This window comes from Paenibacillus sp. FSL R7-0210, from assembly GCF_038009085.1.
Classification (GTDB): Bacteria; Bacillota; Bacilli; order Paenibacillales; family Paenibacillaceae; genus Paenibacillus_AQ; species Paenibacillus_AQ silagei.
Map to the genome: position 1 here is coordinate 5,476,854 of NZ_JBBPAR010000001.1, position 115,343 is coordinate 5,592,196.

Consider the following 115,343-nt stretch of genomic DNA (forward strand, 5'->3'; position numbering starts at 1 on the left):
TACATCTGAGCATGCCTGCATTGTTCCAGAACTACTATAAAGATCCCGAGCGCAAAGCGAACTGCTCACATGGAGAGTATTTCGTAACCGGCGACCGGGCGCGCAAGGATGAGGACGGCTATTTCTGGTTCGAGGGGCGCGGCGATGACATCATCATCAGCTCGGGCTACACGATCGGGCCGTTCGAGGTCGAAGAGGCGCTGATGAAGCATACCCTCGTTAAGGAATGTGCTGTGGTCGCAAGCCCGGATGAGATCCGTGGGTCGGTCGTCAAGGCTTTTATCGTACTCAAGGACGGCCACGCCGGAACACCGGAGCTGACCAAAGAGCTGCAAGCCCATGTCAAGGAGCAGACCGCTCCCTACAAGTATCCGCGCAAAATCGAATACATTACGGATCTGCCGAAGACCACTTCCGGGAAGATCCGCAGAATCGAGCTGCGTGAGCAGGAGAAGAAGGCTAACCAGTAGCAGAAGCTCTTCAGTCAAGGGAGTACTGCAAGCAGGTAGCTCTCCCCACCAGCTTAGAACCTTAAAATCCCCGTTCCTACAGTGATGCAGGACGGGGATTTTTGTGTTTTTGGACGCCTAAGCGTGCAGTGCGCACCTTACTCGGACCAATATTCCGCCTCCGGGTTGAGCGCTGTGCCTACTTCGCCTTCTTTTACCAGATCGCAGTCCAGGTAGCCTTCCTCATCCAGAAAGTAGACCTCCTGCTTATAGAATTCGCACAGCGTCTCCAGGAACTTCTCCGGCGAATCGTACATTACCACCAAATCGCCGTAGTCGTGCAGCAGATCGCAAATCCGCTCCACCCCTTCTTCAGAGCGGTAATAGCAGATATAATCACTTCCATAGTTGGTCAGCAACGGCAACACGGTTCCACCGCCGGTATATCCCTTCTCCTGCAGAATCCCTGACAGTATCTTCACTTCATGGCCGTATTCCCCGATATGAATCAGCCGGTAGCCCGGAATGAACTCCAGCAGACTGGGATCTTCCTCGGCGCCGCCTGTTCCAAGAACTGTATCATAGACCGCCCGCAGAAGCGCAGGAACTTCGGGTGTAAACTCTAATATCGCCTCACTGCCCCCTGCCGGAGCCTTCCCCAGACTGGCGGTGTACCCGGGACGCAGCTGCGTGGACAGCTTAAGGAATTCCTGAAATGTAACCGTAAGCATGTAATCATCCTTTCTCACAAAAATATAGCGGAGCGATAAGGAACGCCCCTATCTCTCCGCTTGGTGCTGTCATGCTAATTAACTATGTTATTTGAGACTGGTTACTTGGCAGCCGAAGCCCACATCTTCTCCAGCCACTGATCGAAATCCGCGCCCTTCTCGCCTTCATAGGCATCGTAGATATCAACCCGCATCTTCTTCAGCTTTTCTTTGAACTCTTCGTAAGAATGGTCCTTGGGCAGGCTCTTCTTAATGCGCAGAATAATCTTGGATACCCCTTTGAACAGTTCAGCTTTGTTCTTCGATGGAACCTTGACCTCTTCGCCAAAAGCCACCAGCTTGTTATATGCAGCTTCTTGCACGGTATATACAGGATCGCTGATCATCAGGCGATTAAGGATATCGATAATTTGTTTGTGCTTGTAGCGGCCCAGCTCTTCTACCGCTTCAAGACGCGCTCTCCAGTCTGCGGAACGGCCGGCGGCTCTCTTCAGTTCGTCATAGTTCTCTGGCAGCTCTTGGATTACTTCTTCATTATTCAAGCGTTACAATCCCCTTCTTGGTTAAATCTGATATATAGAACGTTACCTAGTGCAATTCTACCGTACTGCGCTGCTTGATTTCAATCTTTTGTCCAAACATTCATGGAAAAAGACTTGGAACCACGGATTTTGACTAACGGAAGCCGTATGCGTATAGTATGTACCAAATCATCCGCCATTAGATAAAGGAGGCCCACTATAGATGAAGGCCATTGCTATACATATGCCCGGAGCACACGGGGATCTAACGGAGATAGAGCTTCCCCTGCCTGTTCCGGGTGAGCATGAGGTGCTGATTGAGATGTATGCGACCTCGGTTCATCCGGCAGATTGCAGAATACTGGATGAAACACGGATTGCCGGCGGGGAACGCCCTGCTGTCTGTCCATTCATTCCAGGCGTTGTTGTAGCCGGAATCATTGCGGACACCGGCGCAGCGGTGAGCCGCTTCAAGCCTGGCGACGAGGTATTTGGTCTGAAGCCTGCTGCCGAGAGCGGAGGTTACGCGGAATACACGTGTGCCAAGGAGGATCAGCTTGCACTTAAGCCCCCGGGGTTATCCTTCGCAGCAGCCGGGGTGTTACCTGCTGCCGGGCTTGCCGCCTGGCAGGCGCTGGCTGCCGCCAAGGTCTCCAGCCGGGACCGTATGCTGGTGCAGGACGGTACAGGCGAAACCGGCAGCTTCGCGGTACAGCTGGCCAAGCTCCGGGGCGCTACGGTGATTACTACCGTCAGCGGCGGTGATGAGCTGGATGTTGCCTGGGGCCTCGGGGCCGATCAGGCGATTAACAGCGGCGGGCAGGATTTTGCCGCGATTCTGGGACAGAGCATCGATGTGGTGATTGATACCGCAGGAGGCAGTGTGCTAAACAGAAGCTTCGCAGTACTGGCTCCAGGCGGAAGGCTGATCTCCACTGCTGAACAGCCTGATCCGGCCTTGGCAGCACAGCAGGGAGTTACAACAGCTTATCTGTCTCCCGCTGCCGATCCCTACCAGCTGAGCGAGCTGGCCCGGCTGACGGCAGGGCGGAGGCTGGAGCCGCTGATCGGCGGTGCTTTTCCACTTAGTGAAGAAGGGCTGCGCACTGCCCATGCGCTCAGTGCAAGCGGGAAGGCGCGGGGTGTTATTGCTATTGTAATCAAAGAATAGAGGGATAAAAGAGGAACATCCGGAGCATTAGCTGTAGCCGTGCGAGCGCACCTGACTATACTGTGCGCAACCTCATTTCCGTCGGCCACAGCATATGATAATTTCCTCATAGAAGCTGTACAACGAATAATCTCGAATCAGGTAAGGGGCTGATTGACATTACAATGATCATTGTATTCACAGTACTGTTGCTTGCTGCAATCATAGTAAGTGTCAGGATCTTGCGAATCCGCCGCCAGTTGCAGGACCAGACGATTATTGTCTCGGACCGTCTTGCCAACTTCTATGGCCGCTCTACACTGGGTCAGGGACAAATCCGGGGTAATGGCTGGCTTGTTCTGTTGAAGGACGATCTGATATGGGAAATGTATCTGCCCGCCAGAAGCCTGATCCTCCCGCTGAAATCTATCCTAAGTGTTGATACAGCCACTGCACATCTCGGCAAAACCGGGAAGGCCGGTCAGCCACTGTTAAGAATTACATACACAGACGGAGAACAGGAGGAATGCGCCGCTTGGAAAGTAGATCAAACTCAGCAGTGGGTTAGTTCGATCAACGAGAGACGCAAGCAGGTTCATTGAAGCTCAAGCAGAAAAGATCCTCCCTCAATTCACTTAAAAGTTATGTACCAGCACGACCAGCAGCACAGCCACCAGGATACCGGGCAGCAGGTTAGCTACCTTGATCTTGGCGATCCCGAGCAGGTTCAGCCCAATTCCGATAATCATCACCCCGCCTGTAGCGGTCATCTCTGCAATACAGTCGCTCAGCAGCACATCAGGCACAAACCGGGTAATCTGCGTAGCCAGCAAAGCGATGGCCCCTTGATACAGAACTACAGGAATGGCCGAGAACATCACTCCGATGCCCAGCGTAGAAGTCAGAATCATGGCAATGAATCCGTCCATAATGGATTTAGCGTAGAGAATCTCATGATTGCCTTTGATGCCGCTGTCCAGTGCGCCTAGAATAGCCATGGCCCCTACAACGAACACCAGACTTGCCGTGACAAAACCCAGCGAGATACTCCCCTGTCCGCCGGCACCTACTCTGCGCTCCAGCCAATCGCCCGCACGGGTGAATTTGTCTTCAATGTTGATCCACTCCCCGGCCACAGCGCCGATCACCAGACTTAGGATGACAATGAGGAAATTCCCGCTTTTCAGGCCCATCTGCACCCCAAGCAGCATAAGCGCCAGTCCAATCGCTTGCATCACGGTGTTCTTCATACTCTCCGGTATCCGCTCCAGCAGCTTGCCCAGCAGCGTTCCGGCAATTATTGCTATTCCATTCACGATTGCTCCGAGCAGTACCATTCCTCAGCAACTCTCCCGTCGATTCTTTTCTCTCTTAATCTGCATTATAAGGGCAGCCGTCCCCGTGGAGTCAAGATGATTCTCTACTGGCAGGAATGATAAGTTCCGTGACGCACCTGGCGAAAAATTGACAAATTTCGGTTATCGATGGTACGCTCACTAATATCGTTCTTTTAATAGAACAAATCCGGTGCGGATCTGTTCACAACTCAGATAAGGAGCGTCCCTATGACTGACCGGAAGATTCTTGATCAGGCAAGCTTAACCAAGGAAGTACACCTTATTCTTGCACTACTGAATTCCGGAAGTCCAGATGAGACGGCGCGGAAGCATCCGCAGTTGTTCACAGAGGTGAACTGGGACTTATTCGTGGAGCTGAACCGTCAGCACAGGGTGTATCCCTACCTCTATTCCAGGCTGAGCAAGATGGAGGAGCAGGCGGTCCCTTCTGACGTTCTGGAGCAGCTGAAATGGCAATACCGCAGGAATACGGTACAGATGCTCCAGCTTAGCGGCGAAATGAGCAATATCGCAGGTCAGCTGGCCGAGCTGAATATCCGCTGTCTGTTCCTCAAAGGGCCGGTGCTTGGGCAGGAGCTGTACGGAGACCTGTCGCAGCGCACCTCCCGGGATCTCGACTTCCTGGTGCCGATGGAACAGCTGGAGGATGCCGAAACCTTGCTGATCCGGCTGGGCTATGAGAAGGAAGACAAGTTCGAGAGCCTGCTTGGCGACTGGAAATGGCGGGAGCATCATTCGACGTTCGTGCATCCTGTCAGTAATGTCAACCTTGAGCTGCACTGGCGGTTAGGACCGGGGCCCGCCAAAGAGCCTGCGTTCGACGAGCTCTGGCGTCATTCGCGGACCAGCAGCACCTTCGGCCAGAATGTCCGCTATCTGGGGCCGGAGGATCTGTTCATGTTCCTGGCTGTACACGGTGCCAGACATGCCTGGTCCCGGCTGAGATGGCTGCAGGATATCAAGATGCTGCTAATGGGACAGCAGCCGCCCGATTCCGCTAAGCTAGTCCGCTTACTACAACACTATGATCACAACGCCATAGGAGGACAGACGCTGATTCTGGCCAGAGAGCTGCTGGAGACGCCGGTTGACCCGGCGCTGTCCCCGCTGATGGACAACCCCAAGGCCCGCAGGCTGGCACAGGACATTCTGTTCTATCTCCCGCGCATCGTGAATTTGAATACCCCTCCGCTCGAGCCGGAGGTGGAGCAGCATTTCAACCGGTACCTTCCAAGCATTCTATCCACCCGAAGCCGGATGCTCCGCTCCGCCAGCTTCCTCTATCCCTATGCAGCGGATGCCAAGACCTTGCCGCTGCCGAAGCCGCTGCATTTCTTGTATTTCCCGCTGCGGCCTTTGCTGTGGAGCTGGCGGAAGGTGACAGGTGCGGAGAAGGAGATGTAGGCAGGGACAGCCATACCAAAAAGGCAAGTGCTGCGTTAGATTAGCAGCACTTGCCTTTTTACGGTTTCGGAGCCGGGTGGCGGTCAGCCAATGTAATCGGTTTTTCGATTACATTCGGGCTACAACCTCTGCGCCCATCCAATGTAATCGGTTTTTCGATTACATTCGGGCCACAACCTCTGTGCTCGCCCAATGGAATCGGTTTTTCGATTACATTCGGGCTACAACCTCTGCGCCCATCCAATGTAATCGGTTTTTCGATTACATTCGGGCCACAACCTCTGCGCTCGCCCAATGGAATCGGTTTTTCGATTACATTCGGGCCACAACCTCTGCGCTCGCCCAATGGAATCGGTTTTTCGATTACATTCGGGTCACAACCTCTGCGCTCGCCCAATGGAATCGGTTTTTCGATTACATTCGGGCCACAACCTCTGCGCTCGCCCAATGTAATCGGTTTTTCGATTACATTTGGACCACACTCCCACTCAGCACCGAATGTGTTCGGTTTTTCGCCTACATTCGCGTTTAAGGTATACCCTTACCCTGCTTCCTCCTGCCCCTTCAATAGCCGGCTGAACATGCCGCCCTTCTCCGAAGCCAGTCCGCTGTAGATCCCCTGCTGGATGACCCGGCCCTGGTCGATGACCAGAATCTGATCGGCTCCACGGATCGTGGACAGGCGGTGGGCGATGACGATGACGGTCACGGAAGCCTTGATCCGCTCCAGCGCCTCTTGAATCCGCTGCTCGTTCTCGGTGTCGAGCGCGCTGGTCGCCTCATCGAGTACCAGTATCGAGGGCTTGCGGATAATGGCGCGCGCCAGCACCAGGCGCTGCCGCTCCCCGCCTGACAGACGGACGCCCCGGTCGCCGAGCAGTGTATCCAGTCCGTCCGGCAGCTTGCGGACAAAGTCCGCCGAGGAGGCGAATTCCAGCGCCTCCCACAGCTCCGCTTCCTCCGCATCCGGCTTGATCATCATTAGATTATCGCGGATGGTCGCGTTATACAGGAACGGGTCCTGTGCCACATATCCGATGGACCTCCGGTAGGACAGCAGCCGCTCCCCTCTGACCGGCTGACCATCCGCCAGAATCTCCCCGTTCTCCGGCTGCATCAGTCCCATGAGCAGATCGACGAGCGTGCTTTTGCCGGCACCTGAACGTCCGACAATCGCCGTCATCTGCCGGGCGGGAATCCGCACATTGACATTCTGGAGCGAATATTGCGGCTCATCCGCATGATAACGGAAATCGACATTCCGGGCCTCAAGGCCTTGCTCCAGCGTCATAGGCAGCACCCGTCCTCCGGCTTGATCCGCTTCATGCTCGACAGCGGCCAGACATTCTTCCTGCAGCGATTGCAGTTGTTTGAAGGATGGCACTACTGAGGCAAGCTGCTCCAGCAGCGACTGCAGCGTCGAGAAGGTCGGCCACAACCGGGTGAAGACGAGAATGACCAGCAGCAGATTCGGCCCTTCCACTTGCATGAACCGGAAGGATACGAAGATAAATACGGCAATCAGCAGCGTGGAAGACAGCTTATACAGGAGCTGGGAGTTAGAGCGCAGGCGCGTGTAGTCAAGCTGCTCCTGCTTCACCTCGCCGGTGAAGGCATGCAGCCATTCGAGGCGGGACTGCTCCAGATTATTGCTTTTGATATCCTTGATTCCGTTCAACTGATCGGTAATGCCACCTAGATACGTCTTGCCCAGCTCTGTGCTGCGGCTACCCAGCCTCTTTGCCTTACGGATGAACCGCCGGGAGAAGATGGACAGCAGCGCCGCGCAGACGAGAACCGCGAGTGTCATCTTGGGGGACAGCCAGAAGGCAAAGGCAATCTGCACCAGGGTGAACAACAGCGACGTGAGAAACTGCAGGAAGCCGCTGATACCCGCCAGGACTCTGGCCAGCTCGGTGGTCATCATGTTGATCAGATCAGAGGTGCGTTTTCTCAGAAAAAAAGACCACTGCGCCCGCAGCAATGCGCTATAGACCTCAACCCGCAGCTGCCTGCCATAGGTCTGCTGAATCTCGACATTGCGGATCGCCACGAATCTTGCGATCAGATTCTGGCAGAGCACAATTAGAACATAACTGCCCAGCACCAGCAGCAGCGCTGTGGACTGCGGCAGCTCACTGATGAATCCGAGCATGGGAAGATGATAGCCAGCCGCCGCGCCGCCCAGCTGAATGCCGGCCATGCCGAGCATGGGAACCAGCAGCAGAATGGCAGAGCTCTCCAGCAGACCGCTGATCACCATGCCAAACAGATTAAGATACAGCTTCATGCCCGACAACCGCTGAAGCTGCCGGACGTAGTAGATTATGGCTTGCATGGACCCACCTCGATTACTCGGCTTGTAACACCTTCGCGAACTTCTCCACCACCACGAAGCCCTGCATAGCATCATCCCCGGAGACATAATGGGATCCGCTGCGCAGCCAGGCGTGGGCAATCATTTGTCCCTGCTTATCGCGGGCGACCCCCATGTAGAGGGTGCTCTCAATGCCCCGCTTCTCCAGCATCTTCAGGGCGGCTACCGCCCGGACCATACAGGTGCTTTTCCAGGGAGTATAGCGGCTCATCACCCGGATCGCCTTGGTAATCTGCTGGATGCGGCGAATATCGGAAGCTTTGGATACTGCGGGAGTCTCCAGGGATTTCACCCCAAGCTGCGGGGCCGTCCTGGCAAAGGGGAACAACAGCTGGATTCGGACCAGCAGCAGCCGCCATAATGTCTCGGGAAGCAGCGCAAGCAACGCCTTGTCATGCACCAGCAGAAGACGGAGCCGCCGGAGGGTCATCATGGTCCGCTAACGATGGAGACCAGATCCTCATTCAGCAGATTCTGTACAAAATCAATGACATCCTGCTGCGCCAGCTCTGCGGGCACCTCGAAGATCTCCTGCATCTTACCGGCAATCTGCCGAATCGATACCGGTGAAGCCAGTGCTTCCCAGATCTCACCGCCAACTTCGCCGAGGTTGTAGTATTTGCCGTTCTTCACATTCAGCATGACCTTCTCGCCGTCCATATCACTTGCGATATTGCCTTCCCGTTGAACCAGTACCGAATCCGGCGACAGCACTTCTGTAGTATTCATATTCATAGGTTCATCTCCTTCACCTTGGGCATAATCGTCTCCATAATCTTTTCCGTCTGCTGCGGTGCACTGAAGCCCTGCTCAGGGCGGGTTAGCCGGTACATCGGCAGCCGGTTTACGAACGAGGCCAGCAGCCCGAAGTGCCATTCTCTGACACCCATTGGGTCGACCAGCGCTTTTTGATAAGTATGATTGTATAAGGTGTGGAGCCGGTCCAAGCCGCTTATCGCCTCTACGGCCACCGGCCCGTCCTGCACCACAGACAGTTCAAATATGCCGGCCAGCGGCAGCGGCTCACTCTGGAACCGGTCATGCACCGGTACGGCGAACTTGGTCTCGCGCTGAAACAGCGGACGGTACGCAGACGAATTCATTCCCAAATAGTCCAGGCTCTGCTGCCACAGCTTCTGCTGCGGATAACCTGGAACAGCCAATGGATGTCCATTATGCACCAACACGGGAATAACGTCGTCACTGACCAGGAGATGCCCCTGATCCATCAGATAGGAGGCAAGCGTGGATTTACCCGCACCTGAACGCCCCACCAGCGCATAGGCCTTATTGTCCAGCACAAGCGAGCTGCCGTGCAGGGCCAGTATCCCTTTTTGCATCAATACTACACCCATACAGCTGCCCAGAATGAACAAGCGGATGCTATCCGGATCTGCGCCTGCAGCCGGAGAGACTGTAATCGTACTGCCGTTCTGTATGGAAAAAATAGCGGTGCCCTTCACCATGAACATCACTTCATGCGCCGCGATGCCCAGATTCGGCGTAATCTTCGGTATCGCTTCCCATCGCTCCGCCAGACGGCCTTCAACTACCGACAGGCTCCCTATCCTTCCAGGGTGATCTGTACGGGGAAGTTCTGGTAGCGCGAACTCACTGAGGATTTGCAGGCCAAAAGCCTTATAACCGAGGCATTGCACTGTGCCAGCCATACTGCTCACTCCATCTCAGTCAATTTCACCCGTTGTCTTGCGGATGACAAGTGGAAACATTACTTCGGATAAAGGGATAGCCCTGATCCCCCTCCAGCAAGCTAAGAGGGATTAGGGCTGAGCGGTAATGCAGGAAGACTAGGAGTGACTAACGATTTCATCTGGATCGGCTTGGAACGCATCGGCAATGGATACCCCCGGGCCAGCCATAGTCATTTTCACATCCAACACTTCCAATGCAGGCTTGCTGTATTCCTTTTTCATCTTGTCACCCCCTTTCAAGAAACGTCCTTCAGGAGAGCCGCTTCAAAAAGCGGTAAAACACCAGTCCTCTTGTAAGAAGGCGGAAATCCGTGTTAAAGATTAATAATGGTTCGGGCTCACTACCCAGCCGGTCCAAGCATCCGGCGAGCCCGGGACGATTCAGATAAGACGAAGTACGGGGGTCTTGCAGCATCTCCCTCAGCTCCTGCTGGAACCTCTGCCACTCGGGCAGCATACGTGTAATGCCGTCCGCCCCCTGGATACCGCGCCGGGTCTGGTTAAGCCTGACCTTATCCGGCAGCCGCCCTTCCATCGCCCGGCGGATGAGCGAGCGGTCCATTCCGTTCTGGACATATTGCTCCTCAGGCACCGACATACAGAAGTTGATGACACGCAGGTCATTCGTCGCATCCCGGTCCCATACCCTGTACTTCAGCGACAGCTTGGTAGCCGCCGTTCCGTTCACATTCCAGACATGCGGCTGGCGGAAATGCTCTCTGCGGATATCGTACACGGTCTGGGAAGCAGGCGACTGGTCCAGCTCCTTCAGCCGCTCCTGCACCCCGGTCCGCCGGGCAAATTCAGGATGGATCAGCTCCGGCGCAGCCTCCTGCTTCCCGGCCATCAGCTGGCCCAGAGCGGGAAATACCTTGCGTCCCGCTATTTTCAGCATTCTTTTGCGGCTTACTCCCATCGAATGGCTGTACAGCTTATTCTCCCGGTAAAAGCGGAACCAGCGGAATTCACGCAGCAGCTTCGCCTGGTAATCCAGCGCCGGCCCCCAGGAGATACTCCAGTTGCCCCGTTGTCCGCTAAGCAGCACTCCGGCATTCTTCATTCCGGCTTGTTCATATATGCCCCTCAGCCAGTAAGAATTCTCTATGAATTTGTAGGGCATCTCCATAATATCGAGCCATTCGTCGATTTCGCCATAAGAGCTTCGGTCAGGAAAATTGTAAAAGCTAGGCTCAATGTTCCCGACATAGTCGATGGTCTCCTGAATATATGGACGCTCATCGGTCACCCGCTGGCCCAGCTTGAACCCTGTAAAGTGATCCAAAGGATACGAGCTGAAGGTGTGGAGCGGCTTACCCGTGCGGCGAAGCTCCTGTGCCGCAAAGCTCACCACCGCCCCTGAGTCCAGTCCGCCGCTTAAGTTCGCACCAGCTTCAAGGTGGGTACGCAGCCGGTCCCGGACTGCACGCCCGAACAATTCACGGAACGCTTCCTCATACTCGCCATTGCTGCGCAGCCGGAGTGGAGACGGAGTCTGGAAGGTGTAATACCTGGAGAATGTAATCCCCTTCGGGCTTACTGTCATTGAATGCGCCGGGGGCAGCTGCTCCACACCCTGATAGACCGTGGAGAACATATCCGCGACATCCATCCGGCCCTGGCCCGCCAGATATTCCGAGATCCAGCCTTCATGCAGCGCGTGCTCCCCATCCATTAGCGTAAGCAATGGATGAATCACGGTGCAGAAGGAGAACTGTCTGCCTGAGCGGTGGAAGTACAGCGTCCGGCTCCCCGAGAAATCCCTTGCTCCAAACAGCGTCTGCCTGCCGGCATCCCAGATCATGAAGGCAAAATCTCCGACCAGATGCACCGGAGCCTGATCCCCCCATTTCTCATAGGCCAGAAGAATCAGCAGGCTGTCCGGCATCGACTCCTGATCCTCCCGGACAACCTGAAGTTGTCCAAAGAGCTCGCTGCGGTTATCGATGATCGCATCCGCTACGATCGCCAGCTTCCGCTGCACATCATAATAGGGAAGCACCTCGCCCCGGGACTGCGGGGTAATCCACTGTGCGTGGCACCCGAGGAACAGCCCCTCCGTATTCCAACCCCGGGCATCATCCGCCGGATAACGCTGCAGCTCCTGCATCAGGCGCAGGCCAAGTTCCGGGTCCAGCGGCCCATGCTGCATAGAATAGATCCCGGCGATTGCACTCATGGGTTACCTCCAGCTGTCTATAATTTCGCTACCATTTCAGTACTAGGTTCATTACAACAGGTTCTTAATAGTGAACACTTCTTATTACCTAAGATAACGTTCTTGCCATTAAATGTGAATAGTACCATAGAGTACTTTTAGGTATCCTTTAGCGTATTGACTTTAGTTAAAATCTATGGTATCGAAACCCTGAAATATGACCTATGGTATATAATGGCTTATACTAAAAGTAACTGATTCACCAAATACTCTCTATAGGAGCTAGATTTTATGAACAATTATTCAATAGACCCCATCCTGATTCCCGTACCGGAGAGCTTCGAAAGCAGCCGCCTGCAAATCCGTGCAGCACGCTGGGGGGACGGCCCTGCTGTAAACGAAGCCGTTCGGCAAAGTGCCGCTGAATTAAGCCCTTGGATGCCCTGGGCCCAGCGTATCCCTTCTGTAGATGAATCGGAGGTGTCCATCCGGAAATCACGGCTGCAGTTCCTGGAACGCAGCGATATCCGGCTGCTGCTCTTCCATAAGAAGACAGGGCAGCTTATCGGGAGCAGCGGCCTGCACCGGATCGACTGGCAGGTGCGTAAATTTGAAATCGGATATTGGGTACACACCTCGTTCGCCGGTCAAGGTTACATCACGGAAGCGGTGAATGCCATTGCAGATTTCGCCATACAGGAGCTACAAGCTAACCGGCTGGAGATCCGCTGCGATTCCCGCAATACGCAGAGCGCACGCGTAGCCGAACGTACAGGCTTTACGTTGGAAGGTATTCTGCGCAATGACAAGACCGATGTACAGGGGAGCTTGAGAGACACAATGGTCTACTCAAAGGTTCGCGGGGTTGAATATTAAGAGGGATTTAGTATAGTTGGGGTTAAACTTTTACCAATACACCGAAGGAGAAACTACCTATGAATACTCTTCAATTTGTCTACAATTATAAAGATCATGAGCCGCTGCGGAACAGCTTTTTCGAGCTGGCAAAAGACACGTTCGAGCTGGAGCTGGAACGCTGGTATGAGGAGGGCTTCTGGACGGATAAGTATGTTCCTTATTCTTACGCGGAGGGAAACCGGATTGTGGCGAATGTCTCGGTCAATCTAATAGAGCTAACTATTAACGGGGTGAAATCCCCTGCTGTGCAGATCGGGACGGTGATGACTCATCCTGACTATAGAGGACGCGGCCTGTCTGCACGGTTGATGGACAAGGTGCTGGAGGAGTATGGGCAAGCGTGTGATTTCATGTATCTTTTTGCCAATGAGTCAGTCTTGGAGTTCTATCCTAAGTTCGGCTTCTACCCGGTGGAAGAGCAGATCTTCTCCATAGCCTGCCCCGGGGGCACTGCCGGATCTGCGGCAATCCGCAAGCTGGATCTAGCCGACCCGCGTGATCTGAGCCTGGTCTCTTCTCTCGGAGCGCAGCGAGTACCAGTATCTGAGCGTTTTGGCATCAGCGGCGTCCATGGCCTGCTAATGTTCTACTGCCTGAACGTGTTCAGCGATCAGCTCTACTACCTGGAGGACGAGAATCTCATTGCCATCTGCCAGCAGGAGAATGGGCAGCTTGAGCTCTTCGATCTGATCAGCGCACAGCCCGTCTCCTGCCGCGACATCGCCCTGAAGCTTGCGGACAGCGATACGGAGACGATCGTCTTTCACTTCACCCCGGATGAACCCGGCCTGGAGCTGTCAGGCAGCAGACATTCAGAGGGCCTATTCGTCCGGACTCAGGGCGGACAGCAATATCCTGCGAACGTCAAGCATCCGGCTACTTCCATCGCCTAGTGAAGCATCAGATTGCAATATGTGAGAGCAGCTTAACTAAGTCGCTTGTTGAAGGTTTGCCATGCCCCGATGAAGGTACAAGTGGTATGCTTAATTGCAATCCGTACAACTAAATCGTCTGATGTGCCGCCTTATCTCCGTTTAGCTGTATTTCGTACAACTAAAATGCCCTCTGCACCGGGTTCTCACCCATTCAGGCGGATTTAGTTGTACAGACTACAGTTAAGAGAGGAATTCTTTCTTTTCCACTGTTTTTAAGTGTACAGAATACAACTATCACCGAATGTTCGCTTCGGCGAAAGAACGATAGTCCATACATTACCGCATCTATGGAATAAATTCATTTCTTTTATAGGTCACATAGGTCACAGCGTCATGAACTGCCCCTGCCGGGCCAGGTACGCTTCCTTCTCCTTATAGTCCGGCATGATACTGCCCAGGCGCCGCCAGAAGGAACGGTCATGATTCATATGCAGCAGATGACACAGCTCATGAATGATGACATAGTCAATCACTTCAGGCGGCGCCATGGCCAGGCGGTAATTGAACGTCAGCTTGCCGTCAAAGCTGCAGCTCCCCCACTTGGTCCGCGACTCCACAATCTCCATACTCTTCGGCTTCACTCTGAGCTGCGTCTGGTAGGGCTTGATGCGCTCTGCGATGATTTTCTTCAGACTGGCCGTATAGAACTTCTTCAGCGCAAGCTTCAGCTCCTCCGCATCCGCCTGCCGGTCCCCAATCAGCTCATGCAGCGCATATTCCTTCCCCAAGTACAAGAAGGCTTCTTCGTCGCCCTCATAAGCCTTAACCCTCGGCACCTGCCGGGCTGCCGCATTGCTGCGCAGCTTCTCCAGAATCTTCGGGCCTAGACTTGCTACCGCACCGAGGATCGCCTCTTCACTCGTTCCCTTGGGCGCCTTAACGGTAATGAGGTCCGAGCCGTCCACCGTTACGGATAGCTTCTTGCGCTTGGCATACTGGACATGTAACGTCACCATCTGATCTTCTAGTTGAATCTGCATAGCCACCATCGTTTCTGTAATTTCTAATACACACTAATATACCGGATAACCGGATACAAACACTGCCAGATACAGCAGACCCCCCGAAATAAATAGCGTAGTGAGCAGGATATCCTTCCACTTCTTATCCTCCGTCAACAACACAGCCGCGAACGCCAGCGGAAACGCAACAGCGAAATAACGCGGAGCGGACAGCAGCCAAGTCGGGGCCACCACATAGACGAAATAGGCGATCATGTACGCCATGTAGGCGGGATTAAGCTTCTTCGTACTGCGCAGCATCATGAAGAGAACCAGGAAGATCGCACACAAATTCGGCAGCCACAGCCCTAAGAACGACCGGTAATCGGCATCCTTGAAGGTATTCACCGCATATTCCATCTGATATCTCGCAGTATCGAAAAAGAAGTAGAACCGCTGCGACCAGTGCTCCCGCTGATAAATACTGAACTGGAACGCGTTGCCCGTCACATTGTAATTGATGTAGAGATAAGCCAGCAGACCGAACGAGACGCTCACCAGGGAGAGAACAGCCAAGATCAGCTTATTCGTAAAAGCCTTCCGGTCCATTGACCTGTAGCCAGCGGCCAGCTCCCGGGCAAATTCCACGGTAATCGGCACGGCCAGCAGAATCCCCGGGGAACGGGTGAATCCGGCCAGCGCTGCACAGAGGCAGCTCAGCAGCCATCGCTTTTTGCGCACAAAATACAGTGCCATCAGGGAGAGCAGCAGGAACAGCGCCTCTGTCATGGGAAGGAAGAAAAAGAAGGCCGACGGGAAGATGAAGATGTACTTCACTACCCGCAGGGCATTCCTGCGCCCCATATCCAGCCGGGCCAGTTCATAAGCGAACAACGCCGCTGCAAGCGTGCAGAGATTGGCTACGGCAAATCCTGCAGCCATATAATTGCCTGTGAAGAACTGCGCCAGCTTGATCATAACGGGAAAGAACGGCAGAAATACAATATGAAATCTGGGATCTCCTTCCGTCACATACCACCGTTCGGCAATGCCCAGGTAAGACATCGCATCAATTCCGCGGATATGCCAGATCTCAATGAAGCGGGAGAACAGGCTGCCGGAGCCTCCCTCCCGAAGCACCCAGAATACATAAGCCGCAAGGATTAGCAGCACCCGGCTAGCGATCACCCACAGCACAATCTTCCACCAGATCCGCTGCCGTTCCTCCGGGGAGTCATCCGTATTCACCGTCCGCAGTGCGCCGGGGTTCATGATGTACCCGGTTATAGCGGGAATAGCCCGCAGGCCCGTCCAGATAAACAGGGCCAGACAGAGCAGGGAAGCCAAGGTCCCCGCCAGGGTCCAGGTATGTACCGACACTGCCCATACCCAGACAGCTATTATCATAACAAGGATAAAGAGTGCTGAAATTGCTGTATTGACCTTTTTCACCATAGCCTCCGGTTCCGCAAGCTTTGCGGTATTGATTAGTCTTTTTCTCATTTTCTTATAGAAATGCCTGTAGCACAATGATTAGTTTGAGGCGGCCTTACAAAATAACCCCACAAAGTGGGGCTTTAGCGTAGGTGTTGACCCAGGTACTTTGCGGGGGGCCCCAAAATCAAAAAAAGGAACACCGCGTAAGATTCAGCAGCGTTCCTCTTCGGTACAGCATAGGTACTCGTTGATCAGGATTTCGGAAGCAACGGGAAATGACAGGCTACCGGACGGCCCGGCAGGACCTCTTCCAGCAGCGGCTCCACTAAGCGGCATTTGTCCTGGACGAACGGGCAGCGGGTATGGAACCGGCAGCCGGAGGGCGGATTAGCCGGGGAGGGCACATCTCCCTCCAGCATAATGCGCTCCTGCTTACGCCTTGGCGTAGGCTTGGGAATGGCCGAGAGCAGGGCGGCAGTATACGGATGCAGCGGGGCCGCGAACAGTTCCTCCGTCTCTCCCACCTCCACCAGCTTGCCCAGGTACATGACCCCAACGCGGTCAGAGATATGACGGACTACGTTCAAACCATGCGCAATGAACAGGAAGGTTAGGCCCAGCTCCTTCTGCAGCTTCATCAGCAGGTTAATGACCTGGGATTGCACGGATACGTCCAGCGCGGACACGGCCTCATCGGCCACAATAAACTGCGGATTCAGCGCAATCGCCCGGGCGATGCCAATGCGCTGGCGTTGTCCGCCGGAGAATTCATGCGGATAGCGGTTCCGGCGGCTGGCATCCAGACCCACCAGCTCCATCAGCTCGACCACCCGGGCATCGATCTCCTTGCCGGACATGTTCCAGTGAATACGCAGCGGCTCGCCGATAATATCCTTGACGAGGAAGCGCGGATTCAGCGACCCGAACGGGTCCTGGAAAATAATCTGCATCTCTTCCCGCAGCTTCCGCATGTCACGCGAACCCAGCGAATGGATATCCTGGCCCTTGAATAGCACCTGCCCCCCGGTCGCACTTTGCAGCCGGAGCAGTACCCGTCCGAAGGTGGATTTGCCGCAGCCGGATTCCCCGACCAGCCCGAACGTCTCGCCTTGGCGGATCGCCAGATTGACTCCATCCACCGCCTTCACCTGCCCGACGGTCCGGTTAAGCAGACCCTTGGTGATCGGAAAATACTTCTTAATATCCTTAACCTCCACCAGTACTTCTGAGGAGGCAGCTACCTTACGATCTGGCTTGGCCAATGTCTTGTTCATCATGCGCGCTTCGCCTCCCCGCTGGTATACGCTGAAACCGGCTTATCCTTGAACAGCCAGCAGGCGGCCCGGTGATCATCAGAGATCAGGAAATCCGGCGGCTCCTGGCTCCGGCAGATCTCCATCGCATGCGGACAGCGCGGATGGAAGCGGCAGCCCGCAGGCAGCTGTCCTATCGGCGGGATCGTTCCGCTGATCGTATAGAGTTCGCCTCCCCGTCCGCCTTCGAACCCCGGAATCGACTGGAGCAGACCTATCGTATAAGGATGGCTGGGATGGTCGAAGATCTCTTCCACACCGCCTTCTTCCACGATAGCGCCCGCATACATGACAGCAATGCGGTCCGCCATCTCAGCGGCAACTCCCATGTCGTGGGTAATCAGCAGGATGGACATGCCAAGCTCCGACTGAAGCTTGCGCAGCAGATCCAGAATCTGCGCTTGGACCGTAACATCAAGTGCGGTGGTCGGCTCATCGGCAATCAGCAGCTCGGGGTTACAGGCCAGAGCAATCGCAATGACTACGCGCTGGCACATCCCGCCGGACAGCTCATGCGGGTACTGCTTCGCACGGATCTCCGGTGCCGGTATGCCCACCAATCTAATCAGATCGACCGCCAGCTTCAGCGCTTCTGCATCCTTCTTATTCTGATGCAGCCGCAGACTCTCAGCAATCTGTTCCCCTATGGTGAAGACCGGATTCAGCGAAGACATCGGGTCCTGGAAGATCATAGCGATCTGGTTGCCGCGGATCTCCCGCATCTCCTCCTGGCTTTTCGCCCCCAGATCCTGTCCATGGAAGTCAATCTGTCCATCCAGTATCATACCGCCCGCATAATCGATCAGGCGCATGATCGCCAGCGAGGTGACACTTTTGCCGCTGCCGGATTCGCCTACAATACAGACTGTCTGACCTTTATTCACCGTAAGGGAGATGCCGTCGGTTGCTTTGAGCAGTCCCTTCTCTGTCGCAAAGCCGGCGGTTAGTTTCCGGATTTCGAGTAGTTTTTGCGCCATTGTTCCAGCCTCCTCCGGGATTTGGTCACTTGCTGTCTGGGATCAAGGGCATCCCGGATGCCGTCGCCGATAAAGTTAACCGCCAGCACCACCATCAGGATACAAAAGCCCGGATACACCGCCTGCATCGGATCAATCAGCATGAACTCCTGGGCGTTGCTGAGCATCAGCCCCCAGCTCGTAGCCGGAGCCTGAATACCAAGACCCAGATAGGACAACGCGGATTCACTGAGAATCGCGCCGCCGACCATCAAGGTCGCATTGACAATGATCGGGAAGCTCGCATTGCGGAGCAGATGCCGGAAGATGATGCCCCAGCTCGATACCCCAATTGCTCTGGCCGCCTCCACATACTGCATTTCCCGCAGCTGCAGGAAGGTTCCCCGGACCAGCCGGGCAATACTCATCCAGCTCGTGAACGCCAGAATCAGGATCATGAATTTAATCTGTGTTCCGAACAGCGCCATCACCAGGATATTCAGGAACAGGGATGGTACGGAGTTCATGACGTCAACAATCCGCATGAATACCGTATCCACGAATCCGCCGAAGTAACCCGAGATTGCACCGACCACCGATCCGACCAGCACGGATACAAAAGCAACGGAAAAACCGATAAGCAGCGAGATTCGCGCACTGTAGAGCAATCTGCTGAGAATATCGCGGCCCAGCTCGTCGGTGCCGAGGGGATGCCCCTCCGCTCCCGGCTTCAGGTTGGCGAACATCAGATCAATCTTCTCCGGCCCATAGGAAGTCAGAAACGGTGCGAAGATCGCCAGCAGGACAAAGATAAGCAGGACGGCCAACCCGCCCATGGCAAAAGGATTGCGTGAAAACTTCTTCCACAGCACTCTCCACGGGCCGGGAGGTCTGTCCATATCCACCACCGGAATTTCCGGGTCGGTCCCGCCCGGCATCGGACTCATATCCGGCGTTCCCAGCGGCTTGGAGACCTTCCCTTTGATAAGCTCTGTATTATCTGTACTCATGCTGCCTTCCCCCCTTGCTTGCCGAGCTTCACCCGGGGATCAACTACGACATACAGTATATCTGCCAGCAGATTGCCAATGACGACCATCACAGCCGTGACGATAGTCACAGCCATCAGTGCCGAATATTCGCGTGCAGTGGCCATCTCAACGAACCAACGGCCCATTCCCGGCCAGTTGAATACATTCTCTGTTAGTGCGGCCCCTCCCACCAGGATCGGAAGATCAAGGCCTAGTATTGTAATAATTGGAATTAGTGCATTGCGCAGGGCATGGCGGAAGACGACCTTCCGTTCCTTGACGCCTTTGGCCCGTGCCGTCCGGATATAATCCTGATCCAGCACCTCCAGCATACTGGCCCGCGCATACTTCATATAAGAAGCCAGGAACCCAAGTGCCAGTACCGTTACCGGCAGCACCAGATGCATGAATAAATCAGCGATACTGTCTTCCTTGCCTCTTGTATGCATATCCGACAATGGGAACCAGTCCAGCTTGAGCGACAGCCACTGCTGCAATAGAATCCCGAACCAGAAGGTCGGCATGGCGAAGCCCAGATAAGAAATGAACGAAGCCGTCTGATCCGATAAACCATAGACTTTGGTACTATTGTAGATTCCCCAGGGGATTGCGATCAGCAGGGATACCAGCCAAGCCGCACCCATCAGGATTATGGTATTGCCGATACGCGGCCAGAGCAGGTCCGAGATCGCAATATGGTTCTTGAAGGTATACCCCAGATCCCCTTGCAGCAGGTCGCCGATCCAGTGGATATACTGGATATGAATCGGCTGATCCAGACCCAGATTCTTGGCTTGCTGCTCGAAGATTTCGGGAGTCAAGCCCGGGGCCAGCATCACTTGTGTGGGTCCGCCCGGAGCCGCATGGATGAGAAGAAAGGTTAGTATGGTAATCAGAAAGATGACCAGTACCGATTGAAGCACTCTACGTATCAGGTATTCTGTCATTGGCTATCCTCCTAGAGATGGTAAGGCGATAGATTACGGAGGCCCCCCATTTATACAAAAGGGGGAGGTGAAAGAGAATTCTCTTTCACCTCCCGCAAGTCTATTCAGTTAGTCGGTACGTTACTCGGTTACCCACCATTTGATAGCGTGGAAGAACTGTCCGTAGCCCAGTGACGGCTCAGGAGCATCCTCCTCTGCCCAGTGCACTCTAGGTCCTGTTCCGATCGCCTGACCATACTGATACAGGAATACATAAGGAAGGTCGGTTGAAATTTCCTTACCTACTTCTTTGTAGATTTCTTTGCGCTTAGCCTGATCTACCGTAGAATATCCGTCTACCCACAGCTTATCCAGCTTCTCATTCTTATACCAGCCGCTGTTCTGTCCGGCAGGCGGGAAGTACTTGGAGGAGAAGATGCTCTCTGCATCCGGGTCTGGTGTATTCAGGGACCATGCCAGCAGCAGGGCCTGATATTTACCCGGCGTTACGTTCTGGTCAATCCATGCAGCGAAGTCGATCGCCTTAGGCTTCACCTCAATGCCGACATCCTTCAGGTTCTGCTGGATAACAGCAGCTACCTGTTCACGGCGGCTGTTGCCGGCATTATACTGCAGTTCGAAGGAGAAGCGGTGGCCGTCTTTGACCAGAATGCCGTCCTTGGCATCCGCAACCCAGCCGTCTTCAGCCAGGAGCTTCTTGGCCGTTTCAGCATTGTAATCATAGTTCACAGCAGCATCACCCGGGTCAGCCCACGTATCCGGCAGGAACGGCGCATTCATCAGCGCGCCTACGCCCTTCAGGATATTATCCACCATTCCTTGTCGGTTCAAGGCATGGGCAATCGCCTGTCTGGTCTTCTGTCCCTGGAACAGGCCGTAGCCATCCGGGAAGTTCTTGCCGTCAAAGTTGAAGTTAACATATTCGTACTGCGCGCCCGGCTTCTGGATGATATCGATTTTCCCGTCAGCCTTAACTGCTTCAACCTGGGTTACCGGAATCGCACTGATATGATCCGTGTCGCCCTTCATAATCGCCTGAACCTCAGTGTTCTGGTCAGCATAGATCTTGTAGATCACCTGAGCGATATGAGGCTTCACGGTTCCCCAGTAGTTCGGATCAGCATCCAGGGTATGGCTCTCGCCTTGCTTCCAGGCTGTCCACTTCCACGGTCCGCTTGTAACGGTCTTGGCCGGATCAGTACCATAGGGGTTCTTCTGCATTTCGGTCGGCTTCACATCCTTCAGGACATGGGCTGGAACAATCTCCTGGACCAGCGCATACAGGAACGGCGCATAGACTTGGGACATTGTGATCTTGACGGTGTGGTCATCCACCTTCTCAACGCTCTTCACCTTGTCAAAGGCACTGATCAGCGGAGAGCCTGTCTCCTTATTCTTGGCCATTTCAACGGTGTAGATTACATCATCTGCAACGACGGGCTGACCGTCACTCCATTTGGCGGTATCCTTCAGCTTCACAGTATAGGTCAAGCCATCTTCAGAGATCTCCGGCAGCGCGGCAGCCAGCGACCAATCCTCTGCCTGTACATTGCCTTCACGGTCGAGATTGTACAGCTTGGCGAAGACGAACTGGGCCACATCACCAGACGCGGTGTCATTAACTAAGAGCGGATTAATATTAACAATATCGGAGAAAGAGCTTGTAACTAGTGTTCCGCCGTCAACCGGCGCGTCAGCTGCAGGTGCTTCCGTAGCATCAGGCGCCGCACTCTCTGCCGGTGCTGTAGTGGCTGCAGGCGCATTTGTTGAAGAACCCGCAGTGTTATTCGTACTGCAACCTGTAAATAGAACCCCTACCAACGATAAGACTAGTAAACCTGACCACCATTTTCTCTTTTTCGCCATTCCTTTACTCCTCCTTAGTTAAGTGCTGGTACCTGCTCTTCAAAGCTTCTCGGGAGACTGGGATGCTCCGGATCGTTATCCGTCTAAGACCACTAATGACCGCCTACGCATTACATGTGACATAACATCACACCTAATATATATTGTAGAAATGCGTTGAATAGACCGCGGGTCAATTAAGGTCAGGGATAACATTCCCGGCGGGAAGCCTCACAACTTCCCTCATAAATTATGGTTTATATTACATGTGAATATATCTTACGTCAATATATTTATTTACCGCTGTACAATCTTACTTTTTTGCTCCTGAAACATTTACTTCCAATGTATCTTGAAATAACTGTAAAAATACCTTTTACCCATCATTATAATGAGTTTAATCGGGTTAGTTTTAATGACACTTTCTTATCATTTTCGCGATTTTCCGACACTGTTCGTCATATTTTCGTATGTTTCAGCGCTAATTCCCCAGCCATAAGTTCCTTTTCAGGCACAAAAAAGAAGGATAACGGCTCCGGGCTCCCTCTGCCCTCGGCTCATTATCCTTCCTTGTATGCTGATGCTTTTTTTATTTTTTTGACAAAATCGTGACTGAACTACTCTACCGACTTCAGCGCTTCAATCATATGAATCCGCTTGAGCTTGATGTGCATGAAAGCCATTACGATGCCTGAGAATAGTATGGTCAGCAAGGCTGCATAGATGTAGCTCTGCCACTTGATGAGCGGAGCGAACATGGTGGCATCCAGCTCGGCAGTCGACAGGACGAACCGGTGCAGGATCACCCCCAGGGCACTGCCGGACAAGATACCGAGCAAGGTCAGCAGAATATTTTCCCGGTAAATATACAGAGTGACTTCCTTATCATAGAAGCCGAGCACCTTAATCGTAGACAATTCGCGGACCCGCTCAGACACATTGATATTAGTCAGGTTGTACAGCACCACGAAGGCCAGCGCGGCAGCAGAGACAATCAGCACCACAATGACGATATCCATACTGTCCATAGTTTCCTCGAAGGCCTCCCCCACACCGCTGGAAAAGCTGACCAAGGCCACCTGCCCATTCGCAGTCAGCTTCTCCCCGAATGCGCTCTCCCACCCTTTGTCCTTGCCGCTGTAGTTCAATAATTGAGTATTATAGACCGGCTCCTTGCCGAACACCTCCGTGTAGTAAGCCGGGGTCATGTATACATAATGCAGCACATAGTTCTCGGTGACCGCCGCTACCTTGATCTGGAATGGCTCATTGTTGCTGTCCAGAAGCGTCAGCGTACCCCCGGGGGCCACATCATACAGCTTAGCCAGCTTCTCTGTAATGACCGCGCCCTCGTCACTCAGTACACGCGGCTTACCGGTGCTGCGGTCCTTAAGATTAACGAAAGACGCCAGTGCAGTTGTATCCGAGGGAACAAAAATCCGCACTTCCTGGTCGTTCACGCCTTTGGCCCGGGCGGTCACAGCCTCCTGCAGCACATTCAGCGTGCCTGTCACCGCAGCCTCCTGTTCAATCAGCTTCTTATAGGAAGCCTGATCTGCGGCGGCTGCATTATCATGCAGGGCTACCAGGGCACTGTATTTCATAATCCCGCCGAACTGCCGCTCGGCGATGCTGCCGATGGAATCCTTCAGTCCAAAGCCGGTCAGGATCAGCGCAGTACAGCCTGCCACCCCGATAACAGTCATGAACATCCGCTGCTTGTAGCGGAACAGATTGCGGGCTGTCACCTTTTGCACGAAGCTGAGCCGGGTCCACAGGAACTTGAAGCGCTCCAGTAGAATCCGCTGCCCGCTCTTGGGTGCCTTGGGCCGCATCAGCACAGACGCGTTGCTCCGCAGCTCCACCCGTGAAGCGACCATGGCCGTCATCGTTGTACAGATTAGCGCCACGACTATAGAAATAACGGCGTAAGAAGGGTAGAAGCTCTTGATCACATCCGGCAGGTTATAGAGAGCGCTGTAAGCATTATAGATCAGGTCCGGGAAGAACGTGAAGCCGACCACCAGACCCGCGATGGATGCCGCTAGGCTGGCAAGTGTTCCGTACACCAGGAACTTGGTCATAATGTCCATAGCACCGTACCCAAGTGCCTTCAACGTCCCAATCTGGAGCCGCTGCTCCTCCACCATGCGGGTCATCGTGGTTAAGCTGACAAGCGCGGCAATCAGGAAAAAGAATACCGGGAAAGCCGACGCAATCGCGGACAGACGGTCCGCATTATCCTTGTATTCGGCGTATCCCGGGTTCATTGTGCGATCGGCCACATATACTTTAGGCAGCTCCGGCTGGCTCTGCGCCGCTGTCTGCTGTTGTTGCTGCGAGGCATCCGCTGCCTGCTGGCCCGCAGCCAGCTTGGCGGCCGCTTCCGCCTTCAGCTCCTCCAGACGCTGCGCCGGGTAATCCTTGAGCGCTTGCTCTGTCTCTGTGAGGTGGCGCTCAACCAACGTGTCATAGGCCGGAGTATAGGCCCTCTCCGCAGCCGTATCCTTGAAGCTGAGATAGGCCTCCGTATACACCGGAAGTGTGAAATCCCCTTCCGGGATGACGGCGAACGCATCGGCAGTCCCTTTGCCGATCCGGCTCGTTCCACGGTTCGCGGTCTCAATATATTGTGGGCTCTGCGCGAAGCCTACTACCGTATAGGTCTTGGTCCGGAAGCTCTGTTCAGGCGTCTCCCCGGCCTCGCCGCCGAAGATAATAGAATCGCCAAGCTTGAATTTCTCCTGTTCGCGCAGGTGTTCATCCAGTACAATCTCTCCAGAGGCTGCCGGGAGATGCCCGGCGGTGAGCTTGTAGCCGTTCAGTTCATTATTGTCCGCATACGAATAGACTTTGGCAATCAGCCCGCTGTCGCCAAGAAAGACATCGGAGCTGTATACAGGCTGAACTGTCTGCACTCCGGGTATCCCCCGAAGCTTCTCGATCCCTTGCTCTGACAGGCCGTAAGTGGACTGGACCCGCAGATCCATCAGCCGCAGATCCTTATAATACGTCGCTGCGGTGTCCAGCATATCCGGCCCGGCCGACTTGATCCCGGAGAAGAAGCTGACCCCCAGCATAATAATTGCAAAGATCGAGAGGAACCTCGCCTTGGTGCGGCCGATCTCCCGAAAAACATCCTTCCATAGTGCCCGTTTCTTCATCATTCCCGGCCCCTTACCATTCGATATCTTCCACGGATACCGGCGCTGGATTCTTCACCATTTTCCGTACCTTGGCGTTGTTGATCTCAATGACCCGGTCGGCCATCGGAGCAATCGCCAGGTTATGCGTGATCACAATCACCGTTGTGCCGGTGTCGCGGCAGGTATCCTGCAGCAGCTTAAGCACCTGCTTGCCGGTATTGTAATCGAGCGCACCGGTCGGCTCATCACAGAGCAGCAGCTTCGGCTGCTTCGCCAGCGCTCTGGCGATAGCCACGCGCTGCTGCTCCCCGCCCGAGAGCTGGGCCGGGAAGTTATTCAGCCGCGCGCCAAGGCCCACATCCTCCAGCACCTTCCGGGCATCGAGGGCCCGGGGCGAGATCTGCGAAGCCAGCTCGACATTCTCCAGAGTGGTCAGATTAGGGACCAGATTATAGAACTGAAACACGAAACCCACGTCATTACGGCGGTAGCCGGTCAATTCCTTGGCGCTATAACGTGCGATGTCAGTACCGTCCACAATGACCTGGCCTTCGTCGGCGGAATCCATCCCGCCCAGTATGTTAAGCACCGTTGATTTTCCCGCCCCGCTGGGCCCTACAATTACAGCAAATTCACCCTTCTCGATCTCGAACTCAATGCCGTCGTTGGCAACAATCAGGGTCTCCCCCATCTTATAGCGTTTATATTCGCCCTTCACCGTTACGAATGCCATGCCGTCTCCTCCTGTCTTCTCCACAAACCGCTAATGCACCAGAACTGGCAGATACGATTTCAATTCAATGACTCAAGTGTAGCACATGAACCCCCTATGATGGCAAAAGTGGGAGCCGGAAGCCCCGCCTCTGCTAAATCCAGGTGATACAAGTGGAAACGGCATTACCGTCCTTGTAAAGGACGGTAACGTTTCGGCGAGAAATAGAAGGATAATGTATAGCGTGAAACATATACATTCTTATATTTCAGACTGCTGCAAGTATTCCCCTCACAGCAAAAAACCTCCTGACGGAGGTTCCTGCTCAAGCGTGTTGTTACTCATTCTTATTTATGGGGTCGGCATTCCGCCGTTGGCATTCAGGGTCTCACCGCTGACATAGCTTGATTCCTGGCTGGCCAGGAACACATAGGCCGGAGCCATCTCAGCTGGTTGGCCGGGGCGTCCCAGCGGGGTCTTAGCTCCGAAGTCCTTCAGGACTTCCTCCGGCTGTCCCCCGCTGATCTGAAGCGGAGTCCATACCGGTCCAGGGGCAACCACGTTCACCCGGATTCCCTTAGGGGCCACCTGCTGGGCAAAAGCTTTGCTGAAGGTATTAATGGCACTCTTCGTGGTGGCATAGTCCAGCAGAATCTCTGAAGGCTCATAGGCCTGAATCGATGAGGTATTAATAATTGTACTACCAGGCTTCATATGCTTCACCGCTGCCTTGCAGAGCCAGAACAGCGAGTAGACATTCGTCTTGAAGGTAGCATCGAACTGTTCTGTAGTCAGGTCGGCGATGTCCTTCACGAACTGCTGCTTGCCGGCAATGTTAGCCAGGATATCAATTCCGCCCAGCTCCTCTACGGCCTTGGCAATCAGCTGCTCGCAGTACTTCTCGTCCTTCAGATCGCCCGGCAGGGCCACCGCCTTGCGTCCGGCTTCCTCGATGAGCTTAACGACTTCCTTCGCATCAGCTTCTTCCTCCGGCAGATAGGCCAGCACCACATCGGCGCCTTCACGGGCATAAGCAATCGGATTCCGCTGTCCGCTCCCGTAATGACGGCCTTCCGTCCGGTGAGCTTCCCGCTGCCCTTGTAGGTGCCCGCTCCGTCATCGGGACGCGGGTGCATTTTCGTCTCTAAGCCCGGACTGGGCTGCTGCTGCTCGAATTCAGGCGTAGCCTTTTCATATTGCTGCACAGGATCTTGAATCTTATATTGATTACTCATGATAATATTCCTCCTCTGTTCGCTTCTGATTGTGTAGGCTTCTGACTCTTTCTATGTAACCAGCTTCCCTTTTTCTTAAACGAATTATGTATGAGCGCTATAACAAAACAATAGCCCCCTGCCAAAGAGCAAGGGGCCATAACTATAACATCAACGAATCAGAACTCTTCGTACACGGCCGGGTCCTGGTCCCACAGCGGTCCGGTGGACGGGAGCTCAGAAATCACCTTCATCTCAGCCTCCGACAGCTCGAAGCCGAAAATCTCCAGATTCTCCCGCTGATGCTCTTCCGACGCCGATCTTGGAATCGGAACCGCTCCCAGCTGCACATGCCAGCGCAGAACAATCTGTGAGACCGATTTGTCATGGGCTGCGGCGATCGCAATCAGCTGTTCATTCTTCAGCAGCTCCGTGCCGCGTCCCAGCGGACTCCAGGATTCTGTGACGATTCCGTGCTGCTCATGATATGCGCGCTGCTCCGCCTGTTGATAGAAGGGATGCAGTTCAATCTGGTTCATAGCCGGTACCACCCCCGTTTCCTTGATCAGGCGGTCCAGATGCTCCGGCAAAAAGTTACTGACTCCGATAGAACGGATCAATCCCTGCTTCCGGGCATCAATCAGCGCCTGCCATGCTTCCACATACAGGTTCACCTTGGGGTTCGGCCAGTGAATCAGATACAGGTCATAATAATCCAGTCCTGCACGGTACAGCGATTCTTGAACAGTCTCGACCGCTTCATCATACTTGTGATGGCGTCCGGGCAGCTTGGATGTAATGAACAGCTGGTCTCTGGGTACCCCGCTCTGCCGTACCGCTTCCCCGACAACGCCTTCGTTCTCATAGTTGAATGCCGAATCAATCAGACGATACCCCAAATCCAGGGCAGTCCTCAGATTCTGCACGCCCTTCGTACCTTTGATCCAGGCCGTTCCGTAGCCAATCGCAGGCACCTTCATTCCATCGTTCAGCAGTACTTCCGGAATATGATTCGTCATGTTCATGCGCCTCCTGTATTTAGATAGTAACAGCCCCAGCCGGAATCTTAACCAGCACCTGATACTGCTTACCCGGTTTCAGTTCCTTCAGAACACCATCTTCCACAAGCTGTCCGTCCAGATATACCTCGATTGCCGCTACGCCGGACTCACGCTTCATCTCAATCTGCAGCTCAGCGCCTCTGAAGCTGCGCTTCACGGTGGCCTCCTGCCAGCCGGAAGGAAGCTGCGGCTTCACCTGCAGCCCTTCCCGGTTCCCTTGCAGCCCGAACAATCCGTCGATCAGACAGCGGTATACCCAGGGAACGGTTCCGGTATTGAACAGATGGCTGGAGCGTCCGGCAGTCTGCGGGAATTGCTTATACGCGCCCCGGTAATAATTAGGAATGAACACCGGGAGCTGGCCCCGCCGGATGATATCCTCGATATCGGGCCCGGGGAGCATTTTACGCAGCAGACGGTACGCGTGGTCCTGCTCACCCACCGCATACAAGCCATAGATATAGAAGGCTGCGGCATGGTTATAGACTGCGCCGTTCTCGGCTGTCCCCGGATGCTTCTGGGTGACCCGGCCCACATCCTCGCGCATGGCGGTATAGGACGGGGCGAGCTTTTCCACTCCATACGGGGTCTCCAGCTGTTCATGGACCGACTTCATCAGCTTCGCCCGCTTCTCCTCATCGGCCGCACCGCTGAGCAGCGCCCAGCCCTGGGGATTAATGAAGATCCGGCCTTCCTTGTCGCTGCTGATTCCGAACACTACATTGTCATCAGTAATTCCCCGCGCATACCACTCGCCATCCCAGAAGTATTGATTGACGAGCGCATTGGTCTCCTCCGCCGCATGACGGAAGGTCTTGGCGATATCCGTACGGCCGCTCCGCTCACAAATATCCGCCCAGACCATACACGCATACGCGGTAGCGATGGTCAGCCAGCCGGACACGCCTTGCCCCCGGTACCCTACCATATTCATCGGGTCGCACCAGTCCCCCTGATTGATATAGTTCAGGCCGCGCTCATCCCGCTCATGCAGCAGCCACTGCACCGCCCGGTCGATATGCTCATGTACAGGTCCTGTCTCCAGGCCGCCCGCATACGATACTTCCTCATCCAGAATGCTGTAATCATCGGTCTCATCCAGATAGGTACTGAGGCAAATCGGCAGCCAGACACAATGGTCTGTATGCGGAACCTGATTGATATATTTCAGTTCAGCCGCTTCATGCAAAATAATGCCGTCCGGCATCGCTCCGCTGGCCTCCTGCTGGCTTAAGGCCGTCAGGAATGCTTCTCTTGCCGTCTGCGGCTTAAGATAGCTCATCCCCATATTATCCTGCAGATAATTCCGGGTCTGCGGGTCGGTCGTCAGGCGGTTGGTCTGCCCGTGATAGTACATCTGCCGGGGCAGCCAGTGGTTGACCAGATTGTCGAGGTCCGCATCCGGCGTGGAAATCTCAATGCTCCCTCTGCCTTCCGCAATGTACTGCGCATATTCCCGCTCGGCGCGCACGAATCCGTCCTCGCCTGCCGCATCGGTATCTAGGAACAGCTTCCGGCGGATCTCCGCAATCTCCTGCTCACTCCGGGCCGGGCCGAAGACGAAGCGGTATTCACGTTCTTCCCCCGCAGCCAGATCCAAACTGTATTGCAAAGCGGCAACCGGGGTCTCATAACGGGCTTCGCCTTGCGCCAGCCGTTCGCTCTTAAGCGCGGACGGCGAGCCGATTCCGCCTTCGCCCTCGAAGGCTTCCTGATTCACTTCCCAGGAGGCCGGGGCATGGTCAGCCAGCAGGAAGGTTTTGTCCTTCAGATGCTTGATTTTGGCGTAATCCTGATATTTCTGATAAGGTGTGACCGCTGTAGCCACGATTCCCTGCAAAGCTTCCTTATACTCGCCGGATTGATTCATCCATGACATGTAGCCGATGGTGAAATAGGGATAGATGCTGATACTCCGCCGCGCCGAAGACAGATTAGTCACCTTCACCCGCCACAGCTCCATTGGCTCATCCTTAGGCAGGCTTAGCGTCATCTCTATCGCGATCCCGTTCTTCTCGATGGTCCATACAATATTATGTTTACCTACTGCAAAAGTGTAATGATCCGGAGGGGTGCGGACAGGCTCATAAGGGGCAGAGAACAGCTCCCCGTTCTCCTCATCCTTGACATAGACGAAGCGGCCGGGGTGATGGGCATAATAAGGCTGCTCCGGCTGCATGAACGTCTTGGCCTCCAGATTCGGCGCATAGGAGTACTTGGCCGGCTCCGGCTGCATGAACTGGGCTACCGCATAGCCCCGGCAGTTCATATGAATCATCATCTGTTCATTCCACAGAAACCCCGAAGCCTTGGGGAGAATGGTGGGACTGGACAGCTCATAGTATTCGTTATCTTCAGATGCTCTTATCATACTAGTGCCTCTCTTTCCGGAATAAATATCCATCATTCTAGTAATCTTTATTCAAGAATACGCTCTCATAGGTTTGGGGGCAAGTCTGCGGGAAGAGATTCAATTTCATCGTTTTGGTTTTTATAGTAGAATAAACCCAAATAACTACCACTAGATGAGAGGTGCATCATATGAAGCAATCATACATAGCCAGGCTTGAATTATTCGTAACTAACGCCCAGCAGATCAAACAGGAATTCCCTTGGCAAAATGCCTCCGTGAACCGGCTGGCCGCCTTGCTCTACGCCGTGGAAGACAAGATGGCCAATGTGGAAGCGATCCGCCTGTACCATGAGATGGTCAAGGATAACACCCGGGGCTTCTCGTCCTTCCGGGGAACCTCAGCCATCTGTATTGCTGCGCTGCTCTCCCTGTCTCCCCAGCCGCAGCAGCAGCTTGCAAATACGCTGGCTGTATATGATTTGCTCAAGGAACGCAAATTCCGGGCCTCCGACTACCTGGTCATTGCCGCCTATCAGATCGCTGCCCATACTCCGTACGATCAATATGCCGCAGCCATAGACCGCACTCAAGCTTTCTATGAAGGAATGCGGTCGAAGCACCGTTTCCTGACCGGACGGGACGACTATATCTTCGCTGCCATGCTCGGGCTCTCCGATATCCCTGTAGAGCAAGGACTGGAGCAACTGGAACAGCTCTATGTTACGCTGAAGCCCGAGTTCTTCTCCGGCAACAGTGTTCAGGCGCTGACACAGGTACTGGTGCTGGGCGGCGGGGATCTTGCAAGCCGGGTGCTTAGCCTGCGTGAAGCGTTCCGGGCACGGGATATCCGGCTGGATAAGGAGTATACACTCTCGTCCCTTGGCATCCTGTCCCTGATCCCCTACGAGCAGCAGCAGCTGGTAAGCGATGTCTCGGATACCTATGAGTTCCTGCGCCCGCAGAAGGGCTTCGGCGGCTGGTCGATCAACAAGCAGGAGCTGCTCCTGCTGTCTGCCGCACTCGTCTCCTATCAATATGTCGATGATGTCAGAAACGGCATCATTGAATCCACGCTGTCTACCAGCCTGACCAACATCATCATTGCCCAGCAGACAGCGATTGCTGTAGCTGCGGCCTCTGCTGCGGCGGCGGCAGCTTCGTCTTAGGAATTGACATACAAAAGGCTTCCGGAGCGTAGTTTGCTTCGGAAGCCTTTTTGATTGTAACTCTAAGCAGGGTCGTCACTGCGGTGAACATTTGGACTTACGGCCGCTGTTGTCTCCAAATTTCTTGATTTAGACCGCTGTTTGCGGTAGAAATCCGGAGACAAAGGCGGACGCTACCGCTCCTACAGTTCCAAATTTCCCCTCCGCTTCTTTTTGCTTTTTGTTAATTTGATTAGTTCAGAATTCCCAGCCCTACACTTCCTCCCCATCCCCGGGCACCCGGCGTTTACCGATCCCAAACACATAATACCCCGCCACAACAATAGCCAGGAACGACGCGCCGACGATCAGCGACAGATGGGTATCCGGGTTGAACCACATGCCGATGATGACCAGCGACAGGAAGATAATAATAATGTAGTTGCTGACCGGGAAAAAGCGGGACTTGAACGGATGGGCGGCCATCTCGCCTGCCCACCGCTCTCTGAATCTGAACTGGCTGAGGGCCAAGGCGAACCACGGAATCATTCCCGGAAGCACGCTGGCACTGTAAATATAGAGAAACAGCTTGGAGTCCGGTATCAGATAGTTGAACAGCACGCCGACCAGCAGCAGGGAGATCGTTGTAATAATACTGTTGCGGGGCACTCCGCTGGCCGAGACTCTGCCGAAGAACTTCGGAGCCTGTCCGTTCTGGGCAAGGGTGTAGAGCATTCTTCCCGCACTGTAGATCCCGCTGTTGCAGCCCGACATGGCCGCTGTCAGCACCACGAAGTTGATAATGCCTGCCGCAGCGACAATCCCTACCTTGGCGAAGGTCAACACGAACGGACTGCCGATTTCCCCGATCTCATTCCACGGATAGATGGTCACAATGATGAAGATGGCCCCCACGTAGAAGATCAGAATGCGCCAGATGATATTCTTGATCGCTTTTCGCAGCGTTTGCTTCGGATTCTCCGCTTCCCCTGCCGTAATCCCCACCAGCTCAATCCCCTGATAGGCCGCCGTGACAATGCAGAGCGCGAACAGGAAGCCCTTCAGTCCTCCGGCAAAAAAACCGCCATGACTATAGAGATTGGACAGTCCGAGCGGCTGCCCGCCATTCCCGAGACCGAAGAAAATCACCCCGGTACCGATCACCAGCATGACCACAATGGCAACCACCTTGATCATCGCAAACCAGAATTCAAACTCCCCGTATAGCTTCACCGCCGCCAGATTGGCTGCTGCAATGATGCCCACACCAATTAGCGCCGGAATCCACTGCGGGATATCCGGGAACCAGTACCCGACATAGATTCCAATTGCCGTAACCTCGGCCATGCCGACCGTCACCCATAGGAACCAGTAGCTCCAGGCGGTCAGGAAGCCGGCCAGCGGGCTGATATATTTGTGGGCAAAAGTGGCGAACGAACCAGTCACCGGCTCCACCACCAGCATCTCCCCCATAATCCGCATCACAAAAAACATAATGATTCCTGCCAAAAGATACGCTAGCAGCACGGAAGGCCCCGCCCACTTAATCGTGCTTGCCGAGCCCATGAATAGTCCCACGCCAATCGTGCCGCCCAGTGCGATCAGCTCGATATGCCGCGGCTTAAGTCCTCTGGTTAACTGTTTGGATTCCAAGCGTAATGCTCCCCCTCATATGTACATCTGTACACCTCACATGCACTCAACGCAAACTATCATAATATGCATCCATCATTGTAAGCTGTGATATACATTAACGCAATGCAGAATTACTCCATTACAAAGTTCAAGCTTTTGTAAAAAGAAATTATACGTATCCCTATACATTTTGGTTCATAGTGTTATAATCACTTTGTTTATCACAAGACAACAGGAAACAGGTGATCAGATGTTTGAAATCAAATGGCTGTGGCAGAACCTGGAGGGCAACCGGGCGCGGTATATCGTGGCGCTCTGCCTCTCGGTCGTGGGCTCAAGTCTTACGATTGTGAACCCCTACATCAGCCAGCGCATTGTCGATACGTTCATTGCCGGTGACCACGCAGGAGCGAATCTTGCTACAGGACGCGGGCTGCTCATTGCGCTCTGCCTGGGCATGATCGGCTTCTCCCTGCTACGTACAGGGCTGGCATACTTCACGACCATGCAGTACGAAATTTCTTCACAGAATATGATGTACAATATCCGGATTTATCTGTACAACAAGATTCAGGGCCAGGACCGGGAATATTATGACCGCAACCGCACCGGGGACCTGATGACCAAAATGACGGGGGATCTGGATATGGTCCGCCACTCGATGGCGTGGATTTTCAAGACGATTATTGAATCGCTTACGATTTTTCTGGCAGCCGTCATTTATTTTCTCACGATTGATGTGAAGCTGACGCTGTGGATGCTGATCCTGTCACCGCCGATTTTTGTGGTGGCCTTTATCTTCGCCAAGAAAGTGCGCCCGATGTACATCGACCTGCGCGAGCGGCTGTCCCAGCTCAATACGACGACACAGGAGAATATCTCGGGGAACCGTGTGGTGAAGGCTTTTGCCCGTGAGGAGTTCGAGATTGCCAAGTTCACGGAGAAGAATGTCAACTACGCGGTGGCGAATAAAAAAGCAGCCCTCGTCTGGCTCGACTACTTCCCTTATCTGGAGTCGTTCGCACAAGGCTTCAACGTGGTCCTGATGCTGGCCGGCGGTTACTACGTGATGGAGGGGCGGATTACCTTCGGTGAGTTCACGGCGTTCTCCTCGCTGATCTGGGCCGTCTCGAACCCCATGCGCAATATCGGAATAATTATTAATGATATTCAGCGTTTCTTTGCCAGCTTATCCAAAATCGTCGATATCTATTACGCCCGTCCGGCAATTGCCAATGACCATAACCCGGTGGAGCGCCGCCGCTATGAGGGACGGATTGAATTCGACCATGTCCGGTTTAAATATGATAACGCTACCGTGCTTGATGATGTGAGCTTCACGATAGCCCCCGGCGAGACCATTGCGATCATGGGGGCCACCGGCTCCGGCAAAACCTCCCTCATCAATCTCATTCCACGCTTCTATGATGTGGCTGGCGGGCGAGTGCTGGTAGACGGCAGAGATGTCCGGGAGCTGGAGCTGGATGAGCTGCGGGGGAATATCGGGATGGCTACGCAGGATGTGCTGCTGTTCTCCGATACCATTGACGGCAACATCGCTTACGGCGATCCCGATCTGCCTGAGGAGGATGCGAAGGCTTACGCGGCTCTTGCCGCTGCCCATGATTTCATTGTCAAAATGCCTGAGGGCTACGATACCGTAGTCGGGGAACGCGGTGTCGGATTGTCCGGGGGTCAAAAGCAACGTATTGCGCTGGCCCGCGCCTTGGCGGTCCAACGTCCGATTCTGATCCTGGATGATACAACTTCTGCGGTCGATCTGGAGACGGAGGAGCATATTCAGCGCAGCCTGCGTGAGCTGGAGTACCCCTGCACGAAGATCATCATTGCGCAGCGGGTATCCACTACCGCCCAGGCTGACCGCATTCTGATTCTGGAGGGCGGGCGTTTGATTGAGGAAGGAACCCATGCCGAGCTGCTGGCGAAGCGGGGGTATTACTATGATGTATTCATGCTTCAGAACGAGGGCATTGGAAGGCAGGTGACCGAAAGTGGCCAGAAATAAATTCGATGTCGATGAGAATCTGGAATCGCCGTTCAATATCAAGCATTTCCGGCGGGCCATGGTCTATATCAGACGCAAGAAGAAGCCGATGCTTATCGCGTTCGCGCTTAGCGCATTGTCGGCGGCGATTGCCCTGTCGGCTCCGCTGATCATGCAGCATGTCGTGGATGTGACGATTCCGGCCAAAGACATGGGAGCGCTGGCGGGCTGGTCCCTGCTGATGCTGGCAACCATCGTGGTCAGCGTCATTCTGGCTACGATCCGCTCGCGAATTATGACGAGCGTCGGACAGGATATTATCTTCGATATCCGCACCGACCTGTTCAAGCATCTACAGGAGCTGCCCTTCAAATATTATGACGACCGGCCGCAGGGTAAAATCCTGATCCGGGTCGTGAACTACGTCAACGGGGTCTCCGATGTGTTGTCGAACGGAATTATCAACTTCATCCTGGAAATCGTGAACCTGATCTTCATCGCGGTGTTCATGTTCGCCGTGGATGTGCGGCTCTCGTTCATCATTCTGGCCGGACTGCCGGTGTTCCTCGGCGTCATGCTGCTGATCAAGACCCGGCAGCGCCGGGCCTGGCAGGCGGTATCGAACAAAAGCTCCAACCTGAATGCCTATCTCCAGGAGAGCATCAGCGGCATCGGCGTCACACAGATGTTCTCGCGGGAGACGCGCAATGAAGGCATCTTCACCCGTCTGGCCGGCAACTTCCGTACGGCCTGGATGAAGGCGCTGCGTTACAACATTCTGATTCCGTTCAGTGTCGATAACCTGTCTACCATTGTTACGGCTATGATCTTCCTGGTCGGCCTGCTGACTCTGGACCCGCAGAACATGACGCTGGGCGTCATTCTCGCCATGAGCAGCTATGCGGCCCGCTTCTGGCAGCCGATCCTGAATCTATCGAACCTGTACAATAACTTCATTAATGCGGTGGCTTATCTGGAGCGGATCTTCGAGACGCTGGATGAACCGGTAACGGTCAGCGATATCCCCGGTGCGAAGGCGCTCCCTCCGGTTCAGGGCCGGGTAACATTCGATGATGTCACCTTCGCCTATGATCCGGGCCTGAATATTCTGGAGAACATCTCCTTCGATGTCGCAGCCGGAGAGAGCGTGGCTCTGGTCGGTCCGACCGGTGCGGGCAAGACCACCGTCGTCAACCTGATCTCGCGCTTCTATAACCTGACTGGCGGACGCATTCTGATCGACGGGCAGGATATCTCGCAGATCACGCTGAAATCGCTGCGTAGCCAGATGGGGATCATGCTGCAGGACAGCTTCATTTTCTCGGGAACCATTCTGGATAATATCCGCTACGGCAGACCGGATGCGACCGAGGAAGAGGTTATCAATGCCGCAAAGGCAGTCTGCGCGGACGACTTCATCCGCGAATTCGATCAGGGCTACCAGACCGAGGTGAACGAACGCGGCTCCAAGCTCTCCCAAGGGCAGCGGCAGCTGATCTCGTTCGCCAGAACGCTGCTGGCCAACCCGCGGATTCTCATCCTGGATGAGGCTACCTCCTCCATCGATGCACAGACCGAGCGTCTGCTCCAGAAGGGGCTGAACGAGCTATTGAAGGGACGCACCTCGTTCATCATTGCGCACCGCCTGTCTACGGTGAAGAACTGCGACCGGATCATGTATGTCTCGAACAAGGGCATTGCCGAGAGCGGCTCGCATGACGATCTGATCGCCCGCCGCGGCCTGTATCACCGGCTGTATACGGCGCAGAAGATGGAAGCTTGATGTGCAGTGCAGGATAAGGATATATAGATTGTACTTGTAGTTCAATTTATATAGTCTCAAACAAGTGGAAACGGCTTTGCCGTCCTTTTAAAGGACGGTACCGTTTCAGCAAGAAATAGAAGGATAATCTATCGTGTGAAACATATAGATTCTTATATTTTAAGAAATCGCCAAAAACCGCAGCAAGGGTTCGCCCCTGTCTGCGGTTTTTGGCGTGCTTGGATGAACCATACAGCACATATTCAGTGAAGAGTATGTCCGCATGCACGACACGTTACCACCTAAGTCTGCTGGTTGCTGGCTTCATCAATTTGTGCAATTAAGCAGCACTCCTGCTGCGATCCATGGGGACTGGAGAGCCGCTATTCCTGTAAATTGCACCATTTTGCGGGCTAAGCGGACTCACATGCACTTAACTAGTCGCTCTTGCCTCATTTCCATCACCAACTGGCCTTATAACGGCCTCTCAGTCCGCGGGCGAGTGGCAAAGCTGTCTTTTTCAAAAGATAAGAATTTATATGCTTCGCGCTATCATTATCCTTATCTTTCTCGCTGAAACGGTACCGTCCTTATAAAGGACGGCAATGCCGTTTCCACTTGCAAAATAAGGGCTTCATGGTCCGGTTGTAGAACCTTCATATACTCTTCCCTAAGCATGCTGTAGATCTCCAGATCGACCACACCCTTGCCGGACCAGAGGGCTGCTTGCCGAAGCATCCCTTCCTTGATATATCCGTTCTTCAGCAGCACCTTCTTGGACGGCTCATTATTCAGCATCACTTCCGCTTGAATTCTGTTCACCTGAGCCTGCTGGAACAGGAATGCTGTCAGCAGCTCAACGGCTCTGGAGGCGAGGCCCCTCCCCCACTGGGCTTCCGCGAGGAAGTAGCCAATGGTGACCATATTGACCCTCTGATTGAAGTCACAGGCTTCAATAATCCCTAGCAGGTGCGTATCGTCTGCTGGGGCGAAGATGCCCCACTTGATCCGCGATCTTTTGCCATAATCCCGTTCATAATGACCAATCATGCTCTTAACTGTAGTCTTATTGTGCTTGGGGATAATCCCGCAATATTCGAACACATGGTCATTGCTGTAAATCTCGAACAGCCCGTCCAGATGCTGCTCCTCAATCTTGCCCAGTACCAGCTCCTCTGACCTTAAGACAGGGAACTGGTCAAACACTATCTCCATCTTCACCCGGGGCACTCCCTTCTCTGATCCTTAAGCGCTTGGCCTAATGGGGACGTACAAATCAACCATGCACTTGCCCTGCGGGTCCTGCGCAGGATCATTCAGACAGAATTCCAGACATGGCCGGTCATCGGCTTCATAGCCGCTGCGAGGTAACCATACGCTGAACATAGTATCGTACGCAAGGACAAATCTATCTACCGTATCATAGTAGGAATACACCGCATACAGCCCGCCGGATAGAGTCTTGTATTCTACCTCCTTCCGGGGGGCTTCCCGTTCGAATCCCTCCGGGAGTGTAACACAAGCATCATAGCGGCAGGCAGACTCTTCCGTAAATTCCCCGTCGTCCAGCGAGATTCCGATGAACTGCTGATTCGCCGGATGGAACCCTTGCTGAGTTGCCCAGCGGCTTAGCTTGTCCCATGCGTGATATGTGTCCAGATACCTTCCAATATGCCTGACATAAGCGACCTCAACTTCTGCAATTTCTCGAATTTCTACCATACTGTCCCATGCCCTCCTTAACAGCGGATTACCTTCTGCTACATTGTAATCTGCCAGGGCTGCCGGCTCTGCCTGCTTATTGCTGAGGACTGACGGGAAATTGCTATGTTTCTGCCCGCTATTCCTGACACTGCTGGGCGTACAGCCGAAATGCCGTTTGAAATGAACGCCCAGCGCAGATACGGATTCGAACCCGCAATTCCCCGAGATTTCCAGAATGGTCAGGTTCGTCTCAGTCAGCAGCGCCCACGCCCGCTCAATGCGCTTCCTGGTTACGAAGGCCATGGGCGTCATGCCCGTGAAGGCTGTAAATATTCTGGTGAAATGATATTTGGAGAAATGGGAGACCTCCGCCAGCTGATCCAGCCGCAGCGGCTGGCTGCTGTGATTTTCTATGTAGGCAATAACCTGCTTGATCCTCTCCCCATACTGCTCCTTCATCGCTGAATCCTCCGTCTCCTTCGTGTTACAATACTGTATAAATATTGTAAACTGGACAGACTGTTGTCACAACCCTGTGGTATAACCAGAGGAAAGGAGTGATTGTTATGGCAAGCTATGAATACTCGTCCCGTCAGGAGCTGATAGACACGATCCATAATCTGTACCTGCTCTTGGATGCCGAGTATGACGGAATTAACAATACATATAAGGATACGCGAATTCCCGAGGTGGACAAAACCCCTGCTGAGATCATCGCTTATCAGCTGGGCTGGCTGGAGCTGGTGCGGAGCTGGGACCGGAGTGAGCTGGAGGGACAGACCTTCTCCATGCCCGCTGCGGATTACAAGTGGAATCAGCTCGGCGGGTTGTATCAGTCCTTCTACAGCAAATATGCAGAGTATTCTTTGTCTGAGCTGCGTGAGCTCTTCCGGCAAGCCGAGCAGCAGTGGCTGGACTGGATTGGAATATTAACAAAGGAGGAGCTGTTCATCCAAGGCGCGCGTAAGTGGACCGGGACCAAGGAGAACTGGCCGATGGCCCGGTGGATTCACATTAACTCTGCTGCTCCGTTCAAGACCTTCCGGGGAAAGATCCGGAAGTGGAAAAAGCATTGTCCTGAAGGACTCGCAGAATGACATAGTGCCAGAGTGGCAGTATGTCAAAGGGGCACAACAGCTTAGCGTCCACTTCTTCGCAATCATTCCGTGCTGTCTGCCCTCCCGTCTGGCCCCTGCATCCCCCTCCTGCCGGGGCCTTCCCGGTTCATTCCCCTGCTGCCCTCCTTGAAGTTGGTGCCGCCGCCGTTCATGCCGGGGAACCCGCCGGGCCGGGAATTGAAGTCTGCACTGGTAATATTCTGAGCCGTGACTGCTTCGCAGGAAGTGAGCAGCAGCGAACAGCTAAGCATACTAATCATTAAGGTGATGTAATATTTCTTAGTCCGCATGATTAGACCTCCTTGTCCCAGTCAGTAATACATATAAGTCTTGAACACCCAAGTAGGATAAGACAAGCAGCAGCGGATACACAGGGTACAGATACCGGGACTTAATCTCCCAGAGCAGGTAGAACCCGATGAAGCCAAGAATCACCAGAAGGAGCGGGGTCTCCGCGAAGCGCTTAGCCCGCAGTCCCCGGATTAACCGGATCAGAATGAAGACGTACATCAGGAAATTCTGGACATATAAGGCCCACAGCAAGCCGCTCCGATAGGCGGAATCGCCTTGAAATAACCTGCTTGCAGCTGTGGAATAGCTGTAATGGCCCATCACCATGCCGCCCCTTCCTCCGCCGGAGGAGGCTGCTTCATTTCCGATCCCGTAGCGTTCCATCTGATACGTCCCTTCCGTCCAGGTCCAGATCAGCTTTTTATAATACATTTCTGCAAGCTCGGTTAAGGTCGCACCGGAGAGCTTGCTGCGGATGGACGCCTTGAACAATTCTACACTCTCCGCCTTATTATAGCCGGCCTCCTGTTGGTAGATATTATAGCTCTCCCGGTCATCCCAGAACCCTAGTGTCTCCAGATTAATCCCCATATTCAGCCACATGTACACTGGAGCAGAATTACTGGACGGCGATTCATCCACAATACCTGTTGCTTGAAGCGCCGTATTCTGAATCCAGGCAGGAAGAACCCACAGCAGCAAGGTTATGCCACAGGCAGCAATGACCTTCTTCACGCCAATCGCCCGCAGGTTGAGGAGCAGACTGAGAACAATGGCAATCAGGAAGATCATACCTATACTACGGAAGTAGTTGCCGAGTGTCAGCAGTACTGCCGCGAACAGCATATCCTTCATGGATCTTCTGCGGATGAACCTGACTCCGAAATAGAGCGCGCTGGTGAGCAGAGCCGTGGCAATTCCATCATTATAGATGAAGTTGCTCATGAACAAAGCCGGAACATAGGTCGCAGCCACAATCAGAAGGCCATAGTTTTTTTTGCGGGCTTGAGGGCTAAGCTCTTGGCAGAGCAGATAGATAACCAGCGTGGTGACGAGCGAGAAGAGGATATTGAAGCTTTTGATCACCAGATAATTGTCCGGGAACAGAAGCAGCAGCGTCTTCAGATACAGCACGAAGGAGAAATTGAACGGGAACATGTACAGGTATCCGCCTGACTGAAAGGAGGAATAGTCCTTGTCATAGAGCATGGCCCAGGCCAGGGACAGCACCGTCTGTGAATCATCTGTAGGCATACGGCTGAAAAGGAAAATAATCACGAGCTGCAGGATAACCGACAACAGCAGAACGGCAGGAATAACCTTCGCCCGGCTATACCCTTCAAGCTTCCGGGAGAGTCTGTACAGCACAAAGCCCAGTACCAGAACAACTACAATCCATAGCAGGAACACAAGCGGCTGCTGCCCTTCCAGCACCGCCCGGTCTCCATACACGGAATAATTATATTTTGCCCGGAACAAGAAGGATGAAGCGATGAACAGCCCAATGAAGAAGGCGAGGATGAGTGTTACGATTTGCTGGATTCTTTTTACCATGATACCCTCCTGACCGGCAGCGTCCGGCGAGTCTTTCGCATGTGCCTTAATCCATATACGGAGTATACATAGTGAATCTGAATGTAAGTTGAAAGGATGCTGCCTGAGCATAAAAAAACCTCCGTGTCCTCTCCAGCCGCCGCATCCATAGATGCGCTCATGCCGGAAAAGCTTCCCGAAGGCTTGCTGCTTAAACTATTCTGTTCCTGTTGTTGAATACGTACGGCTGAATCACTTGCCAGCTACAGCCCGAACCACACGAAACCCCTGGTCATTTCCCCGGCTGCTCGGCTCGTATTGCCCCCGGAAGGATACCTCTGTGTTGTTCACTCCGCCGATCCAGCCGCCGCCCTTCACCAGCCGGACCGAGCCGGTCTTGCTATTCGAATCCCCTTCTCCGTACCAGTTCCAGCACCATTCCCTTACATTCCCTGACATATCGTACAGTCCCAGCTCATTGGGCTGCTTGAGGCCGGTATTTCTCGGCTGGCTATGGTTGTTCTCAATCGCAGGCCAGTTCCAGTCCCCGGTCAGGAATTGGTCGCCGGAATTCCGCCAGTACCAGGCTACCTCCTCCGGGTTATCGCTTCCGCTATACGGGTTGCTTGTGCTCATCCGGCCTCCGCCTGCTGCATATTCCCACTCGGCTTCTGTCGGCAGACGGTAACCGTCCGCCCCTTCATTCACCGTTACAGTCCATTTCATGAAATCCCGGTCACTTGTATTATTCGGATCGACCGTGTTCTTGTCTATATTATAATAGGGAGCCAAGCCTTCCTTCACACTCCGCTCATTGCAGTACTCCACGGCATCATACCAGGTTACACTCTCTACCGGCAGCTTATCTCCTTTGAACTGCGAGGGGTTATTCTTCATCACTTCCAGCCATTCTTGCTGGGTGACCTCATATTTACCGATGTAGAAGTCCGGGAGGATCATCTCTGTCCCGTAATAATTGGATTTCGTATCCTTAAAAGCACCGCCTTCCACCCGCACTAAACGCTCATCCGTGGCAGGCTTCTCCTGCGAGCAGGCACTGGCTATAACCGCGATTGCCATGTACAGAATCAGAATCATTAATGGTTTTCTCATGAATACCTCTCCTTTGAGCAGATGGGCAAGGTACAGGACCTAAGCACAGTTCAGTGTGTGAAAATGATAAGGCCGGCAGCTTGTACACCCGGCCGGCCTTAGCCTGTTAATGGTTAACTGAGCTTACGCCACTGCCGTAACGGCAAGGTGCCGGTCAGCTTGTCCATTACCACACGGTTACGTTGGAGCTGCCGCTGCTCTGATATCCTTCGGTAGCCAGTACCTGATATGACCAGCTGCTTCCCAGATACATCGATTTGCTCTGCCAGGCGTTCACGTGGTTGCTGAACGTAATCTGGACATTGCTGCCGATAGGCCGTTTGGATTGTCTTACACTCCAGTACTGCGGGAACGTAGCATTTCCGTCAATGGAAGGAGCGTTGTAACGCATCGTACGATAGATATCATAAGTACCGCCATCACTGTTCACCGTGCCTTTGTAATCGCCGGTAGGTCTGTAAGTTCCCCAGTTGTCTACCACGTAATATTCAATAAGGGCATTCCGGGTCCATCCGTATAAGGTCAGGTAGCCGTTGCCGGAAGGCGAGAAGACTCCCGCGTTATAATTCACCACCCGGTTCGGGGAACCATAGGTCCAGCCTTTACCTACAACGAAGTTCCCGGTATTGTACCAGTTCACACTGTAATTCCCGCCACTTCCGTTCACCGCATTCACGGTTCCTCCGCCATCGGTCCAGTTCTGCCAATAATCTGTTGCGCCTGCAGTCGCTGCGAACGCACTGAAGCTCAGTGCCGCTGTCATTAATACCGTCAGAAGTTTCTTTTTCATTGTAAATTAATACCTCCCGATTATAATGGTGTTTGCTTGCAGCTTGCTTCTCTCCGTAGAATATAACTTATCCTGATGGTTATCCCATATATTTACTTGTCCTCCTTTCGAGATGATTATATCTAGTAAGCGTTTACATTTCTCTCTGCAAACTAAAGATTAACCCCCAATTTTTATTGATATTATGAAATTATTAGGATGCTCGCGCGAAACATGACCCTAAAAGGTGAATGATGTAACAACTTAAGTGGTTCATTCGGCCCCCCTTTTCTCCAACAGGGCGGATATTAAAAATACCTAGGCCAGTGTAAAGCCGCCCCGATACGGGACAGCTTTACACTGGCACTCCTAATTTCTCCTAAATGCTCTTACAAGTCTCTTAGCCCATCCGAATAACCGCCTTGACCACATCCTCCTTATTGTTGATCACGTAATCGAACGCTTGCTGCGTCTCCTCGAAGTCAAATTCGTGGGTGACGATGCCCTTGACGTCAATCTTGCCGTCCGCGATGGCTCCGATGGCTGCCGGATACAGGTTGCGGTACCGGAAGACCGACTTGATGTCGGCTTCCTTGAACATAATCTGCATGAAGTCAAAGTCGATGATATCCTTGGCAGCCAGGCCGACCAGGACGATGGTTCCGCCTCTTTTGACCAGATAAGGGGTCTGCTTCACCGTATGCTCGCTGCCTGCCGTCTCGATGACCTTATCCACGCCCGCGCCGTCGGTCCATGCCGCAACCGCCTCCAGCACGTCCTCCTGTCTGGCGTTAATCACCTGCGTAGCCCCTAGCCTCATCGCCGCCTCCAACCGCTTCTCAATGATGTCCACCACTACAATCTCCGTAGCCCCGTATGCCTTGCAGGCCAGCAGGGTGACCAGCCCGATGCAGCCCGCTCCCAGAATCACCACACGGTCCCCCAGCTTAATGCCGCCCTGTGCCGCAGCATGGAGTCCCACCGCCAGCGGTTCCACCAGCGCCCCCTCCTTCGAAGACACATTATCCGGCAGCTTGAAGGCCATGTTCTCCGGAAAAGCCATATAATCCATCAGACAGCCATGATACGGCGGCGTAGCCAGGAACTGTACATCCGGACACAAATTATACTTGCCGCTCTTGCAGAACTCACATTGTCCGCAGGTCACACCAGGCTCCAGGGCCACCCGGTCCCCCACCTTCAGATGCTTCACGCCAGGGCCAAGCTCCACCACTTCTCCGGCGCATTCATGCCCCAGAATGAAATCTCCGTTCACCACGAAATCGCCGATCCGGCCATGCTCCAGGTAATGCACATCCGAGCCGCAGATGCCGACAACCTCCAGCTTCACAATGACCTCGCCCGCTTGGGCTACAGGCATGCCGATTTCCTTCATTTCCATTTGCTTCAGATCTGTCATATAACAAGCTCTGTTCTTCATCTGTTTCTCCTCCTCAGGGACATTAGGTACTCTTAGTATAATAATATACTTTTATAAAACTATTTAAATAAGATTATAGTCAGATTTAAAGTGAAGTCAACAAAAACTCCCCCAGAGAAGGACAGTGCCGCGATTGCAGCAACGTCCCTCTTCTGGAGGAGCGGGGAAAGCAGATATTGTATCAGGGTAAAATCAACCCGGATCTAGATGCTGTCGATAAACTCCGTCACCAGCTCCAGAGCAGCGCCCACAGCGGTGGCTTCAAGCTTATATTTACAGACCCGCAGGTAGGAACCGTCCTGTTCGAAGGTGTTTTTACGCGCTGCTAATGCCTGAAGATCATCGATGTATTCCTCCATGTAAGCCCCGGCATAGCCGCCGAGAATCACATCGCAATCGTACAGCATCCGCAGGTTATTCACTGTAATGACCAGATAGCCCACATACTCCTGCCAGATGGCCTGCTGCTCCTTCTTGCCCTCTCCCAAGAGCCTGAAGAATTCCACAATACTGCCCCCGGTGCTGTCCGAGAGGATTCTCGCGGAGCAGTAGGCATCGACGCAGCCCTTCTGCCCGCAGTAGCAGGTCCGGCCTCCAGGCAGAATTGTCATATGCCCGAACTCCCCGCTGCGGTGGTTCTGGCCTGCATAGATCTGATTACCTACTATAATGGCACCGCCCACGCTATTGTTAAGGGACAGATAGACCACATTGTGTATGTCCTGCTCTCCCCACAGTTCAGTGAGTCCCGCCGCATTCGCATCATTGCTCAGGACGCAGGGATAAGGGATGTATTCGGCGAACCGCCGGACACTGCCTCCCTTGAAATCTATGACTGTAGCATAGCTCACTGTCTGCCGGTCCCCGGACAGAATCGCGGGCAGCGCAATGCCTACACCGAGAATCCGGCTGCGGTCCAGCTGACAAGCCTCTATGAAATCCTCCACCAGCTTGCCTACTCCCCGGAAGTAAGTCTCCTCATTCGCAAATGGATAATGATTCCTGACATTCTTAATGATCCTGCCGCTCAAGTCAATGACGACAATTCCCACATGATTCAGGGTAACATCCAATCCGACAGCATAACCCGCCACCCTGTTGCAGGCCAACGACTTGGCCTTACGGCCTCCGGTGGATTCATACAGCCCGGTCTCCTCAATCAGCCCGCGTTCCTGCAGCTCCTTGAGATTCTGTGTCACGGTGGGAAGACTTAGACCTAGCGCCTGCGCAATCTCCTGAATGGAAGTGGATTCACGGTGATACAGGTACCGGTAAATGGCGTTCCGGTTCATCTTTTTAACTTCCATACTGTTCAAGCGATGTGTCGCCATTCGAATCCCCCTCACTTTTACAAATGTACTTTATAATTTTATACATATAATATGCAATCACACCCGTTATAGCAATCATTAGCCGTTTTAATTGTGAATAATTTCACGTATGTGGTTTTATTGTATCAAGAATTGGAAGTCCCGTCATTAATCTTTTGGGACGATGGCCTTAATTCGCCCCTCTTTTCGCAAGTATTCGTATGTTAACGCCAAGTATGACGAACCACCCGGCGAACAGCAACTGGGAGATCAGGATCATTCCCTCACCAAGTAACCATGGATAGGAGCCGATTAGATCCAACACGCCGGTCAGAAGCCCGAGGGCTGCCGTGATTGTTGCCAGGCCGGAACAAATAAACGCCATTCCGCCATTCCGGATCAGCCGCTGACGGGTCATCATATCGCTTCATCTCGATTCTTATTTATTCTTAATGCTATAATCCAAGTGGAAGCGGCTTTGCCGTCCTTTTAAAGGACGGTACCGTTTCAGCGACAAATAGAAGGATAAGTTATCGTGTGCAACATATAAGTTCTATATTTTAAAAAAATGGATTAAGGAGAACGCTAACGCTATGAACCCGAACCAGATACAGAACCTTACAGACCAAAATCGAAACCAGACACTCTCCCAAGAACTGCTAGTCATCTGGGAGAACTCTGTGCGGGCTACGCACCTGTTCCTCACCCTGCAGGATATTGAAGACCTGCGTCCCTTGGTTCTGCAAGGGATTGCAGAGATCCAGCATCTGATTACGCATACCCAACCGGAGGGGCATCCCCTCGGCTTCATCGGGATTCAGGATCAGAAGATTGAAATGCTGTTCGTAGATCCGGCAGTCCGGGGAATGGGTATCGGCAAAAGCCTGGTGGACTATGCCATACACCACTTGAACGTGCATTCCGTCGATGTGAATGAAGACAATCCCCAGGCTACCGGATTCTATGAACATTTAGGCTTCCGGGTCTACGCCCGCTCCGAACAGGATGAGCAAGGCAAGCCTTGGCCCATCCTGCATATGCGGTTATAGCATGAACAGCCGGGATTCCCCCGCCGTCCAAATATTCAGCGCCTGTGTGCGGACTGCCGCATGGCTGCAATTCCTGTACCACCGCAGCCGTTCAGCGGCTTCCGGGCTCCAGTGCAGCGCATGGCCCGCTGCTGCAAGCAGCGGGAGTGCGAGGTACATGGATTCGTAGTGCGGCTCACCCCGCAGCACATCTACCAGTTCCAGCAGCGCCTCCGGCGTCCAATATCCGGCGCTTTGCTCCAGAGTGCCGGTCACTCCGCTGTACACCTCGCTTAATAACAATGGCTGAGCAGATATGCTCTGAGCCATCCGTTTCAGGTACCCGGCCGCTTCCTCTGTGTTATTCCAATCAATCACGGCAATATATAATTTCAGAATCAGGCCCAGCAGAGTCTCATCGGCAGCCAGAATATCGATCATCTCCAGATACAAGGGGCTAAGCTGCACCCTTGTACTCTTGGGCAGACCTGTAAGCTGGTTGATGAGCACCTGCAAGCGTTGCCGGTGGGGCAGATCTCTGTCTGCCGCTGCATTCCATTCCTGTGTCATGGGCGTTGCCGCCAGCTGCCGGCAGATCCCGGCCACAACCGCATTCACTTTGCCGTCCCGGGCGGCTTCAATCAGTGTCATCAACGCGAACTCCCAGCTGGAGCTGTCCTTCAGACCCGCAACCGCCTGAGCCGCAGCCGCCGCAACGGTACCTTCATAACCGCTTGTCCACCACTTCATGGAACTATAAGCCTGGCTGCTGACAGATACATCCGGGTGATCGGCAATGGCTATGATTAAGTCCAGATAGCGCGGTCTGTAGGCAAGCGGAAGTGCATCAGGCTGTCGGGACAACAAGCTCACTGCGATATCACGCTCTGGAGAAGCCGCGATGGCGCGCAGCACCTCCCAGCTCCGTTCATCGTCCAGCAGCCCTCTGGCAGCATGCCCTACAGCAATCACCACATCCTTATGCACAGCAGGCTTCGCGAATTCATTCAACAGCAGCGAAAGACTGTCCTCACTTCTATACGCACCAAGCAGGCGGATGGCTTCCTTGCGGACGGTGATCTTCAGCTTCTCCCGGCTCAGCAGCGCCTTCAGAGCCTGAGACAGCTGCTGCGGACTTACCCGGCGGATGCATCTTGGGATGGAGTACATCGCTACTCGGGCCCGATCACCATCCAGATGCTCCAGCAGCACAGGCAGGGATTTCTCCGGCTCCTCCAGCAGGGACAAGGCATGAAGCGCTGCCTCCGCTACCGCCACCTCTTTGTCCTGTACCAGCTCATACAGCAGCTTCGGGTTCCCCTCCGGCATACTTGCCATAATTCTGATCGCTCTGGAACGCTCAAACAGGCTGTACTTGGGACCGAAGGCGATTGTGCTTAACAGGGCACTATACGCCTCCTGCTGGCGCGGCAGCCAGCGGTGAAACCCGTCCGCAGCCGGAACAGGATATACCGTTTTGCCTGAGAGGAACTTGCCCTTGATCGCAGCGCCCGACAGGTAAGGGTCCAGCCATTCCTGGCGCTTCAGATGCAGATGCCGGAACACCTCGTAGATGGTAATATACGATGGATCTGCATCCAGCAGCTCCTTCACCCGTTCATCGCGCGTCTGCAGCGGCTCCAGCCAGAGCCGGGTTGCCCGGATCGCGGTTCCCTCGGTTTTGGCCCGGGTGGCTTCCCGTAAGAGCTGCTGTAGCTTGACGATGCCATAGCCTCTTTTACCAAATGAAGTTGCCAGGCTCAGCACCAGGTTGTAATTCTCACGCTTCCCCGCCTGTGCGGCGTAGGAATAGATACTGTCAAAGATGATCTCTTCCACGCCCCGCGGCATATTCTTCGCAAGGGGCGGCAAAGAGAGCTGCCCGTCCTGCTTCGCCAGCTTCTGGAGCGTGTTCAGCGCGAACTTGAACAGCTCCCCGCCCGGCTCTGCCGCCTGATGGCGCAGAATCGAGAAGGCCAATTGCTGCACAGAGTACCTAGTACCGTAGGAGGTGTCTCTGGCATCAATCACACTGTCCACCAGCACAGTAAGCGCAGGGACATGAGCAGCCTCGTACACAGACGCCGGACTCTCCGACAGCTCCTTGAACACCGCGCTCCGCACAGGGTCCTGATCATTATGGATGCGGCCTAAGGTCAGCAGTGTGGCATCCATTCCCTGCCTTGCAAGAACCGTGCTGCGGATTAGCTGCATCAGCGCCGTTGCGCGCTCATCTGCATTCGATACCCGGGTTGCCTGCTCCAGCTGCTCTCTGACCTGAAGAATCGGGCGGGCGGCGGTGATGCGCAGGGTGCTCTCCCGGTTCTCCCTGATCTCACGCAGGCCCAGCATCCGGGCGGCTTCCCGATCACGCAGTCCATGCGGCAATACATACAGCAGCCTCTCCGGAAAAACCCGCTCCCGGCGCTTCTCCTCCTCATACGCAGCATCAAAAATCTCCTGGCGCTTAGCAGGCGCAAGATGCTCCAGCAGCCGCGTTACATGGTAGGGCTCGTCCGCCAGCAGCTTGGCAAGCTGCGACCACTGGTCCCTGGAGAGGAGCTTCGCCCGCTTGAGCACAGCTTCAGGCACACCATAAGCCATAAGCTCACCACGCGTCTGCGTCCGCATCAGCAGCTCATACACCGCGCCTGGTCTCAGGCGCATCAGTGTGCCGAGATTCGCCTTAAGCGCAGGCGGCAGCATGTCTGCCGGTCCATGGTTCATCGCATAAGCCAGCACCAGGTCAGGCTTGTGATTGCATAGATGCTCCAGCGCGGAGGAGAACCTTGACCAGACCGTCCCCTTGGCCCTAAGCGGAGCTGCTTCCAGCTCTCTGGTGAAATACTCCGCGACCACCTCCAGGTGGCGGCTGGCCAGCTTTTTCCAATCCTTAATGGCGTACCCCAGCTCAGGAAGCCGCGCGCGGACGGTTGCCGCAGAGCAGGCCTGCAGCACAATCGCTGCCTCCACCAGGCCCCACCGGGCCTGTACCACTGGCAATAGCCGTTCCGCCAGCTCCTGGCGGTTGATCAGGGCTACCGTACGCAGCAGCTTGCGGCGGCAATCCTGTGACAGCTGCGGAAGCTCGCGTTCAATCTCTTCGGCTGAAGCGGCTTTGGGCAGCAGGCCCGCAGCCATATTACGGATACTGGCCATGGGGTGCTTCAGCCCCGCCAGAATCACTGGCGCATCCATTGTCGCGATCGCCCCCATCAGAGCCAGACGCGCCTCGTAAGCCCCGCCCTCAAGTAGGGCGGTAAGTAACTGTGAGTATTCCGGGGACCCCAGGTGATCGCGCCCTAGTCTTGTGATTGCTTTGATTCTATCGGAATACCCCTGAGCATCCAGCTCCCCCAGTAAGCGCTCTTTATTCAAAGGGTCTCGTCTCTTAGTCATAAGTCCTCCTCTTGAATCTGTTCTAACCTCTTCCTTATTTTACAAAAAGCGAGCTTCCGCCCGCAACAAGTGGAAACGGCTTTGCCGTCCTTTTGAAGGACGGTAACGTTTCAGCGAGAAATATAAGGATAAGTTATTGAGTGAAACGTATAAATTATATTTCAAAACAAAAGGGTAACCCCGAATCCGGTGCTTCCACCATCTTCAAGATTACCCTCTATACTGCTCACTCTATCAGTCTACTCTTTGTCTTGCTTCGCCTGAACGAACACATACGTGTTCTCGTCCGACGAGGCCGCTTCATACCGGAAATCAAACCCGTTGAAGCCCTGAATCTCCTCGACGCTGGTGATCTGCTGCTCCGCCATGAACCGGACCATCTCGCCCCTGGCCATCTTGACCAGCGTCGCCCGCTCCACCACCTTGCCGCCGATCTCCTGACCGAATACAACGCTAACCATCCGGACATGGCTGCCCAAGTACGGAGAGATGCATTTGCTGTATTCCTTGGAGGCCAGATTCACAATCGTGTCAGTCTCTGCGAACAGCTGGTCCGCTAATCTTCTGTTCCAGAACTCATAGAGGGTACTGAAGCCCGGCCCGCCCAGCTTGGCCTGCATCTCCAGCCTGTAAGGGACCACCCCGTCGAACGGCCGGACGATGCCATAGAACCCGGACAGTATCCGTAAATGCTGCTGCAGATAGTCCAGCTCCTCCGTCTGAAAAACCCCCGGCGCCATGTACTGGTACTGGATGCCCTCATAGGCGAAGATCGCCGGGGTCAGATTCCGGGTTAGATCCATCTCTTCAATCCGCTGCATATTCAGCGCAGCAATAGCATCATTGCATTTCCACAGCGCCTTGGCTTCTGCGTAACTGAGCTTACGAAGCAGGGCCAGGAGCGTCTGTGACTCGTTTAAGAACTGCGGAGCCTGGCGGGATTCCAGGAAATCCGTGTCCGTCTTCATCTTTTTGGCAGGTGAAATGATGATTCTCATGATACGCTCTTTTCTACCCCTACGGGAAAATAAATGTACCTCTATACTATCATATTATCTCCCCTGTCGGACCCCGGCCAAGTTATTCAGCAGCAAGCGGTACGAAGACAGAGGCACAGTTCGCCTGGCGGAATCGGGCAATCACATGCCTGCTCCAGTCGCGCGTATACTCAGGGTGGGCGCTCAGGTACAGCTCCTCCAGATGATTGAATGCGGCATCGTACGGGATTCCCGGATTATCGCCGTTCACCTCAAGCTGGGTAATATGCAGATAGATGCCCCCAGGCACAGTCACCTTCTCTACACTGTCAGGAAGGCCATCGAAGCTGCTCACCTCCATGCCCACAATCACTTTGTAGTTGCCATCCCCCTGAACCTCGGTGCGTACTGTGACGATCTCCCGGCCCTTAATTTGGTGCTCTATCAGACTGGAGAGCAGTGCAATCTCTCCTTCTGCCGCCAGCTTTTTCGTATAAAAGTAATCATTAATCGTACCGCCCGCCTGCCCGGAATCATAATACCCGCCATAGCCCCGGCTCTCATACGATATCGGCAGCGCAATCCCCACAACCTTCATTTCCGGCCTGTCCACAATGCTGCACAGCTCCGTAACCTGCTCTACATGAACCTCACTTAACATCTCCATCTGCTTCAGCTCCTCCACCATTCTCAGGATTACCGGCTTCACACGGGGACTATAGCCTTCAGCTGCTTGCTGCGGCAGTGCTTGCTTGCTCAGATTCATAGGTCAGCTCCTCTCCTGGTTAAGCTCAAGTATAGTCGCTCGCGGTTCGTAAATATTATCACTTCTTAACATCTTTCAGCTTCATCCACACGCTCATATTTATGGCATCCGGCCGGCCCGGGGCTACTGTCTCATAGGTCGTAAACGCAAGCGCCCCCTCCCTGCTCCACCCGTTCTCCCGTACCCAGCGCTCCAAAAGCGCGATAAACATTCCCCGGTCCCCATAGCTGCTGCTCTCAAGCACCGCATACCTGCCGGCGGGAGCCTGCAGAATCTGAAGGCCGCTATCTTCGGCCAGCGCTATCGCTTGCCCCCGTTCCAGCCGGACTCCGCAGGTATAGCGGCGGCCGTGCTGGATGACGCAGAACATGCTTGCCGTTCTTAGTACCTCAGGATGATACCTTGAGCAATAATTCATCACGGCTGCTGCTGCCGCCTCTTCCGCCTGCTCCCCTTCCCTGGACGCAGCCAGAAATTCAAGACCTTCACTCCAGCTCATACTGATCTTGTCATAATCCGTCCGCTTCCTGACCGGCACATACAGAATCAGCTTCTTCACCTCGCAGCCCTTGCGGATATACTCTTCCCCATAGCACTCCTCATCCTGCTCGAACATGCTGGTCCTCAGCCACTTCAGAACCAGATAGTCCCAGGCCAGTCCGATCTCAGCCTCATCGCTTCGGACCGCCAACTTGGCACAGGTTAAGCTGCGTTCCGGGACAACCTCCAGCTCCCGGAAGATACTTCCGGTTAAGCTGTGCATCAAGGCTGGATCATGATCCACCGCAAGCTCATAACAGAACAGGCCGCCCTGCGGCTGCCCGTCTCTCCCGAAGAGTCTGCCCTGGTAGGCTGGGAGAAGAGCGTATAGCGATTCCAGCGCTTGCTGTTCAATGCCGCCGTGCCTGGTTGAATAGAATTTCATATGTATGGTTGCAGGAAGGATCTCTGTGCTGACGGTTACCTGCCGGACGGCTTCACTGTCGAATCTGGGGAAGAAATAGCAGGCGGTACTTTTTTGATAGGCTAGCGGGGTTAATCTTGTGGCGGATTTCACATACTTGCATAAGGCTTGCTGGGAGCTGTAGCCGCAGGCGTATGCAATCTCAGCAAGCGGACGCTGCGAGCTCCTGATCATCCCGAGTGCCACCGAGAGCCTGCGCTTGCGGATGTACTCTTTGACCGAGTGTCCGGTGTAGGTATAGAAGTCACGGTACAGCTGCATCAGCGAGGTGAATCCGGCCTGCGCAGCTTGTTCAAGCGGAATCTCCTCATGAAGATGCTCCTCAATGAAGGCGATCGATTGTCTGAAGCGGTCGGACCCTGGCATAGGCATTCCTCCGGCAGATGATATATTACATCAGATCTTCATATTTGCGCTTCCCGTGAAGCACCCGTCTAATCTCAACAATATCATCTAGTACAACATAGAACACTATGTAATTCTCCACAACCAGAGAACGGTATTCATCCTTTAAACCATTCATGTTACGAGCAATAGGACCTGAGAATGGAAATAACTCTAACCTGGCAATGGCTTCATCAAACTTATCCAATAGATCATTAGCGGCATCCGGTGCTGTAAGCTCATTGCTCACATAATCAATAATATCCTGCAAATCGGACAGTGCCAATTTCAGATAACGCAGTTTATACTTTTTGTCCATGTGGGTCCTCCCCTAATTCGCCCAAATAACACCTGATCGCAGTTGGCTATAGACTATATGAATGGAATAACTTAAGGACCCTAAATAAAAAAAACGCCTTGGCAGGGCGTTATTGATCTGATTTATTCCGAATCTGCATTCGCAAATTATTAAATACTTCAGAGTGACTGTAGCGCTCCTTAGAGGTATCGGCTTCATGCTCGGCTTCTTTAAGTTTCATGATAATCTCTTGATTCTGCTGAATATTCTCATATTGTTCGATACTCATCACTACCATATCCCCATAACCATTTTTGGTTAAGAAAACAGGCTCATTATTCTCATGAACAATCCGGGATATTTCAGCAAAATGGTTGCGCAAGTCGGATACGGGCCGAATCTGTGGCATTAAACTCCCCTCCTTTTAGCGCTATTTTATCATAATTATGATAACGATTCAATTCCTCCCAATCACCCGAATCACCGTATCAAAAGCTTCCAGCTCCACAACCTGCGGGCCATAGTCCGTCTCGACGGTGGTCTGCTGCGGCTGGCCGCTATTGTTAATCACAACCAGACGCTTGCTCTGCGGATAATACGCACACTCGGTGTAGAGATTATCCGGGAGGTAGCGGGTCTCCTCCAGCTCATTGCCGGCATAGCGGATCAGATTCAGCAGCAGGCGCGTATTCTCCCAGCTGAAGGTAAAGGACGGCAGGTAGATGCCCTTCCCTCTCCCGAAGCTATTCACCGTCAAGGCCAGCTTGCCCTCTGCCTCACGGACCACCATAGCAGCCCCGCCGGTCAGATAGACATTGTCCTTCGGTCGGATGCTGACGCCATCCGGCACCAGCCCCTGAACCGGCTGAGCCTCATAAGCCCATTTGCCATGCGCTACCCTGGCGCCGGTGTCCTCATCCACCCCGAGAACATGCGCCAGCCGGAAGTAGTGATCATAGCCGTCCACGGCGGAAGGCTGATTCACTCCAATGAGCGCACCGCCCTTATATACCCATTCCGTCAAAGCGTCCACTACCTGGCTGTCCTTCCAGTGGTCCCCGCCGCTCCACGCTGAACCGGCGCTGCCTGCATTGATCACCACATCCACATCCTGAAGGGCACCCTGGCGGACATCCCCGAAGTCGATGAAGCGCACCTCCACCGGCAAGCCGGACAAGGCCTCATTGATATGAATCAGGTCATGCATATACGTCTCATGGAAGTGGCCCGACAGGGTCCATGACCGCAGCTTGCCCCACGAGTGCAGAACAGCTACCTTAGTCTTGATGTGATAAGGCTGCCCCTGCCGGTGCAGCTCCTTGATCTCCCTGAATTCATCCGCAATCTTCTCCATATACGCACAGAAATCCGGGTAAGGCTCGACCAGATGCAGATAGCCGCCCAGGCCGATCCGGTCGACCGGCTCACGCAGGAGGGCGCGCCGGATGTTAATCCAGTATTGCTTCGCATCGAGTGTGGGATTGCCCCCTTCCATGAAGGTGGGTGCGCCGCCCAGGCCAACCGGGAACAGATACGGATGCAGCCGGATCTCATGCGTGTCTACCTTCACCCCTGAGCAGAGTCGGGCTTCATAGCCCGAGAACACGCATTTGATCATCCCGTCGAAGCCGAACTCCCCGAAGCGGTCATTGTAGGGCTCAGCGCCCACCCAGCTGTCATCGTAGAACACATATGCCAGCTTGCCGTGCTGATGGACAATGTCAATTAACTGCTTGCCGAACCTGATGACGAAATCATTGATAAAAGCCATATAGTCGAGCTTACGTTGCTCTGCCGGAATATGGCTGACACGGTATTTGCCGCCGTTCACGAAATCCTCTGCGGTCAGCGAATAGCCGTATTGCTCCGCGAACAGATCCAGGCCCCGCGCACTCACCGTGAAGTCGTAGGACCCCCAGTCCGAGAACAGATGGCGGTTCTTCCCGCTGCTGCCCCAGATCCAGGCGAAATTATAGAACAGGGAGGTGAACCGGACCACTGTCGTCGCCTGATGCTCCCGGCACCAGTCCTCCATCCAGTCCAGCAGGTACTGCCGGGTCCCCTTATACATCGGATCGATCTGCATCAGATGCTCTTTGTCCCAGTTGTACATGGAGATCTCTTCCCAGATCCGGTAGGCCATGAAGCTGACGGTATATTTATGCCAAGGCGTAATGCCGGTTAGCACCACATTGCCGGACTCCCGGTCGTAATTCCACTGCTCCCCCGGCACCTCCTTCCCGGTTGTCCGGTCGTACACCTGCCAGTACTTGAATGCCTCACGGGAATCATTCACCCTGAATTGCTCTGCGAAGAAATCCTCCAGCAGATAGATGGATACGTAATTCTGCACAGCCACCTTCGGACTCGTAATCAGGAAGGTCTGCTGCAGCTTGTCTGGGTTCCTCGCCGCCCAGCCGTTATGGTCGCGGATGATGCACAGGGTCGAATAGATGCCGTACCCGGCATTAATAATCTCTTCTGACAACTGCGTACCGTCACTGTCACGAATGACATCGGCCCCCCAGCGTTCGGCAAGCTTCAGCGTCAGTGCTTCATAACCGGCTTCCCCCGGCAGGGTAAAAGCTCCTGTGGAGCCTGTAGATAATTTCGGCAACGGGAATTCCTCCTATTTCAGCAGATCCGACAGGAACGCAAGCGCGAGGCCCTGGCCCCAGCCCTGAGTCCAGTCCTTGGGAATATGGCGGTACCCTTCACGGTCCTTCATGACGGCGGTGCCGCCCGATACGTTCAATACACGTCCGTCTTCAGTGATGTTCTCCAGAATGCCCTTCAGGGCCTTTTGCACATATTTGGTATGCAGCGGATTGCCGTTATTCACCATGGCCGCAGCGATCCCGCAGGATGCTGATACCTCTTCATAGGACTCCTCATCGTCCAGCAGCGTGCGCCACAGGCCGTTCTCCGTCTGCACCAGCTTCAGCGCCGCCAGCTGATCCCGGAGCGAGCACTCCACATCCATACACTGCGGGTACAGGTACCACTCCTTAAGCAGCGGCTTCACCTGCGACATCGTATAGGCTCCCCAGGCGTTCGCCCGGCCCCAGTACAGCCCGGACATATGGTCCTGCTTCACATGGTTATAGCCGTGGAACCAGAGACCGGTGCTGGGGTCCTGTAAATATTTGATGTGCCAGTAATACTGGTTAAGCGCGTCCTGGATCAGCTCCTGATCCTCCAGCTTGCTGCCCACACGCAGCAGGAAGAACGCCGCCATGAACAGCGTATCCGCCCAAGCCTGCTCCGGGAAGTCATTGGACACCGAGACCGTATGCTGCAGCACCTGATCCCCGAACCGCAGCGCGCTCCCCCGGATATAGCCGATTTTACTCATGACAATATCCCAGTACTTCTGGTCCCCGGTCTCTTCGTACAACGTGATCAGCATATGGCCCATGGCACAGGTGTTAACCGTCCAGTCTGGCAGCCCCAGCTCAATATATTCATCTACCCACTTCACCAGCTGGTTCAGATACTCCTGGTTTCCCGTGGTCTGGTAGGCTCTGGACACCCCATAATAGGCAACGCCGCAAGGCCACTCCCACGTTAAATCCATCGCCAGTGTCTTCCTTGCCACTTTATCGATTACACTTAAGATTTCTTCCCGGTTATATTTAACTTGAAGCATATGTATTCCCCTCTCCTGTTCCCTGCGTCTCTGAAGGCAGCTATTATCCGTCCATCCGCTTGGAAGCGCTTTACAGAATCTATTGTAAGCAGTAAAATGTTCTACATCTAAGCACATTCACATCAAAACTGCGCAGTTTCGACCCTTTATTCTTCATTCCTATTCTAACGCAAGAAGGACAGGAGCTGCTGAAGATGCCCAGAAAAAAGAAACCCGTCATTGAGTACCGCCACTACAGCCTGCCGATCCATTTCCCTGTCCTGCTGCTCAGCGGCGAACGCTGGAAGATCTCTGACATCAAGAGCGAGCACCTTCATTTTCACAACCACCTGGAGATCGGGATCTGCTATTCAGATAGCGGGATTATGGAGATTAAGGGCGAGAACGTGCCTTTTGCCGCCGGGGATGTGACCTTCCTGCCGCGGTATCTGCCCCATACGACATACAGTTCTCCGGGGGAGGCCAGCCTGTGGTCCTATCTGTTTTTCTCGCCGGAGGATCTGTTTCAGCATTCCTTCAAGAGTGCCTACGCTGGCTTCGAGCCGAATCTCTGGGCAGTGCAGGGTGCGAACTGTATTCTGAGCAGGGAAAAGCACCCCCTAGTCTATACGCTGGCTACCTCCATCGTCCTCGAATTGCAGCAGCAGAAGCCTTACTATCAGGAGAGTGCATACGGCTTATTGCTGTCCCTGTACATTGAGCTGCTCCGCATTCATTCTACGAACGAAGCCTTGAGCGGCCAGGAGGCCGGGCATACGCTCCTCGGTGACTTCGCTATCGCCCCCGCGCTGGAGTATATCACCCGCAACTATATGGCGCCGATGACCATCGATGACCTGGCCGGGCTGTGCCACTTGAGCACCACCCATTTCCGCCGCAAATTCCATGATACGATGGGCACCGCCCCCCTGGATTTCCTGAGCAGCACCCGGATTGAGGAAGCCTGCAAGCAGCTTAAGAGCACCGAGGATTCAATTCTGGAGATCTCGGAGAAGGTCGGCTTCCACTCCATCTCCAGCTTCAACCGCTGCTTCTCCAAGCTGATGGGCGTCCCGCCCAAGGAATGGCGCAAGGGTGCGCAGTCGGAGGCGCAATCGGCGAAAGCAAGTATTCTGGAGTTCACGGGGTGGGTGTGAGCCTCCATATCACGGGGAGGTCTTCCTCCCCGGCGGATAGACCTGCAGAGCACTGACATTTGAGGAAGAATTAGAGTTCTAATGGGGGGAGTCTGCCGCACAGCCTAAATGTTATTTTCTTTCCAGTGCTACTCTTCTTATACTTTCTTTGGTCCAGGGAGGGGTCAGGGGATGATCCATGATTTCCTCTTGGGTCATCCAATGTACGGCTTCCACTTCATCAGGACTCCGGGTGGTTGCTGTACCACTCTCGTATTCACATAGGAACACCATATTGATGACATTGCGTCCGTCCTCTGTCACGAAGGAGGAGCTATACACAAAAGTAACCGCATCCTTGATCACGATGCCAACCTCCTCATCGCATTCGCGCTTCACCGTCCGTTCGAGGATTTCGAGCGAGTTGCCCTCAATATCCACTTTTCCCCCTACAAGAGCCAGAGTTCCTCCTGCATGCTCTTCTTTGGTACTCCGGGTAATCACAAGCCACTTATCTTCCTTACAGATTGCTGCTTCTACATTAACAATGAACATACCGCCATGCCCCTCTCCTGAAAATTCTGTTAAAGCCAATTATAGCAAATACCAGACCTCATATAGCAAATACAAGGCTTCCAATCGCCCGGGTAATCAGCAAGTGGACAAACGTATCTTAATTTATCGCTTTCTGGCGATTGTACGCAAACAGGTGGAAAAACAGCAACTAATTCTAGTGATTGTGCCAATTCCGCTGAATTGTGATTCAATAAGTAACATTTATCCAACTACTGTCCCTTCAGGACTCGTCCGCTCTACAGCAAGTGTATAAAATCCAACTGCTTCCGCACAGCACCCCACCCCTCCCAGCTCGAGATTTCCTATAATTGGCTACATGCTAAATGCCAAAATTCAATCGCCAAGTGGAAACGTATTTGCCGTCCTTTTAAAGGACGATACCGTTTCAGCGAGAAATAGAAGGATAGTTCATAGCGTAAAACATATAAATCCTTATATTGCAAAAAAGCGGATTCAGCTCAATGACTGAATCCGCTTTTTCTAGTTTACATAGTATAGTTTATACCATTAATCAATTAGCTCCGACTTCTGGAGCAGACGCTGGATCAGCACCGCCACTTCTGCGCGGGTAACGTTGGCTTTGGCCTCCAGCTTATTGCCGCTGCGGCCGGTGATTAAGCCAGCGGATGCTGCGAGCGCCAGACTGTCCTTCGCCCAGGCTCCCGTGCGGCCTGCATCTGTGAAGGCTGCAAGCACACCAGCGGTGTCCACTGTGCCGGTCTGTTCTGCGAGACCGGTCAGCTTCATCGCTTTAGCGATGATGTTCATGGCCTGCTCGCGTGTGATACGGGCATCAGGACGGAAGGTTCCGTCCTCGAAGCCGGTGATCAGACCCGCCCCGGAGGCTGTTCCGACTGCTGCTGCATACCAGCTATTCGCCGGAACATCTGCGAATTTCGCAGCTCCCTCTCCAAGCTTCAGGCCCAGACCGCGTACGATGATTGCTGCGAATTCTGCACGGGTGATGTCAGCGTTCGGGTTGAACGTGGATTCGTTCACCCCGTTAATGACCAGACGGGAGCCCATGTCATTCACAGCATTCTTCGCCCAATGCTTCTCCACATCCGCGAATGTCAGCGGATGCCAGACCACAGAATAGGTGCTGTTCGTCAGACTGTTGATCTCTGCGTAGTATTTACCATCCTTCTGGATGATTCTGGTCGGTACATGACGCACCGTTCCATCCGGATCGACAACGATACCAGTTGTAAGCCGGTTCGGGTTAACCCCCTGCGGAAGCGCTACTGTCCGCGATACATATGCATTGAACCGGCTCACCTCTACTGTTGAGGTTCCGGAAGAAGCAGTAACTGTGAAATCCAGGATAGGCGCTGCAAGGGTCAGGCCGCCCCTGCTTGCCGCAGCGGTGACCACCTGATTCATGGCAGCCGAAGCATCACCAATGGTAATTCTCAGCGTAATGTCCTCCAGCTTGGCCCCGTTACCTAATCTTGCGGCCAATGCGCCGATGTTAATCTCGGATGCAGGCAACGTATAGCTGCCCTTGCTGGTCTGAAGCACCAGGGTGGCCGCCACATTCTCCATATTCTTGATCATCTGGCCGCTTAGCTCACCGACAATAATGTTGGAATCCAGCATCATCGGGATAGTTACTACAGCGCCGTTCCCCTCGGCATCCAGCTTCGCCTGCAATCTGGCCGGATCTACCGCGATGGTCGTCGTTCTAAGGTTACCGGAGATCGTGGTCGTCGCTTTGCCCGCGTTCTCCTCCTTGCCGTTCACAAGGACAATCACATCGGTAACCGTACTGGCCGCATTCCCGGAAGGGGTCCCGCTGTTCGGGTTACTTCCGCTTCCCGGGCTGACCGGATCGGGAGTCGGCGTTACCGGAGTAGTCACTGCAACTACTGCAATGACGCTGCCGTATTTTACCACCATATCTTCCGCATCTACCTCAGCAATGCCAATTGTATCCCCATCGGCTGCCGGAATCAGCCCTTCACTGCCTACAAGCGTGTATCCGGTCAGAAGGTCTCCCACATTCGGCACGACGATGCTGCCAAGACCAAAATTCTTATACAGCAGCTTATGTCCTTCAGCCGGTGCAGGCGTAACCTTAATCTGTGTATAGCCGTTACTCTCTGCACCACCCGGATCACTGGCACTCACAGCCAAGTCCCCGGCAGGGATCAAGACATTCGTTGTAAAAGTCAGCGCAGTTGCCGGTCCCGCAGGAACCGATCCGCTCGCCGCCACCCGTACCTTTACGGCATGCTCGCCGCTGAGGTCCGGCAGGTTCGTTCCGTCATAACGTACGAAGGGTCCGTCATCCATGGAGAATTCCATGCTGGTGTTCAGGCCCACAATCGTATTATTCAGATCATCCGCCACCACTTCCGGAGCCGCCGGGATCACGGCATCTGAGTCATGCACAGTCACCTGAGCAATAGCAGAAGCAAAGTCCGTTGACGTAGCCTTTAACCGCACATAATACGTGCCTGGTGCAAGACCGGTAATCGTAGTGTCTGTTACTTCTGTCCAAGCCCCTGTGTTCCCCATCTGGTACTCCATCTGGACAGTCAGATTCTGCAGTGTTCCGTCATTGGCCCCGTTATAGGTCACATCCGTTACACTCACACCCATCGGAGCGGCCTGACGCGCGGGAATACTCAACACTTGCGCATCACTATCAGTGGTGGTCACCCCGTCGCCCGTCTTCACGATATTCAGCACGCTGCCCAGCCAGCTGTTGTCTAGCGGCAGCGTTCCGTCCGTGGTGGCCGTTACAGCCGTACTATTTACGGTGTATACCCCTTCTGGAATTAGACCTGTCAATCGCTCTGCGGCGTAATCAATCACCGCCGCAGGCGTCACTTCCGCCTCAGATGCAAATGATGTCACCGTCACTTCCACCGCAGCTGAGCTGAAGGCAGTTGCTGTCGCCTTCGTGCGGACTTCATAGACGCCTGGTGCAAGGCCTGTGACGGTGGTGCCTGTAACATCTGTCCATGGGCCTGCTGTACCTTTTCTGTACTCCATGGCGGTTGTCACATTCGTGAGCGTGCCGTCCTTTGCTTGAATCGCCGTTTCGTCTGTTGAAGCTACATCCGCAGGTGCTGCCGGACGGGCAGGAATAGTCAAGCTCTGCGCCGCACTGTCAACGGTTGTGGACGCATTCCCCTGCTTCACAAGACTAAGGGAGCTGCCCAGCCAGCCGTTATCCAGTGCCAGCTTGCCGTCTGCATCCGCTGTTACCGTTAACGAACCATTTAGTATATACATACCGTTCGCCGTCAGACCGCTCAGCTGCTCAGCCTCGTAGTCAATGACCGCTGTTGGAGTGGCTTCCAGTGTGGGTACGTAGGCACTCACCGGTACAGCTTGTGCTTCCGAGGCAAAAGCTGTCACCGTACCCTTCGTACGGACATAGTACGTATCCGGGACCAACCCGCTTACGCTGGTGCCTGGAACATCTGTCCATGCGCCTGCTGTACCTTTTCTGTATTCCATGGCTGTTGTCACATTCGTAAGCGTACCGTTCTTCGCGTTAATCGCCGTCTCATCCGTTGCCGCAACTCCCGCAGGCGCAGCCGGACGGGCAGGAATAGTCAAGGTCTGCGCCGCACTGTCAATGGTCGTTGACGCATTCCCCTGCTTCACAAGGCTAAGGGAGCTGCCCAGCCAGCTGTTATCCAGCGCCAGCTTGCCGTCTGCATCCGCTGTTACGGTCAACGTACCGTTCAGTGTATACGTGCCATTCGCCGTCAGACCGCTCAGCTGCTCAGCTTCGTAGTCAATGACCGCTGCTGGTGTGGCTTCCGGTATCGCTACATACGCTACCACATTCACGATGTGTGCTTCCGAGGCAAAAGCCGTCAAAGTCGCCTTGGTCTGGACGTAGTACGTACCCGGAGCCAGCCCCGTCACTGTTGTTCCCGTCACATCCGTCCACACGCCTGCGGCACCTTGCTTATACTCCATGGCCGGAGTCACATTCGTAAGCGTACCGTTCTTCGCGTTAATCGCCGTCTCATCCGTTGCCGTAACTCCAGCAGGTGCTGCCGGACGAACAGGAATGCTCACGGTCTGCGCCGCACTGTCAATGGTCGTGGACGCATTTCCCTGCTTCACAAGGCTCAGAGAGGTTCCCAGCCAAGAGCTATCCAGCGCCAGCTTGCCCGCCGCATCCGCGTATATCGATAACGTGCCATTCACCGTATAGAGACCATTCGCCATCAGACCGCTCAGTTGCTCGGCCCCATAGTCAATCACCGCTGCCGGGGTTGTCTCTATCGTTGGCACATACTCTTTCACCGTTACACTATGCGATTCCGATATAAAAGACGACGCCGTCAATCTCACACGGACCTCGTACGTCCCCGGAGACAGTCCCGTCACCGATGTCCCCGTCACATCCTTCCATACTCCCCCGGTACTTGGCTTGTACTCCATCGCAGTAGTCACATTCGCAAGTGTACCGTTGTTCGCATCAATCGCCATTTCATCCGTTGCCGTCACACCTGTTGGTGCCGCTGGACGGGATGGAATGACCAGCACCTGCGCGGCACTGTCTACCGTTGTCGTAGAGTTCCCCTGCTTCACAATACTCAGGGACTCTCCCAGCCAGCTCTGCTCCAGCACCAGGGTGCCAGCTGCAGTCGCGGTTACCGCTGTACCGTTCACGGTATACGTGCCATTCGCAATCAGACCGCTCAGTTGCTCGGCTGCGTAGTCAATCACCGCTGCCGGGGTAGTCTCTGCCGTTGGCACATACGCATTCACCGTTACACTATGCGCTTCCGATACAAAAGACGCCGCCGTCAGTTTCACACGGACCTCGTACGTACCCGGAGCCAGTCCTGTCACCGTTGTACCGGTCACATCCGTCCACGTTCCTGCTACGCCTTGTTTATACTCCATCGCAGTAGTCACATTGATCAATGTACCGTTATTCGCATCAATCGCCAGTTCATCCGTTGCTGTCACACCTGTAGGTGCCGCCGGACGGGATGGAATGACAAGCACCTGCGCAGCACTGTCTACCGTTGTGGTAGAATTCCCCTGCTTCACAATACTCAGGGACTCTCCCAGCCAGCTCTGCTCCAGCGCAAGCGTACCATCCGCCGTCGCCGTTACCGCCGTACCGTTCACGGTATACGTGCCATTCGCCGTCAGACCGCTCAGTTGCTCGGCTGCGTAGTCGATCACCGCTGCCGGGGTTGGCTCCAACGCTGGCTTGAACAGCGATACAGTTGCCGTCTGCGGCGAACCGCTAACCGTGTATCCGCTTGGCGAATTCACAGCCACGGACACATCGCCCTCGCCGGTGACTGAAGTAAGCGCTAGGCTCCAAGCAGTTCCCGACCCGCTTAAGGACCCTTTTACCGCAGAGCCTGTGCCGTCTGTAATCGTGATATCATCTGCCGTCAGTCCGGCAATCGCAGCATCAAAGGTCAGATCAATCTTCGTTGAAGTTGTGGTTCCTGGCACACCGTCCGCTACAGCCGATTGCAGCACAACCGGAGTTAAGGCCTCCCTGTTGAACAGCTTGCCGGTTACTCTGAAATGACTGGCGTCTGTATTATCTGTTGTGATGAAAACAATCTTGTCGCCGAAGGCCGGATATACGGCAAACTTCGGATAATATTCCACATTGAACATCCAGGTGTCTTCATTGTATCCCTGGAATACAGCAGGAGCGGAATCCACCGGCTGATCCGTTGTATACAGCAGGGTCCCGTCATTGTCATAGTAATTCAAGTAAGCGTACTGGGTTCCAGACCATTCTGTACCGTAATTGTAGGCATCATCGATAGCCTTATTCGACACAGGATCTGTACTAACCGTTACGAATCCCGGCATCGCGCCTTTCTTGTAGACAGCGGCTGACGCCTCGCCCAGCGAACCATTTACGTTGAATCCGCCTTGGCTTACACCCGCATTGTCATATAAGGAGACACTGGTGATTCCGGTTTGCCAGCTATACTGGCTGAACATGAAATTCCCGTTGCTCAGTGTAGACAGATACAGCTGCTTCTCATTCGTTCTCGCCCCAACATTAATGGTGGTTATGGAGGTTCCGTTGTTATTGAATAACTTCAGGTAAATATTATCATTCGAGGGTCCTGAATTATACGCAGTCATATACACGCCGTCACCAGCAGCTACGTAGGACATGCTTGCATTAGCGTCGATCAGCAGGGTTTCGCTTGATACCGGTACGCCCGCAGCGGTGAACACACGGGTAACCGTGCTTTTATTATCATTTCGTTGCCAGGAAAAAGCGATATCGCCGTTAGACAGCTCAGCCGCAGATATAAAGCGCGTGAGCTGCGGCAGACTGGCCGCACTGAAGGTATTCAGCCGGGTCTGGCCGGTCACCTTCTGGCCGTTCTTATCCAGCACCATGAAATAGGCATTGGGTGTACTCTCAGTAACTGTGCCCATCTGCAGGTTGTATTCGCTGGAGTCGCTTTTACTGTACATAATCAGCAGATTGCCGTTATTGAGCGCAAGCATGCTCACATACGTCATTTTGTAATAGGTGTCCATCAGGCTGCCCAGGTTAACGTCCGTTATAAGCGTTCCTGTGCTGTTAAAGACCCTTAAGAAATTAGAGGCTGTGTAAGAATTCCCCTGATAAACAAATGAGTTCAGCAGAACCGCCGTACTTCCATCCTTTAGACCCTTCGCATCCGCCAGATTCTTGCCCGCCGAATACGTAACCGGAGGCTCAATTACAAAATCAGCCGCTTCATTAAATGACGGCACCGCCGCATAAGCACGGAGCGACATCATGGGCAGCAGCCCAACCACCAATACCAGAGCCAGGACTATCTTTCCAATTTTTCCAAACATCGCTTTCCTCCTTGTCGAATGAACATTTCCATAATATTGATAACGCTTCCGTAAAACTCTGAACATGCTGCACACACTCTGCACATGCCCGGCATTAGCAAGCATTAGTTTTCCATAATGGTTTATCGACATTTTCCGCGCTAAATTTAACTAATTCGACAAATAAATATCAGTCATATCGTCAATAAGTGCGCTTTAAGTCCTTGTATAATTTAAAAAGACGAAAATAAGCGCAAAAAAAGCCCGCTCTGTCGATTGAACAGAACGGGCTGAAAAATATCCTCTACATTTCTTCCACATACCGCTTGGCTTCGCCAAGGGGCATATCCGTATGCTGACGGACGAGCTTGATGGCAAGAATGAGCTTGCCGTCCTTTTTTAACTGCCGGACATGCTCCTGGACCTCTTCGGGCAGGACCCTCAGCGTAGTGCTTGCTGCCTCCCGGCGCTTCAGTTCCGCAGCTACCCGCTGCTCCATATCCGGTGTCAACGTCTCGTCTACGGTCGCGGCAGGCACCGGCCAGCGCTCTGGCTTACTCCCCCGGATCACTGCAAGCAAGGTGCCTACAATCGAGTAGAGCACCAGATACTGAGCGCACCGGTACAGGTATAACCATACTGTACTTAGCGTAACCATCTCCCCGCCTGGCTTCAGAATGGAGAGGTTATCCGAAATGACGTACTGGCCTGGCGCATAATTATTGATATCCTGGTCCAGCTGCAACTGACCTATAGGTGAGACAATCCATTCCAGCGGCTTGTTGGTTACGGGGTTCCCTGCTGTATCGATCATCATGCCCAAGAACGAGAATATGGCGACAGCAAAAACTAGATAATTAGACCAATTCAACCTTTTGACTAACACCACCATACTGAACACAACCAGCAAAGTCAGACTTCTTATGTAATCGTTATGTAGGAATAATTGAAAAACTACCGGCAGCCCCCACCCGAACAGCAGCACCATAACAGCCGCAAACCCAAAGAAAAACAATAAAATCTTAACATTCTTCATCACTACCTTCATTCCTCCTCTCCTGCCTCCTATCCTATATTTACCCAGAATGAAGTCATTTGAGGCGATCCTGTTTATAGTACAATTATAGCTGTCAGCCGACATGTTATAAATGCAGTCTATAATTAACCCAGGTGAAGGAGGATTTACTTACTATGAATGAATTGTTAGATATGAAGGAATTGTTCAAGCAGATCATCAAGCAGGACGTCAAACCTTTGTTCTCCGCACAGGGCTATCGTACAAAAGATCTGAATTTCTACAAAACAGAAGGCCAACTCAGCTATAAAATCAATATCCAGAAATTCAAGTACAATACACACAAGCAACTCAGCTTCTATGTGAATTACAATCTTCATTCCGAAGAGCTTGCGCAATATAGGCCTGCTTCGTCTCTGGGCTTGCCTCACTTCTATGCCCGGATCAACCAAATCGTCCCCGCCGCCCCGGAACGCTACTTCCTGACGCCGGAGGTAGATGTGGACAGGTTCACGGCAGACCTGCTACTCCACTTGGATCAGGGTCTCCAATTCATGTACACCCTAACCGATGCCAGGGCCATTATTGAATACTATATGCCGCGGATAGCACTGCATTTAAGTGAGGAGACCTTCGGGTACCTGCTGGATACAGGGGATACAGAGACTGCGGAGCAATACCTGCAGCAGCTCCAAGCGAAATACGGCGCCGAGAAGCGCTGGGCGATTTGGGAGAAGAAGTTTGCGGCGGTCTGGGAGAAATACGGAAGCTCTTCCTAGCGCAGCCATCCTCCACAAATAAAAGGGCCTCCCGGTCTCGTTAGGAGAGATCGGGATAGCCCTTTTTCAATATATATCAGTCCAGATTAGGATAAGTTCTCCGTCAGCAGCGTGAAGCCTTCGATCACCGCATCCTCATCAATCTCAATCATGATGCAGCGTTTGCCCTGGTAATTCACCTGCCGTACATATCTCAGGTCTTGCGGGCTGATTGTGATGGAAGCGACCTTCGTATCTATCTTGATCGACTTGGAGGTGAACTTCGGGATGACGCTGCTGGCCTTCAGCTCATAATGCTTATTGTCCACGATGGTCTCGAACGCGCGCTCCACCTTCTCCGCCGTCACATCCTCCACACCGCTGGCCTTCAGCACACGCTCCACATCGCGGTAATCAAGTCTCGGCGGTTCTTCCTCCTCCGCGTTGTCCTCAATGACCTGGTGAATCTCCTCGTACACCTGAGCAATGGTCGCCACATCGATCTGCTCGCCCGCCACTTCCTTTACAATGTCCTCAAAAATAGACCGTTCCTCCAGCGCCGTCACCGACCGCTCCGCATTCAGCACCTGCTCGATGAACTGCGGGTTTGGATTATTCGCGCTTCCCGTGCAGTACAGCACCCGGTTGATATCCGAATAGTTGTCGGTCACACTCGGGTAGAAGAAGCCCTGCTCCGGCGTGCTGAGCTTGATGATGGGATCCACCATGATATTGTATTTGAACTCCCGCTCCACATAATCGAACAAAAGCGTCTTACGCTGCTGCTCCGTGGAATTCACGCTGCACAGAATGAACGGATGCGCGAATACCTCGTCCTTCCCGGTCTCCTCGGCCTCATCATTACGCGCCTTGGTCGGCCGGAAGTATTGTCCCCGCACGAAGGTGATGACCGCATCCTTCTCATACTTGGCATCCACCAGCATTTTGTCCACCAGCATAAGCATCAGGTCCTGCCACTCCTCCGGGTCACCGGTTATCAGCCCCTGGTGCAGCATCACCTGCGACGGCTCCTCTGCTTCCTCCAGGAACTTCAGCTCGAACAGCTTCTGGTCCAGCTCGCCCGTCAGCAGCTTCCGGAAGTTGCTCATATACAGCTCCTGCTTCTCGCGTTCCAGCATGGCGAACGGCTGGCGTTCGAAGTGGTAGATTTCATTCGTTTCTTTCATAATATAGACATTCAGAATATCGTACAGATTCAGCTGATCATGGTCCATCTTGAACTGCTTGCGTATATGTGCGGCTTCTTTCTTGATCATGGTATGTGACACAGCTCCTAAGTAATCAATTGGTCTAATCAGTATATACGATTGTAAAAACCTTCGCCAGACAACCCCCGACCGGAGCGCTGCCTGGCGGATGATTCAATTATCGCACACGGAGTTCAACCTGCTGATTCACCTGGACCTGCTCGCGCTGTGTCACGGCATTAATTATTTCCACTTCATACTGCTTCTGCTCAGGGGCCGCAATCCAGACCTCATATTCCCCACGGCCTTCCTGAGCCTGCAGAATGTTCCGCGCGAAGCCCGCCTGATCCCTGTTGCCCGCATAGAACTTGTCATACAGCTCCTGGGACTGAAGCACCTTAGCCATATAGCCTGGGATATTGAAGTCAATGCTCATGCGGTTCTGCGCATCCTGCTTAAGCTTCAGCTTCAGGAACCCGTCTTCATAACGGCTCTCGGTCAGGAGCATCTGCTTGCCGCTGAACAGGATCAATTTGGGCAACATTTCGTCCATGGCCAGAGAGAAGGAGCCTACCTCTGAGAGCTGGACATGCCCGATCTTCAGGTTCAACTGATCGGCTTGCTTACTGAAATACGGCGAAGAAGCAAACTCCAGCCGGATCGTATCGGAGCCGCTGTTGCTGCGTCCTGGCACAGAGTTCAGGCTAGTGTAACCTTTGAACTGGTAGGTGCCGCCTGCGTTATCCGTCAATTCGATGGACGGGTTGCTCCAATCGATATCCAGTAGGCTCTGGTTCTTATTGTTCAGGTGGAGGATAATGTAGGTGCTGAGCGGCGTAATTTTGACCTCCTGCACCTCAATCGCCCGCTGCTCGGAGTGAACAGTAACCGGTATGGACGCCTGCTGCGGGATGATCCGGTCCTGCTTCCACTGACTTTTGTCAAAAGGGACGTCCAAGCTATGCTTCAGCGGAATCGCGCTTCCCGCCTGAGGCTCATAGAAGGTAAAGCTTAGCTTGGACGGGTTCCCCGCCAGGAAATCGGCCACCTGCTGCGGCGACAGCTGCTGCTCGGTCGGCAGAACCAGAATCGGCTCGCCGGTCTGCTCGTCATGGATAAGCTTCATTACCCCGCCTGCTCCAGCACTTGGGAAGTCCTTGCTCGTTACGTGATAACCCGCGTTGCTATAGTCGATCCCTGGTGTTCCGTCCGGCCAGGTAGTTACGCTTCCGCTAATTTTGTCCGACTGGACAAAGACCTTGTATACCAGCCTGTCACTGGTCAGGTACACATCGCTTAGACTCACCTTGGTATCTCCGAAACTCAGCACGACCGGCTGGAACGGCCGGTAATCATGATTGCCCGCATTCTGCACACCATCACTGGTACGCAGCGTGGTCAGCCAGTCGGAGGCCACCGAGAACCCTGGAATGTATTGCACCAGACTGGCGAAGGCCGGTGATACCTGGGCAGAGAATAGTAGGATGGCAACCGCAACCGTTCCGAAGGCAACACCCACCAGCCGCCGCTTCATGCGGGACCGGACCGGACGGCTAGGAGCAGCAGGCTCCGTAGCAGCCGCGTGCATCGCAATATTTTTCGCGAAATTATGCAGGCTCTGTGGTGCAACTTGAAGGCTCAGCATACCGCCCATTTCCTTTACCTGCCGCTGTGTTTCACCCTGTATCCCGTTATTGAACTTAGACATGGAAAATCACCTTCTTCGGATTAATAGATTCATTCAGATTCATCAGCTTCAAGCGCGCATTATGCAATCTGGACTTCACGGTTCCAGCCTTGACGCCCAGCACGTCCGCGATCTCCTCTACGGACATCTCCTGATAGTAATACAACACAATCACTGAGCGGTGGCGCATATCCAGCGACATGACCTGGCCCAGCAGCCGGGCTTGCTCTTCTTGCTTCAAAACAGCCTCCATAGGCTGCTCCCGTTTATCCGCCGGCTCCTCATGATCCCCAAGCGCTTCGGTCTGTCTGAAGTGCCTGGAGCGTGCCCTGGCCAGATCCAGCGCCCGCATCGCGACCAGCCGGTTGAACCAGCTTCTGAAGCTGCGGATTTCTTTGCCGCTCATAATGGCTCTATAGGCTTCCAGCATAGCATTCTGGACTGCATCCTCGGCATACTGCGGGGAATTCAGAATCGCTCTGGCCGTGCTGTAAGCCCGGTCCAGATAAGGCTTCACCAACTGGTAGAATGCATCCTGCTCTCCATCCCGGCACTGCTGCAGCCATACTTGCTCCTGTTCCATCCGCTTCACCTCCTTTTGACTTGTTATACTCTATAGGCGATGGCCGGGCTGATCCGGTTCATCCATCTCTGGAGGATGATTATGGTAACCCACCACAAATCAGGACCACCCGTCCAACGGGTGGTCCTGATTTGTGGTGCCAAAAGTCTTTATGCTCAAATATAAATCGATAGCCTGGGTAGTTTATTAATATATCTTTATTCAGGGAATATTCGACCTTTTTCTTACTACATTTGGCACATTAATTCTGCCGCTCAATCATCCCAAGATAACGATCTAGTTGCTGTTCTTCCAGAGAGGCAATCATATCAGCAAAAGGCTTGATATCCCGGCGCACAGCATAGGCTTCGAGTGCATTGAAGTACTCCAGCCTTGTTTCCTTGGCAATGGATACAGGAAGATAGCCACTTGCGAGCAGCTGATAATTCATTATGAGTCGCGAGGTTCTGCCATTTCCATCGGCGAATGGATGGATACGGACGAACTCGGCATGAGTCCAGGCCGCAAGCTCTATGATATCGGCGTTATCTTTCTGCGCTAAATCAGCATAAAAATTTTTCACTTGCAGATACATTTCATTGGGTACTGGCGGTGTATGCGCTGCTCCGGATATATACACCTCTACATTCCGGTATACCCCACCTATCATAATATTCTCAGTTAACAGAGCATGAATATCCTTAATGATCCCTTCATCCAATGGTTTTTCATCGTTAATGCAGGACTTAATATACTGGTATGCTTTATTATGATTAATAACCTCATATATTTCCCGAAGCATTTTCCCGCCTACGGATATCCCTTCCTCCAGTACCACTTTGGTTTCCAGAAGGGTTAACGTATTGCCCTCTATAGCCGTTGAGTTATGCGTATACTCAAGTTCAAAAGCCTTCACATAGCTTTGGACAGTAAGGTCCGGGATTTGATCTTTTGCCTGATCATATAAGGCCTTTTTGCGCAGTATTTCAGGGTAGCCCATTCAGCCCACTCCTTTCTTCTCCTATCACTAAGTATAGCCTAGGTATTCACTGAATCGACTTCTTAATTTGGAGAAATCATATGGTTACACAACAACCATATCCAAATACCGCCGCAGCCCCGCCTCAGTACCAGGGTCCCTAAGCCACGCCCCCAAGCTCCAAGTCATATAACGCAGGCCGAGATACCGCGAAGCAGCTCTATAGCTCTGCCCGAACGTATCCGCAGGAAGCTCCCATCCCAGCGAAGCCAGCACTTCACGGTATTCTCCAGCTTGAGACCGGTCAACTCGCATCGGGATGTCCAGGAATAACGAGCCGTATCGCGCTTCTTCCCAGTCAATGAACATAACGTCATCATTATTGTGTACCAGTACATTTCCGGGGTTCAGATCATTATGTATAAGCGTGTGAGTGGTCTCATCCTTCCAGACGGCTTCGAGCTCGTCCACGATTTTCCCCGATACGGCATCGATCTCAGAAATATACGTCCCGAAGGTCTCCACGAACCGTTCATTGTGCTTGGCCTCTTCCCATGCGGGCCGCCATACTCCATGAATTATAGTCTCTATATATGCACGGCTAACCCGGGGGAGCCAGGATAACTCCTCCTGTAATCCCCGATTACGGTTATGAATATAAGCCAGCGCCTGCATCTCCTTGTGCTGAAGCATCCCGGTATCCAGATTCTGATAATCCGTCTTATAATCTACGTCCTGAATACACAGAAGCACCCGATGGTCCGAATCCAGATTACCCGCTCTGCTAAAAGGAACATTAGCCCCCTGATCCAATAACCGGTGCATTACCCGCCGTTCAATTCCATTCGCCATTTTGGTAATCACAGAGCTGTGCTCTTGTCTGCCTTCAATCTCCACGAGAATCCTGTGCCGGAATAAATCCACCGCCTGATAGCCAGAGTGTAGCGGAGTGCTGTCGATATCAAGGACCTTTGCCTTATCAGACAGGAATTGCCGCACAGTCTCCTCAATTAAATCCATCCCCCCGCCAATCTCAAATCTCATGATTTCCCTCCGCCTCTCCCCGCTTGATCGCATACATCCGCTTGTCGGCTTGGCGCAAAAGAGCATCCGGAGCCGTTCCGTCCTGCGGATACAAGCTGATGCCGATGCTCATATCGATCTTCAGCTCTTCGCCTTCATAATCCAGCGTGGCCTGTGCAGCCGCCGCCAGCAGCCGGTGCTCCAGCTCTGCGGCGGTCAGCCCGTCCCCGCCCACGGGGCAGAACAGCACGAATTCGTCTCCGCCGAAGCGGGCCGCCAGCCCGTCCGGCTGAACCAGCTGATGGATCATGGCCGCTACCTTGCATAACATCTGGTCCCCGGCCTCATGACCCCAGCGGTCGTTCACCTGCTTGAACCGGTCGAGATCAAGCAGGAGGATGGCTACTTCCCCGCCGCTGCGCTCTGCTTCTGCAAGAGTCTCCTCCAGCTTATCATAGAATTGCCTGCGGTTCGGCAGCCCTGTCAGCGGATCATGGTAGGCCATGAAGGCAATCTGCCGCACATGCTGATTGCGCAGCCGGATGTCCCGGATGAGCAGCACCGCATGGATCTCATGATCCACGGTCACGTAATCTCCGTTAATCATCACCTCGACCGGACTCTCCCCGTTATGCAGAACCATTTCCAGCTCACCGATATCGTCCTGTGCCTTAAGCTTCGCCACGATCTCTGCACCGCCCAGATCGGTAAGGTTAGCCTTCCCCAGGTTCAGACGGCCAAACATCTTACCGGCACTCGGATTCGCTTCCTTAATGCTGCCCGACAACGAGACGAGCAGCGCAGCCTGTGAATTGATCTGGAACATCTTCTTGTAGCGCTGTCCCGCATGATTAAGGAATTCATACCGCTGCATGGACAGCCGCAGCACGAAGCACCAGATCAGTCCTCCGTAGATATACGTATAAGGCGGCAGCATTTCATTGAAGCGGAAATAGCCGAACACCGCTACCCAGAGGAATGTCACCCAGGAGCCATACTCCAGCAGCTTGAAGATACCGCCATGCTCCTGATAATCAGGATCGGCGGCACTCCACTTGCGCGCACTTCGCAGCATGACGATGGGAATGAAGCTAAGCAGCAGACTTGCCGTTAAGGTCCCGTAGTAGGCTGCATTGGCTATCGGCCATTTCCAGACCCCGGATACCATGAACAGCTGGACGGAGGTATAGGAACGTTGACCAATGAGTCCCGCCGGAATAGCCAGCGTTAATATGTGGAACAGATAGGGGTACCATGGCCGGGGCATCCGCTTATGTAAGCCGATTAACCGGGCAATCAGATGGAAGCCCAGCCCTGGAATAAGGATACCGACATTGGCGAACCAGACCGCAGCCAGCAGCGGACTATATTCCATGGGCAGCATATACCGGAAGTACTCCTCCAGGAACATCAGGAAATAGCACAGAATTGTAGCGCTTACCAGACGATGTTCGATCTGCCGCGGGTTGCGCAGCAGCACATCCATTCCCATGTAGAAAAAGAAGAGCATCGGCAGCCAATAAAATACGACAGGTATCCATACATGGGTCGGGCTCATTTCTCTTCTCCTCTACAGTCTGTCACGGACATAGTTAATCTTAATTTTAATATATTACCGGGCGGAGACGCCGTCAATGAACAAGTTCTGTGGTATGGCTTAAGGCGGCGTATTGGCTGCGGAACAGCAGATCATAGGCTTCATTCCGGCCACGCAGGTTAGCATGGGTATCGCAGGCTGCCACCTTCCCGGCTTGCAGAACCAGCACCTTGTCACAGTCTTGAATTGTAGAAAGACGGTGCGCAATCGAGATCATGGTAGTTCCGGCAGACAGACGCTTCAGCTCATTCCTAATGCCGCTCTCATTCTCAGGGTCCAGGGCGCTTGTACTTTCATCGAAAATAATAATGTCCCGCTTCTGCAGCAGCGCCCGCGCAATCGACAGCCGCTGCTTCTGGCCCCCGGAGAGCTTCACCCCCTTCTCCCCGATAACCGTATCCAGCCCCTCTTCCAAGGATGCAATATAGTCATAGATATTGGCGCTGCGGCAGCAGGCAATCAGCTCTGCTTCCGTTGCCCCGTCCCCCGCCAGCAGCAGGTTCTCCCGGATCGTCATATTGAACAGAACAGGCTCCTGCGCCACAATGCTTACCTTGGCCGCCGCACTCCCGCTGTTCACCTCATGCAGATCCGTGCCTCCGATGCGGACGCTCCCGCCCTGAGGCTTCATCTGTCCGGTCAACAGTCTGGCAAGAGTAGACTTGCCGCTGCCGCTCTGCCCTACGATGGCTAGATGTTCCCCCTTCCCCACCGAGAACGAAATCCCGTCCAGTGCGAAAGCATCCTTCCCCTCATAGCGGAACCGCAAATTCTGAACCTCAATCTTTTGTCCGCTAATGCGTTTGTAAGGCCGCTGGTCCGCCTCTGCCTGCAACAGTCCGATCACTTTACTGATATTCACCGAATCATTCTTGTAATTCATCAGGCCATTGCTGATCGTCTCAATGAACCCGAAGAATTGCCCGTAGAAGCTAATGAACACCAGCAGCACACCGACCTCCGAGTAGCCTTTTATTACGAAGAGTCCGCCAATGAAATAGATGAACAGCTGAGTAATGAAGTTCTTGGTGAAGAACGAATAAGTAACGCCCAGATGCTGATAGAGCTGGCTGCGGAACCACACCGGACGGATAGCTGCATAATGCCCGTTCAATTCCTCAAGCTGGGCCTCCTCCAGATTGTTGGTCTTAATATCCTTCCAGTTCTGCAGACTCGCATGTAAAAAAGATTCGTACCCTTTCTGCAGCCTCCATAGCTCCTCCCCCGCCTTCCTCGTTTTCTCACCCAGGAGATTCACGGTCAGCAGGGAGACCGGAACGAAGACGAAGCTAAGGAGGGCGATCCGCCAGTCATAGCTTACAAGAATCACAGCCAGCGCAGCAGCATACAGGACAGCATAGCTGAAATCTAACAGATGAATCGTGAAGAACCGTCCGGCTGCGGCTGAATCCTGCTCGATCCGGCTTTTTAGGTCACCAATACTGTACCCGCTGTACTCCTCATAATCCAGGCTGCTCACTCTATTCAGCAGTTTGCGCTTAAGCCTGAGGTCATACTTCAGAAGCAGCTGGTTGGAGTAGCGCTTGCTGACCGCAATCCCGGCCGTCGTAAGCACGAATACTCCCAGATAACCCGCGATAACCGGCCATAGCCCACTCAGGTGCTTCTCCACCAGCACGCGGTTGACGAGCAGAGAGTACAGGAATAACGGAAGCAGTCCGCAGACCAGATTCCACAGCTTGAACAGCACGAGCGCCAGCAGCGGCTTACGGACACCTTCAATTCCCTGAGTCAGCGCTTTATAGGCGGCCCATCTTGTCATAGTCATACCGCTTCGCCTCCTGCACGCTGTTCGCTGAATAGATCTATGTACGTTTTGTTGCTTCTGATCAGCACGTCGTGAGTATCGTAGCCTGTGATCCGGCCATCCTCCAGCACTGCAATCCGGTCACAGCCTCTAAGCGTGGACAGCCGATGGGCGATGATGATCAGCGTTCGGTCTTGCGCAAGCTCACGGGTCATCTGCCGGATCAGCGCCTCATTCTTGCTGTCGAGGGACGAAGTCGCTTCATCGAAGACCAGAATTTTCGGATTCTTGACCAGGATTCGCGCAATAGCCAGACGCTGCTTTTGGCCGCCCGATAATTCCTGCCCGGAAGTCCCAAGCACCGTGTCCAGCCCCTCCGGGAGATTCAGGACCAGCTCATGCAGCGCAGCTCTCTTAAGTGCTTCGAGTAACAGGCTGTCCTGATCACGGTTATTCGTAAAAGAGAGATTATACCGCAGCGTGTTATTGTACAGAACCGTCTCCTGATGAACCACACCCACCTGACTCCGCAAGCTGTGCAGGTTATATTCGTTCACGTTGCGGCCATCGATCAGAAGCTCGCCGCCGTCAACGGGATACAGATTGCAGAGCAGGCTTCCGAGCGTTGTTTTCCCGGCTCCGCTCCTTCCGGCAATACCCACAGTGCTTCCTCCCTCGACACGGAGATTGAACCCGTCCAGTACCCGCCTCTCCTCCGTATATCCGAAGCTGACATTACGAAATTCAATCTTCCCCTCCTTAATCAGTGTGGGCAGACGGGCTTCCCTGTAGTCCTCTTCCTCTTCATTCAGAAGCTTCGCAACACGCTGCAGGGATATATTCTGGCCCCAGGTATCGGTAATCTTGCTATTGATCGAGCTGAAGTAGGTCACCGCCATATTGAAATAGCTGGCGGCAGCCACAAAAACACCAAGCTGCATCTGCCCTTTCACAATGAGCCGGGCGCAGATGATGAACAGCAGCAGCTGTGCGGCAAGTGTGATGAATGCATTCACCCGCTCGGTGGATACCTCAATTCTTCCATTATCCACATTCTTGTGATGGATAGAGACTGTCCGCCTGAGATAGGTACAGGTTACCAGCCTCCCGGCATTCAGCAGCTTGATCTCCCGCATATTGGCCACAATTTCAAATAAGTACGAGGACAGCCTGCCCTGCTCTGCCGCCAGATCCCGGTTGACCCGAAGCGCTCTTCGCTTGAAATATCTGGAGGCTAAGAACACGACAGGCACCAGCACCACAGTGAACACTCCCAGCAGAACATGATAATAGAACATGAAGCCCACGGCGAACACAATATGCAGCAGATTGGAATACCCCCACAGTCCGCTCCAGAAGAGGAGATTCATAATGTCCTTAGCATCGCGGTTCATCCGGCTGATCAGATCGCCGCTGTACATCCCGGAGAGATCCTTCCCCTTCTGATGCAAAATCTTGCGGAATAGCGCCCGCCGGATATCGAACACGAACCCCGTCATCAGATGGGAGGAGATCAGATTATTAAGCGTTGCCACAATGAATTGATTGAACAGAAGAATGCCGGCATAGATCAGGCACAGCTTCAGGAAGGCCTTCAGATCCTGGTCATAAAAAGCGATATTAATCAGCCGTCCGCCCAGGAACGGATATATCAGATTCACCAGGGTCATTACCGTGGTTACCAGGAAACCGCATACAAAAACCAGCTTGTGCATCCGTATGAACGTCATCACCCATCGTCTTGCAGTCACTGTCCCACCACCTTCCATATATTCACAGAGAGTATTGTAGCACGGATGTTCGCATATGAGCATGAGGAATTTCTCCCTGCTCGAAATGGAAAGTATACTTTACAATATTAATATCATGCGATACATTCACGCTTAAAACTCAAAAAGCAGCGGTTCTCCAATAATGGTAGAATCGCTGCTCTATCTTTAGGGTGGAATCTGTCCTGTACTCACCAAGGCACTACATTCCATATTTTGTATTCAGCGCATATTCAGCAATCAGCTAACATGCTATAATCACAAGAGTGATAGAAGGCTATATGGGCGGCCGGCTAATCTCCTTATAAGGAGGTGATGCCAGTGGAAGTGTACCAAGCATTGACGCTAATGATTTCATTTGCGACTCTGGTTGTGTTAATACTCTCATTCCACAAAAAGAAATAGGCCGCCCCACTCAAAGGTAGCGGTCCTATTTCGATGCAATCCTTGAAGCCTCCGCCCTTAAAAGCGGCTATCGCTCGGAGAGTCGTGTTACCAGCACGGCTCTCTTTGCATTTTACGCTAGTTCTGTGCTTATTATAACACGGTTCAATATAGATTTTAACCACTGTAGCGCTTATTTTAACAAGTGCAGTTGTTTTTTTAACAAATGCACTTGGTATCCTCCCAATATATAATCATATGTCTCAGATGTGAGCAACGGCCGTTCTTGCGGCCTTGATCCGCTCAAGCCAGTAACGCCTGGGCCACCTGATCCAGAATGCAGTTGATGCCTGTCGGTCCATAACAGCCGATCCAGGTAGCAGCATCTACCGGGTATATAAGCTGACGCTTGTCGGCACCTAGCATGCCCCTCACACTGTGCTCTGTCATCGATATTCCCTCCTGCATCCTCTCATTACTAAGCAAAAAGTAGTAGTTGGCATGCACAGACGGCAGTCTGTCAACGGAAATATGGTAAGCCGTGTCGGAGGCGGGTTCCGCCACAAATCGCGGAGCAGGCAGACCAAGGTCGCGGTACAGCACAGCGCCTGTGCGGTGAGAAGCCGTATGTACCCGGACGATGGACTCCCGCGGACGGATCAGAGCTACACTCTTACCCGCGAGTACCGGAGCCAGCTCTGCGGACAGCAATGCCGTACGGCGCAGGTAATCAGCAATAATGCGTTCCGCCTCCGCCTGCTTGCCTGTCAGCTCGCCGAATAGGCGCAGAATCGTCTGCCAGCTCTCATTGCGCTTGAACATGATCACCTGCGCCACCTGGCTTAAGCGTTCATAGTGCGGAGCATGCACCTCAGTGCAGATGATCAGATCCGGGTGCAGCCGTTCAACAGCCAGCAGGTCCGGGTGCTCATAGGTTCCGAGCATTTCCGTTGCCACAAGCCTCTCCCGGAAATAAGCGGGGAAATTCAGCGCCCCGCTTCCGAAGCCTACGCTTCCTGCTGGGGATATCCCCAGCGCATGCAAATGGTCAGCATACTGGACGTCAAGCACAGCGATCCGCCGCGGAGCAGCGGTGACAAGATATTCGCCCCGCAGATGGAAGATCACCGGACCCTGTGGTGACTCGTGCGGGAAGGCCACGCTCTCTGACCGTCCCGAAGGAGCGGAGAGTACAGCGGGAGCTGAAGCGGCAGTGCGCCTGTAGAGCTGCGGGGGAACTCCATAATGCTTCTTGAACGCCCTGCTGAAATAATACATGTCGCGGTAGCCTGTCCGCTCAGCGATCTCGCCGATGGAAGCATCCGTATAACGCAGCATCCGCTCTGCGCTCTCCATCCGCAGCCGGATTACGTATTCCATGGGCCCGAGCCGCTTCTCCTGCTTGAACCGCCGCTGGAGCTGCCGCACGCCGCATCCGGCCAGCGCGGCCAGCTCTTTAAGCCCCAGCTCCTGACGATAGTGCCCCTCGATATAGGCGGCAACAACCTCCACCATATCGGGCTCTACCCCGCCCTGACCGCGTTCATGCTCCATAATAAGCTCGTAGAGCATACCTTGCAGCAGCGCATTGGCATGGAAGCGTTCCAGCCCTTCTCCCCGGCTCCATTTGGCGGCAATTCTCTCCGCCGCCATATGCAGTTCCGCCGGGGACCCGGAATGGTGAATGAACGAAGTGCGCAGCGGGTGATTGCGCTGCGGGAAGAGGACATGTGCAGCTCCCGCCACAGGAATGGCCTTGTAGCTAATAGCTGTATAATGAATGTTGTCTGATTCCGCACTCAGAGTGTAGACTGATCCCTTGACGGCATGACAAGCAAAAGAGGCCTGGACATGGCAGCCTTCACCATTCATCACAAGCCCTCCCTGCCCGCCGATGGCCAGCAGCAGCTGATTAGACGCCAGTCCCGTTTCGCTCAGCACACCGCCGGGCGGCACAGTACCACTGCGCACATCAAGTGTCTTGACCGCTGTATCACTCCATAGACTTGCCTGTTCTTGTTGCGGCATTTCTCTCATCTCCTGACAACAGTATCCTTTGCTTAACGGATAGACCTGCTGTCATTTTAATTGAGATTCATTCTCATTGTCAATTTTCGGACACTTTCTGCAATATTCTCCGGACATCCGGTAGTAAAAGCAACAGGTAATGCGCTTGCTCTTCGCAACCGGAGCCCCGTCATTCCCCTCGGTGAACCGGGTGAATGGATTGCGCCTTGCGCCGAACAATGCGCCGGGAGCCGTCCGGGTCAGATACACAAAATCCTCTTGCATCCGCAGCCTTTCTTCGTCGGATGAGTCTGCTCCAAGGGCATACAGCGGGGCAATACGCACCATTATATTCTCCCACAGCACGGCCATGGAGACGGGGCCCACGGCGGCAAGCGTCTGCAGCAGCGGCGCAAGCCGTACCGCAAAATTCTCCTCAATAACAGCTTCGCGCCACACGGCCCTATCCTCCGGTGGTGAGGCTGACTGAAGCCCGTCCAGTGCCAGGAAAGGGAATGTCGTCTCTTCTGCAGAGGCCGGATGATAGAGGAAGCTTCTGTCCAGCGGGAAGAAGACTTCACGATTATGAACGGTCATGGCGGTCAGTATTGGCGCGATCCACAGATAGCCGATCCGTTTGGCCAGCATGGAAGCCGCAACCTGCATGTCCGGCGCACCGATATAATCCTTAAGCCAGCTGACATACTCGCGGCACACCGCTTCGTCCTGCAGCTCACTCAGAGCAATGGTGCGAACGGTGCCCGCAGGCGGCTCCCCCAGCCTCATCCTGTAATCCTCCGCCAGTTCCCTCCAGGGGGCCGACGACAGATAGTGGTCCATCTCAGTGAGCTCCAAGCAGCGCTTCCGAGGCCTGATCTACAATAATATTAATCGCAAGAGGACCATAGTACGCGATCCAGAGCGTTGAATTCACATCATAGGCACGGTTATTCTTGACTGCATCAAGGGATTTCCAGATCGGACTGCTGGCCAGAGCCTCTGCCTCTTTGGCGAACAGATCATCCGAGAGCAGGAAATAGTGATCTGCCCCGATATCAGAGACAGTCTCCATCGATATTTCAACTGAGGTATCATCCTTGATCGCCTGAACGAACGCTGGAGCCTTTAATCCCAGATCCTCATACAGAATGCTTCCTGTCCGGTGCTCGGGACCATGTACCCGAATTCCTTCCGGTCTTGGACGAATCAGCGCCACCGTCTCGTCGCCCAGCTTCGCCGACAGCTGCTCACGCAGTCCGGTGATTTTGTCCTCGTAGGCCTTCTTCACCACTTCAGCCTCTGCCTGCTTCCCTGTTATTGTACCGATGGTAGCCAGCGTATCCCGCCAATCCTCATAGAAGTCCAGGACGATGGTAGGCGCGATTTTACTAACACTCTCATAGGCCTCCTCCTGAAAATCCGTCATCAAGATCAGATCCGGGTTCAGCGCCACAATTGCTTCCAGATTGGGCTCATCGCGTGTACCCAGGACCTTCACCCCGTCCATTTGAGCACTCAGATATTCCGGGAACTCGTCCTTGGTTCCGGCAACTACGCTGCCTGTCGGTTTCTCTCCAAGCGCGATCAGCTGATCGGCGAATTTCACGTCAAGCACAGCGATCACCTTCGGCTTCTCCGTAAGCGTATATTCGCCCTTGATATGTTTGAAGGTAACCGGGTAGGCTGCTGTAGCCTGTGCCTCCGGTGTTGCCTGCGTCTGTGCTTCAGGCGATGGAGACGGCTCCGCTGATGCAGACGGCTGTGCGGCTGTACCTGCATTCGTGCCTCCCCCAGAACCGCAAGCTGTAAGTACCAGTACCAGCGCCAGCATCCATACCATGAATAATCCTGATTGCCCAGCGGCGAATTTCTTCCTGCCGGCCCCTTGTTTCTGTGTTGCTCTGTTCACGCTGACTCCCCCTGTTATGTATTATGTGATAATGATTTTCATTATCATAATTGTTACAGCGAGTATAGCCGATCTGTAGCCTCTGTTTCCATGTACTTTTGCGACATTGCAGCCGGATAAATGCGACATGGTGTTTAGCTATATAAATTGAACTATTGATTTTTTTGTTTTGGGATGGCCGTGACTCCTGAGAAGTTTTGGACTTCCGGCACTGTTGTGTTTGAATTTCTTGATTAAAACTGCTACGCACGGTGGAAATCCAAACACAGCCTATGCTTACGATGCGAGCTTTCCTGCGGAAAGCTTTCAGGCGGACGCTACCGCTCCTACAGTTCCAAAATTCCCCTCCGCCACTTTTCCCTTAACTTAAATTTTCAAGTTTAATCTATATAGCAGGTGATATAGACGGAAACATTAGGAAATCACCCTACCGGGTGAAGGATGCTGATGCCTTCTCTCACCAGCCGCTTGTATAGAGAATTGCTGCACTTCTTGCAGGATTCCTCCTTACCTATTACTGGCTGAAGTACAATGTTGCATTATTTGCACAAATTTCGGTGTTTAGAGCAGATTAGCGCTGAATTTGCTGCATTTCTTGCAGGATTTCAGCATAGACCGCATCTATGGGGCAGTATTGTTGCACTTCCTGCAGGATTTCTCTATAAATGTTACTGGCTGTGGAGCATAGCGCGACGCTTCATCGCAGCAGCACCCAATGTATTCGGATTTCCGTATACATTGGGCAACTTACCTTCGTGGTAGCATATTGTGTTCGGTTTTTCATATACATTCCATCTGCTCCTCATTCAGATGTTTCAAAGACTACTTAGTTTCATAAACAGCAGCAAGCCCGCATCCTGTTGCCAGATGCGGGCTTGCTTTTATGAACAGCTGCTACCTATTAATGAAGTTAAGCCCAGTATTGCTGGGCAATCTTTTGCCCCTGTCTGATCTTCGCCCATTGCTCCGCTTCCGTCAATTCGTTGCCGCCGTCGCAGGACGCGAAGCCGCATTGGTGGGAGAGCAGTAATCTCTCCTTCGGAATGATCGTGGACGCTTCATCCAGCATGCGGAGGACACGGGTCTCATCGTCAAGCGTACTGGTTTTGGAAGACAGCAAGCCAAGTACAATTTCCGTCTCCGGTCTATCCTTGAACACAGCAAGTGCCTCCAGCGAGCCAGCGCGTTCGTCGTCCCACTCCAGGAAGAAGCGGTCGTACTTCAGCTGCTTCAGGAACAGGTTGGCAATCTTCACATAAGAGCCGCCGCCCATATTCCGGGAATCATAATTACCGCGGCAGTTATGGGTCCACATGAGCAACCCCAGGCTATGTCCGTAATCAATAATGGTGTTGTTAATATCGATGAACTCTGTGGCGAGACTCTGTACTTCCTCGTGGTTGATTTTCTCACCGGTAAATGGCGAATTCGGATTATCGTCCGCGAAAAGCTCCCAGAGGCAGTCGTCGAATTGCAGAATCTTACCGCCAGCGGCTGCGAATTCCCCTACGAAATCCTTATACGCCGTCACCAGACCCGCCTTCAGCTCATCACGGTTCTGGTACACTGCACCCTCGCCGCCAAGGTTATCCGACCAGGACAGCTCTCCGAAGATATGGGATGGCGAAGGCACGCACAGCTTCGTCTCCCGGTCTCCGGCATGAGCCTGAAGCTGGCGGTAGGCCTGAAGGAAGTGGTGATTCTTCCCGCCGAGTTCACCTGTGATGCGCAGACCGATGTCTTTTCGCGTCTCGTATTTGGAAGTACCGTCAATATCTCTGAAGAAATATCCATGATCCGCAATATAGCGTTCAATGCCCTGGAAGCCCCACACGAAGTCCAGATGCCACATCGACTTGGAGTACTCCCCATCCGTCAGAATTGTCAGCCCATTCTCGCTCGCTTGCTCGACTACCGACTGTATCGCCTTCGCTTCACACTGCTCATAGCCCTGGAAATCCTCGTAAAAAGGATACTGGATATCGTCCCGGTGTTCGATTTGCTGCTTATATTCTAATAGCTCCGCCGGACGCAGCAGGCTGCCTACGATCTGAAATCTATCACACATGATTAGCCCTCCTCTAGTTCCACTGTTCTGTCTTTGTGTATAAATTCTAGCATGGAGTGCGGCCTTAGGAGTAACACTTATAACTGATATCTGGCTATAGGGAGAAGTTATACGCTCTTTGCGCTGCCGTAATACAATCGTAAGGTTTCGCTTAGAGAATCGTAAGCTCTGCCGCTTATGCTGTTCCATGTAAACCACTAAAAAGATATGGAGCGTGATAAGCATGGGTAACAGAAAAGCAGGTAAACGGTTCATGATGGCGGCAGTATTGGTACTTTCTCTGGCGGTGTCCGGCATCTCCGGCGCAGCGGCAGGCATCAAGACGATGAAAAAAGACGGCATGGAGCTAATGAACCTAAGACAGGCCGCCATGATGTACGGCTACAGCATTGAATGGAACAGCAAGGACCGCTCCGTATCGCTGATGTACATGGACAAGATGATGGATGACGACAAGATGATGGACGACAACAAGATGATGGATGATGGCAAGATGATGGACGACGGCAAGATGATGAATGATGGCAAGATGATGGATGACGGCAAGATGATGGATGACGGCAAGATGATGGATGACGGCAAGATGATGGACGACGGCAAGATGATGGACGACGGCAAGATGATGGACGACGGCAAGATGATGGACGACGGCAAGATGATGGACGACGGCAAGATGATGGACAACAGCATGAAGCCGGCGGCCAAGATGATCAAGGTAATGATCGGGTCGAAAAAAATGATGGTCGACGGTAAGACCGTCAATCTGAGCATGGCCCCTGCCCTGTACGATGGAAGCACTTATGTGGCGGATACGGTAGTGACCATGTACATGAAGCCTGCCAAGGCCATGAAATAAGACGGGATGAGCGATGCCCTCACCCTGTGATATGATGGAATCAAATGGATTTTTCCGGATATGGGGTGGGTTAGGATGAATGAACGAGTGCTGGTCGCGGATGATGATCCGAATATTACCGATGTCTGCCGCAGATATCTGGAACGGGAAGGGTATCTGGTCACCACCGCCAAGGACGGCTTGGAGGCGCTAGAGCTATGGCGCAGCCAGTCTCCAAGCCTGATTGTGCTCGACTTGATGATGCCACATAAAAATGGCTGGGAAGTGTGCAGCGAGATCCGGCAGACCGAAGATCTTCCGATCATCATGCTGACGGCGCGCGGCGAGGAACAGGACCGGCTAATGGGGCTGACGATGGGTGCGGATGATTATCTGACCAAGCCCTTCAGTCCAAGGGAACTCGTACTGCGGGTGCAGGCGATTCTGCGCAGAATGAGATATGTCCAGGTATCGCCGGCTACCGCCGCTGAGCACACGATCAAGTACGAAGGACTGACCCTCGATGTCGGGAAGCGTACCGTGGAGATCAGCGGGCAGGCGATTGACTTGACGGTGACCGAATTCGAAATGCTGTATCTGCTGGCGAGCCATCCGGGGCAGGTGTTCTCCCGGACGCAGATGCTGAGCAAGATCTGGGATTTCAGCTATGAAGGAGATACGACTACCGTTACGGTGCATATAAGGAGATTACGCGAGAAGATCGAACAGACTCCCTCTGACCCGAAATACATCAAGACGGTCTGGGGAATCGGCTATAAGTTTGCGGGTGATGGCATCTAATGAAGCTGCGTACCTATCTACTATTGTCCAGTCTTACGGGGATCGGCGTATTGCTAGTCTGTCTATTCGTCAGTTATTCCCGGATGCTGCTGACCATCGATCAGCTATATTATCTGTCCGGCATCACAGCCGGGATCGGCCTGTTCTCCTTCATCCTCCAGCATCTGCTGACACGGCCGGTGGAGAAGTCCATTGCCCGGATTACGGAGCAGACGGTACGGATTGCCGAGGGGGATTTTCACACCGAAGTCCCCACGATCGGCCCGCACGAGTTCAAGCTGCTGGCCCGGCAATTCAATGAGATGAGCAGTAAGCTAAAAGAGAGCTTCGACCATCTCCACCAGTCCGAATCCGCCCGCCGGGAGCTGATCGCGAATGTCTCCCACGATCTGCGGACCCCTCTTGCCTCCATTCAGTCGTTCGTGGAAGCGCTGGAGGATGACGTGATCAAGGACGAAGAGACCTTCCAGCGGTATCTGAATACGATCCGGCTGGAGACGAAGCGGCTGGCGGGGCTGATCCAGGACCTCTTTGAGCTATCCAGTCTGGAGGCGAGCGGCGGAACCTTCGACCCGCAGCCCTGCCATGCAGATGAGCTGCTGATCAGCACGCTGGAGAGCTTCTCCTTCCATCTGGCGGAGAAGCGGCTGAAGGCCGAGATTGAGCTGCCGGATAAGCTGCCCGCGGCCCTGATGATGCCCACGCAGATCAAGCGGGTACTGTCCAATCTTGTGCAGAATGCCATTCAACATTCTCCTGAAGAAGGCCATATCGTGCTGTCCGCCGCCGAGGAAGGCCCGTTCCTGCGGATCGCCGTTAGCGATGAGGGGCAGGGAATTGAAGCGGCGGAGACCGCACGGATCTTCGAACGGTTCTACCGGATAGATAAATCGCGCAGTAAGAATAGCGGAGGCGCCGGACTGGGTCTTGCTATCGCACAATCCATTGTGGAGCTGCATGGCGGCAAGATTGGTGTAGAGAGCAATAAGGGTTCAGGAAGCTGCTTCTGGTTCACTGTTCCCATCTACACCAGCCGGTAAGCCTTAGCGTTAGAGAAGCAGTACTCATATAGGTGGTGACAGAGATGGCTGGTGATTTTGTATTCCTGTTCGGCGTTTTCGGCGCAGGGGTATTATCGTTTTTTGCACCCTGTATTCTGCCGCTGCTTCCGGTCTATGTCTCGTATCTGTCCGGAAGCCTGGCGGGCAATGTGAATCAGGGCGGGGTGGACACAGGCTCCTTGCGGTTCCGTTCGGTATTCATGCTGCGGACCCTAATCTTCGTGCTTGGACTGTCTGTGGTCTTCATCACCCTGGGCTTCGGCTCCGGTATTCTTGGCAATGTCATTTCAAGCTCCAGGTTCATTGCCGTCTGCGGAGCGATTGTCATCTTATTCGGAATCTACCAGACCGGACTGATCAAGATCTCCTGGCTGGAACGGGAAAAAAAGCTGTCCAGTCCCCGCGCAGCACGAGGAGGATATATCGGGGCCTTCCTGCTCGGCCTGACGTTCAGCTTCGGGTGGACGCCGTGCATCGGCCCGGTACTTGCGGGCATTCTCAGTATCGCCGCTGGGGAAGGCTCCCCTGCCTATGGAGGATTCCTCATGCTGCTGTACACGCTGGGTCTGGCGATTCCTTTTCTCGTACTATCCGTCTTCTCGGACTATCTGGTGCAGCGGATTCGCCGCTTGTACCGGTTCATGGGAGGGATCAAGATCGCCTCCGGCTGTATGCTGATCGCCATGGGGCTGCTGCTAATGACAGACCAGCTGAATACGATTGTGAGCTGGATTCAATAACCGGTGGAGGAATCTGGTATGAAAAAGATATGGAAGTGGATGGGATATATGCTGGTGATTGGCGGCCTGCTGTCGATCCTGGCTGCATGCGGTGCGAAGCCCGATACAGCATCCGGCAAGACGGACTCCCCGGCAACCATGAACAAGGGGAAGCCAGCACCCGCATTCGCATTAAATGATCTGAAGGGCGACCCTATGAAGCTGGAGGATCTGAAAGGCAAGAACGTGTATGTGAAATACTGGGCCTCCTGGTGCTCCATCTGTCTTGCCGGTCTGGAGGAACTGAATACGCTGGCCGGACAGGAGAAGGATTTCCAGGTGGTATCGATTGTAACTCCCGGCTACAAAGGCGAGAAATCCGCCAAGGAGTTCACGGACTGGTTCAACAAGCAGTCGTATGACAATCTGACCGTGCTGCTCGATGAAGATGGGACATGGGCCAAGGAGTTTCAGGTACGGGCGTATCCCAGTTCTTTTTATATCGATGAAGAAGGGGTGCTGGTGAAGTCCCTCCCGGGTCATGCCTCCAACGAGCAGATTAAGGACACCTTCGCGGGAATGAGCTCCGCCTCAGCCGCCGCTCCAGTTCCAGCGGTCAAGACCGCAAGTATAGCTGACAAGGATCTGCGTGACCTGTATCTGGCGGGCGGCTGCTTCTGGGGCGTTGAGGCGTATATGGCCCGCATTCAGGGAGTTCAGGACGTCACCTCAGGCTATGCCAACGGGAAAGGTGAGAATCCGACCTACGAGGATGTCATTCGCGGGGACCGGGGGTTCGCGGAGACTGTGCATGTGAAGTATGATCCGAAGCAGGTCACCCTGAAGCAGCTCCTGGAAGCTTATTTCAAGGTCGTTGATCCGACCAGCCTCAACAAGCAAGGTAATGACCGGGGCGTTCAATACCGGACAGGAATCTACTATTCGTCCCCGGAGGATACAGCTGTTATCCAGCAGGCCGTAGCCCAGGAGCAGACCAAATATGACAAGAAGATTGTAACGGAAGTCCTTCCTCTGGAGAACTACTATCTGGCGGAGGAATATCATCAGGACTACTTAGAGAAGAACCCGAACGGGTATTGCCACATTGACTTAAGCATCCTGGATGAGCAAGAGCCGGTTATCGATCCGGCCCAGTACCCGCGCCCTTCCGACGCAGAACTGAAGGAGCGATTAACCGCCGACCAATACGCTGTAGCCGTCAAGAATGACACCGAGCGTGCCTTCAGCAACGACTATTGGGATAATTATGAGCCTGGCCTGTATGTCGATATCGCCACGGGTCAGCCCCTCTTCTCCAGCAAGGATAAATACGATTCCGGTTGCGGCTGGCCCAGCTTCACGAGGCCCATTGCCCCGCAGGTCGTCACCTATGATACGGATACCAGCTTCGGCATGGAACGCACCGAGGTCCGCAGCCAATCCGGCGACATTCATCTGGGCCACGTCTTCGACGACGGTCCCGCTGACCGCGGCGGCAAGCGCTACTGCATCAACAGCGCCTCTATCCGCTTCATCCCTCTAGACCAGATGGAGGGGGAGCATTACGGGTATTTGCTCGGGTTGGTGGAGTAGATTAGGTGAAACGTACAGACGAAGAGTGTCTCATAAAAAGATCGCCCTCCATCCGCTCAACAGAGCGGTGTGGAGGGCGATTGTTATTTCTTAAGTTCCCATCATCCAGCCTGCCCCAAGTGAATAAGGGGACTTCCTGGGCAGCCGACATTGTCACGTGAATCTGCCGACTTAAAAATCCTGCCTATAATACAACATTCCCCTGTTTATTTCGGCTCAATTTCAAAATTGTTGTACAAAAGTAAACATTTCCTCTTCTGCATGCGGATTAACCCGACAATTGTTGCAATTTGTGCAACAAGCCTCACAAACACACGGCATCTTGGGATTCAAGTTGCAAAAATTACAACATTTTTACTGATGCAGCTTATAGATAACCAAGTAGAAACGGCTACACCGTCCTTTTAAAGGAGGGGCCGTTTCATTTGCTCTTTGGTCCGCATCCAGTGACTTCAGTGTGCTAATGTTCATGTTCGGCATGTTCATTATCGCGCTGCTAAACTACCTCCAAAAGAAATAGACCGCCCCCTACCCCCTCAACCCCATCGAGACCGCACCGTTAATGCCCGGCTTGTACACATCCGGCTGAATGCCGACCAGCACGGACAAAACCGTCTCATCGCCAAGCTCCACATCGTCAAGCGCAACCTCCAGGGTCATTGGCCATGGAGAGGACTGCTTGGCCAGCAGCCGGCCATTGACATAGATTTCGGTATCCCCGCTAAGCGCATGGAAATATAGATATGGGCTGCTGCTCTTCTCACGCTCTGTGAGGGCGATGGAGCTGCGGTAAATCACATAGCCGTCTGCTCCCTGGAGCAGCTGCTGCGGCCCGAAGCTGACGTCGACCTTCTCCCAGGAATTCATATCCGTAGGATGAATCTCCACATTGGGGTCGGGACGCTCCGGAGAGAGCTCCTGTGTCAGCAGCCAGTTGTTAATATACCGCTCGTGAACGGACAATACATAGGGAGGCTCCTCCGCCGCTTCTACCGGGATGACCTGCACCAGAGGCTGCAAACCTTCCCCCTGAAGCGTCAGTTCAATAGCGGTATGCCCCGCATCGCTGCCAACGCTGCCAACAATCAGCTGGAGACAGCCATTGAACAGGCAGCGCTCCATGAGATGATCCGGCTCGTGGGAGTTGGGATTGCCATTGCCCGCTCCCAGAATAATGCCGCTGCCAGTTAATGAGAAGGAGACCTGCTGCCCCGCCGTCTCCACAAACCGCCCTGCGGCGTCGATGGCGTAGACATTCACCACGACCGCGTCCCGCCCGTCGCCAAGCAGGGCCTTCTTGCTCGTCTCCACGCGCAGCGCGCAAGCTGCCCCGGACGTTATTTTCTCATCCACAGCGACCCGCTTGCCCTGACGATACCCCTCCAGCCGTAGCGTTCCCGGCTCGTAAGGAATTTCCCATTGGCATTGCTCATAGAGTTCAACAGCCTGTCTGTACCGCAGCTCCCCGTTGACATACAGCTCCACTTCATCGCAGTTGGTATGTGTCATGACGGTCACTGGCTGCCCTTCCTTCCCCGGCCAGTTCCAGCCGCCCGCGATATGCGCAACCGGCTCGTCCAGCCAGAACGCCTGGTACAGGTAATACGAATCCTTCGGGAATCCGCAGGTATCCAGGATGCCGAAATGGGTACTGACGCTGGGCCATTCATAAGGCGTCGGCTCGCCGCGGTAATCGAAGCCTGTCCAGACAAAGGTGCCCATCATATAGTCGCGGGTATTAATGGCTTGCCACGACTCTCTTGCGGTGTTGCCCCAATTCGCCCGTTCCCGGTCATAGCTGTCAAAAAACTGCAGCGCGGTATCGCTGACGTAAGTCCCTCTTGTGGCAAAAGCACTGACCGTCTCGGACCCGATCATCGGCTGGCCCGGATGCTTCTCATGGAAGCGGTCGTAGCCGCCATGCATATAGTTGAATCCGGCAATATCCATCACGTCGACCGTTCCGCCGTCTTCCATAACGCCGCCGTTCATGGCCCCGAGAACCGGACGGGTATCGTCCAGACGCAGGATCGCCTGCTTCATCCGCTTGAACATTTTGCGTCCGACCGGTGTGCCCTGCAGCGGTTCTTCATTGAACAGGCTATAGAATACAACAGACGGATGATTACGGTCGCGCGTCACCATATTCTCCACCTGGCGCAGCCCTTCCGGCGAGCTGTCAAAGTTGCGGTTCTCGTCCATCACCAGCATGCCGAGACGGTCGCAGGCCTCCAGCAGCTCCGGCGCAGGATTGTGATGGGCACAGCGGTAAGCGTTGCTTCCCATAGCCTTCAGCCGTGCAATCCGGTATTCATGCAGCGCGTCCGGCAACGCTACGCCAACTCCGGCATGGTCCTGATGGTTGCAGGTGCCCTTGATCTTGAGCGGGCGTTCATTAAGATAGAATCCGGTATCGGGGCAGATCCGGATGCTGCGGTAACCATAAGAAGTCGTGACCGTGTCCCGCTCTTCTCCGTCCACCAGCAGGGTGGAGTGCAGCTTGTACAGGTGGGGAGCATCCACATCCCACAGCAGCGGCGAGCTAACAGGCAGCTCCTGCTTCAGAACGGCGGCTTCCCCCGCTTCCGCGCGGCCTGCAGTCCGCTCCTCCGCCACAACTGCTCCGTCAGCATGTACCACACGGGACAGCAGTTCAAACTCCGACGCCGTCTCCCGCTCATTCGTAATCCTCGTCTCCACGTTCGTCAACCAGTTCTCCCCGTCCTGCTTCACCGGATTGACCCAGATGCCGCGGTCTGCGATGGACAGCGGATCTTTCTTCGTAAGCCACACATGGCGGTAGATGCCCGCACCTTCATACCACCAGCCCTCGGACACCGAGGCATCGACCTTCACCACCAGCAGATTGGGGCGGTCGCCATAGAAGACGTTGTCCGTGATATCCACAACGAAGCTGGTATAGCCGCAGAAGTTCCGCCCCAGCACGCTGCCGTTCAAATAAATCGTCGCATAGGTGGCGATGCCGTCGAACTCCAGCAGCAATTGTCTGCCGTTGTCAGACGGCTCCAGCTTGAACTTCTTGCGGTACCAGCCAATGCCGCGCGGCTTGTAGCCGAAGTCCGGCACCCCGCCTTCACGGTCGAACGGCTGGCGGTAAGACCAGTCATGCGGCAGCCCTACCGTCTCCCACTTATTATCGTTCCATTCGATGCTGGCCGCTCCCATGATGCCGCCTGCTTTGGCGTTGCCGTATACCGCTTTGTGGCTGTTCTCCACCGGGATAGCTATATCTCCGTGATGGAACAGCCAATCCTTGTCCATGCTTAACCGTTCTCTCATTTAGGTCAAAACCTTTCTGCGTTGTAATACTTCTATTGTAGAAAAGCGGAACGAAAGACGTTAGTACAAAGGGAGGGAACCAATCGCACAAAATGAACATTAATTCATTTTCGATTGTTCTTTTGGACGGCAGCATTCATAGTAGATCATAAATACCCATACGGCTACCGGCTTCCCGGACCCGTAAAGATCTGCCGCAGAAGGTGACAACGCTATGATATCCAAACGAAGAAACAGCATTATGGTCAAAATGATTGTGTTCTATACCATTCCCTTTATTCTACTCTCCGTCCTGCTCGTGTGGAACAGCACCCATACTACGCGCAACATCCAGGACAGCTTCATCACCAATATGTCCCATGCCTTCGACCAATCCTATCGGGATATTGAAGGCCGCATCCAGGTGGCATCGGATCTGACCTCCATGGTCAGCCGGAACAACAAAATGCTCGAATTCATCAATGACCCCTATCTGGGGGATCAATCGGAATTTCTGAAGGAATATCTGGACACCGTCACGCCCATTATCAAATATGCGACCGCTTTCTCAGAGAGTGACGACTATTCCATCCGTGTCTATATGGGGAATGACGCCATCCCGGAGTCGTGGCCTTATTTCTTTCATCTGAGCAACTACTCTTCTCATCCCAAGCTACAGCAATTTGTGCAAAAGGATTCGGAGACCCGGCTGTGGCTGCTGCCGGATGACCGTGAGCTGGGCCCCGCCAGCTTACACGATGAGCGCAGGAAGTATACGCTGCTTACCAAGCTGTATTCGCCTGCCCGCGGCATGCTGGGACTGGCCGTGGTTACGCTGGCCGAGGACAGCCTGTTCAGCATCGAGGAGGAGCCCGCCAATCTGTCGAACGCCCAATTCCTCTATGCCGGCGGCCATATTGGTCTGTCTACCGCAGAGCTGGACGAAGCAGAGGAAGCAGCCATCCTGCAGCAGCATATCGGCGATAAGAGAGCTTATTTTATCCAGGGAGAATATTTATATTTGCATCGTAACCTCGATTCCATCGGCCAGAGCCTCGTGTATAAGGTATCACTGGAGCAGCTCAATGCCTCTGTCCGCAAAAATGTCTGGAATCAGATCCTGCTGATCGTGTTCAGTATTCTGCTGCTGATGATCACTTGTTATTTCATGTTCAAAATGATTTTTCTGCGGCTCAACAAAATTGTGTCGGTCATGCGCCAGGTCATTACCGGCAACAATTCGATCCGCATTCCCGATAACAGGCCGGATGAGCTGGGACAGCTCGCGCATGATTTCAACGATCTCATCGAGCGCAATAACGAGCTGATCCACCGGGTGGTCATGAAGGAGCGGCTGCGCAAGGAAGCACAGATCAAGGCGCTGCAATATCAGATCAACCCGCATTTCATATACAACACTCTAGACATCTTCCGGATGCAGCTGATTAAGGCCAGGATCTTCGATACGGCGGACCGGCTGGCGGATTTCGGGCAGATCCTGCGCTACAACCTGAGCGACAATACCCTGCATACGACGCTGAACGAGGAGATCGGCTTAATCCGCAAGTACGTCAGTCTGCAATCGCTGAGCAGCAGCAAGGAGATCAGGCTGGACATCGAGGTCCAGGAATCATTAAAAACCTTTCCGGTGATCAAGTTCCTGCTCCAGCCGATCGTCGAGAACAGCATTAAATATGGGCAAACCGCCCGGCGGGAGCTGCTGCATATCCAGGTGCGGGCCTACGCCATTCAGCAGCAGGTCATCATCGATATCACCGATAACGGCTGGGGGATGGAGGAAGAACAGATTGCCGGCCTGAATGAACAGTTTCGCGCCCCGCTCCATTACGAGGACCCTGCGGCCGAGCCGCCCCGCCGCTCCATCGGCCTGCACAATATCAACTCCAGACTGCGCCTGTATTACGGCGACGCCTACCCCATTACCATGGAGGGCAAGAGCAATGACTATACGAAGGTTCAGATTCGAATTCCTTATGAATGAGAGGGCTCAGGGATGTACAAGCTGTTGATCGTGGATGATGAGAAAATGGTACGCGAAGGCCTTCAGGATATTATCGAGTACCTGAAGGTGCCTCAGATCGGCCCGCTGCTGACCGCACGCGATGGCGCCGATGCGCTGGAGGTGATCGCGCGGGAAGAACCGCCGATCGTGCTGACAGATCTCAACATGCCCGGCATGGGCGGGCTGGAGATGCTCCGTACGCTCCGCGAACGGCACCAGCGCCATAAGATCATCGTCATCAGCGGATACGATGATTTCCATCTGGTGAAGGAGAGCTTCAAGCTGGGCGTGCGCGACTATCTGCTGAAGCCGGTCCATTCCGGCGACCTTGCCGAGGTGCTGAACAAGACAGTGCACGAGCTTCAGCAGGAGCAGCAGCAGGACCTTGAAGGCCACTCCGAGCAAAAACTGGCCCTGCTGGAGAAGGCCAGCCGGGGCATGAATCAGGTTCTGCACACTGCCCCGGATGACCATGATGCCATCCAGGCCGTACTGGGTGAGTTGGGCTGCCGCTTCCCTCATCCTGCCACTGCGGCGGCCATCGTCTCCGTGAGCCAACCGGCTCCGCACGAGCCTTCCACCGGCGGCAACTGGGAGCAGCTTCTGCTGGCTGCCGATTGGAAGCAGCCCGATCTCAGTCTGCTCCCCTTTTATAACCGCCATAATGACCTGGTCCTCTGGCTCAACTATAATGATCAGCTGTATGATGCTGGCGGCATACACAAGCTGCTCCAGCCGTTCCTGGCGGATGGCTCCGCCGCGGTTGCCGTCGGTGCTGCGGTGCACTGCGCACCCGGCGCGGTTCAGCCCGCAGCAGCCGGTGCTACGGAGTCCGGTAGCCGCACGAGCGGCTTGGCCTTTGCCTACCAGAGCGCACTGGACACGCTTCAGTACAAGCTGACCGCCTCCCGGCATAGCCTTATTGTGTACGAGGATACTCTGAACAAGGAAGATACCCGGATCAAGCCGGAGCATCTGAGAACGCTGGTGGAGCTGATCGATATGGGGCGCCGGGAGCAGGTGCTCCCGCTGATCCAGCATTATTTTAACGAAGAAGCCCTGAAGAGCAGCAGCATGAGCAGCATTCGCCATAATTACGAGATCATCCTGCACACGATCGGCTGGCTGCCCGGCCAGAAGCGCGACCTCTCTACCTTTGAACGAAGCGAGGCCCTGCGGCTGTACCTCAAGTCCTGTATCCTGCATATGATCGAAGCCCGCGCAAGTCTGACGCACAGCGGCGATGTGGTGGAGATTGCCAAGACCTATGTGCAGAAGCAGCTGCTGAACGGCATCAACATGGCTTTTATCGCCAATTATTGTAATATGAGCTATAACTATTTCAGTAAAATGTTCAAGGACAGCACCGGGGTCAACTTCCAGGATTATGTCACGATGAAGCGGATGGAATACGCCAGGCAGGCTCTCAGCGGACTCAATGTCAAAATCCATACAGTATCCGAGCAGCTCGGCTACAGCAACCCCAAGAACTTCTCCCGTGTCTTCAAAAGCTATTTCGGGGTCAGTCCGAAGGAATATCAGAAGCATTCCCGGTGAATTCAACCTAAGCGGAGCTTCCTCCGCCCCACTCTGTCTCATGACCGCAGGCTCCCCGCTTCGCTTACGCGAAAGGAGGGGCTTTTTGTCTGTTCAGGATGAATAATGATACCTTTTCATAACCTCCAATCCTGTTATCGCTTTCTTAATCCGCTTACAATTGATGAAGCACAAGAGAAAAGAGGTTGCCAGATGACAGATTCAGAGGCTACGCTCGCGGCGCGCAAATCCCCGGGCACAGGCAGGAACTTCCGGAACAAGGATCAGCTGTCGCTTCAGACCATGATTCTTCCCGGTATTATATTCATTCTCGTCTTTACATTTATTCCGCTCTACGGTGTACTGATTGCCTTCAAGGAATATAACATCGTCACCGGAATTCGAGGCATCTTTACGGCAGAATGGGTCGGATTGGACAATTTCAAGGAGTTCGTGAACGATATCAACTTCTGGAATATGCTGCGCAATACGCTTGGCATCAATATCCTGGGGCTGCTCATCAACTTCCCCCTGACCATCCTGTTCGCGCTGATGCTCAACGAGCTGACTTCCCAGCATTTCAAGAAGCTGACGCAGACGGTCACTTATCTGCCTCACTTTATCTCCTGGAGCATCTTCGGCGGATTGATTATCAACATTCTGTCGCCGAGCAGCGGTGTCGTTAACTATGTGCTGCTGCAGCTTGGGATCATTTCCGAGCCGATCCATTTCCTTGGGGAACAGGACTACTTCTGGCTGCTTGCCGTGCTCACGAATCTCGTGAAGGAGCTGGGCTGGGGGGCCATACTCTATCTCGCCGCCATTGCGGGCATCGATCAGGAAATGTACGAAGCGGCCTACATGGACGGAGCCACACGCTTCCAGCGTATCTGGCACATCACGCTGCCGTCCATTACCGGCACGATTGTCATTTTGCTCGTATTTTCCATCAGTAATATCCTGAACAGCGGCTTCGACCAGTTCTTCGTGCTTCAGAATCCTCTGAATATTGATAGCAGCGAGGTCATTGACACTTATGTCTACAAGGTGGGGCTCAGGGAGTTCCGTATGGAATACGCTACGGCTGTGGGTCTGATGAAGACGGTCATTGCGCTCGTCCTGCTCTATCTTGCCAACCTCACGGCCAAAAAAATAACAAAAAGAGGAATCTTCTAGGGGGTACGCTCGTGGTTAAGGATCGCTCATGGCGGGAACATCTGTTCAATGCATGCAATGTTCTGATTATGCTCATTCTGATTGTATTTACGCTCTATCCGTTCTGGTATTCAGTGATCGGCTCCTTCAACGAAGGCGCAGACTATGCCAGAGGAGGCGTGTACCTGTTCACCCGGCAGTTCACCTGGGACAACTACAGCGCTTTGTTCAGCGACAGCGCTCTGATCCGGGCCTTCGGGGTTACCGTGGCCCGGACGGTGATCGGTACGTTCACCCATATTGTGTTTACAGCTATGTTCGCTTACGCCTTCTCCCGCCAGAACCTTAAATACCGGAAATTCTACTCCATGCTGGGACTCAGCAGTATGTACCTCAGCGGCGGAATGATTCCGTTCTTCATTCTGATCAACTCGCTGGGGCTGTACAATCACTTCCTGGTGTTCATTATTCCGGCCCTGTTCAGCTTCTGGAACGTGATTCTGTTCCGCTCCTATTTCGCCGAGCTGCCGGAAGCACTGATCGAATCCGCCAAAATCGACGGCGCCGGGGAATACACCATCTTTTTCAAGTTTATTCTGCCTTTATCCAAGCCCGTGATCGCCGCGGTCTCGCTCTTCACGGCTGTCGGCCACTGGAATGCTTATTATGACGCCATGATCTATACGTTTGGTGATCATCTGCAGACGGTCCAGCTCTATATCCTGAAACTGGTTCAAAGCACGGAAGCCGCTCTATTGCTGGCTAATATGTCGGGCACCGTCGGTACGGCGCACAGTACCGTCACGACAACGACCTTGCAACTTTCCGCCATGGTCGCCGCATCGCTCCCGATTGTGCTGATCTATCCTTTTGTACAGAAATATTTCATCAAGGGTATGCTCATAGGCTCTGTCAAAGGATAAATCCGCTTAAGGTTGGATGAACATATAGCTTACGATGATAACTTGGGGGTAAAAAAATGAAGAAAACAGCAACGGCCTTATTATCCATCTGTCTCAGTCTGACACTCGTATTAACCGGCTGCTCCAAAGCGGGCAACGCCAATAACGAAACCACCCCGTCGCCTACAGCGGCTGCCGGCAGCGGGGACACAGGCGCAAATACAGCAACAGCCTCAGAACCCGGCTGGACATCCAACACAGCGCCTGCCACCTTGTCCTGGTATGTAGGCGTACCGGGTTACTCCAAGAAATGGGATGCGCAGAACAACTATGTAGACAAGCTTATTACCGGGGAGACCGGCGTCAGCGTCGATTATGTACTCGCCGGGAATGATGTGAACTCCGAATTCAACGTGATGATGGCCACCGGCAATCTGCCTGACATTATCACACTGGACCGCTGGAACAGCAACTCGCTGATCCAGACGCTGATGAGCAGCGGCACAGTGGCTCCCCTTAACAAGCTGATGGAGGAGTATGATCCGTACCTGACCACCATTCTGCCGCCATCCATGGTAGACTGGTACACCCAGCCGGACGGCAATCTCTACTCCATTCCGAACTACTATGTATCTCCGGAGATGCTGGATCAGTATCCCGGGGTGAAGAAGTTCTACAATGAACGCTCCAACGGCCAGATTCTGGTCCGCCAGGACATCATGAACGATCTCGGCATTACTATGGAAGACCTGCAGCAGGAGGATTCCCTGATTGCAGCGCTGAAGAAGGTGAAGGCCGCCGGGGTGAAATATAACGGCATGGATGTCATTCCAGTCTATCTGGACGATAAGGATAAATATATCAACGACTCCCTGGGTGTGCTGAGCGGCTCCTTCGGCGCCGTTAGCGAGACAGAGGACGGCTCTTATTCAGATGTCCGCCGCACCAGCGAATTCAAGAATGTGCTGAAATTCGTCAACAGACTATATTCGGAAGATCTGCTGTCACTGGAGAACTTCACAAGCGACCACAACCAGATTGCGGAGAAAATGACGCAGGGCTCGATCTTCATGAAGATCGGCAGCTACGCCGACTACAAAGACCCGGTCAACAATCTCTACCAAGCCGATAAAGAAGCGAAATATGTAACCGTTGACGCTGTTCAGTCCAAGGAAGGCACGCTGCCGCAATACGGCAGATCGCTCAATAAGGGCTGGACCCTGACCTTCATTAACAAAAAGTCCAAGCAGCAGGACCGCGCAATTCAGTTCCTGGAATATCTGTACAGCGAGCATGGCCAGACCGTCAACAGCTTCGGCAAGGAAGGCGAGACCTTCACGGTAACAGCAGACGGTAAATACAAGCTGAACGCCGAAATTGAGGAAGCAATCAACAAGGACTGGAACGCCGCCTCCAAGAAATGGGGCTTCGACTCCATCTGGTGGATGGTCAATGAGGTCTGGCTGAAGGATGTCAAAGAAGCCGAAAAGACCGAGCAGACGGAATATATGGACAAGCTGTTCTCCGGCACAGCCAAATATATGTTCAGTAATGATGTTATGGATTCCGGCAACCTGTTCGATGCGTATGAGCCCGGCTCCAAGGAAGCCAATGCCGAAGCGAAAATTAATGTCTACTGGGCACAAGTCGTTCCCAAAATCATTTTCGCCAAAAGCGATGCCGAATTCGAATCCGTCTACACAGAAGCCCTCGCCACCCTGGACAAGCTGGGCCTGAAGGATATCGAAGCCGCGAAGAACGCCCGCGTCCAGGAACTCAAAGAAGCCACAGGTACTAAGCTGGTATCGCCTAAGTATACTGGAACTTATCAATAAGTTAACAAAGAAAGACGCTGCGGGGAGACATTCCCGGGCGTCTTTTATTTATATCTTAAGTCGTCTACTTATTGGCCCCGATGAGTGAGCTTAACCGCTCCAGCAGATCGCCGCCGCCGGTGACCGAGATGGAGCCGATCCGGTCGCATATCTTCTCGAGGAATTCCAGCTCCTTGAGCCGGAACAGCGTCTGATTCTCGTCCATCAGCTTCGCCGTATTCAGCAGGCTGCGTGTAGAAGCCGTCTCTTCCCGGCGGGTAAGCAGGTTCGCCTGCGCCTTCTTCTCGGCGAGCAGGACGGTGTTCAGGATGTCTTTCATTTCCCCCGGCAGAATCACATCCTTCACCCCCGCCCCGACAAAACGTACCCCGAATTCTTCTCCCTTCTCCTGGATACGGGACAGAATGAAGGTGGCAACATCCTCTTTTCGTTTCAGGAGATCGTCCAACTTCAGCGTCCCGACATATTCCCGGAGCAGGAGCTGAAGCTGGATGTGGATCTGCTCGTCAAACCCCTTCATCTCCAGAACACGGTGCGGACTTACGATGGTGTACTGGCATACGAAGTTCAGACGCAGCGAGACCTTATCTTCTGTCATCATTTCCTGGCCCACCAGATCCATCTGCTGCTGTCTTAGATCTACCGTCTTGGTCAGCACCGAGACCGGTCCCTTCCAGAAATAATACTTACCCGGCTTAAGCTCCCGCTGGAGTGTATGATCATAGAACAGGAAGCCCTGCTCGTAGCTCGCAATCTCGTAGCACTGCACATACGGAGTAAGCTTCGGGATAATTGAGCGGTCGATCCCGGCAGGCAGCTCCGGCTGCCGGATATCCATATGCACGAAGGTGTGCTTCCTCAAGAGGTTCCAATAAGCATACACACCCGGCTTCAGCAGCTGCTTAAATTGGCCATCCTCATAGTGCAGAACAATCTCATGATCCTGTACGCGTACGACATCGAGCTCCCGCAGGAGTTCATCCTCCTGTAAGAACAGCTCCAGGTCTTTGCCCTCGACACTAAACGGTCTGCCAATGTTCAATACTACTACCGTATGCTGCGACCATGAGAAGTAACGGTAGGTTCCCGGCAGCAGCCGCTTCACATAACTTCCTTTATGAAAGAGCAGACCACGCTGGTCCGCTTGAATCGTGATTGGCTTCAACATCATATGTATTACCCCCTTCATGATTGGACCAATGGATGACAGAATCCCGCTGCAGACCGGGCGGAATCACGTTTGAGACAGCGGTCTGCCGGGAGGTCCGGGAGGACTCTTGAGACCTGAGGCTAACCCAACCTTCAGCCGGCCTTCGTTCCCTTCTGTCCTTGCCACTGTCCTCCCCTGCTGCCGCACTATCGGTATCCACGGATTGCAAAGCCCTTCCGCAGTGCGCTAGACTAGCCGCCAGAGATCCTGTCCATTGGTTTCCTTACTCCGATTGTGCTTCAATAGTCGCTCGATGGAAATCGAGTACTGTAACCAACGTCGCTGTGAAGGCGATCGGGGAATCGAACCCCTTAGGTGCTCTTACCGCAACGGACCGTACAGGATACCGTAACATACATGCCGGCACTGCGGGATCACCTGAGATCCCCGCCTCGTTACGCCCGTTCGGATAAGAACCGGATGTAGGATGAACGCGCTTGGCGTTACCTTACAGGCTCTATCATCGCTGATATCCAGCGTGGCGAACATGGCGGAAGTATTACGATGGGAGAATAAATTTCCAGGGGGGGAAGAGACATGAACAAAATGCCTGCGGCATCGCCATTGCGAATGTGGTCGGTTTTTCGACCATATTCGCCTCCAGCCCAGAGGTCCACGGGCAGCCCATTGTGTTCGGTGAACAGCGAAGTCATTCCAGAGTATAGTCTCCTGCGGATGCTCCAAGACACTTATCCACATTGCACGGAAATAATAATTTCCCAATCAATGAAAAAAAATCCAAAGGCAGGTGGGGGAGCCTGCTTTTGGGCTTGAGTAGGAGATTTGGTTTGTGTATTCAAAATTAGCCCAAAAGAAATAGACCGCCCTCACCAAAGGAATCGGTCTATTCTTTAACTGATATTCCCAAAGCCACCGCCCTTAAAAATGGCTATTGCTCCGAGAGTCGTGTTAGCGCACGACTCTCTTTTTTTATTATACTTTCTCCTGCCTGTTGCACCACTCTCTTAAAATTTCTCATTAGCCCAAGCCCACTCTTCCGGCGGGCTCCATTGGTTGAGTCTGCGCTGTTCGTATATTCAAAATTTTCCATCCGTGGTATAATCGCAAGAGCAATAGAAAGGCTTATATGGGCGGTCGGCTAATCTCCCGGAAGGGAGGTGACGCCAATGGAGGTTTATCAAGCATTGTCCCTAATGTTCATGTTTGGCATGTTCATTATTGCGCTGCTAAATTACCTCAAAAAGAAATAGACCGCCCTGCCCAAGGGATACGGTCTATTCTTTGACGGTCTACCTTTTGAAGCCACCGCCCTTAAAAGCGGCTATTGCTCCGAGAGTCGTGTATCCAGCACGGCTCTCTTTGTATTCTACGTTTTTTCTGCCTTTACTATACCACAAATCAGTTCATAAAGTAAGAAAATGTATGAAGTTATCTATTGAAATACGCATCTTACTCCTTAAGAGCCTCCGGTGACTGCTTCGCTCTTGAGGCCGTCCCGAATCTCCATCAGCAGCTTCCCCAGCATATTGCCGCCCTGCCCGTCCCCGCCGTCTCCCCAATAGGCATCATTCGAGGTATGCTCAACAAGCGTACAATCGCCAGTGGATAACAAGATAGACTTGATTGCAGGATGCTGTTCGACCTTGGCCATGAGCGCTTCCCGCATCACCTGAACCTTGCATTCCTCCCAATCCGGGCGCAGCGGCCGGCTCCGCTCCCGTCCCATCCTGGCCGCTATCATAGGCGTACTGGCGAGCCGGATTTCCTCTTCATGCTCTGTTCCCGCAAACTTCTGCGCCTGGAAGTAATGCTCCGATGTCGCCCACTCTTTGCCCTTTAACAGGATCGGATACTTCGCAAAATTAGAAAAGCAGCCGTAAGGCTTATCCGTCTCATAGAAGCGTATCACACGCGCCTCTGGCTTAGCCGATAACCATTCCTTTCTATGATCATCGTGCAGCTTCTGAATGTGTTCCGGGATGTCCATGGCAGACCTAACCTCCTTGATTTTTACTTGATCCGCGAATTGAAAATCACATAATCCGGCGCTGAGGGAACATAAATAGTGAATGACAGGGCAGCCGCCTTAGGAGTCGGTTGCGAAGGGCCGGGAAGCTGCCGGACTACCGCCTGCCCTTGGCTGTTCACAGCGACGAACTCCAAGCTGGAAGCGCCCTTGGGAATAACAGACCCGGAGGCGTTAAGCACGCTGAGAGTCAGCCGGAAGCCCTTGCCGTCGGCAGACTGCGTCATCAGTGTAGGATAAAAGGGATGCTGGCGCTCCCCAGGCACATCTTCAAACGGAGTCACGCTCTGCCACGCCTTGGCCTGCGGCAGCACTGTGTCACCCCGGCCTTGCACTATCAGTACATTGCGGTTAAGCAGGTTGGACATGTTCTCCCATTTCACCTTCTTCAGTCCAGTGAGGATTGGGTTCATGGGCGCAAACAGCACACCATCCTGCAACTGCGGGGACACTCCCAGCGCTATCGCACTCCCGTCTTTGGTTACCGCCGTAGCCTGCCCGACCCGCAGTTTCCCCACACTTTCCCCAAGAAGCGATACCGTGGAGCTTTTGCTGGCGGCATCATAGGTCAGCTGTGCACCCAGCGCACCTGCAAAAGCACGAACCGGTACCATTAAATTGCCTGCCTGGATATAGGGCGCCAGCTTGCCTGGAAACAACACATATTGGTTATTGATCAGCAGCGGCCTGATCTGATTTCCCACTACCGGTGCAGCCTGCGCCGGAGCCGCCGTATGTACGGCTGGCAGCAGACCAGCGAGCAGCAGCATAATTAAGGCTTTCATAGCCAGCCGAAAGAATGGACGATGGCGATGATTCATAATTCATTTCTCCTTTTTTTCAAATATTCCTAACCTCCACAACCCTACCCAAATCCACATACTCCACATGATCCAGCCTCACCTTAACTCTGCCCTTGCGGCGCTTCTCCCGCCATTCGCGTATTGCTTCCTCCGTATCCAGCCGCAGCTCGGCAATCTCCAAAGCCCGGTCCAGGATGTACTTACTCGTATAGAGCACCGTGTAAATCCCTTGTCCTCCCAGCGCGATAGGATCAGCTAACCTCTTCCATTCCTCAATCGTGAAGCGTACATACAGCTCTTCCTCGGTACCCGGCCGACAAGGGATTTCCGTGATCTCCTTACGCCGCAGCACCTGCCAATCCGCTACCTTGCCTACCCAGTGAATCCCTGTTTTGGCCGGATCAATGAACTTCTTACGGGATTGGCACATCGCAATGTATTCGATCTGGGTCAGCAGCTTCTGGCTGGCAAGATTCTTAAGCGGCATATGATAAAAAGCGTTCCGCACCGCCACCCCAACCTGCTCCGGCCCCCGGACAGAACCAACCAGCACATTCTTGCCCCCAAGCTTATTGGCATAATACTCCTTCGTGCCGCGCGGGCGCGTGGATCGTTCGTAGGCTTTCTCCGGGCTGTCGCGGATAATCTCATCCAGGAACTGCTCCACCAGACCTGTGGCATTGGGCAGGAACGGGAAGGCACCGATGTTGAGCAGCTCAATGCTGCGGTAGAACTGATGACTCTTGAACCGCTCTTCATCTGGATAAGGGAATAACACATACGCCCCGAACATGCTTCGCTCATACTCCCCGGAGCCCTTCTCCTGATACACAATCGCGTCCCGGTAGCGGTGCATCGTATTAATGTCGTCCTCCTCCGGTCCGGGCTGTCTATACCTCTTCTCATAGGGAGTCCCCTCATACGCCGGATTCAAGCGGTATTTGGCATCGAAGACATACTTATACTCCTTGATCTGACCCGCATCCCTTTTCTTCAGAGTAAGCACATTATCCGGGCGCTGACTAAGTGTCGGCGTCTTATCCGTTCTCGGAATCGAGTTATAGTACAGGATGAACTGCTCCCCGTTGACCGGATTCTCATAGACCATCTGCGCACTCTGCGAGCGGTCCAGCGTAACGAAGATCCCGCTGCGGTTCACCCGGATGATATCCTGCTTCACCAGCCTATACTTCTGCCCCAACAGCTGATTCAGCTTAAGGAAGCACCAGTATTCATAGAGCTGCGCGACATCCTTCATGGATAGGCGAAGCAGGTCGCTTTGGATCGACAGGCCTTTGAGCAGCATGAGATAACAGCGATAGACCTCACGGTATCCGGGGGCCATCTGCAGCACTAGTGTTACGGACATCTGCTTCAGCGCTCCGGCCTCCCGCAGAAAATCTATCTTAAGCACCCGCTCCAACTGAGTGAGCATCGTGTCTATTCTTCGAATGAGCAGCGGATCTGAGGTCCGGCTGTTCTTTTTCCAGCGGCTCTTAAGCTCCTTCAGCTTGCCATGAATCCGTTCCAGCATCCAGCGGACGAACCGGTTCTCACTCGTATCATAGGCGAGACGCTTCCGTGTCTCCATTAAGTGCGATGCTGTGTAGCTCCGGTTACCGATGGTTAAGAATCCATGGTTCATGTCTTCTCTTAACCGTTCAGGATGCTTCGCGAGCTCGCGGATGTTCTCTCTTCCGGCTTTTTTGACCCGGCCTGCATCCATTAACCGCCGCTCCTGGAGCAGCGCAACATTAGGATTCTTGTTGATCCGCTCAACGGCATCCAAGAGCTGTCTGAATACATGCTGTAGGATCGCGAAGAACTCCGTCAGGCTCTGATGCTGCGTCTCCTTAAGGCCAGTTAGCTGATAGGTCCGGCGCAGAAAATCAAAAGCCAAATTATAGATCTGCGCGTTCACCTCATGCAGAAGGTTCTGGTAATCCCGCTTATAATCCATTTTCGAGGGGAAAATCTCCATCTCCACCCGCAGCAGCGTCTGCCCTTCGCCCCGGATCTCCCATTCCGTCAGCCCAACCTCGTTCCCAAAGTTCAGCACACCTGCAAGAATAGAATCACCCAGAGGCTTAACCGCTTGCCGGAGCAGCACATTGTCATGATAGAAAGTAAGCTTGGCCCCCTTCTTATTCTGAATCACCAGTTCATACGGCTGCGTCTCATAAAAGCAAGGAAAGGAAGACTCTCCCGGCTGCCAGTCGATCAGCCCATAGGCTTCAGGCGAGAACACCTTAATCTGCACTTCCCCAAGCCGCTGCGAGCATGTAATTCCAAGCTGAGCATTCACCCACTCCTGATCCGGGGAGCGATGAAGCTGCAACGTCTCCACCGTAGGATGATAGGGCCGCCCCTGCACATATAGTGTAAAAAGCTCCGTCTCGATACGGAGCAATTCCACCGCCTGATTAAGAGAGCCAGTATGAGGTGAATCCATCTTCCTCCAGCCTCCTAAGCATATAAGCCAATTTACGGGCACTTTGCGGATGCTTCACCCCAAGCGGATTCTGCCCGGCAGCCCATCTCAGATAGAGTGGCGAAGCATCATCGTCCATGAGTTCTCGAACATTAACCGCTATGCCAGCATCGCTGCCTATCGCAACCTTCATCAGATTAAGCAGCACCCGGCGCACGGAGGAATGACTTCCCTGGATACGCGGCAGAATCTTTTGCAGCAGCTGCCAGTCGAACGCCTCTTCCTCATCCATCAGGCTAAAGCGCTCGTTATAGATCATATAGAAGCAAATCGCATCCCGCACCCGGAAGCCCACATGAGCATGGATATCCTCCAGCAGCGTATTGATCTTCACCAGTCTCTCCGTTGTCCGCACAACAAGCTCCTGATGGGTATCATAGGCATCCACCAGCTGCAAATAATCGGAACGGAGGAAGAGATGATTCAGCTCCGTAAGATCAGCGGGATCACCCGCGTCCTGCTCAGCCCCTTGCGGATACTGCTGCAGATTGATGTAATTGAACTCCAGGGTGCTTGCGCGGTCGAGAACTTTTTTGCTAAAAGGATGCGTAGTCTCGTCCATATTCACCGTCCCGATCAGGAATACATTCTCCGGGATGCCCAGGCCGCCATAGGTCAATTGGTCCTCAGCCGTACCCAGCAAGGCACGAGAGATCAGCTCCTGCGTCTGAATCTCACTCTCCCGCCACTCCTGCGTCTCCAGCACACTTAATAGATCACTGAAATAATGCTCCACCCGGGCCAAATTCATCTCATCCAGGCAGATAAAATACGGCTTATGCCGGTTCTCCGGCTGCCGCGCCTCCACGAACACATGCGTCATCGGACCCGGCTGGAACCTGCCCGACAGATCCTTATACCCCAGCAGATCCGCAGGATCACTCCAATCCGGCCGCACCGGAATCAAGGTATATTGCCCATTCTCCCGCGTCGCCCCCAGCGCCTCTGCGAACAGCTTCACCAGCCTCGTCTTCCCCGTCCCCGAGATCCCCGCCAGAATCACAAACGGCTTCGCCTTCAGCGACAGGTAGAAGTTCTCGATCAGATGCTCCGGGAAAAAGAAGCCTTGGCGGCGGATGTGGGATTGGATTTGGTGGAGGATAGAAGGTATTTCAGTGTCGTCAATCGGCTCAAGTATGGCTTCTGTATACTCGGTCACTGGCTCTACCTCCAGGGCGCTTGCCGTTTCACTAAGTACATGCTCTTCAACGTAAATCCGATAATCTTCCACTACGTTCTGGAGATCCTGTATCAATGTCTCATCCGAAGGCACTTTACCATGTTCATACTTCATATAAGCAACCGTAGCTACCTGATAATCCTTCCCTCGGCCTTGGCCCAGGAGTTGAATATTTTCGTCCTTATTCATATTTGTGAGAGGAATAAGCTTACGAATCTCTTGGGTTTTATTGCGTAGGTAGGTATACTTATCGTCGCTCTCCTTCTCCTTCGGTACAATTGCTACTCCTTGAGCAAATGATAGATACACAGCACTCATATCTTCTGCAAAAATATAGATGACATATTCACCGCTCTGAGTGGTACTAGTAATTCGTTTATCTAATATAGAGAACCAAGGTAAATCGGCCCACTTCCCCTGCCCAATAGAGCCTTGAATCATATAGTACTCCTCATACAGGAAAGGCAACGCTCTTAGCTCAGTAGGAATCGTTCTGCGTAATAGGGTGCCTAAGGAATGATCCTTAAAGGGCTCTCTTTTGGCCTGAACATAATGATCCATAATATTCTCCAGGTGTTTTTTCAGAGAGAACTGTTGCATTGCCGCATTGTACTTGTGTAGCTCTTCTTGTGCAAGATTCTCAAGTTGAGTTAGGCCAGCCTCTCCGAGTTGATGCTTCACCTCTGGATTGAAACCAATGGAGTTATCTTCAGTATCAACCGATATAATTTCTGAAAGTACCTTAACAGGTGTCGTCAAAATAGTATTAAGTTGTCCTTTTGTTATCTCACTCCACCGGGCTTGGTAGCGGGAAGGTGCCTCATCTACACGATGCCCATTGTCTTGTTGCTGTATATAATAACCAAGAAATCGCTCCTTCACTTTATCAAAGGCCGCTCTCTCCTGATTAGTATTTTTCAACTCTTCAATTAAGGATAAGACAAGAACCATCTTGTATGATTTTTGTTTTTTCTTGAAAATTTGGCTAATGGATTCTGGTAATGTCATGTTGATCCCCCAATAGGCACATTTGATATCAAGCGAAAGGGACTACTCCGTCACTTCAATCAGAAAAGTTCGATCTGTAAACCCTCCACGTTCCTCAGCTTTCTTAGCGCGTACCTTCTCTAGATCCTCTGGCAGGATCTTATGTATCTGAGCAAGAGCATGGACCACCTCAAGAATATCGGCCAACTCTTCCACCGCTTCTGCATCACCAGCGGCTTGGTAATACTCTTCTACCTCTTCACGAAGCTTCTTTTTCAGTTCAGAAACATAGGATTCATACTCTAAAGTGATGCAATTAGAGTTCTTACCTGTGCTTTGGATAATCTCAGGGATTTTGTCACGAACAAGCTTGTTGTAGACCGGCATTCCAATCAGCTCCGTTTCTTGATTTTATTGATATGAAGCTTGCGTATCTCGGCATCGGTGATGTTGGACTGAACCAGATGATCATATATAGTTTGGATCTGCACCGCAGAAATAGGAGGCTCAGAGATTCCCGCCTTCAAGCTGATCAGTTTCCTAGAGATAAACTCGCTTAATTCCACATCATAGACAACCAGTTCGTCCGACTGGATCTTCCGCAGCTCGGGGTCAATACTGAACCTACATCTCATCGTGAATGAAATCATAGAGATGTATTTTACAGCGGCTACACCTTTCAGCAGACTCTCAATGGCCTTGATATGCCCATAATTCTGCTTCAGCGGATTATACATCTTGTACCGGTTACTCACCGACCATTGCTGATCTGTCCGTCCACCCTTAATTTCTCCATTGTAGTTTTTCGTCTCAATAACAAATATGCAATATGGGGAAATAACAACATGATCTATCTGGGCGTAGCCTGTTCTAGATTTGGGATTAGGGAGCAGCAGATCGCTTAAGGATTTGCAATCCTTAGGCAGTTGATCCAGCTGAATGTTAATTTTATGCTCGCCTAGCTCACCAATCCGGGTGGGTACAACCTTGGGCTTAGCTTTTGGAGTGTGTACCTTATGTACAGCCTGTGGTGGCTTAGGGTCTGACTTTTGGAAGAGTTTCTTTAGTGCTTCAAACATAGCCCAACCTCATATCCTCTTGATTTACAATATGTATGGTAATTCGACAATATGGGAGGGATTCCCTGCCAAAAAGAGCATAAGAAAAGGACTGTCGCGTGGACAGCCCAAACAAGATAAAGCTTATATTTTTATCGTGTCTTACTCTGACAGAGCAGAAGGAGCGGTAAAGGAATGTGCAAGTTGCATTCCGTCCTTTAGTCCTTGAAGATATAAGCGTTCATAAATAACGGATTGCTTTAAGGAAAGCTTATCCTCCCAGTTTTCAAATTCTGGATTACGAGCAATATCCATAAAAGCAAATAATTCTTGAAAAGCTTCTCGCTCTTCATCAAAAGTTTGTCTAGGTTCTGATTCATGTTCAATCTGTGCACTTACCTCAACCAATCGACCTTGAATCGTTTCTAAAAACCATGCTGGAAAGCTCACCACATCTCCTCCAAGACAGAAGTTTAACAATATGCATACTAATGCACATTATTTCAAGATTCATAATTACTTACTCGCCTATTCTACGACTGTGATATTAAAATACCCGAATTGGTAATTAACGGAATTTCCTGTTCTAGAGATCGCTATTCAAATCATTTAACTTACGCTTTTGCTCTTTATATCTGTGCATCAGATTGTATATTTCTCCTCACCTTTCTGGCAGAGCTATTTTCATTTACTAACATTTAAATAACTACAACTCTATTCAATAAATTTTTGTCACCAAGGGCCACTGACGACTCTTTTCAAAGCTTCCTTTGGATAGCAACTCATAATATAGCCACAACCAAATTGTATCCGAAAAAAGCATTATTTTAATGCGAATATCGAATTTAAATAAAATAAATTCGATAGACGTTTGAATGTTTTTCCATCCTCTGCTTATAAATAAGGAATAAATTACATAGTTTAATGTCCTAAGAATATATAAAAAAAGAAGGCTTCCCAGTTTCGGTAGTTTTAAAAAGGTATTATAGGTAATTTCCCCTATCCATGCATAGACAAGCCATATTTAAGTGCATCACTAAAGGCACAGGCACAATTTTCCGAGCGTCCTTTAATCCACCCTGACACATAGAGCATTCACATACAATACTCAATAATTTAACATTCTAATGCGTAAATACCTTAGTATAGCTAAGAAACTAAAATCATTGGTTTTTTTACATAATTATAGTATAAAGGAATTACGCCAATTAGTTTTTAACGCAACTTTGGAGAAAATGATTGTGGAGGAATGAGATTCATGTCGAACTCATTAGATGTAGCGGATAAGCCTGCTGTTTCAGATGCTTACTGGGATGAATTACTTGTTAGTAATGAAAGAATCAAAGAGAACTATAGTGATACTGACAAAGTTGCTTTCACCTCTTTCCTTAGCGCTATAGATATAGAAGCATTACAATCCATATTTCAGCTTCCTGACTTTGCTGATGCAGATAAATGGAAACAAAATCTAAAGGAACGTTCCGATTTTCTTAACTTTCTATATTTGAAGGATTTTCTACAAAGAAAGAAAAAAACCATTGAAGAACTTTTCAAATTAAAAATGCCGGATTATCCACTCCCATCTGTCTCACCACTAGTAAAACTTATTATTTTGTTTTATACAAATTCTAAGTGGCTGTTTGAAGTCCTCGTCCTTCACGAATGGAGAATTAAGGCTTCTGGTGATCTTTACATTGCAGAAAAAAAGTTAAACGACATAAGGAATAAATTAAGCCAAGAACAAAGCTTTCACTTGAAACTTGCAGATGCTCTGCACCAAAATTCTGGATTTAGCAGTGATTACAGGGTTTTCGCACACTGTGATATCGATGAAAAACAGACTATCTATCTCCTTTATAAAAAAATAAAAGATTCTAAAAAGCCAGGATACGACCAAAACAAGCGCATCAAAGATCGAGATCAAATACTATTTTCTGTCGATATAAAAAAACAATCATTGGAAATCAAGGCACCGCACAATGACATTTTGGGCATTAAAAATTATTTCGAAAAGCAATTTAATACTGCACTTCGTAAAATGGAAAATCAAGTATTCATCCAATACAAAATTGATGACATAGTTCAGCTTTTCAAGGAAGGCACACCTGTTGGAGACGAGGAGCCCGAGGACTTTACCGTTGATTCTATCACGTTTTCTAACTCCTTACTGATTAAGTCCCCGGATGTAAAGATTCAACTTAGAGGCAGCGATATCTGGCCTAGTATTAATGATGCATTTAGACGAGGTATCATTAATCTCTACAACCTAAAAGATATTAAAAAAATTAATTTCCGCTCAGAACAGCATTCAAAAGCGATACTTTCAATTCCTCTTGAAGATGGTAGTGTTATATTCAAACTTAACGATAGCAGTTTAAGCGAACAAACCAGAAATGCAATTAAAAAGAAGTTTTCAATGAAATTTGGATTCCCTCTTGATCAGCCTGTAAAAAACAAGTTTGATGGCGGAGAAGCGTTTAAAGTCGATCAAATATTTAGATTTGCAAACATTAATCAAATTACTAATGAACACAAAGATGCTTATCAAAAATTGCATCTCTCAGAATTAATAGAAGAAACTGAAGAAATTTCTTACAGTTGCTCGCACTGTAGCTTCACAACAACAGATATTAAATTGCTTGATAAAAATGATAAGAGTAATTTGATATGTCCCGAATGTGAGGAATCAATTTATCAAAAAACATTGAAAGAGTTAAATCCGAATGGTGTGAATATCGAAAAATATATTCATTCATTAGTAGATGAGCTTAATAGCAAGTATGAACATTTCAAAAGCACAAAAATATCCAAGCAAAAATTCAAGAAAAAAGAATTTACATTCAAACGATTTTTATACAAAAATCGTCCCTATCAATTGCTCGTCACAGATAGCTTGCTATCAAAAAAAACGCTAGAATGGATTGAGAAGAAGCTAATCCCCACACTCATTGTATGTTATGGGATTGATAAGCAAACAAGTGACCGTTATGCTCTTGATACAATTGAACAAGTTACTTTTGGTGAGTTATATATTTATAAAGAGAAAGCGCAAATTCATGATATTTTCGAAGAATATCTTAACGATCTCGAAAAACGTGCACACCACCAAGTTGTTTCAGCTGCTACTAAAGCAACTAAAGCACTTACATTTATTGGAGAAAAAACCACTGAACTCAAAGAGGTATATGATGAGGATATGCTTGAAGATGATGTATATACAATTATTAAGCACTTATTCCCTAACTCTGAAAAATGGGGCAAGGAGTATTCTGGTTCTACTGTCCCAGAAGGGATATTTGCCATTCAATATAAAGAAAATAGCGGGGCAAAGTCAGTCGAAAATAAACATGGTTTTACCTACGACTGTAAATTCACATTAGATAGGTCCGGCTACAAGTTAGGATCTTCTGAAAACCGTAAAGCTCTTCATTATATCAAACTCCTCAATGAATTAGTTGATGTATCCTATTATTGTACTTCGAGAGAAATAACTTCTCACATTTTTATTGGAAACAAGTTTAGAGAACGACAAGTACAAGCCATGGCTGAGTTTATACGAAAGGAAATTATTAGTGGCCATTATACAAAACCAGTGTTTATTAACACTAAAGACTTATCTTATTTATACAATCAATTTATTTATTATAAAGACAAAATAGATAAGGTTCCTGATATTTTCTACAAGCAGTTAGCTGCCATCTTCTCGACGGATGAAATTTTAATTACTAAAGAATATATTGATGAAAAACTCGATGACGTAGAAATTGCAGCAAGAAGCTATTCCGTTTTAGATGTTTCTAGTATTACAAAAAAATTGACAGGAAGAAAGAAATAGCATTCCATTTTCTGGGTCGCGATGTTATAATTAAGCCGAAATGAGAACTTTTGTTCTTATTTCGGCTTTTTTAGGGAGGAAAATGATGCTAGAACTTACTGTAAGCCAAAAAATATTTAATAAAAGACCTGACAAATTTATTAAAGAACACATTACTCAACTTTTAATTGACCAGTATAATAATAGCTATAAGACTGAGACTTCGAATGCAGTAATTGCCTTTAATTTTTTTTCTGATCATGCCCTAATTATTACTTCTAGTAAAGAAGGTGAGATCTACTTATACCAACAAATGGAGTACGAATCAATGCTTCCCGAGTCATTATCTAAGTCACTAGACTTTAATAGAGATTCATTGCCTATTCATTGGAAAAAATGGCTGGAAAAATCACAATTTAATTTAGTTCGCAAAGAATTCTCACAAGCTTTAAATTTTAATAGACTTAGTGCAAGTTATAACGAACATGATGAAACATTCTATTGGAATTGGAAAGGCTATAAGAACATTTGTTTTAGAATGAATAATACTTATGTATTTGAAGAAGTAGTAACTTAAAAATCCAAGTTACCAGCAGAATATAAGTACAAAAACTGTCAGGCAATCCTCAACGCTATTGGCACACACAGAATAGATTCTGAGAAGGATACTCTTGTGGTGAAACGGCTAATGAATATTCTATAGTCACACGACTGAAAGAAATCGCAATCACTTAATTTTTCAGGTGAAAAAGTACTGCTCCTCTGCAATTCAATATGTGTCTGAAATGAACCTATTTCGAATATCTTTATATCTTTGATACTGGATAAAATTTAAAGTTAAAAAGAAACTATTACAATAACATCTAAGTTCAAAACACATCGGCAAATTACAAA

The 115,343-nt window shown here is 52.6% G+C and carries 89 protein-coding genes and 2 pseudogenes (1 of these 91 only partly in view); 28 read left to right on the top strand and 63 right to left on the bottom strand.

Annotation, left to right across the window (positions count from 1 at the left end):
- On the top strand, nt 1–470 hold the 3' end of the coding sequence (locus tag MKY64_RS23160) for an acyl-CoA synthetase (RefSeq protein WP_340958155.1). 1,069 nt of this gene lie to the left of the window's left edge; only the last 470 of its 1,539 coding nucleotides appear in the window; its start codon lies off the left edge, out of view; the stop codon is at nt 468–470.
- Between the two features lie 137 nt (nt 471–607).
- Here the strand turns inward: MKY64_RS23160 and MKY64_RS23165 are convergent, their stop codons facing one another.
- Together MKY64_RS23165 and MKY64_RS23170 are read right to left on the bottom strand one after the other, a co-directional pair.
- On the bottom strand, nt 608–1,180 hold the full coding sequence (locus MKY64_RS23165) for a hypothetical protein (protein ID WP_340955989.1): 573 nt from the start codon (nt 1,178–1,180) through the stop codon (nt 608–610).
- Between the two features lie 101 nt (nt 1,181–1,281).
- A complete protein-coding gene (locus MKY64_RS23170) occupies nt 1,282–1,722 on the bottom strand; it encodes a HEAT repeat domain-containing protein (protein ID WP_340955992.1) in 441 nt (146 codons plus the stop codon).
- A gap of 202 nt (nt 1,723–1,924) precedes the next feature.
- On the opposite strand from MKY64_RS23170, the gene MKY64_RS23175 reads away from it, so the two are divergent.
- Both MKY64_RS23175 and MKY64_RS23180 read left to right on the top strand, forming a co-directional pair.
- A complete protein-coding gene (locus tag MKY64_RS23175; protein ID WP_340955993.1) occupies nt 1,925–2,872 on the top strand; it encodes an NADP-dependent oxidoreductase in 948 nt (315 codons plus the stop codon).
- A gap of 164 nt (nt 2,873–3,036) precedes the next feature.
- Nucleotides 3,037–3,453 carry a hypothetical protein gene (locus MKY64_RS23180; RefSeq protein ID WP_339253665.1) on the top strand — a complete coding sequence of 139 codons (417 nt, stop codon included), beginning with the start codon at nt 3,037–3,039 and terminating at the stop codon, nt 3,451–3,453.
- Between the two features lie 33 nt (nt 3,454–3,486).
- Here the strand turns inward: MKY64_RS23180 and MKY64_RS23185 are convergent, their stop codons facing one another.
- Entirely contained in the window at nt 3,487–4,188 is a 702-nt protein-coding gene (locus MKY64_RS23185; protein ID WP_340955994.1) for a DUF554 domain-containing protein, read from the bottom strand.
- A 228-nt stretch (nt 4,189–4,416) separates the two neighbouring features.
- Here MKY64_RS23185 and MKY64_RS23190 point away from each other — a divergent pair, with 228 nt between their 5' ends.
- Nucleotides 4,417–5,613: a nucleotidyltransferase domain-containing protein gene (locus MKY64_RS23190; RefSeq protein WP_340955996.1), complete on the top strand. Its 1,197-nt coding sequence runs from the start codon at nt 4,417–4,419 to the stop codon at nt 5,611–5,613.
- Nucleotides 5,614–6,154: 541 nt separating this feature from the next.
- On the opposite strand, the gene MKY64_RS23195 is transcribed toward MKY64_RS23190, so the two are convergent.
- From MKY64_RS23195 to MKY64_RS23220, 6 genes are all read right to left on the bottom strand, one after another.
- Nucleotides 6,155–7,951: an ABC transporter ATP-binding protein gene (locus MKY64_RS23195; RefSeq protein WP_340955997.1), complete on the bottom strand. Its 1,797-nt coding sequence runs from the start codon at nt 7,949–7,951 to the stop codon at nt 6,155–6,157.
- A gap of 13 nt (nt 7,952–7,964) precedes the next feature.
- Nucleotides 7,965–8,423, bottom strand: a complete 459-nt coding sequence (locus MKY64_RS23200) for a lasso peptide biosynthesis B2 protein (protein ID WP_340955999.1) — start codon at nt 8,421–8,423, stop codon at nt 7,965–7,967.
- Nucleotides 8,420–8,725, bottom strand: coding sequence for a lasso peptide biosynthesis PqqD family chaperone (locus MKY64_RS23205; protein ID WP_340956000.1), 306 nt, complete (start codon nt 8,723–8,725; stop codon nt 8,420–8,422). The genes MKY64_RS23200 and MKY64_RS23205 overlap by 4 nt, the downstream gene beginning before the upstream one ends.
- On the bottom strand, nt 8,722–9,660 hold the full coding sequence (locus MKY64_RS23210; protein ID WP_036730629.1) for a hypothetical protein: 939 nt from the start codon (nt 9,658–9,660) through the stop codon (nt 8,722–8,724). The genes MKY64_RS23205 and MKY64_RS23210 overlap by 4 nt, the downstream gene beginning before the upstream one ends.
- A gap of 138 nt (nt 9,661–9,798) precedes the next feature.
- Nucleotides 9,799–9,924, bottom strand: a complete 126-nt coding sequence (locus MKY64_RS23215) for a paeninodin family lasso peptide (RefSeq protein WP_036694602.1) — start codon at nt 9,922–9,924, stop codon at nt 9,799–9,801.
- 28 nt (nt 9,925–9,952) lie between these two features.
- Complete coding sequence (locus MKY64_RS23220; protein WP_340956002.1) at nt 9,953–11,878, bottom strand: asparagine synthase-related protein; 1,926 nt, start codon at nt 11,876–11,878, stop codon at nt 9,953–9,955.
- A gap of 270 nt (nt 11,879–12,148) precedes the next feature.
- Between MKY64_RS23220 and MKY64_RS23225 the strand changes: the two genes are divergently transcribed.
- On the top strand, nt 12,149–12,733 hold the full coding sequence (locus tag MKY64_RS23225; protein ID WP_036730637.1) for a GNAT family N-acetyltransferase: 585 nt from the start codon (nt 12,149–12,151) through the stop codon (nt 12,731–12,733).
- Between the two features lie 59 nt (nt 12,734–12,792).
- The gene (locus MKY64_RS23230; RefSeq protein WP_340956004.1) at nt 12,793–13,668 is read left to right on the top strand and encodes a GNAT family N-acetyltransferase; all 876 of its coding nucleotides are present in this window, start codon (nt 12,793–12,795) and stop codon (nt 13,666–13,668) included.
- Nucleotides 13,669–14,033: 365 nt separating this feature from the next.
- Here the strand turns inward: MKY64_RS23230 and MKY64_RS23235 are convergent, their stop codons facing one another.
- From MKY64_RS23235 to MKY64_RS23290, 12 genes and pseudogenes are all read right to left on the bottom strand, one after another.
- On the bottom strand, nt 14,034–14,690 hold the full coding sequence (locus MKY64_RS23235) for a M48 family metallopeptidase (protein WP_036730739.1): 657 nt from the start codon (nt 14,688–14,690) through the stop codon (nt 14,034–14,036).
- Nucleotides 14,691–14,723: 33 nt separating this feature from the next.
- On the bottom strand, nt 14,724–16,103 hold the full coding sequence (locus MKY64_RS23240; RefSeq protein ID WP_340956007.1) for a hypothetical protein: 1,380 nt from the start codon (nt 16,101–16,103) through the stop codon (nt 14,724–14,726).
- A gap of 236 nt (nt 16,104–16,339) precedes the next feature.
- Nucleotides 16,340–17,365: an ABC transporter ATP-binding protein gene (locus tag MKY64_RS23245; RefSeq protein WP_036730643.1), complete on the bottom strand. Its 1,026-nt coding sequence runs from the start codon at nt 17,363–17,365 to the stop codon at nt 16,340–16,342.
- Nucleotides 17,362–18,378 carry an ABC transporter ATP-binding protein gene (locus MKY64_RS23250; RefSeq protein ID WP_076081945.1) on the bottom strand — a complete coding sequence of 339 codons (1,017 nt, stop codon included), beginning with the start codon at nt 18,376–18,378 and terminating at the stop codon, nt 17,362–17,364. Before MKY64_RS23250 ends, MKY64_RS23245 begins: the two co-directional genes overlap by 4 nt.
- Complete coding sequence (locus tag MKY64_RS23255; RefSeq protein ID WP_036730741.1) at nt 18,345–19,304, bottom strand: ABC transporter permease; 960 nt, start codon at nt 19,302–19,304, stop codon at nt 18,345–18,347. Before MKY64_RS23255 ends, MKY64_RS23250 begins: the two co-directional genes overlap by 34 nt.
- Nucleotides 19,305–19,363: 59 nt before the next feature.
- Entirely contained in the window at nt 19,364–20,335 is a 972-nt protein-coding gene (locus MKY64_RS23260; protein WP_036730648.1) for an ABC transporter permease, read from the bottom strand.
- Between the two features lie 120 nt (nt 20,336–20,455).
- Complete coding sequence (locus MKY64_RS23265) at nt 20,456–22,201, bottom strand: peptide-binding protein (protein ID WP_340956011.1); 1,746 nt, start codon at nt 22,199–22,201, stop codon at nt 20,456–20,458.
- Between the two features lie 596 nt (nt 22,202–22,797).
- Nucleotides 22,798–25,254, bottom strand: a pseudogene (locus MKY64_RS23270) (ABC transporter permease); the annotation flags it as partial.
- Between the two features lie 103 nt (nt 25,255–25,357).
- Nucleotides 25,358–26,059 carry an ABC transporter ATP-binding protein gene (locus MKY64_RS23275; protein ID WP_036730659.1) on the bottom strand — a complete coding sequence of 234 codons (702 nt, stop codon included), beginning with the start codon at nt 26,057–26,059 and terminating at the stop codon, nt 25,358–25,360.
- Nucleotides 26,060–26,389: 330 nt separating this feature from the next.
- A pseudogene (locus tag MKY64_RS23280) lies at nt 26,390–27,273 on the bottom strand (SDR family oxidoreductase).
- A gap of 158 nt (nt 27,274–27,431) precedes the next feature.
- Nucleotides 27,432–28,271 carry an aldo/keto reductase gene (locus MKY64_RS23285; RefSeq protein WP_340956013.1) on the bottom strand — a complete coding sequence of 280 codons (840 nt, stop codon included), beginning with the start codon at nt 28,269–28,271 and terminating at the stop codon, nt 27,432–27,434.
- Nucleotides 28,272–28,290: 19 nt separating this feature from the next.
- On the bottom strand, nt 28,291–30,684 hold the full coding sequence (locus MKY64_RS23290; RefSeq protein WP_340956015.1) for a GH36-type glycosyl hydrolase domain-containing protein: 2,394 nt from the start codon (nt 30,682–30,684) through the stop codon (nt 28,291–28,293).
- A 170-nt stretch (nt 30,685–30,854) separates the two neighbouring features.
- Here MKY64_RS23290 and MKY64_RS23295 point away from each other — a divergent pair, with 170 nt between their 5' ends.
- Nucleotides 30,855–31,832, top strand: coding sequence for a DUF4003 family protein (locus MKY64_RS23295; protein ID WP_036730667.1), 978 nt, complete (start codon nt 30,855–30,857; stop codon nt 31,830–31,832).
- Between the two features lie 252 nt (nt 31,833–32,084).
- Here the strand turns inward: MKY64_RS23295 and MKY64_RS23300 are convergent, their stop codons facing one another.
- The gene (locus MKY64_RS23300; protein WP_340956017.1) at nt 32,085–33,464 is read right to left on the bottom strand and encodes an amino acid permease; all 1,380 of its coding nucleotides are present in this window, start codon (nt 33,462–33,464) and stop codon (nt 32,085–32,087) included.
- Nucleotides 33,465–33,696: 232 nt separating this feature from the next.
- On the opposite strand from MKY64_RS23300, the gene MKY64_RS23305 reads away from it, so the two are divergent.
- Complete coding sequence (locus MKY64_RS23305) at nt 33,697–35,472, top strand: ABC transporter ATP-binding protein (RefSeq protein ID WP_340956018.1); 1,776 nt, start codon at nt 33,697–33,699, stop codon at nt 35,470–35,472.
- Nucleotides 35,459–37,234, top strand: coding sequence for an ABC transporter ATP-binding protein (locus tag MKY64_RS23310; protein ID WP_340956021.1), 1,776 nt, complete (start codon nt 35,459–35,461; stop codon nt 37,232–37,234). Before MKY64_RS23305 ends, MKY64_RS23310 begins: the two co-directional genes overlap by 14 nt.
- 540 nt (nt 37,235–37,774) lie before the next feature.
- On the opposite strand, the gene MKY64_RS23315 is transcribed toward MKY64_RS23310, so the two are convergent.
- Nucleotides 37,775–38,428 (bottom strand): GNAT family N-acetyltransferase, encoded by a 654-nt coding sequence (locus tag MKY64_RS23315; RefSeq protein ID WP_445671730.1) that lies wholly within the window; start codon nt 38,426–38,428, stop codon nt 37,775–37,777.
- Nucleotides 38,429–38,458: 30 nt separating this feature from the next.
- Nucleotides 38,459–39,376 (bottom strand): AraC family transcriptional regulator, encoded by a 918-nt coding sequence (locus tag MKY64_RS23320; RefSeq protein WP_340956026.1) that lies wholly within the window; start codon nt 39,374–39,376, stop codon nt 38,459–38,461.
- 107 nt (nt 39,377–39,483) lie between these two features.
- Here MKY64_RS23320 and MKY64_RS23325 point away from each other — a divergent pair, with 107 nt between their 5' ends.
- Entirely contained in the window at nt 39,484–40,014 is a 531-nt protein-coding gene (locus tag MKY64_RS23325; protein ID WP_340956029.1) for a ClbS/DfsB family four-helix bundle protein, read from the top strand.
- 62 nt (nt 40,015–40,076) lie between these two features.
- Here the strand turns inward: MKY64_RS23325 and MKY64_RS23330 are convergent, their stop codons facing one another.
- The 7 genes from MKY64_RS23330 to MKY64_RS23360 form a co-directional block, all read right to left on the bottom strand.
- Complete coding sequence (locus MKY64_RS23330; RefSeq protein WP_340956031.1) at nt 40,077–40,325, bottom strand: hypothetical protein; 249 nt, start codon at nt 40,323–40,325, stop codon at nt 40,077–40,079.
- Nucleotides 40,315–41,880: a glycosyltransferase family 39 protein gene (locus MKY64_RS23335; protein ID WP_340956033.1), complete on the bottom strand. Its 1,566-nt coding sequence runs from the start codon at nt 41,878–41,880 to the stop codon at nt 40,315–40,317. The genes MKY64_RS23330 and MKY64_RS23335 overlap by 11 nt, the downstream gene beginning before the upstream one ends.
- Before the next feature lie 231 nt (nt 41,881–42,111).
- Nucleotides 42,112–42,972 (bottom strand): formylglycine-generating enzyme family protein, encoded by an 861-nt coding sequence (locus MKY64_RS23340; protein WP_340956035.1) that lies wholly within the window; start codon nt 42,970–42,972, stop codon nt 42,112–42,114.
- 166 nt (nt 42,973–43,138) lie between these two features.
- Nucleotides 43,139–43,762: a glycoside hydrolase family 11 protein gene (locus tag MKY64_RS23345; RefSeq protein WP_036730699.1), complete on the bottom strand. Its 624-nt coding sequence runs from the start codon at nt 43,760–43,762 to the stop codon at nt 43,139–43,141.
- A 379-nt stretch (nt 43,763–44,141) separates the two neighbouring features.
- A complete protein-coding gene (locus MKY64_RS23350; protein WP_340956038.1) occupies nt 44,142–45,182 on the bottom strand; it encodes an NAD(P)-dependent alcohol dehydrogenase in 1,041 nt (346 codons plus the stop codon).
- A gap of 203 nt (nt 45,183–45,385) precedes the next feature.
- Nucleotides 45,386–46,513 carry an ROK family transcriptional regulator gene (locus MKY64_RS23355; RefSeq protein WP_340956040.1) on the bottom strand — a complete coding sequence of 376 codons (1,128 nt, stop codon included), beginning with the start codon at nt 46,511–46,513 and terminating at the stop codon, nt 45,386–45,388.
- A gap of 169 nt (nt 46,514–46,682) precedes the next feature.
- Nucleotides 46,683–46,913, bottom strand: a complete 231-nt coding sequence (locus MKY64_RS23360; protein WP_340956042.1) for a hypothetical protein — start codon at nt 46,911–46,913, stop codon at nt 46,683–46,685.
- Nucleotides 46,914–47,085: 172 nt separating this feature from the next.
- Here MKY64_RS23360 and MKY64_RS23365 point away from each other — a divergent pair, with 172 nt between their 5' ends.
- Nucleotides 47,086–47,541, top strand: a complete 456-nt coding sequence (locus MKY64_RS23365) for a GNAT family N-acetyltransferase (RefSeq protein WP_340956044.1) — start codon at nt 47,086–47,088, stop codon at nt 47,539–47,541.
- Here the strand turns inward: MKY64_RS23365 and MKY64_RS23370 are convergent.
- From MKY64_RS23370 to MKY64_RS23405, 8 genes are all read right to left on the bottom strand, one after another.
- Nucleotides 47,536–50,919 carry a HEAT repeat domain-containing protein gene (locus MKY64_RS23370; protein WP_340956045.1) on the bottom strand — a complete coding sequence of 1,128 codons (3,384 nt, stop codon included), beginning with the start codon at nt 50,917–50,919 and terminating at the stop codon, nt 47,536–47,538. The genes MKY64_RS23365 and MKY64_RS23370 overlap by 6 nt on opposite strands.
- Nucleotides 50,920–51,158: 239 nt before the next feature.
- Nucleotides 51,159–51,917 carry a peroxide stress protein YaaA gene (gene yaaA, locus MKY64_RS23375; RefSeq protein WP_340956046.1) on the bottom strand — a complete coding sequence of 253 codons (759 nt, stop codon included), beginning with the start codon at nt 51,915–51,917 and terminating at the stop codon, nt 51,159–51,161.
- Between the two features lie 82 nt (nt 51,918–51,999).
- Nucleotides 52,000–52,662, bottom strand: coding sequence for a GyrI-like domain-containing protein (locus tag MKY64_RS23380; protein ID WP_340956047.1), 663 nt, complete (start codon nt 52,660–52,662; stop codon nt 52,000–52,002).
- A 58-nt stretch (nt 52,663–52,720) separates the two neighbouring features.
- A complete protein-coding gene (locus MKY64_RS23385) occupies nt 52,721–53,992 on the bottom strand; it encodes an AraC family transcriptional regulator (protein WP_340956049.1) in 1,272 nt (423 codons plus the stop codon).
- A gap of 25 nt (nt 53,993–54,017) precedes the next feature.
- A complete protein-coding gene (locus tag MKY64_RS23390; protein ID WP_340956051.1) occupies nt 54,018–54,329 on the bottom strand; it encodes a type II toxin-antitoxin system RelE/ParE family toxin in 312 nt (103 codons plus the stop codon).
- Nucleotides 54,330–54,438: 109 nt separating this feature from the next.
- Complete coding sequence (locus MKY64_RS23395; RefSeq protein ID WP_209875301.1) at nt 54,439–54,717, bottom strand: type II toxin-antitoxin system Phd/YefM family antitoxin; 279 nt, start codon at nt 54,715–54,717, stop codon at nt 54,439–54,441.
- Nucleotides 54,718–54,765: 48 nt separating this feature from the next.
- Complete coding sequence (gene gnpA / locus MKY64_RS23400) at nt 54,766–56,925, bottom strand: 1,3-beta-galactosyl-N-acetylhexosamine phosphorylase (RefSeq protein ID WP_340956055.1); 2,160 nt, start codon at nt 56,923–56,925, stop codon at nt 54,766–54,768.
- A 12-nt stretch (nt 56,926–56,937) separates the two neighbouring features.
- The gene (locus tag MKY64_RS23405) at nt 56,938–57,957 is read right to left on the bottom strand and encodes a glycoside hydrolase family 88/105 protein (RefSeq protein WP_340956056.1); all 1,020 of its coding nucleotides are present in this window, start codon (nt 57,955–57,957) and stop codon (nt 56,938–56,940) included.
- A gap of 194 nt (nt 57,958–58,151) precedes the next feature.
- On the opposite strand from MKY64_RS23405, the gene MKY64_RS23410 reads away from it, so the two are divergent.
- Entirely contained in the window at nt 58,152–59,093 is a 942-nt protein-coding gene (locus MKY64_RS23410) for an AraC family transcriptional regulator (protein WP_209875307.1), read from the top strand.
- 111 nt (nt 59,094–59,204) lie between these two features.
- Here the strand turns inward: MKY64_RS23410 and MKY64_RS23415 are convergent, their stop codons facing one another.
- The 3 genes from MKY64_RS23415 to MKY64_RS23425 all read right to left on the bottom strand — a co-directional run bounded on the left by MKY64_RS23415 (nt 59,205) and on the right by MKY64_RS23425 (nt 67,485).
- Nucleotides 59,205–59,627 carry an NUDIX domain-containing protein gene (locus MKY64_RS23415; protein ID WP_340956060.1) on the bottom strand — a complete coding sequence of 141 codons (423 nt, stop codon included), beginning with the start codon at nt 59,625–59,627 and terminating at the stop codon, nt 59,205–59,207.
- 528 nt (nt 59,628–60,155) lie between these two features.
- Complete coding sequence (locus MKY64_RS23420; RefSeq protein WP_340956062.1) at nt 60,156–66,467, bottom strand: S-layer homology domain-containing protein; 6,312 nt, start codon at nt 66,465–66,467, stop codon at nt 60,156–60,158.
- Between the two features lie 283 nt (nt 66,468–66,750).
- Nucleotides 66,751–67,485: a hypothetical protein gene (locus tag MKY64_RS23425; protein ID WP_340956065.1), complete on the bottom strand. Its 735-nt coding sequence runs from the start codon at nt 67,483–67,485 to the stop codon at nt 66,751–66,753.
- A 152-nt stretch (nt 67,486–67,637) separates the two neighbouring features.
- Between MKY64_RS23425 and MKY64_RS23430 the strand changes: the two genes are divergently transcribed.
- Complete coding sequence (locus tag MKY64_RS23430; RefSeq protein WP_051478449.1) at nt 67,638–68,240, top strand: DUF4304 domain-containing protein; 603 nt, start codon at nt 67,638–67,640, stop codon at nt 68,238–68,240.
- A gap of 86 nt (nt 68,241–68,326) precedes the next feature.
- Here the strand turns inward: MKY64_RS23430 and MKY64_RS23435 are convergent, their stop codons facing one another.
- From MKY64_RS23435 to MKY64_RS23470, 8 genes are all read right to left on the bottom strand, one after another.
- Nucleotides 68,327–69,496: a DUF4317 domain-containing protein gene (locus MKY64_RS23435; RefSeq protein WP_036730773.1), complete on the bottom strand. Its 1,170-nt coding sequence runs from the start codon at nt 69,494–69,496 to the stop codon at nt 68,327–68,329.
- A 109-nt stretch (nt 69,497–69,605) separates the two neighbouring features.
- Entirely contained in the window at nt 69,606–71,135 is a 1,530-nt protein-coding gene (locus MKY64_RS23440) for a hypothetical protein (RefSeq protein ID WP_340956068.1), read from the bottom strand.
- Complete coding sequence (locus tag MKY64_RS23445; RefSeq protein ID WP_340956070.1) at nt 71,128–71,697, bottom strand: RNA polymerase sigma factor; 570 nt, start codon at nt 71,695–71,697, stop codon at nt 71,128–71,130. The genes MKY64_RS23440 and MKY64_RS23445 overlap by 8 nt, the downstream gene beginning before the upstream one ends.
- A gap of 241 nt (nt 71,698–71,938) precedes the next feature.
- Nucleotides 71,939–72,676, bottom strand: a complete 738-nt coding sequence (locus tag MKY64_RS23450) for a Fic family protein (protein WP_340956073.1) — start codon at nt 72,674–72,676, stop codon at nt 71,939–71,941.
- Between the two features lie 84 nt (nt 72,677–72,760).
- Nucleotides 72,761–73,699 (bottom strand): phosphotransferase family protein, encoded by a 939-nt coding sequence (locus MKY64_RS23455; protein ID WP_340956076.1) that lies wholly within the window; start codon nt 73,697–73,699, stop codon nt 72,761–72,763.
- Complete coding sequence (locus MKY64_RS23460) at nt 73,689–75,236, bottom strand: GGDEF domain-containing protein (protein WP_340956078.1); 1,548 nt, start codon at nt 75,234–75,236, stop codon at nt 73,689–73,691. Before MKY64_RS23460 ends, MKY64_RS23455 begins: the two co-directional genes overlap by 11 nt.
- Before the next feature lie 73 nt (nt 75,237–75,309).
- Nucleotides 75,310–77,064, bottom strand: coding sequence for an ABC transporter ATP-binding protein (locus MKY64_RS23465; RefSeq protein WP_340956079.1), 1,755 nt, complete (start codon nt 77,062–77,064; stop codon nt 75,310–75,312).
- Nucleotides 77,061–78,794 (bottom strand): ABC transporter ATP-binding protein, encoded by a 1,734-nt coding sequence (locus MKY64_RS23470; protein WP_340956081.1) that lies wholly within the window; start codon nt 78,792–78,794, stop codon nt 77,061–77,063. The genes MKY64_RS23465 and MKY64_RS23470 overlap by 4 nt, the downstream gene beginning before the upstream one ends.
- A gap of 333 nt (nt 78,795–79,127) precedes the next feature.
- Between MKY64_RS23470 and MKY64_RS33455 the strand changes: the two genes are divergently transcribed.
- Complete coding sequence (locus MKY64_RS33455; protein WP_222850467.1) at nt 79,128–79,217, top strand: putative holin-like toxin; 90 nt, start codon at nt 79,128–79,130, stop codon at nt 79,215–79,217.
- A gap of 282 nt (nt 79,218–79,499) precedes the next feature.
- Here MKY64_RS33455 and MKY64_RS23475 read toward each other — a convergent pair whose 3' ends face one another.
- From MKY64_RS23475 to MKY64_RS23490, 4 genes are all read right to left on the bottom strand, one after another.
- Entirely contained in the window at nt 79,500–81,224 is a 1,725-nt protein-coding gene (locus tag MKY64_RS23475; protein WP_340956082.1) for an AraC family transcriptional regulator, read from the bottom strand.
- Between the two features lie 51 nt (nt 81,225–81,275).
- The gene (locus MKY64_RS23480; RefSeq protein ID WP_340956084.1) at nt 81,276–82,043 is read right to left on the bottom strand and encodes a (2Fe-2S)-binding protein; all 768 of its coding nucleotides are present in this window, start codon (nt 82,041–82,043) and stop codon (nt 81,276–81,278) included.
- Nucleotide 82,044: 1 nt separating this feature from the next.
- Nucleotides 82,045–83,112, bottom strand: coding sequence for an ABC transporter substrate-binding protein (locus tag MKY64_RS23485; protein ID WP_209875348.1), 1,068 nt, complete (start codon nt 83,110–83,112; stop codon nt 82,045–82,047).
- Between the two features lie 910 nt (nt 83,113–84,022).
- Nucleotides 84,023–85,180: a 5-methyltetrahydropteroyltriglutamate--homocysteine methyltransferase gene (locus MKY64_RS23490; protein WP_340956086.1), complete on the bottom strand. Its 1,158-nt coding sequence runs from the start codon at nt 85,178–85,180 to the stop codon at nt 84,023–84,025.
- 223 nt (nt 85,181–85,403) lie between these two features.
- Here MKY64_RS23490 and MKY64_RS23495 point away from each other — a divergent pair, with 223 nt between their 5' ends.
- From MKY64_RS23495 to MKY64_RS33460, 6 genes are all read left to right on the top strand, one after another.
- Nucleotides 85,404–86,036 (top strand): hypothetical protein, encoded by a 633-nt coding sequence (locus MKY64_RS23495; RefSeq protein ID WP_340956088.1) that lies wholly within the window; start codon nt 85,404–85,406, stop codon nt 86,034–86,036.
- Nucleotides 86,037–86,111: 75 nt separating this feature from the next.
- The gene (locus MKY64_RS23500) at nt 86,112–86,816 is read left to right on the top strand and encodes a response regulator transcription factor (RefSeq protein WP_339253575.1); all 705 of its coding nucleotides are present in this window, start codon (nt 86,112–86,114) and stop codon (nt 86,814–86,816) included.
- 83 nt (nt 86,817–86,899) lie between these two features.
- A complete protein-coding gene (locus MKY64_RS23505; RefSeq protein WP_445671731.1) occupies nt 86,900–87,856 on the top strand; it encodes a HAMP domain-containing sensor histidine kinase in 957 nt (318 codons plus the stop codon).
- 44 nt (nt 87,857–87,900) lie between these two features.
- The gene (locus MKY64_RS23510) at nt 87,901–88,617 is read left to right on the top strand and encodes a cytochrome c biogenesis CcdA family protein (RefSeq protein ID WP_339312759.1); all 717 of its coding nucleotides are present in this window, start codon (nt 87,901–87,903) and stop codon (nt 88,615–88,617) included.
- Nucleotides 88,618–88,635: 18 nt separating this feature from the next.
- Nucleotides 88,636–90,189, top strand: a complete 1,554-nt coding sequence (msrAB, locus tag MKY64_RS23515) for a bifunctional peptide-methionine (S)-S-oxide reductase MsrA/peptide-methionine (R)-S-oxide reductase MsrB (RefSeq protein WP_340956091.1) — start codon at nt 88,636–88,638, stop codon at nt 90,187–90,189.
- A gap of 457 nt (nt 90,190–90,646) precedes the next feature.
- Nucleotides 90,647–90,709, top strand: a complete 63-nt coding sequence (locus MKY64_RS33460) for a putative holin-like toxin (protein ID WP_445323359.1) — start codon at nt 90,647–90,649, stop codon at nt 90,707–90,709.
- A gap of 8 nt (nt 90,710–90,717) precedes the next feature.
- Here the strand turns inward: MKY64_RS33460 and galA are convergent, their stop codons facing one another.
- Nucleotides 90,718–93,489 (bottom strand): beta-galactosidase GalA, encoded by a 2,772-nt coding sequence (gene galA / locus MKY64_RS23520; RefSeq protein WP_340956093.1) that lies wholly within the window; start codon nt 93,487–93,489, stop codon nt 90,718–90,720.
- A 214-nt stretch (nt 93,490–93,703) separates the two neighbouring features.
- Here galA and MKY64_RS23525 point away from each other — a divergent pair, with 214 nt between their 5' ends.
- The 5 genes from MKY64_RS23525 (at nt 93,704) to MKY64_RS23545 (ending at nt 100,919) form a co-directional block, all read left to right on the top strand.
- The gene (locus MKY64_RS23525) at nt 93,704–95,470 is read left to right on the top strand and encodes a sensor histidine kinase (protein ID WP_340956094.1); all 1,767 of its coding nucleotides are present in this window, start codon (nt 93,704–93,706) and stop codon (nt 95,468–95,470) included.
- Between the two features lie 12 nt (nt 95,471–95,482).
- A complete protein-coding gene (locus tag MKY64_RS23530) occupies nt 95,483–97,048 on the top strand; it encodes a response regulator (RefSeq protein WP_340956096.1) in 1,566 nt (521 codons plus the stop codon).
- Nucleotides 97,049–97,240: 192 nt separating this feature from the next.
- Complete coding sequence (locus MKY64_RS23535) at nt 97,241–98,203, top strand: ABC transporter permease (protein ID WP_339312744.1); 963 nt, start codon at nt 97,241–97,243, stop codon at nt 98,201–98,203.
- An 11-nt stretch (nt 98,204–98,214) separates the two neighbouring features.
- Entirely contained in the window at nt 98,215–99,105 is an 891-nt protein-coding gene (locus tag MKY64_RS23540; RefSeq protein WP_340956100.1) for a carbohydrate ABC transporter permease, read from the top strand.
- 56 nt (nt 99,106–99,161) lie between these two features.
- On the top strand, nt 99,162–100,919 hold the full coding sequence (locus MKY64_RS23545) for a hypothetical protein (protein ID WP_340956104.1): 1,758 nt from the start codon (nt 99,162–99,164) through the stop codon (nt 100,917–100,919).
- 64 nt (nt 100,920–100,983) lie between these two features.
- On the opposite strand, the gene MKY64_RS23550 is transcribed toward MKY64_RS23545, so the two are convergent.
- Nucleotides 100,984–102,087, bottom strand: a complete 1,104-nt coding sequence (locus MKY64_RS23550) for a slipin family protein (protein WP_340958157.1) — start codon at nt 102,085–102,087, stop codon at nt 100,984–100,986.
- 1,202 nt (nt 102,088–103,289) lie between these two features.
- On the opposite strand from MKY64_RS23550, the gene MKY64_RS23555 reads away from it, so the two are divergent.
- Nucleotides 103,290–103,340, top strand: a complete 51-nt coding sequence (locus MKY64_RS23555) for a hypothetical protein (RefSeq protein WP_229521449.1) — start codon at nt 103,290–103,292, stop codon at nt 103,338–103,340.
- 206 nt (nt 103,341–103,546) lie between these two features.
- On the opposite strand, the gene MKY64_RS23560 is transcribed toward MKY64_RS23555, so the two are convergent.
- From MKY64_RS23560 to MKY64_RS23590, 7 genes are all read right to left on the bottom strand, one after another.
- A complete protein-coding gene (locus tag MKY64_RS23560) occupies nt 103,547–104,077 on the bottom strand; it encodes an NADAR family protein (protein WP_340956106.1) in 531 nt (176 codons plus the stop codon).
- 23 nt (nt 104,078–104,100) lie between these two features.
- Nucleotides 104,101–104,937: a copper amine oxidase N-terminal domain-containing protein gene (locus MKY64_RS23565; protein WP_340956107.1), complete on the bottom strand. Its 837-nt coding sequence runs from the start codon at nt 104,935–104,937 to the stop codon at nt 104,101–104,103.
- A gap of 19 nt (nt 104,938–104,956) precedes the next feature.
- Nucleotides 104,957–107,371, bottom strand: a complete 2,415-nt coding sequence (locus tag MKY64_RS23570) for a restriction endonuclease-like protein (protein ID WP_340956109.1) — start codon at nt 107,369–107,371, stop codon at nt 104,957–104,959.
- Nucleotides 107,343–109,151, bottom strand: coding sequence for an McrB family protein (locus MKY64_RS23575; protein ID WP_340956111.1), 1,809 nt, complete (start codon nt 109,149–109,151; stop codon nt 107,343–107,345). The genes MKY64_RS23570 and MKY64_RS23575 overlap by 29 nt, the downstream gene beginning before the upstream one ends.
- Before the next feature lie 489 nt (nt 109,152–109,640).
- Complete coding sequence (locus MKY64_RS23580) at nt 109,641–109,964, bottom strand: nucleoside triphosphate pyrophosphohydrolase (RefSeq protein WP_340956112.1); 324 nt, start codon at nt 109,962–109,964, stop codon at nt 109,641–109,643.
- A gap of 5 nt (nt 109,965–109,969) precedes the next feature.
- Nucleotides 109,970–110,656 carry a nuclease-related domain-containing protein gene (locus MKY64_RS23585; protein WP_340956114.1) on the bottom strand — a complete coding sequence of 229 codons (687 nt, stop codon included), beginning with the start codon at nt 110,654–110,656 and terminating at the stop codon, nt 109,970–109,972.
- 141 nt (nt 110,657–110,797) lie between these two features.
- Nucleotides 110,798–111,085 (bottom strand): hypothetical protein, encoded by a 288-nt coding sequence (locus MKY64_RS23590; protein ID WP_340956116.1) that lies wholly within the window; start codon nt 111,083–111,085, stop codon nt 110,798–110,800.
- 808 nt (nt 111,086–111,893) lie between these two features.
- On the opposite strand from MKY64_RS23590, the gene MKY64_RS23595 reads away from it, so the two are divergent.
- Both MKY64_RS23595 and MKY64_RS23600 read left to right on the top strand, forming a co-directional pair.
- Nucleotides 111,894–114,470 carry a hypothetical protein gene (locus tag MKY64_RS23595; protein ID WP_340956118.1) on the top strand — a complete coding sequence of 859 codons (2,577 nt, stop codon included), beginning with the start codon at nt 111,894–111,896 and terminating at the stop codon, nt 114,468–114,470.
- 85 nt (nt 114,471–114,555) lie between these two features.
- On the top strand, nt 114,556–115,026 hold the full coding sequence (locus tag MKY64_RS23600; RefSeq protein WP_340956122.1) for a hypothetical protein: 471 nt from the start codon (nt 114,556–114,558) through the stop codon (nt 115,024–115,026).
- The last annotated feature ends 317 nt before the right edge of the window (nt 115,027–115,343 follow it).

Coding starts and splice junctions, on each gene's coding strand:
- MKY64_RS23585 (WP_340956114.1), bottom strand. CDS start 110,656: ATGTTTGAAGCACTAAAGAAACTCTTCCAAAAGTCAGACCCTAAGCCA.
- MKY64_RS23535 (WP_339312744.1), top strand. CDS start 97,241: ATGACAGATTCAGAGGCTACGCTCGCGGCGCGCAAATCCCCGGGCACA.
- MKY64_RS23525 (WP_340956094.1), top strand. CDS start 93,704: ATGATATCCAAACGAAGAAACAGCATTATGGTCAAAATGATTGTGTTC.
- MKY64_RS23285 (WP_340956013.1), bottom strand. CDS start 28,271: ATGACGAATCATATTCCGGAAGTACTGCTGAACGATGGAATGAAGGTG.
- MKY64_RS23225 (WP_036730637.1), top strand. CDS start 12,149: ATGAACAATTATTCAATAGACCCCATCCTGATTCCCGTACCGGAGAGC.
- MKY64_RS23305 (WP_340956018.1), top strand. CDS start 33,697: ATGTTTGAAATCAAATGGCTGTGGCAGAACCTGGAGGGCAACCGGGCG.
- MKY64_RS23315 (WP_445671730.1), bottom strand. CDS start 38,428: ATGGAGATAGTGTTTGACCAGTTCCCTGTCTTAAGGTCAGAGGAGCTG.
- MKY64_RS23230 (WP_340956004.1), top strand. CDS start 12,793: ATGAATACTCTTCAATTTGTCTACAATTATAAAGATCATGAGCCGCTG.
- MKY64_RS23235 (WP_036730739.1), bottom strand. CDS start 14,690: ATGCAGATTCAACTAGAAGATCAGATGGTGACGTTACATGTCCAGTAT.
- MKY64_RS23325 (WP_340956029.1), top strand. CDS start 39,484: ATGGCAAGCTATGAATACTCGTCCCGTCAGGAGCTGATAGACACGATC.
- MKY64_RS23445 (WP_340956070.1), bottom strand. CDS start 71,697: ATGGAACAGGAGCAAGTATGGCTGCAGCAGTGCCGGGATGGAGAGCAG.
- MKY64_RS23205 (WP_340956000.1), bottom strand. CDS start 8,725: ATGAATATGAATACTACAGAAGTGCTGTCGCCGGATTCGGTACTGGTT.
- MKY64_RS23410 (WP_209875307.1), top strand. CDS start 58,152: ATGCCCAGAAAAAAGAAACCCGTCATTGAGTACCGCCACTACAGCCTG.
- MKY64_RS33455 (WP_222850467.1), top strand. CDS start 79,128: ATGCCAGTGGAAGTGTACCAAGCATTGACGCTAATGATTTCATTTGCG.
- MKY64_RS23380 (WP_340956047.1), bottom strand. CDS start 52,662: ATGAATCTGAGCAAGCAAGCACTGCCGCAGCAAGCAGCTGAAGGCTAT.
- MKY64_RS23505 (WP_445671731.1), top strand. CDS start 86,900: ATGCTGCTGACCATCGATCAGCTATATTATCTGTCCGGCATCACAGCC.
- MKY64_RS23530 (WP_340956096.1), top strand. CDS start 95,483: ATGTACAAGCTGTTGATCGTGGATGATGAGAAAATGGTACGCGAAGGC.
- MKY64_RS23430 (WP_051478449.1), top strand. CDS start 67,638: ATGAATGAATTGTTAGATATGAAGGAATTGTTCAAGCAGATCATCAAG.
- MKY64_RS23335 (WP_340956033.1), bottom strand. CDS start 41,880: ATGGTAAAAAGAATCCAGCAAATCGTAACACTCATCCTCGCCTTCTTC.
- MKY64_RS23450 (WP_340956073.1), bottom strand. CDS start 72,676: ATGGGCTACCCTGAAATACTGCGCAAAAAGGCCTTATATGATCAGGCA.
- MKY64_RS23275 (WP_036730659.1), bottom strand. CDS start 26,059: ATGGCATTCGTAACGGTGAAGGGCGAATATAAACGCTATAAGATGGGG.
- MKY64_RS23340 (WP_340956035.1), bottom strand. CDS start 42,972: ATGAGAAAACCATTAATGATTCTGATTCTGTACATGGCAATCGCGGTT.
- MKY64_RS23550 (WP_340958157.1), bottom strand. CDS start 102,087: ATGTTGAAGCCAATCACGATTCAAGCGGACCAGCGTGGTCTGCTCTTT.
- MKY64_RS23260 (WP_036730648.1), bottom strand. CDS start 20,335: ATGACAGAATACCTGATACGTAGAGTGCTTCAATCGGTACTGGTCATC.
- MKY64_RS23185 (WP_340955994.1), bottom strand. CDS start 4,188: ATGGTACTGCTCGGAGCAATCGTGAATGGAATAGCAATAATTGCCGGA.
- MKY64_RS23455 (WP_340956076.1), bottom strand. CDS start 73,699: ATGAGATTTGAGATTGGCGGGGGGATGGATTTAATTGAGGAGACTGTG.
- MKY64_RS23255 (WP_036730741.1), bottom strand. CDS start 19,304: ATGAGTCCGATGCCGGGCGGGACCGACCCGGAAATTCCGGTGGTGGAT.
- msrAB (WP_340956091.1), top strand. CDS start 88,636: ATGAAAAAGATATGGAAGTGGATGGGATATATGCTGGTGATTGGCGGC.
- MKY64_RS23365 (WP_340956044.1), top strand. CDS start 47,086: ATGAACCCGAACCAGATACAGAACCTTACAGACCAAAATCGAAACCAG.
- MKY64_RS23545 (WP_340956104.1), top strand. CDS start 99,162: ATGAAGAAAACAGCAACGGCCTTATTATCCATCTGTCTCAGTCTGACA.
- MKY64_RS23405 (WP_340956056.1), bottom strand. CDS start 57,957: ATGCTTCAAGTTAAATATAACCGGGAAGAAATCTTAAGTGTAATCGAT.
- MKY64_RS23385 (WP_340956049.1), bottom strand. CDS start 53,992: ATGCCAGGGTCCGACCGCTTCAGACAATCGATCGCCTTCATTGAGGAG.
- MKY64_RS23250 (WP_076081945.1), bottom strand. CDS start 18,378: ATGGCGCAAAAACTACTCGAAATCCGGAAACTAACCGCCGGCTTTGCG.
- MKY64_RS23490 (WP_340956086.1), bottom strand. CDS start 85,180: ATGTGTGATAGATTTCAGATCGTAGGCAGCCTGCTGCGTCCGGCGGAG.
- MKY64_RS23290 (WP_340956015.1), bottom strand. CDS start 30,684: ATGATAAGAGCATCTGAAGATAACGAATACTATGAGCTGTCCAGTCCC.
- MKY64_RS23165 (WP_340955989.1), bottom strand. CDS start 1,180: ATGCTTACGGTTACATTTCAGGAATTCCTTAAGCTGTCCACGCAGCTG.
- MKY64_RS23220 (WP_340956002.1), bottom strand. CDS start 11,878: ATGAGTGCAATCGCCGGGATCTATTCTATGCAGCATGGGCCGCTGGAC.
- MKY64_RS23595 (WP_340956118.1), top strand. CDS start 111,894: ATGTCGAACTCATTAGATGTAGCGGATAAGCCTGCTGTTTCAGATGCT.
- MKY64_RS23600 (WP_340956122.1), top strand. CDS start 114,556: ATGCTAGAACTTACTGTAAGCCAAAAAATATTTAATAAAAGACCTGAC.
- MKY64_RS23465 (WP_340956079.1), bottom strand. CDS start 77,064: ATGACTATGACAAGATGGGCCGCCTATAAAGCGCTGACTCAGGGAATT.
- MKY64_RS23200 (WP_340955999.1), bottom strand. CDS start 8,423: ATGATGACCCTCCGGCGGCTCCGTCTTCTGCTGGTGCATGACAAGGCG.
- MKY64_RS23320 (WP_340956026.1), bottom strand. CDS start 39,376: ATGAAGGAGCAGTATGGGGAGAGGATCAAGCAGGTTATTGCCTACATA.
- galA (WP_340956093.1), bottom strand. CDS start 93,489: ATGAGAGAACGGTTAAGCATGGACAAGGATTGGCTGTTCCATCACGGA.
- MKY64_RS23575 (WP_340956111.1), bottom strand. CDS start 109,151: ATGGATCATTATGTTCAGGCCAAAAGAGAGCCCTTTAAGGATCATTCC.
- MKY64_RS23215 (WP_036694602.1), bottom strand. CDS start 9,924: ATGAAAAAGGAATACAGCAAGCCTGCATTGGAAGTGTTGGATGTGAAA.
- MKY64_RS23350 (WP_340956038.1), bottom strand. CDS start 45,182: ATGAAGAACAGAGCTTGTTATATGACAGATCTGAAGCAAATGGAAATG.
- MKY64_RS23370 (WP_340956045.1), bottom strand. CDS start 50,919: ATGACTAAGAGACGAGACCCTTTGAATAAAGAGCGCTTACTGGGGGAG.
- MKY64_RS23510 (WP_339312759.1), top strand. CDS start 87,901: ATGGCTGGTGATTTTGTATTCCTGTTCGGCGTTTTCGGCGCAGGGGTA.
- MKY64_RS23390 (WP_340956051.1), bottom strand. CDS start 54,329: ATGGACAAAAAGTATAAACTGCGTTATCTGAAATTGGCACTGTCCGAT.
- yaaA (WP_340956046.1), bottom strand. CDS start 51,917: ATGAGAATCATCATTTCACCTGCCAAAAAGATGAAGACGGACACGGAT.
- MKY64_RS23265 (WP_340956011.1), bottom strand. CDS start 22,201: ATGGCGAAAAAGAGAAAATGGTGGTCAGGTTTACTAGTCTTATCGTTG.
- MKY64_RS23355 (WP_340956040.1), bottom strand. CDS start 46,513: ATGGCGACACATCGCTTGAACAGTATGGAAGTTAAAAAGATGAACCGG.
- MKY64_RS23180 (WP_339253665.1), top strand. CDS start 3,037: ATGATCATTGTATTCACAGTACTGTTGCTTGCTGCAATCATAGTAAGT.
- MKY64_RS23420 (WP_340956062.1), bottom strand. CDS start 66,467: ATGTTTGGAAAAATTGGAAAGATAGTCCTGGCTCTGGTATTGGTGGTT.
- MKY64_RS23475 (WP_340956082.1), bottom strand. CDS start 81,224: ATGCCGCAACAAGAACAGGCAAGTCTATGGAGTGATACAGCGGTCAAG.
- MKY64_RS23395 (WP_209875301.1), bottom strand. CDS start 54,717: ATGCCACAGATTCGGCCCGTATCCGACTTGCGCAACCATTTTGCTGAA.
- MKY64_RS23500 (WP_339253575.1), top strand. CDS start 86,112: ATGAATGAACGAGTGCTGGTCGCGGATGATGATCCGAATATTACCGAT.
- MKY64_RS23210 (WP_036730629.1), bottom strand. CDS start 9,660: ATGGCTGGCACAGTGCAATGCCTCGGTTATAAGGCTTTTGGCCTGCAA.
- MKY64_RS23440 (WP_340956068.1), bottom strand. CDS start 71,135: ATGTCTAAGTTCAATAACGGGATACAGGGTGAAACACAGCGGCAGGTA.
- MKY64_RS23415 (WP_340956060.1), bottom strand. CDS start 59,627: ATGTTCATTGTTAATGTAGAAGCAGCAATCTGTAAGGAAGATAAGTGG.
- MKY64_RS23295 (WP_036730667.1), top strand. CDS start 30,855: ATGAAGCAATCATACATAGCCAGGCTTGAATTATTCGTAACTAACGCC.
- MKY64_RS23330 (WP_340956031.1), bottom strand. CDS start 40,325: ATGCGGACTAAGAAATATTACATCACCTTAATGATTAGTATGCTTAGC.
- MKY64_RS23190 (WP_340955996.1), top strand. CDS start 4,417: ATGACTGACCGGAAGATTCTTGATCAGGCAAGCTTAACCAAGGAAGTA.
- MKY64_RS23195 (WP_340955997.1), bottom strand. CDS start 7,951: ATGCAAGCCATAATCTACTACGTCCGGCAGCTTCAGCGGTTGTCGGGC.
- MKY64_RS23435 (WP_036730773.1), bottom strand. CDS start 69,496: ATGATCAAGAAAGAAGCCGCACATATACGCAAGCAGTTCAAGATGGAC.
- MKY64_RS23360 (WP_340956042.1), bottom strand. CDS start 46,913: ATGATGACCCGTCAGCGGCTGATCCGGAATGGCGGAATGGCGTTTATT.
- MKY64_RS23245 (WP_036730643.1), bottom strand. CDS start 17,365: ATGATGAACAAGACATTGGCCAAGCCAGATCGTAAGGTAGCTGCCTCC.
- MKY64_RS23580 (WP_340956112.1), bottom strand. CDS start 109,964: ATGCCGGTCTACAACAAGCTTGTTCGTGACAAAATCCCTGAGATTATC.
- MKY64_RS23560 (WP_340956106.1), bottom strand. CDS start 104,077: ATGGACATCCCGGAACACATTCAGAAGCTGCACGATGATCATAGAAAG.
- MKY64_RS23570 (WP_340956109.1), bottom strand. CDS start 107,371: ATGGATTCACCTCATACTGGCTCTCTTAATCAGGCGGTGGAATTGCTC.
- MKY64_RS23480 (WP_340956084.1), bottom strand. CDS start 82,043: ATGGACCACTATCTGTCGTCGGCCCCCTGGAGGGAACTGGCGGAGGAT.
- MKY64_RS23345 (WP_036730699.1), bottom strand. CDS start 43,762: ATGAAAAAGAAACTTCTGACGGTATTAATGACAGCGGCACTGAGCTTC.
- MKY64_RS23565 (WP_340956107.1), bottom strand. CDS start 104,937: ATGAATCATCGCCATCGTCCATTCTTTCGGCTGGCTATGAAAGCCTTA.
- MKY64_RS23460 (WP_340956078.1), bottom strand. CDS start 75,236: ATGAGCCCGACCCATGTATGGATACCTGTCGTATTTTATTGGCTGCCG.
- MKY64_RS23495 (WP_340956088.1), top strand. CDS start 85,404: ATGGGTAACAGAAAAGCAGGTAAACGGTTCATGATGGCGGCAGTATTG.
- MKY64_RS23175 (WP_340955993.1), top strand. CDS start 1,925: ATGAAGGCCATTGCTATACATATGCCCGGAGCACACGGGGATCTAACG.